The organism is Enterobacter cloacae complex sp. P2B (assembly GCF_014895985.1).
Classification (GTDB): domain Bacteria; phylum Pseudomonadota; class Gammaproteobacteria; order Enterobacterales; family Enterobacteriaceae; genus Enterobacter; species Enterobacter bugandensis.
In genome coordinates this window covers 58,005-170,045 of the sequence record NZ_JADBQQ010000022.1, presented here as the reverse complement: position 1 = coordinate 170,045, position 112,041 = coordinate 58,005, and the positions used below count along the sequence as shown (strand labels likewise).

At 57.2% G+C, this 112,041-nt stretch carries 114 protein-coding genes, 4 tRNA genes, 2 pseudogenes and 1 riboswitch (2 of these 121 running past the window's edge); of the genes and pseudogenes, 64 read left to right on the top strand and 56 right to left on the bottom strand.

Features of this window, described 5'->3' with window-relative positions; genetic code table 11:
- The 5 genes from ymdB to csgB all read right to left on the bottom strand — a co-directional run.
- A protein-coding gene (gene ymdB, locus IM313_RS19410) for an O-acetyl-ADP-ribose deacetylase (protein ID WP_045630081.1) crosses the window boundary here: on the bottom strand, positions 1–520 show its 5' portion. The gene continues 23 nt to the left of window position 1, outside the view; the window shows 520 of its 543 coding nt (coding positions 1–520); it begins with the start codon at positions 518–520; its stop codon lies off the left edge, out of view.
- 103 nt (positions 521–623) lie between these two features.
- On the bottom strand, positions 624–944 hold the full coding sequence (locus tag IM313_RS19405; protein ID WP_045261657.1) for a type 1 fimbrial protein: 321 nt from the start codon (positions 942–944) through the stop codon (positions 624–626).
- Positions 945–1,094: 150 nt separating this feature from the next.
- Complete coding sequence (gene csgC / locus IM313_RS19400; protein ID WP_192970897.1) at positions 1,095–1,427, bottom strand: curli assembly chaperone CsgC; 333 nt, start codon at positions 1,425–1,427, stop codon at positions 1,095–1,097.
- 61 nt (positions 1,428–1,488) lie between these two features.
- Positions 1,489–1,941 (bottom strand): curli major subunit CsgA, encoded by a 453-nt coding sequence (csgA, locus tag IM313_RS19395; protein WP_047368274.1) that lies wholly within the window; start codon positions 1,939–1,941, stop codon positions 1,489–1,491.
- A gap of 41 nt (positions 1,942–1,982) precedes the next feature.
- Positions 1,983–2,438, bottom strand: coding sequence for a curli minor subunit CsgB (gene csgB, locus IM313_RS19390; RefSeq protein WP_028012679.1), 456 nt, complete (start codon positions 2,436–2,438; stop codon positions 1,983–1,985).
- 754 nt (positions 2,439–3,192) lie between these two features.
- On the opposite strand from csgB, the gene csgD reads away from it, so the two are divergent.
- The 4 genes from csgD to csgG are packed head-to-tail and all read left to right on the top strand — an operon-like array spanning position 3,193 to position 5,534.
- A complete protein-coding gene (csgD, locus tag IM313_RS19385) occupies positions 3,193–3,843 on the top strand; it encodes a biofilm master transcriptional regulator CsgD (RefSeq protein WP_028012677.1) in 651 nt (216 codons plus the stop codon).
- A 4-nt stretch (positions 3,844–3,847) separates the two neighbouring features.
- Positions 3,848–4,237: a curli production assembly/transport protein CsgE gene (gene csgE / locus IM313_RS19380; RefSeq protein WP_048998812.1), complete on the top strand. Its 390-nt coding sequence runs from the start codon at positions 3,848–3,850 to the stop codon at positions 4,235–4,237.
- 23 nt (positions 4,238–4,260) lie between these two features.
- Positions 4,261–4,674 carry a curli production assembly/transport protein CsgF gene (gene csgF / locus IM313_RS19375; protein WP_028012675.1) on the top strand — a complete coding sequence of 138 codons (414 nt, stop codon included), beginning with the start codon at positions 4,261–4,263 and terminating at the stop codon, positions 4,672–4,674.
- A 26-nt stretch (positions 4,675–4,700) separates the two neighbouring features.
- Entirely contained in the window at positions 4,701–5,534 is an 834-nt protein-coding gene (csgG, locus tag IM313_RS19370; RefSeq protein ID WP_028012674.1) for a curli production assembly/transport protein CsgG, read from the top strand.
- 45 nt (positions 5,535–5,579) lie between these two features.
- On the opposite strand, the gene IM313_RS19365 is transcribed toward csgG, so the two are convergent.
- From IM313_RS19365 to ghrA, 4 genes are all read right to left on the bottom strand, one after another.
- Complete coding sequence (locus tag IM313_RS19365; protein ID WP_072252624.1) at positions 5,580–6,062, bottom strand: DUF1097 domain-containing protein; 483 nt, start codon at positions 6,060–6,062, stop codon at positions 5,580–5,582.
- A gap of 96 nt (positions 6,063–6,158) precedes the next feature.
- A complete protein-coding gene (locus tag IM313_RS19360; RefSeq protein ID WP_048998814.1) occupies positions 6,159–6,713 on the bottom strand; it encodes a molecular chaperone in 555 nt (184 codons plus the stop codon).
- Between the two features lie 20 nt (positions 6,714–6,733).
- Positions 6,734–7,471 (bottom strand): phosphatase, encoded by a 738-nt coding sequence (locus IM313_RS19355; RefSeq protein WP_048998815.1) that lies wholly within the window; start codon positions 7,469–7,471, stop codon positions 6,734–6,736.
- 84 nt (positions 7,472–7,555) lie between these two features.
- Positions 7,556–8,494 carry a glyoxylate/hydroxypyruvate reductase GhrA gene (gene ghrA / locus IM313_RS19350; RefSeq protein WP_048998816.1) on the bottom strand — a complete coding sequence of 313 codons (939 nt, stop codon included), beginning with the start codon at positions 8,492–8,494 and terminating at the stop codon, positions 7,556–7,558.
- Positions 8,495–8,726: 232 nt separating this feature from the next.
- On the opposite strand from ghrA, the gene IM313_RS19345 reads away from it, so the two are divergent.
- Positions 8,727–8,814, top strand: a tRNA-Ser gene (locus IM313_RS19345).
- A gap of 243 nt (positions 8,815–9,057) precedes the next feature.
- On the opposite strand, the gene IM313_RS19340 is transcribed toward IM313_RS19345, so the two are convergent.
- The gene (locus IM313_RS19340; protein WP_059356856.1) at positions 9,058–9,963 is read right to left on the bottom strand and encodes a LysR family transcriptional regulator; all 906 of its coding nucleotides are present in this window, start codon (positions 9,961–9,963) and stop codon (positions 9,058–9,060) included.
- Between the two features lie 109 nt (positions 9,964–10,072).
- On the opposite strand from IM313_RS19340, the gene IM313_RS19335 reads away from it, so the two are divergent.
- The 3 genes from IM313_RS19335 to IM313_RS19325 all read left to right on the top strand — a co-directional run bounded on the left by IM313_RS19335 (position 10,073) and on the right by IM313_RS19325 (position 11,856).
- Positions 10,073–10,933 carry a pirin family protein gene (locus IM313_RS19335; protein ID WP_048999532.1) on the top strand — a complete coding sequence of 287 codons (861 nt, stop codon included), beginning with the start codon at positions 10,073–10,075 and terminating at the stop codon, positions 10,931–10,933.
- Between the two features lie 20 nt (positions 10,934–10,953).
- Positions 10,954–11,631, top strand: coding sequence for an isochorismatase family protein (locus IM313_RS19330; protein ID WP_025755865.1), 678 nt, complete (start codon positions 10,954–10,956; stop codon positions 11,629–11,631).
- 137 nt (positions 11,632–11,768) lie between these two features.
- Positions 11,769–11,856, top strand: a tRNA-Ser gene (locus tag IM313_RS19325).
- A gap of 293 nt (positions 11,857–12,149) precedes the next feature.
- Here the strand turns inward: IM313_RS19325 and phoH are convergent.
- The 4 genes from phoH to efeU all read right to left on the bottom strand — a co-directional run bounded on the left by phoH (position 12,150) and on the right by efeU (position 16,728).
- Positions 12,150–12,938 (bottom strand): phosphate starvation-inducible protein PhoH, encoded by a 789-nt coding sequence (gene phoH / locus IM313_RS19320; RefSeq protein ID WP_024908976.1) that lies wholly within the window; start codon positions 12,936–12,938, stop codon positions 12,150–12,152.
- 499 nt (positions 12,939–13,437) lie between these two features.
- Positions 13,438–14,721, bottom strand: a complete 1,284-nt coding sequence (efeB, locus tag IM313_RS19315) for an iron uptake transporter deferrochelatase/peroxidase subunit (protein ID WP_192970896.1) — start codon at positions 14,719–14,721, stop codon at positions 13,438–13,440.
- 5 nt (positions 14,722–14,726) lie between these two features.
- Positions 14,727–15,854: an iron uptake system protein EfeO gene (efeO, locus tag IM313_RS19310; RefSeq protein WP_192970895.1), complete on the bottom strand. Its 1,128-nt coding sequence runs from the start codon at positions 15,852–15,854 to the stop codon at positions 14,727–14,729.
- Between the two features lie 40 nt (positions 15,855–15,894).
- Entirely contained in the window at positions 15,895–16,728 is an 834-nt protein-coding gene (gene efeU / locus IM313_RS19305; RefSeq protein WP_028012665.1) for an iron uptake transporter permease EfeU, read from the bottom strand.
- 251 nt (positions 16,729–16,979) lie between these two features.
- Here efeU and IM313_RS19300 point away from each other — a divergent pair, with 251 nt between their 5' ends.
- Positions 16,980–18,164, top strand: coding sequence for a NupC/NupG family nucleoside CNT transporter (locus IM313_RS19300; protein WP_192970894.1), 1,185 nt, complete (start codon positions 16,980–16,982; stop codon positions 18,162–18,164).
- 48 nt (positions 18,165–18,212) lie between these two features.
- On the opposite strand, the gene IM313_RS19295 is transcribed toward IM313_RS19300, so the two are convergent.
- Complete coding sequence (locus IM313_RS19295; protein WP_192970893.1) at positions 18,213–18,632, bottom strand: DUF3574 domain-containing protein; 420 nt, start codon at positions 18,630–18,632, stop codon at positions 18,213–18,215.
- 116 nt (positions 18,633–18,748) lie between these two features.
- Positions 18,749–20,257, bottom strand: coding sequence for a sodium/proline symporter PutP (gene putP / locus IM313_RS19290; protein ID WP_192970892.1), 1,509 nt, complete (start codon positions 20,255–20,257; stop codon positions 18,749–18,751).
- Between the two features lie 422 nt (positions 20,258–20,679).
- On the opposite strand from putP, the gene putA reads away from it, so the two are divergent.
- Positions 20,680–24,642 (top strand): trifunctional transcriptional regulator/proline dehydrogenase/L-glutamate gamma-semialdehyde dehydrogenase, encoded by a 3,963-nt coding sequence (gene putA / locus IM313_RS19285; RefSeq protein WP_192970891.1) that lies wholly within the window; start codon positions 20,680–20,682, stop codon positions 24,640–24,642.
- A gap of 51 nt (positions 24,643–24,693) precedes the next feature.
- A complete protein-coding gene (locus IM313_RS19280; protein ID WP_028012660.1) occupies positions 24,694–25,089 on the top strand; it encodes a lysozyme inhibitor LprI family protein in 396 nt (131 codons plus the stop codon).
- Here IM313_RS19280 and rutR read toward each other — a convergent pair.
- Positions 25,086–25,724 carry an HTH-type transcriptional regulator RutR gene (gene rutR / locus IM313_RS19275; protein WP_192970890.1) on the bottom strand — a complete coding sequence of 213 codons (639 nt, stop codon included), beginning with the start codon at positions 25,722–25,724 and terminating at the stop codon, positions 25,086–25,088. The genes IM313_RS19280 and rutR overlap by 4 nt on opposite strands.
- 245 nt (positions 25,725–25,969) lie before the next feature.
- Between rutR and rutA the strand changes: the two genes are divergently transcribed.
- The 7 genes from rutA to rutG are packed head-to-tail and all read left to right on the top strand — an operon-like array spanning position 25,970 to position 31,404.
- Positions 25,970–27,061 carry a pyrimidine utilization protein A gene (gene rutA / locus IM313_RS19270; protein WP_192970889.1) on the top strand — a complete coding sequence of 364 codons (1,092 nt, stop codon included), beginning with the start codon at positions 25,970–25,972 and terminating at the stop codon, positions 27,059–27,061.
- On the top strand, positions 27,061–27,750 hold the full coding sequence (gene rutB / locus IM313_RS19265; protein ID WP_028012657.1) for a pyrimidine utilization protein B: 690 nt from the start codon (positions 27,061–27,063) through the stop codon (positions 27,748–27,750). Before rutA ends, rutB begins: the two co-directional genes overlap by 1 nt.
- Positions 27,751–27,761: 11 nt before the next feature.
- A complete protein-coding gene (gene rutC / locus IM313_RS19260; RefSeq protein WP_008499822.1) occupies positions 27,762–28,148 on the top strand; it encodes a pyrimidine utilization protein C in 387 nt (128 codons plus the stop codon).
- 7 nt (positions 28,149–28,155) lie between these two features.
- The gene (gene rutD / locus IM313_RS19255) at positions 28,156–28,956 is read left to right on the top strand and encodes a pyrimidine utilization protein D (RefSeq protein ID WP_192970888.1); all 801 of its coding nucleotides are present in this window, start codon (positions 28,156–28,158) and stop codon (positions 28,954–28,956) included.
- A 9-nt stretch (positions 28,957–28,965) separates the two neighbouring features.
- Positions 28,966–29,556, top strand: a complete 591-nt coding sequence (locus IM313_RS19250) for a malonic semialdehyde reductase (RefSeq protein WP_041910551.1) — start codon at positions 28,966–28,968, stop codon at positions 29,554–29,556.
- 12 nt (positions 29,557–29,568) lie between these two features.
- Positions 29,569–30,060 carry an NADH-dependent FMN reductase RutF gene (rutF, locus tag IM313_RS19245; RefSeq protein WP_032644856.1) on the top strand — a complete coding sequence of 164 codons (492 nt, stop codon included), beginning with the start codon at positions 29,569–29,571 and terminating at the stop codon, positions 30,058–30,060.
- A gap of 21 nt (positions 30,061–30,081) precedes the next feature.
- A complete protein-coding gene (gene rutG / locus IM313_RS19240) occupies positions 30,082–31,404 on the top strand; it encodes a pyrimidine utilization transport protein G (RefSeq protein WP_192970887.1) in 1,323 nt (440 codons plus the stop codon).
- A gap of 58 nt (positions 31,405–31,462) precedes the next feature.
- On the opposite strand, the gene IM313_RS19235 is transcribed toward rutG, so the two are convergent.
- From IM313_RS19235 to IM313_RS19220, 4 genes are all read right to left on the bottom strand, one after another.
- On the bottom strand, positions 31,463–31,963 hold the full coding sequence (locus IM313_RS19235) for a GNAT family N-acetyltransferase (RefSeq protein ID WP_192971185.1): 501 nt from the start codon (positions 31,961–31,963) through the stop codon (positions 31,463–31,465).
- Between the two features lie 27 nt (positions 31,964–31,990).
- Positions 31,991–32,260: a DUF1778 domain-containing protein gene (locus tag IM313_RS19230; RefSeq protein WP_008499829.1), complete on the bottom strand. Its 270-nt coding sequence runs from the start codon at positions 32,258–32,260 to the stop codon at positions 31,991–31,993.
- A gap of 61 nt (positions 32,261–32,321) precedes the next feature.
- Positions 32,322–33,239 carry a DMT family transporter gene (locus tag IM313_RS19225; protein ID WP_059356845.1) on the bottom strand — a complete coding sequence of 306 codons (918 nt, stop codon included), beginning with the start codon at positions 33,237–33,239 and terminating at the stop codon, positions 32,322–32,324.
- A gap of 116 nt (positions 33,240–33,355) precedes the next feature.
- On the bottom strand, positions 33,356–33,526 hold the full coding sequence (locus tag IM313_RS19220; protein WP_001273664.1) for a general stress protein: 171 nt from the start codon (positions 33,524–33,526) through the stop codon (positions 33,356–33,358).
- A gap of 390 nt (positions 33,527–33,916) precedes the next feature.
- Between IM313_RS19220 and wrbA the strand changes: the two genes are divergently transcribed.
- Both wrbA and IM313_RS19210 read left to right on the top strand, forming a co-directional pair.
- Positions 33,917–34,513: an NAD(P)H:quinone oxidoreductase gene (gene wrbA / locus IM313_RS19215; protein WP_041910554.1), complete on the top strand. Its 597-nt coding sequence runs from the start codon at positions 33,917–33,919 to the stop codon at positions 34,511–34,513.
- A gap of 18 nt (positions 34,514–34,531) precedes the next feature.
- A complete protein-coding gene (locus tag IM313_RS19210) occupies positions 34,532–34,759 on the top strand; it encodes a YccJ family protein (RefSeq protein ID WP_028012649.1) in 228 nt (75 codons plus the stop codon).
- A 33-nt stretch (positions 34,760–34,792) separates the two neighbouring features.
- Here IM313_RS19210 and agp read toward each other — a convergent pair whose 3' ends face one another.
- A complete protein-coding gene (agp, locus tag IM313_RS19205; protein WP_047364258.1) occupies positions 34,793–36,034 on the bottom strand; it encodes a bifunctional glucose-1-phosphatase/inositol phosphatase in 1,242 nt (413 codons plus the stop codon).
- A gap of 152 nt (positions 36,035–36,186) precedes the next feature.
- Between agp and IM313_RS19200 the strand changes: the two genes are divergently transcribed.
- Together IM313_RS19200 and IM313_RS19195 are read left to right on the top strand one after the other, a co-directional pair.
- A complete protein-coding gene (locus tag IM313_RS19200; protein WP_028012647.1) occupies positions 36,187–36,630 on the top strand; it encodes a helix-turn-helix domain-containing protein in 444 nt (147 codons plus the stop codon).
- Positions 36,631–36,755: 125 nt separating this feature from the next.
- Entirely contained in the window at positions 36,756–37,550 is a 795-nt protein-coding gene (locus tag IM313_RS19195; protein ID WP_028012646.1) for an SDR family oxidoreductase, read from the top strand.
- A 1-nt stretch (position 37,551) separates the two neighbouring features.
- Here the strand turns inward: IM313_RS19195 and IM313_RS19190 are convergent, their stop codons facing one another.
- A complete protein-coding gene (locus IM313_RS19190) occupies positions 37,552–37,911 on the bottom strand; it encodes a helix-turn-helix domain-containing protein (RefSeq protein WP_023335206.1) in 360 nt (119 codons plus the stop codon).
- Between the two features lie 100 nt (positions 37,912–38,011).
- Between IM313_RS19190 and IM313_RS19185 the strand changes: the two genes are divergently transcribed.
- Positions 38,012–38,761: an SDR family oxidoreductase gene (locus tag IM313_RS19185; protein ID WP_049001622.1), complete on the top strand. Its 750-nt coding sequence runs from the start codon at positions 38,012–38,014 to the stop codon at positions 38,759–38,761.
- Position 38,762: 1 nt separating this feature from the next.
- On the opposite strand, the gene IM313_RS19180 is transcribed toward IM313_RS19185, so the two are convergent.
- Positions 38,763–39,266, bottom strand: a complete 504-nt coding sequence (locus tag IM313_RS19180; RefSeq protein ID WP_192970886.1) for a DedA family protein — start codon at positions 39,264–39,266, stop codon at positions 38,763–38,765.
- 154 nt (positions 39,267–39,420) lie between these two features.
- Positions 39,421–39,590, top strand: a riboswitch (M-box (ykoK) riboswitch).
- A 60-nt stretch (positions 39,591–39,650) separates the two neighbouring features.
- Between IM313_RS19180 and IM313_RS19175 the strand changes: the two genes are divergently transcribed.
- Complete coding sequence (locus IM313_RS19175; protein WP_045630063.1) at positions 39,651–40,652, top strand: magnesium transporter; 1,002 nt, start codon at positions 39,651–39,653, stop codon at positions 40,650–40,652.
- Here the strand turns inward: IM313_RS19175 and hpxK are convergent.
- The 7 genes from hpxK to hpxU all read right to left on the bottom strand — a co-directional run bounded on the left by hpxK (position 40,618) and on the right by hpxU (position 46,989).
- Positions 40,618–41,880, bottom strand: a complete 1,263-nt coding sequence (gene hpxK, locus IM313_RS19170; RefSeq protein ID WP_192970885.1) for an allantoate amidohydrolase — start codon at positions 41,878–41,880, stop codon at positions 40,618–40,620. The two genes, IM313_RS19175 and hpxK, sit on opposite strands and share 35 nt — an antisense overlap.
- Complete coding sequence (locus IM313_RS19165; protein WP_192970884.1) at positions 41,877–43,118, bottom strand: alanine--glyoxylate aminotransferase family protein; 1,242 nt, start codon at positions 43,116–43,118, stop codon at positions 41,877–41,879. The genes hpxK and IM313_RS19165 overlap by 4 nt, the downstream gene beginning before the upstream one ends.
- Positions 43,119–43,131: 13 nt before the next feature.
- A complete protein-coding gene (locus IM313_RS19160) occupies positions 43,132–43,869 on the bottom strand; it encodes an amino acid ABC transporter ATP-binding protein (RefSeq protein WP_008499843.1) in 738 nt (245 codons plus the stop codon).
- Positions 43,850–44,506 (bottom strand): amino acid ABC transporter permease, encoded by a 657-nt coding sequence (locus tag IM313_RS19155; RefSeq protein ID WP_080351084.1) that lies wholly within the window; start codon positions 44,504–44,506, stop codon positions 43,850–43,852. Before IM313_RS19155 ends, IM313_RS19160 begins: the two co-directional genes overlap by 20 nt.
- A 5-nt stretch (positions 44,507–44,511) precedes the next feature.
- Positions 44,512–45,171 carry an amino acid ABC transporter permease gene (locus IM313_RS19150; RefSeq protein WP_192970883.1) on the bottom strand — a complete coding sequence of 220 codons (660 nt, stop codon included), beginning with the start codon at positions 45,169–45,171 and terminating at the stop codon, positions 44,512–44,514.
- Between the two features lie 4 nt (positions 45,172–45,175).
- A complete protein-coding gene (locus IM313_RS19145; RefSeq protein WP_045261681.1) occupies positions 45,176–45,958 on the bottom strand; it encodes a transporter substrate-binding domain-containing protein in 783 nt (260 codons plus the stop codon).
- A gap of 191 nt (positions 45,959–46,149) precedes the next feature.
- Positions 46,150–46,989, bottom strand: a complete 840-nt coding sequence (gene hpxU, locus IM313_RS19140) for a MurR/RpiR family transcriptional regulator HpxU (RefSeq protein WP_045261682.1) — start codon at positions 46,987–46,989, stop codon at positions 46,150–46,152.
- 143 nt (positions 46,990–47,132) lie between these two features.
- On the opposite strand from hpxU, the gene hpxW reads away from it, so the two are divergent.
- Genes hpxW through hpxZ form a run of 4 tightly spaced genes read left to right on the top strand, consistent with a single transcriptional unit; the run spans position 47,133 to position 50,692 of the window.
- A complete protein-coding gene (gene hpxW / locus IM313_RS19135) occupies positions 47,133–48,716 on the top strand; it encodes an oxamate amidohydrolase (protein WP_192970882.1) in 1,584 nt (527 codons plus the stop codon).
- A 10-nt stretch (positions 48,717–48,726) separates the two neighbouring features.
- Positions 48,727–48,915, top strand: a complete 189-nt coding sequence (hpxX, locus tag IM313_RS19130) for an oxalurate catabolism protein HpxX (RefSeq protein WP_063943672.1) — start codon at positions 48,727–48,729, stop codon at positions 48,913–48,915.
- The gene (locus IM313_RS19125) at positions 48,912–50,309 is read left to right on the top strand and encodes an AtzE family amidohydrolase (RefSeq protein ID WP_192970881.1); all 1,398 of its coding nucleotides are present in this window, start codon (positions 48,912–48,914) and stop codon (positions 50,307–50,309) included. The genes hpxX and IM313_RS19125 overlap by 4 nt, the downstream gene beginning before the upstream one ends.
- Complete coding sequence (gene hpxZ / locus IM313_RS19120) at positions 50,306–50,692, top strand: oxalurate catabolism protein HpxZ (RefSeq protein ID WP_028012635.1); 387 nt, start codon at positions 50,306–50,308, stop codon at positions 50,690–50,692. Before IM313_RS19125 ends, hpxZ begins: the two co-directional genes overlap by 4 nt.
- 42 nt (positions 50,693–50,734) lie before the next feature.
- Here hpxZ and puuE read toward each other — a convergent pair whose 3' ends face one another.
- The 3 genes and pseudogenes from puuE to IM313_RS19105 all read right to left on the bottom strand — a co-directional run bounded on the left by puuE (position 50,735) and on the right by IM313_RS19105 (position 53,138).
- On the bottom strand, positions 50,735–51,634 hold the full coding sequence (puuE, locus tag IM313_RS19115; RefSeq protein ID WP_370528594.1) for an allantoinase PuuE: 900 nt from the start codon (positions 51,632–51,634) through the stop codon (positions 50,735–50,737).
- Positions 51,588–52,422: pseudogene (gene hpxA / locus IM313_RS19110) on the bottom strand (allantoin racemase). Before hpxA ends, puuE begins: the two are co-directional and overlap by 47 nt.
- Positions 52,422–53,138: a GntR family transcriptional regulator gene (locus IM313_RS19105; RefSeq protein WP_045630054.1), complete on the bottom strand. Its 717-nt coding sequence runs from the start codon at positions 53,136–53,138 to the stop codon at positions 52,422–52,424. The pseudogene hpxA and the gene IM313_RS19105 overlap by 1 nt, the downstream one beginning before the upstream one ends.
- A 144-nt stretch (positions 53,139–53,282) precedes the next feature.
- Between IM313_RS19105 and IM313_RS19100 the strand changes: the two genes are divergently transcribed.
- Together IM313_RS19100 and guaD are read left to right on the top strand one after the other, a co-directional pair.
- On the top strand, positions 53,283–54,779 hold the full coding sequence (locus IM313_RS19100) for an NCS1 family nucleobase:cation symporter-1 (RefSeq protein ID WP_192970880.1): 1,497 nt from the start codon (positions 53,283–53,285) through the stop codon (positions 54,777–54,779).
- A gap of 101 nt (positions 54,780–54,880) precedes the next feature.
- Complete coding sequence (gene guaD / locus IM313_RS19095) at positions 54,881–56,197, top strand: guanine deaminase (RefSeq protein WP_192970879.1); 1,317 nt, start codon at positions 54,881–54,883, stop codon at positions 56,195–56,197.
- Here guaD and uraH read toward each other — a convergent pair.
- Together uraH and uraD are read right to left on the bottom strand one after the other, a co-directional pair.
- Positions 56,177–56,500, bottom strand: a complete 324-nt coding sequence (gene uraH / locus IM313_RS19090; RefSeq protein WP_049001593.1) for a hydroxyisourate hydrolase — start codon at positions 56,498–56,500, stop codon at positions 56,177–56,179. The genes guaD and uraH overlap by 21 nt on opposite strands.
- Complete coding sequence (gene uraD, locus IM313_RS19085; protein WP_048960330.1) at positions 56,497–56,997, bottom strand: 2-oxo-4-hydroxy-4-carboxy-5-ureidoimidazoline decarboxylase; 501 nt, start codon at positions 56,995–56,997, stop codon at positions 56,497–56,499. The genes uraH and uraD overlap by 4 nt, the downstream gene beginning before the upstream one ends.
- 239 nt (positions 56,998–57,236) lie before the next feature.
- On the opposite strand from uraD, the gene hpxO reads away from it, so the two are divergent.
- From hpxO to IM313_RS19070, 3 genes are read left to right on the top strand one after another with little or no spacing between them, the layout of a single operon-like run.
- Positions 57,237–58,391, top strand: coding sequence for an FAD-dependent urate hydroxylase HpxO (gene hpxO / locus IM313_RS19080; RefSeq protein ID WP_048958408.1), 1,155 nt, complete (start codon positions 57,237–57,239; stop codon positions 58,389–58,391).
- Positions 58,392–58,406: 15 nt separating this feature from the next.
- Complete coding sequence (gene hpxD / locus IM313_RS19075; RefSeq protein ID WP_192970878.1) at positions 58,407–59,441, top strand: molybdenum cofactor-independent xanthine hydroxylase subunit HpxD; 1,035 nt, start codon at positions 58,407–58,409, stop codon at positions 59,439–59,441.
- A gap of 11 nt (positions 59,442–59,452) precedes the next feature.
- The gene (locus IM313_RS19070) at positions 59,453–60,388 is read left to right on the top strand and encodes a PDR/VanB family oxidoreductase (RefSeq protein WP_192970877.1); all 936 of its coding nucleotides are present in this window, start codon (positions 59,453–59,455) and stop codon (positions 60,386–60,388) included.
- 44 nt (positions 60,389–60,432) lie between these two features.
- On the opposite strand, the gene IM313_RS19065 is transcribed toward IM313_RS19070, so the two are convergent.
- Positions 60,433–60,520: transfer RNA gene (locus IM313_RS19065), tRNA-Ser, on the bottom strand.
- Positions 60,521–60,799: 279 nt separating this feature from the next.
- Here IM313_RS19065 and IM313_RS19060 point away from each other — a divergent pair.
- The 6 genes from IM313_RS19060 (at position 60,800) to IM313_RS19035 (ending at position 66,485) form a co-directional block, all read left to right on the top strand.
- Positions 60,800–61,936 carry a D-alanyl-lipoteichoic acid biosynthesis protein DltD gene (locus IM313_RS19060; protein WP_028012624.1) on the top strand — a complete coding sequence of 379 codons (1,137 nt, stop codon included), beginning with the start codon at positions 60,800–60,802 and terminating at the stop codon, positions 61,934–61,936.
- A gap of 128 nt (positions 61,937–62,064) precedes the next feature.
- A complete protein-coding gene (locus tag IM313_RS19055; protein WP_045630046.1) occupies positions 62,065–63,183 on the top strand; it encodes an MBOAT family O-acyltransferase in 1,119 nt (372 codons plus the stop codon).
- Positions 63,180–64,613, top strand: coding sequence for an AMP-binding protein (locus IM313_RS19050; RefSeq protein ID WP_192970876.1), 1,434 nt, complete (start codon positions 63,180–63,182; stop codon positions 64,611–64,613). Before IM313_RS19055 ends, IM313_RS19050 begins: the two co-directional genes overlap by 4 nt.
- A gap of 17 nt (positions 64,614–64,630) precedes the next feature.
- Positions 64,631–64,849, top strand: coding sequence for an acyl carrier protein (locus IM313_RS19045; protein ID WP_028012621.1), 219 nt, complete (start codon positions 64,631–64,633; stop codon positions 64,847–64,849).
- A gap of 225 nt (positions 64,850–65,074) precedes the next feature.
- Complete coding sequence (locus IM313_RS19040; RefSeq protein ID WP_048999094.1) at positions 65,075–65,911, top strand: alpha/beta fold hydrolase; 837 nt, start codon at positions 65,075–65,077, stop codon at positions 65,909–65,911.
- Between the two features lie 169 nt (positions 65,912–66,080).
- The gene (locus IM313_RS19035) at positions 66,081–66,485 is read left to right on the top strand and encodes a GNAT family N-acetyltransferase (protein ID WP_047368238.1); all 405 of its coding nucleotides are present in this window, start codon (positions 66,081–66,083) and stop codon (positions 66,483–66,485) included.
- A 64-nt stretch (positions 66,486–66,549) separates the two neighbouring features.
- On the opposite strand, the gene IM313_RS19030 is transcribed toward IM313_RS19035, so the two are convergent.
- A tRNA-Ser gene (locus tag IM313_RS19030) sits at positions 66,550–66,637 on the bottom strand.
- 144 nt (positions 66,638–66,781) lie between these two features.
- Complete coding sequence (locus IM313_RS19025) at positions 66,782–68,410, bottom strand: ABC transporter substrate-binding protein (protein WP_028012619.1); 1,629 nt, start codon at positions 68,408–68,410, stop codon at positions 66,782–66,784.
- Positions 68,411–68,679: 269 nt separating this feature from the next.
- On the opposite strand from IM313_RS19025, the gene yccA reads away from it, so the two are divergent.
- Positions 68,680–69,339 (top strand): FtsH protease modulator YccA, encoded by a 660-nt coding sequence (gene yccA, locus IM313_RS19020; protein ID WP_013097244.1) that lies wholly within the window; start codon positions 68,680–68,682, stop codon positions 69,337–69,339.
- 56 nt (positions 69,340–69,395) lie between these two features.
- Here yccA and IM313_RS19015 read toward each other — a convergent pair whose 3' ends face one another.
- Entirely contained in the window at positions 69,396–69,872 is a 477-nt protein-coding gene (locus IM313_RS19015) for a hypothetical protein (RefSeq protein WP_047368236.1), read from the bottom strand.
- The gene (locus IM313_RS19010; RefSeq protein ID WP_182034693.1) at positions 69,869–70,630 is read right to left on the bottom strand and encodes a winged helix-turn-helix domain-containing protein; all 762 of its coding nucleotides are present in this window, start codon (positions 70,628–70,630) and stop codon (positions 69,869–69,871) included. Before IM313_RS19010 ends, IM313_RS19015 begins: the two co-directional genes overlap by 4 nt.
- Positions 70,631–70,937: 307 nt before the next feature.
- On the opposite strand from IM313_RS19010, the gene IM313_RS19005 reads away from it, so the two are divergent.
- From IM313_RS19005 to tusE, 6 genes are all read left to right on the top strand, one after another.
- Positions 70,938–71,681 carry a fimbrial protein gene (locus tag IM313_RS19005; protein WP_069732526.1) on the top strand — a complete coding sequence of 248 codons (744 nt, stop codon included), beginning with the start codon at positions 70,938–70,940 and terminating at the stop codon, positions 71,679–71,681.
- Positions 71,682–71,756: 75 nt separating this feature from the next.
- Positions 71,757–72,263: a CS1 type fimbrial major subunit gene (locus IM313_RS19000; RefSeq protein WP_028012615.1), complete on the top strand. Its 507-nt coding sequence runs from the start codon at positions 71,757–71,759 to the stop codon at positions 72,261–72,263.
- Positions 72,264–72,335: 72 nt separating this feature from the next.
- Positions 72,336–75,053 (top strand): TcfC E-set like domain-containing protein, encoded by a 2,718-nt coding sequence (locus IM313_RS18995; RefSeq protein ID WP_192970875.1) that lies wholly within the window; start codon positions 72,336–72,338, stop codon positions 75,051–75,053.
- A 1-nt stretch (position 75,054) separates the two neighbouring features.
- On the top strand, positions 75,055–76,212 hold the full coding sequence (locus IM313_RS18990) for a CfaE/CblD family pilus tip adhesin (RefSeq protein WP_192970874.1): 1,158 nt from the start codon (positions 75,055–75,057) through the stop codon (positions 76,210–76,212).
- 10 nt (positions 76,213–76,222) lie between these two features.
- On the top strand, positions 76,223–76,774 hold the full coding sequence (locus IM313_RS18985; protein WP_045261700.1) for a LuxR C-terminal-related transcriptional regulator: 552 nt from the start codon (positions 76,223–76,225) through the stop codon (positions 76,772–76,774).
- A 69-nt stretch (positions 76,775–76,843) separates the two neighbouring features.
- Complete coding sequence (tusE, locus tag IM313_RS18980; protein ID WP_028012611.1) at positions 76,844–77,173, top strand: sulfurtransferase TusE; 330 nt, start codon at positions 76,844–76,846, stop codon at positions 77,171–77,173.
- Here tusE and yccX read toward each other — a convergent pair.
- Together yccX and IM313_RS22805 are read right to left on the bottom strand one after the other, a co-directional pair.
- On the bottom strand, positions 77,170–77,451 hold the full coding sequence (yccX, locus tag IM313_RS18975) for an acylphosphatase (protein ID WP_048999181.1): 282 nt from the start codon (positions 77,449–77,451) through the stop codon (positions 77,170–77,172). The genes tusE and yccX overlap by 4 nt on opposite strands.
- An 11-nt stretch (positions 77,452–77,462) precedes the next feature.
- Positions 77,463–77,694, bottom strand: a pseudogene (locus tag IM313_RS22805) (helix-turn-helix transcriptional regulator); the annotation flags it as partial.
- A gap of 22 nt (positions 77,695–77,716) precedes the next feature.
- Between IM313_RS22805 and rlmI the strand changes: the two are divergent.
- A complete protein-coding gene (gene rlmI, locus IM313_RS18965) occupies positions 77,717–78,907 on the top strand; it encodes a 23S rRNA (cytosine(1962)-C(5))-methyltransferase RlmI (RefSeq protein WP_192970873.1) in 1,191 nt (396 codons plus the stop codon).
- Positions 78,908–78,967: 60 nt separating this feature from the next.
- Positions 78,968–79,285, top strand: coding sequence for a heat shock protein HspQ (gene hspQ, locus IM313_RS18960; protein WP_008499919.1), 318 nt, complete (start codon positions 78,968–78,970; stop codon positions 79,283–79,285).
- Between the two features lie 37 nt (positions 79,286–79,322).
- On the opposite strand, the gene IM313_RS18955 is transcribed toward hspQ, so the two are convergent.
- Positions 79,323–79,736, bottom strand: coding sequence for a CoA-binding protein (locus IM313_RS18955; RefSeq protein WP_028012609.1), 414 nt, complete (start codon positions 79,734–79,736; stop codon positions 79,323–79,325).
- Positions 79,737–79,909: 173 nt separating this feature from the next.
- Here IM313_RS18955 and IM313_RS18950 point away from each other — a divergent pair, with 173 nt between their 5' ends.
- Positions 79,910–80,572 (top strand): DUF2057 family protein, encoded by a 663-nt coding sequence (locus IM313_RS18950; protein WP_041910599.1) that lies wholly within the window; start codon positions 79,910–79,912, stop codon positions 80,570–80,572.
- Positions 80,573–80,652: 80 nt separating this feature from the next.
- Entirely contained in the window at positions 80,653–81,111 is a 459-nt protein-coding gene (gene mgsA, locus IM313_RS18945; protein WP_041912035.1) for a methylglyoxal synthase, read from the top strand.
- Between the two features lie 56 nt (positions 81,112–81,167).
- Here mgsA and helD read toward each other — a convergent pair whose 3' ends face one another.
- Positions 81,168–83,222, bottom strand: a complete 2,055-nt coding sequence (gene helD, locus IM313_RS18940) for a DNA helicase IV (RefSeq protein WP_192970872.1) — start codon at positions 83,220–83,222, stop codon at positions 81,168–81,170.
- A 123-nt stretch (positions 83,223–83,345) separates the two neighbouring features.
- Between helD and IM313_RS18935 the strand changes: the two genes are divergently transcribed.
- Both IM313_RS18935 and yccS read left to right on the top strand, forming a co-directional pair.
- Positions 83,346–83,792 (top strand): YccF domain-containing protein, encoded by a 447-nt coding sequence (locus tag IM313_RS18935; RefSeq protein WP_041910601.1) that lies wholly within the window; start codon positions 83,346–83,348, stop codon positions 83,790–83,792.
- A gap of 19 nt (positions 83,793–83,811) precedes the next feature.
- A complete protein-coding gene (gene yccS, locus IM313_RS18930; protein WP_045261705.1) occupies positions 83,812–85,974 on the top strand; it encodes a YccS family putative transporter in 2,163 nt (720 codons plus the stop codon).
- Here the strand turns inward: yccS and IM313_RS18925 are convergent.
- Positions 85,931–86,557: a TfoX/Sxy family DNA transformation protein gene (locus IM313_RS18925; protein WP_048999389.1), complete on the bottom strand. Its 627-nt coding sequence runs from the start codon at positions 86,555–86,557 to the stop codon at positions 85,931–85,933. The two genes, yccS and IM313_RS18925, sit on opposite strands and share 44 nt — an antisense overlap.
- A 217-nt stretch (positions 86,558–86,774) precedes the next feature.
- Between IM313_RS18925 and sulA the strand changes: the two genes are divergently transcribed.
- Positions 86,775–87,284, top strand: a complete 510-nt coding sequence (gene sulA, locus IM313_RS18920; protein ID WP_028012602.1) for an SOS-induced cell division inhibitor SulA — start codon at positions 86,775–86,777, stop codon at positions 87,282–87,284.
- Between the two features lie 354 nt (positions 87,285–87,638).
- Positions 87,639–88,694, top strand: a complete 1,056-nt coding sequence (gene ompA, locus IM313_RS18915; protein WP_108780329.1) for a porin OmpA — start codon at positions 87,639–87,641, stop codon at positions 88,692–88,694.
- 63 nt (positions 88,695–88,757) lie between these two features.
- Here ompA and matP read toward each other — a convergent pair whose 3' ends face one another.
- Entirely contained in the window at positions 88,758–89,210 is a 453-nt protein-coding gene (gene matP, locus IM313_RS18910) for a macrodomain Ter protein MatP (RefSeq protein ID WP_023332611.1), read from the bottom strand.
- Between the two features lie 185 nt (positions 89,211–89,395).
- Between matP and IM313_RS18905 the strand changes: the two genes are divergently transcribed.
- The gene (locus IM313_RS18905) at positions 89,396–91,156 is read left to right on the top strand and encodes a Lon protease family protein (RefSeq protein WP_045261706.1); all 1,761 of its coding nucleotides are present in this window, start codon (positions 89,396–89,398) and stop codon (positions 91,154–91,156) included.
- A 68-nt stretch (positions 91,157–91,224) separates the two neighbouring features.
- Positions 91,225–91,743 carry a bifunctional 3-hydroxydecanoyl-ACP dehydratase/trans-2-decenoyl-ACP isomerase gene (gene fabA, locus IM313_RS18900; protein ID WP_000227926.1) on the top strand — a complete coding sequence of 173 codons (519 nt, stop codon included), beginning with the start codon at positions 91,225–91,227 and terminating at the stop codon, positions 91,741–91,743.
- A 71-nt stretch (positions 91,744–91,814) separates the two neighbouring features.
- Here the strand turns inward: fabA and rmf are convergent, their stop codons facing one another.
- The 6 genes from rmf to rlmKL all read right to left on the bottom strand — a co-directional run bounded on the left by rmf (position 91,815) and on the right by rlmKL (position 99,741).
- The gene (gene rmf / locus IM313_RS18895) at positions 91,815–91,982 is read right to left on the bottom strand and encodes a ribosome modulation factor (RefSeq protein WP_013097261.1); all 168 of its coding nucleotides are present in this window, start codon (positions 91,980–91,982) and stop codon (positions 91,815–91,817) included.
- A 256-nt stretch (positions 91,983–92,238) separates the two neighbouring features.
- Positions 92,239–92,805: a membrane integrity-associated transporter subunit PqiC gene (pqiC, locus tag IM313_RS18890; RefSeq protein WP_028012599.1), complete on the bottom strand. Its 567-nt coding sequence runs from the start codon at positions 92,803–92,805 to the stop codon at positions 92,239–92,241.
- Positions 92,802–94,442 carry an intermembrane transport protein PqiB gene (pqiB, locus tag IM313_RS18885; protein WP_028012598.1) on the bottom strand — a complete coding sequence of 547 codons (1,641 nt, stop codon included), beginning with the start codon at positions 94,440–94,442 and terminating at the stop codon, positions 92,802–92,804. The genes pqiC and pqiB overlap by 4 nt, the downstream gene beginning before the upstream one ends.
- A 4-nt stretch (positions 94,443–94,446) precedes the next feature.
- Positions 94,447–95,700, bottom strand: a complete 1,254-nt coding sequence (pqiA, locus tag IM313_RS18880; protein WP_028012597.1) for a membrane integrity-associated transporter subunit PqiA — start codon at positions 95,698–95,700, stop codon at positions 94,447–94,449.
- 12 nt (positions 95,701–95,712) lie between these two features.
- Positions 95,713–97,620, bottom strand: a complete 1,908-nt coding sequence (locus IM313_RS18875) for an ABC transporter ATP-binding protein (RefSeq protein ID WP_192970871.1) — start codon at positions 97,618–97,620, stop codon at positions 95,713–95,715.
- A 12-nt stretch (positions 97,621–97,632) separates the two neighbouring features.
- Positions 97,633–99,741 (bottom strand): bifunctional 23S rRNA (guanine(2069)-N(7))-methyltransferase RlmK/23S rRNA (guanine(2445)-N(2))-methyltransferase RlmL, encoded by a 2,109-nt coding sequence (gene rlmKL / locus IM313_RS18870; protein WP_028012595.1) that lies wholly within the window; start codon positions 99,739–99,741, stop codon positions 97,633–97,635.
- Between the two features lie 98 nt (positions 99,742–99,839).
- On the opposite strand from rlmKL, the gene IM313_RS18865 reads away from it, so the two are divergent.
- Positions 99,840–100,949, top strand: coding sequence for a YcbX family protein (locus IM313_RS18865; RefSeq protein ID WP_192970870.1), 1,110 nt, complete (start codon positions 99,840–99,842; stop codon positions 100,947–100,949).
- Here IM313_RS18865 and zapC read toward each other — a convergent pair.
- Entirely contained in the window at positions 100,946–101,488 is a 543-nt protein-coding gene (zapC, locus tag IM313_RS18860; protein ID WP_028012593.1) for a cell division protein ZapC, read from the bottom strand. The two genes, IM313_RS18865 and zapC, sit on opposite strands and share 4 nt — an antisense overlap.
- 165 nt (positions 101,489–101,653) lie before the next feature.
- Entirely contained in the window at positions 101,654–102,664 is a 1,011-nt protein-coding gene (gene pyrD / locus IM313_RS18855) for a quinone-dependent dihydroorotate dehydrogenase (RefSeq protein WP_045261711.1), read from the bottom strand.
- A gap of 249 nt (positions 102,665–102,913) precedes the next feature.
- Here pyrD and ssuE point away from each other — a divergent pair, with 249 nt between their 5' ends.
- Genes ssuE through ssuB form a run of 5 tightly spaced genes read left to right on the top strand, consistent with a single transcriptional unit; the run spans position 102,914 to position 107,154 of the window.
- Positions 102,914–103,489 (top strand): NADPH-dependent FMN reductase, encoded by a 576-nt coding sequence (ssuE, locus tag IM313_RS18850; protein ID WP_028012591.1) that lies wholly within the window; start codon positions 102,914–102,916, stop codon positions 103,487–103,489.
- A complete protein-coding gene (locus tag IM313_RS18845) occupies positions 103,482–104,444 on the top strand; it encodes a sulfonate ABC transporter substrate-binding protein (protein WP_048999384.1) in 963 nt (320 codons plus the stop codon). The genes ssuE and IM313_RS18845 overlap by 8 nt, the downstream gene beginning before the upstream one ends.
- Positions 104,441–105,586, top strand: a complete 1,146-nt coding sequence (ssuD, locus tag IM313_RS18840) for an FMNH2-dependent alkanesulfonate monooxygenase (protein ID WP_192970869.1) — start codon at positions 104,441–104,443, stop codon at positions 105,584–105,586. The genes IM313_RS18845 and ssuD overlap by 4 nt, the downstream gene beginning before the upstream one ends.
- A gap of 9 nt (positions 105,587–105,595) precedes the next feature.
- Positions 105,596–106,387 carry an aliphatic sulfonate ABC transporter permease SsuC gene (ssuC, locus tag IM313_RS18835; RefSeq protein ID WP_192970868.1) on the top strand — a complete coding sequence of 264 codons (792 nt, stop codon included), beginning with the start codon at positions 105,596–105,598 and terminating at the stop codon, positions 106,385–106,387.
- Complete coding sequence (gene ssuB, locus IM313_RS18830; protein ID WP_192970867.1) at positions 106,384–107,154, top strand: aliphatic sulfonates ABC transporter ATP-binding protein; 771 nt, start codon at positions 106,384–106,386, stop codon at positions 107,152–107,154. The genes ssuC and ssuB overlap by 4 nt, the downstream gene beginning before the upstream one ends.
- A 100-nt stretch (positions 107,155–107,254) precedes the next feature.
- Here the strand turns inward: ssuB and pepN are convergent, their stop codons facing one another.
- Complete coding sequence (pepN, locus tag IM313_RS18825; RefSeq protein ID WP_192970866.1) at positions 107,255–109,867, bottom strand: aminopeptidase N; 2,613 nt, start codon at positions 109,865–109,867, stop codon at positions 107,255–107,257.
- Between the two features lie 254 nt (positions 109,868–110,121).
- Between pepN and pncB the strand changes: the two genes are divergently transcribed.
- Positions 110,122–111,324: a nicotinate phosphoribosyltransferase gene (gene pncB, locus IM313_RS18820; RefSeq protein ID WP_192970865.1), complete on the top strand. Its 1,203-nt coding sequence runs from the start codon at positions 110,122–110,124 to the stop codon at positions 111,322–111,324.
- A 167-nt stretch (positions 111,325–111,491) separates the two neighbouring features.
- Positions 111,492–112,041 carry the 5' portion of an asparagine--tRNA ligase gene (asnS, locus tag IM313_RS18815; protein ID WP_192970864.1) on the top strand. The gene runs 851 nt beyond the window's last position, so only the first 550 of its 1,401 coding nucleotides appear in the window; the start codon lies at positions 111,492–111,494; the stop codon falls past the right edge of the window.

The window sequence follows — 112,041 nt, the reverse complement described above, 5'->3', positions numbered from 1 at the left end:
GCTGAGTCAGAAGCCGCTGATAAAGATGCGTGGTGTCTTCATCGAAGCAGACAAAAATCACCTTCTCTGGCAGCGGTTTAAGCGACAAATATCGGTAAACCGTTTCGACGGCGATGGTCGCCGCTGCCGCCTTAGGATATCCATACACGCCGGTGCTGATGGCCGGGAACGCCATCGTTTTATAGCCGTTGTCGGCGGCAAGCCGCAGACAGTTTCGGTATGCCTCCTCCAGAAGGCTCGCTTCATGCTGGTCTCCGCCGTGCCACACGGGCCCGACAGCATGAATCACCGCTTTGGCAGGAAGGTTGCCCGCCAGCGTAATCACCGCATGGCCCGGTGGGCATTCACCCTGTTGCTGACGCACCATTTTACAGGCTTCCAGTAACTGCGGTCCGGCAGCCCGGTGAATAGCGCCGTCTACGCCTCCTCCCCCCATCAGGGAAGGATTGGCCGCATTGACGATGACGTCGACATGAACTGTCGTAATATCGCCATGAATAACTTCAATTTGCGGTTTCATAAAGCCCCTCTGCTGCCCGCCTTTTTTATAAGTGTATCGCAGAGGGTTTATTGAGAAAAACGATAGGCGTAAAACCGCGTCCGCCGACGGGCACGCACGGGTATTAACGGTACTGGATCTGAACAACCGCGAGCGTTTTTTCAGGATTCAGGTACGTCATATTCACTGTCGCCAGGCCGGAAGCCGTCGCCTTGCCGTTCAGCGCGTCGCCGTAACTCACCATACGCGTTTGCATACGATTTTTTTCCGGACACGACACCGCCAGCTGCCGCTGCTGCTGTGTAACTTCGCAAGGGTCAGCAACGATTGCGCCGCGAAAGTGAATAACGCCGCCCTGCGCGAGCGTGGCCGAATAAGCTGGAGCGATAAATGCCGAAACAAGCAGGCCCAGACCTGAAATAAGATGTGCAAAAGAGTGGGTCACGATATGTACTCCTCAATGAAAATCGTCCATGAGGGGCAAACGCGCTTCATTATGCAAACGAAGGCTGACGTTACGGAACCTAACAACGCAGTTCCTGATAACAGCTTAGTTCAACGGCAAATATTCACAATGCATTGATTTCATGAATATTTACAGCGCACCCCCGGCTGACGACCACTGCTGTGATAAATGAAGCGCTTTTCCATCCGTGACGGTGACAACGATTTTTATCGTGTCTTCCGCAGAAATAGTTAAACTCAACCGCGTTAAATCAATCGGCTGATTAGCGGGAATAAAAAGGGTATTTTGCTGTCGCGAAGCACTTTGCCCACTCTGCCCTTCCTTCAAAGAGAGGATCTGAACCTGACAATCACACGGTTCCGTCAAAATGACCTGCGGAATAATGGTCGTCATATTTCCCTGCTGTGACGTTTGAAAGGTTATCTGCCCGGAAAGCGCGGCAAGGAGAATGATGGTATTCATGAAGAACTCCCGAAAAAAAACAGGGCATCGGCCCTGTTTTTTTGTAGTACAGATTTCAGTATCAGTACTGATGCGCTGTCGCGTGGTTACCAAAGCCGATCTGGGTAACGTTGACGGTGGAGTTAGACGCCGTCTGGTCTACGAGCGCACCGTTAAGGCCGCCGTACTGGCTAACATTCATAACGGATTTTTTGCTGTTCCACTGATCGAGTGTCGCACTGTTGCCAAAGCCGTTCTGGGTCAGGTTGATTTTGCTGTCGTCAGAACCCTGACCGACATCAGCCCCGTTACCGCCACCGGTCTGGCTAATATTAAGAACGGAATTTCTGGCATCTGTCTGCAACGCCAGCGCGGAGTTACCGCCACCGTTCTGATAAATATTCAGGGTTGAATTTGGACCACTGTTTCCGCCATGACCGTGTCCATGACCCCATCCGCCCTGATTAATCATACCAGCCATAGCACTACCAGAAACGACGATTGCTGCAAGTGCTGCCACTTTGATAAATTTCATGGTAAACCCCCATCGGATTGATTAATGTCGTCGCGAAATAGCTAGCGCTGAATAACGCGAATTGCCATCTGCGACTGTTTCTGCACTACAACTGCGGTTTTCTGCGTACCGTACTGCGTAATATTTGCTCTATTACCCGACCCTTTCTGGATAATTTTCGCACTATTACCATATCCATCCTGCGTAATACCTGCATCGTTCCCGTTACCGCTCTGATCGATCCAGGCAATATTGTAAGTCCCTGATTGATCAACTCTCGCTCTGTTGCCTGCCCCATCCTGAGAAATGACGGACAAGAGTTTCGATCCTTCCTGGCGAAGCTGAGCGTCATTAAATACGCCCTGTTGACCAATAATGGCTGCCTGATTTAATGATGAATAACTTAATTCATTAACCGCAAAATTATATTCAGCGTTTGCTAAATCTGAATTCGCGGCGGTTACAAATCCAGGCGCACCCAGTAATGTAAACATCAAAAATAACGATGTGTTTTTCATGTTGTCACCCTGGACCCGGCTACCTGAAAACACCCTGATCGTATTTCGTATTAAACGACTCGTTTTTGTTAACGCGTCGTTACGGTGAAGAGTATGTCCGCTGAAACATTTTAAATATCTCACCCGCGCGGCTTATTTTTATTTTTCAGGTCACAACAAAGTTGTAATTTGCACCATAAAAGGCATGACACAGGCCGTTTTTATTTTTTATGAAATATTTATGCGCGACAAGTTGTACAACGGTGAGACAGCCGTCCATGCCCCTTCCCGCGTTGTTTAAGCGTAACGCCAGGATGACATTTTCTTCAGGGCGTGACACAAGGCGAGTTTTCTTAAGCCAAAAAAACCAGAGCGGCATGACTTAGAAAGTATCAGTTACTCATACCTGGGTACAAACTAAAGAAAATAATAAATACTTATAAATATTAACTGGTTAATTATATTTGTATGATTTTTAAAATCTATGCACAACTATTTCCATGTACAACTTTCATATCAAATAGCAACATTCAAAATCTGCAATTTTCACAAATTAATATTGATTTTTACATCTTGTTACATGATTAACGCTTGCTTTAAAATTCGTAAAAGCTAGATTGAAATTAGATGTACGAAATTGGTTTTATATTTACCTCCCTGTGGAGGTTATGTTCTGATTCTACACACAGCAGTGCAACATCTGTCAGTACTTCTGGTGCCCTTTTCTTTACAGAGAGGGCGGCTGTCAGGTGCCAAAAATAAGTGGGGTTTCATCATGTATAATGAAGTCCATAGTTTACATGGTCATACATTACTGTTGATCACAAAACCTTCTCTGCAAGCGACAGCTTTATTACAACATTTAAAGCAATCTCTATCACTGAACGGGAAATTGCATAATATTCAACGTTCTTTTGATGATATTGCGCCTGGCAGCATCATTCTGTTTGATATGATGGAAGCCGATAAAAAGCTTATCCATTACTGGCAAGATAACTTAAGCAGGAAAAACAATAATATCCGCGTGTTATTATTGAATACGCCTGATGAATATCCTTTCAGAGATATTGAAAGCTGGCCGCATATCAATGGCGTGTTCTACGTCACTGAAGAAGAGGTTCGGGTGGTAGATGGTCTGCAAGGCATATTGCGCGGCGAATGCTATTTCTCGCAAAAGCTGGCCAGCTACCTCATCACGCACTCCGGAAATTACCGCTATAACAGTTCGGAATCAGCGCTGCTCACCCACCGTGAGAAAGAGATCCTGAACAAATTACGCATTGGTGCTTCAAATATTGAAATCGCCCGTTCGTTATTTATCAGCGAAAATACGGTAAAGACGCACCTTTATAATCTTTTCAAGAAGATAGCTGTTAAAAACCGAACTCAGGCGGTTTCATGGGCAAACGATAACCTCAGGCGTTAATCACATGAAGCGCACGTTGAGTTGGATCGCCGCAGCGAGTCTCCTGCTCGCTGCAGGGAACCTGCAGGCCGTTGAGGTCGAAGTTCCCGGATTGTTAACTGACCACACTGTTTCATCGATCGGGCACAGTTTTTACCGGGCCTTCAGCGATAAATGGGACAGTCCCTACACGGGTAATTTAACAATCAACGAGCGGCCCAGTGCACGATGGGGAAGCTGGATAACCATAACGGCCAATCAGGACGTTATTTATCAAACGTTTTTATTCCCCTCGAAAACAGACTTCGATAAAAACGTAGCCTTAGCACTGGCTCAAACTGAAGACGCTATTAATCGCCTGCAAATAGATAAAGCCCTATTAAGCACCAGCGATTTAGCAAAAGATGAGTTCTAGCGAACCGATATGCGGAGGCTGTCATGCGTATTGCATATGCAGTTGTTTCGATCATGCTTATTGCTCCCCTGAGCTGGGCCGGAAATATGACCTTCCAGTTCCGTAACCCTAACTTTGGCGGTAACCCCAACAACGGTGCCTTTCTGCTGAATCAAGCTCAGGCACAAAACTCCTATAAAGATCCGAGCTTTCAGGATTTTACCGTTGATACCCCTTCCGCACTGGATAACTTCACCCAGGCTATCCAGTCGCAGATTTTAGGGGGATTGCTGACCAACATTAATACCGGCAAACCCGGCCGAATGATGACCAACGACTTTATCGTCGACATCGCCAACAGGGACGGACAGCTCCAGTTGAATGTGACCGATCGTAAAACCGGAAAAACTTCCACCATAGAGGTTTCCGGCCTGCAAAATAATTCAACTGACTTTTAAACAATAGCTAAATAAGGACAACGACCATGCAGCGCTTCCTGATATTTGTTGCAGTGTGCTTATTGAGCGGTTGTTTAACTGCTCCGCCTAAAGAAGCTGCAAAACCCACATTAATGCCGCGGGCCCAGAGTTACCGTGATTTAACCCATTTGCCTTCACCTACGGGCAAGATATTTGTCTCGGTATACAACATTCAGGATGAAACCGGACAATTTAAGCCTTATCCGGCAAGTAACTTCTCCACCGCGGTGCCGCAAAGCGCCACCGCCATGCTGGTGACTGCACTTAAAGATTCGCACTGGTTTATTCCGCTGGAACGCCAGGGGCTTCAGAATCTGTTAAATGAACGAAAAATCATTCGTGCCGCGCAGGAGAATGGCACCGTTGCGGACAATAACCGGATGCCTCTGCAGTCTCTGGCCGCCGCAAACGTGATGATTGAAGGGTCGATTATCGGTTACGAGAGCAATGTGAAATCGGGTGGCGTGGGCGCGCGCTACTTCGGTATCGGCGCAGATACCCAGTACCAGCTCGACCAAATTGCGGTTAACCTGCGCGTCGTGAACGTCAGTACCGGTGAAGTGCTCTCTTCGGTCAACACCAGCAAAACGATTTTGTCTTATGAAGTTCAGGCTGGGGTATTCCGCTTTATTGATTACCAGCGCCTGCTGGAGGGAGAAATTGGCTACACCTCTAACGAACCGGTCATGATGTGTCTTATGTCAGCCATTGAAACCGGCGTGATCTTCTTAATCAACGATGGTATCGATCGCGGGCTGTGGGATCTGCAAAACAAAGCGGACGTGCAGAACCCGATCCTGGTGAAATACCGTGATATGTCGGTGCCTCCGGAATCCTGACGGGCAGCGCATAAAAAAAGGCGAGATGATTATCTCGCCTTTTTTTTATTCACTCATCGCGGTGATGTTTTGCGTTTTTTCCCGTCGCGCCGCCAGCCAAAGACCGCTGTTCTTCATGGCGTAGCCAAACAGCAGCCCCAGCGCCAGGGAAGGAACCACCAGCTTCCAGTCCCCCTGCCCGGCAAAGGTTGCGCAGGCCCCCATAAAGGTTCCCGGCACAAACGACAGCAGCAGATGCTTCGCCTGGATGCACATCAGGAAGGCGACGACACCCGTCATGACGTACCCCAGCATCTCCAGATGCGGCGCCAGCGCGCTGCCTTTCATGATGACCAGCGCCCAGATAACGCCGCTCATCAGCGTGCAGCCTGAGATAAAGAGCCCTTTCAGCCCCCCCTGAGGACAGGCGAAATAGGCCGTGCAGCCCAGGAAGCCAGCCCAGCTTAACAGACCGAGAGACACCGCTACCCATCCCCAAATACCGGAGAGGATGCCCGTCGTGATTGCAATACAAAGTAATATGTTCATGGCGCGCATCTTAGCAGAAGCGCGCCATAGAAATGAGATCAGAAGCACATTACGTGCAAGTTGAAATGTATCGTTGCAGGATTTTTGTGATTTACATCACTCTTCGCTCTCTTCTTCCAGCTCGTCCCACATTGCTGCAATGGCGTCACGCGTCAGCGGGGCCAGCGTTCGCCAGAACGGAGAGGTGGCATGGGCTTCCACTTTTCCCAGGAAGGTCCCCACCCACGGCAGCAGATACGTTTCGAAGAGGATCCCGATGGCTTCATTTTCATCGTCGCCAGCGTTGTCTTCGATCCAGGACGCGGCCAGCAGCAGCGTACCGATATGATCGGCTGGGGTATCGCTCAGCGGCATCCCGCGTTCTGAAAGGAATGCCCGCACTTCCGCTTCGGTCGCGCCTTCCTGCCAGGCGGAACGATACGGCGACACGCGGCACTCTTCGCCCACGAACAGAGCATTGTAGTCCGTTGAGATCTGCTGCATATCGCAGTTTTTCTGCAGGCGCTCCAGTAACTCATCCTGTTCCAGCGGCCAGTTCTGCGCCAGTTTACCTTCGCGAATCAGCGTAAACAGCGGCACCAGCAGCGGGTCCTGCGGCTGGCGGTAATACAGGGAGCCCAGCACGCGGCAAAGGATGGAAAATTCATTCATTGTTTTATTCCGTTATTCAATTAAAGATCGGCAAATTCATCAATCGGCGCCATGCCGCGCGACTCGAGGAAATCAAGCATACGACGCGGCGTGACGTTCAGGATGCGCTCTTCCGGGAAATCCACATCCTGCAATATTTTCAGGCACTCGCTAAAATCCCCCAGCGTGAAGGCCGTGTGCGAATCAGAGCCCAGCGCCACCATGCCACCCGCATCACGCACGGCGGCAGCCACTTCGCGACAGTTGGCTTCACTGCCTTTACGCGAGTGCACGAACGAGGAGTTATTAATCTCCAGCGCCACGCGGTGTTTCGCCGCGGCCTGCGCCACGGCCGGAATATCAATCGGGTATTTCGGATTGCCCGGATGGCTGATGATGTGCACATTGCCGCTGGCAATAGTGGCAATCATCGCCGCGGTATTGGTCTCTTTATCCTGCGGCGGGAAAACCGGCTCATGGAAGCCGGCAAGGATCAGATCTAAGGAGGTCAGCATCGGGCCGGTACAGTCAATTTCACCGTCGGTGTTTTTGATGTTCGCCTCAATGCCGCGCAGTATCCCAATGCCGTCCACCAGACGTGGCCAGATACGCATATTCACAAAATGCCAGTAGTGCGGCGCATCCGCCATATCCGGGCCGTGATCGGTTATCGCGAACAGCTTGATGCCCTTAAGCTTCGCCTGGGCAATATAATCATGGAGGTTGCTATACGCGTGGGTGCTGGCGACGGTGTGCATATGCAGGTCAACGGGATACATCTTTCTCTCCTCTGCGTTTTTTCCAAAGGATAGCAGTTATCAGCGGCGAATATTAGCAAAAACCCGGCGAACGCCGGGTTTCTCTCAGTAGCCGCGCTGTCGGTCGACCTGTCCGGTGACCGGGTTACCCTTCTCTATTTCACCGATCGTGTGCGAGATATAGGCCACCGCCTCGGCAGGTCGCGTCACGGCGGCAACGTGCGGAGTCATTGCCACGCGCGGGTGTCGCCACAGCGGGCTTTCCTCCGGTAGCGGCTCACGGCTGTAGACATCCAGCATGGCGCCTTTAAGCTTCCCGCTGTCCAGCGCCTTCAGCAGATCTGGCTCGACCAGATGCACGCCGCGCGCCAGATTCATCAGGTAGCTCTGGTCGTCCAGCTGGTTGAGCAGGCCATCATTGATAATTCCCACCGTTTCCGCCGTATTGGGCAGCAGGTTAATCAGCACACGCGTGCCGTTCAGGAAGGCCGGAAGCTCATCCGTTCCGGCAAAGCTCTCAACGCCCGGATAGTCTTTACGGCTGCGGCTCCAGCAGCGCAGCGGGAAACCCCACGGCGCGAGCGCTTCAGCCACTTTCGAACCCAGCACGCCCGCGCCGAGGATACCAACGGTAAACGCTTCGCGCGGATATTCAGGCAGCGGCTCCCAGCGGGATTGCTGCTTAAGCGCCTGATAGTCATCAAAGCGGCGGAACCAGTGCAGCACCTGGCTGACGGCATATTCCTGCATTTGCTGGCCCATACCGGTATCTTCCAGGCGGAACAGAGGAATATCTTCCGGCAGCATTTCAGGGTGTGCTTTCAGCTTGCTCAGAATGGAATCCACGCCGGCTCCAAGCGCGAACACGGCCTTCAGCTTACGGCCCTGGAGCATTTCTACCGGCGGATGCCAGACCAGCGCGTAGTCAGCATGTTCGTTATCGCCCCGCTTCCACTCACGAACGCGAGCGCCCGGCAGTGCCGCAGAAAGTGCCTTAATCCAGTAAGCCGTATCAAAAGTGGGGTGATAGAAGAGTATATCCATAGTCAATCCTGCCTTTTATTGCGCTGATTTATTTTGCTTTTTAACTGGACGGTCAGCATAGCAAATTTATTGCGTGACCGTGTTGTTGATAAAAAAGACGCTTTCAGCACATTTAAGAATCATGTTGCCTGAAGTTTGTCTAAACGCGCTAAATTACTGAAAAAGTGGGTTGACGGCAGTTCGGCTTTTCCTTACATTAGCGCCCGTCCCAGCAACAACGGGATGACAATATGGTGAGGTGTCCGAGTGGCTGAAGGAGCACGCCTGGAAAGTGTGTATACGGCAACGTATCGGGGGTTCGAATCCCCCCCTCACCGCCATATTTTAAGAAGAGCTCGCATGAAAATGCGGGCTTTTTTTTCGCATGTTGCACGCCTGCGGGGGGATGAGAACCCCCGACCGGGGTTCGACAACTGGCGCAGCCAGTTGGACAGACTGTGAGCAAAGCGAACAGGCTGCCCGCAGGGCGAGCGAAGCGAGTCAATCCCCCCCGGTGCTATATTCAGCTCGGTGCAGCCTGAGCGCCTCACCCTAACCCTCTCCCCAAAAGGGCGAGGGGATCGTTACTCCTCCACCATCCGCGCATACTCTTCAGTAAGAAAATCCACCAGCGTTCTGACGGACGGCAGCAAACCTCGCCTGGAAGGATAAACAGCGTGAATCACTTCCCGTCGGGGTTCCCATGCGTCCAGCACCCTTACCAGTTCCCCGGATGCCAGCTGATCCTTGACCATCAAAATCGGCAGCTGCACCACGCCCACCCCCGCCATCGCCGCTTCACGCAGCGCCAGCATGTCGGTGGTAATAAAGCGCGGCGTGTAATGAATCGCGGCTTTCGCTCCTTCCGGCCCGCTCAGCTCCCATCTGTGCAGCTGCTTTCCCACCCCCATGCTCAAACCCGGCCACTCGCTCAGCTCAGAGGGCACGGCAGGGTGACCCATCCGCGCAATCAGCGCAGGGCTCGCCACCAGGCAGTGTCCCCTGTCTGCCAGCACTCTTAACACCAGGTCGCTGTCATCAAACGGACGTGGACGAACGCGGATCGCCACGTCGATGCCCTCGCCCACCAGATCGACCCGTCGGTTCGTGGCCTCAAGCTGAAGATTGATCCCCGGATAGCGCGCCATAAACCGCGCCAGCATGGGCCCCACGTGCACGTGCAGCAAGGTGACCGGACAGGTGATCCTGACCACGCCGCGTGGCTCGGCCTGCAACGCCGCCACCGCCTCCTCCGCAGCTTCGGCCTCTACCAGCATGGCTTTACAGTGCTGATAGAACGTCTGCCCCACTTCCGTCACCGTAAACTGCCGGGTGGTACGCTGGATCAAACGAACGCCAAGGCGCTCTTCCAGCTGGGCAATTCGCCGGCTCAGTTTTGACTTGGGCTGATCGAGCGCCCGACCCGCCGCCGCAAATCCACCATGGTCCACCACCTTCACAAACCACGCGAAATCATTGAGATCCTGCATACGCCCTCATCGTTCCATATTCAGAACAGTGAATGTCATTTTCACTATCTACCGGGATATTAACCCTGAATATAAGCTAATTACATCAACAGAACATCAGGAGTTCATCATGAAAAACGTAACAGGCGTTTATACCGCACCTCGTCCGCACTGGGTCGGTGACGGTTTCCCGGTTCGTTCAATGTTTTCTTACCAGACGCACGGCGAGCCGCTGAGCCCGTTTCTGCTGCTGGACTATGCCGGACCGTACACCTTCCCGGCGGACGGCGCGAAACGCGGCGTGGGCGAGCATCCTCATCGCGGCTTTGAAACGGTGACCATCGTTTACGCCGGCGAAGTGGAGCATCGCGACTCCACCGGCAGAGGCGGCATTATTGGCCCCGGCGACGTGCAGTGGATGACGGCGGGCGCAGGCATCCTGCACGAGGAGTTCCACTCCAGCGCCTTCGCGCAGAAAGGCGGTGAACTAAAAATGATGCAGTTGTGGGTCAACCTGCCCGCCAAAGACAAAATGGCGACGCCCGGCTACCAGAGCATCACCAAAGCGGATATCCCGGTGGTCACGCTGCCGGATAACAGCGGCACGCTGCGGGTCATCGCCGGTCGCCTTGAGGACGTGACGGGCCCGGCCCATACCTTCTCACCGCTGAACGTCTGGGACATCGCGCTTAACCAGGGCAGCCATCTGACGCTCAACCAGCCCGAAGGCTGGAGCACGGCGCTGGTGGTACTTGAGGGCAGCGTAACGGTGAACGGCACCACGCCAGCGGGTGAAGCGCAGCTGGTTGTGCTAAGTCAGAGCGGTGAAAAGCTGCATCTGGAAGCGAACAGCGACGCGAAATTGCTGCTGATGGCCGGTGAGCCGCTGAATGAACCGATTGTGGGCTACGGCCCGTTTGTGATGAACAGTAAAACCGAGATCGCGGAAGCCATTCGTGATTTCAACTCCGGCCGCTTTGGCCAGATCTGAACGTAATTAAGGAGCGCAATATGTCTACCCCTGCAAACTTCAACGGTGCACGTCCCGTCATTGACGTAAATGATGCCGTCATGCTGCTTATCGACCACCAGAGCGGGCTGTTCCAGACCGTCGGCGACATGCCCATGCCGGAGCTGCGCGCCCGTGCGGCGGCGCTGGCAAAGATCGCCACGCTGGCGAAGATCCCGGTGATCACCACCGCCTCCGTTCCACAGGGACCGAACGGCCCGCTTATCCCGGAGATCCACGCCAACGCGCCGCATGCGCAGTATGTGGCCCGCAAAGGTGAGATCAACGCCTGGGATAACCCGGAATTCGTGGCGGCGGTAAAAGCTACCGGTCGCAAGACGTTAATTATTGCAGGCACGATCACCAGCGTCTGCATGGCCTTCCCGTCCATCAGCGCGGTGGCGGACGGATATAAAGTGTTTGCGGTGATTGATGCCTCCGGCACCTACAGCAAAATGGCGCAGGAGATCACCCTGGCCCGCGTGGTCCAGGCAGGCGTGGTGCCGATGGATACCGCCGCTGTGGCCTCTGAGATCCAGCGAACCTGGAACCGTGAAGATGCGGCTGAATGGGCTGAGGTATACACCCACATCTTCCCGGCCTACCAGCTGCTGATCGAAAGCTACGGCAAAGCGCAGGAGGTGGTGAAAAACAGCGAAGTGCTCGATTCGCAGCGTTAATCCTGCGCTGTACGACATAAGCTGATTAAGGCTTAACCGAACAAGCACGAATGCAGAAAATCTGCTTGACCGCTTTCGCGCAACTCCCTATAGTAGCGCCCCGTTGCCCCCCAAGCGGTCAGGCAGCAAAACAATATGGTGAGGTGTCCGAGTGGCTGAAGGAGCACGCCTGGAAAGTGTGTATACGGCAACGTATCGGGGGTTCGAATCCCCCCCTCACCGCCATATTTTAAGAAGAGCTCGCATGAAAATGCGGGCTTTTTTTTCGCATATTGCACGCCTGTGGGGGGATGAGAACCCCCGACCGGGGTTCGACAACTGGCGCAGCCAGTTGGACAGACTGTGAGCAAAGCGAACAGGCTGCCCGCAGGGCGAGCGAAGCGAGTCAATCCCCCCCGGTGCTACATTCAGCTAGGTGCGGCCTGAGACCCTCACCCTAACCCTCTCCCCAGGGGAGAGGGAATAAAATGCACATAAAACAAAGCCCGGTTTCCCGGGCCTTGAACACAACAGCAAACTCAGTAATACGCTTGCAGCGTGCGCTGACAGAGTGCCGAGCGCACGCAGTCCTCTTTGGTGAAGCGTACCACCCCAATCATCTCATCTTCCTCAAAACGTGACATGGCGTCGCTGAGGCCGGACTTCACGCCCGACGGCAGGTCACACTGGGTAATATCGCCGTTGACGATAACCGTCACGTTCTCCCCGAGGCGCGTTAAAAACATCTTCATTTGCGCAGCGGTCACGTTCTGAGCCTCGTCGAGAATAACGACCGCATTTTCAAATGTACGTCCGCGCATATAGGCGAACGGCGCGATTTCCACCTTGCCAATCTCTGGTCGCAGGCAGTACTGCATAAAGGATGCACCCAGCCGCTTCACCAGCACGTCATAGACGGGCCTGAAGTACGGAGCAAACTTCTCCGAAATATCGCCGGGCAGGAAGCCGAGATCTTCATCAGCTTGCAGTACAGGACGGGTAACAATAATGCGCTCCACGTCCTTATGGATCAGCGCTTCCGCCGCTTTGGCTGCACTGATCCAGGTTTTTCCGCATCCGGCTTCACCGGTTGCAAAGATGAGCTGTTTACTCTCGATAGCATTCAGGTAGTGCGCCTGAGCCTCATTGCGCGCCACAATTGGAGAATTATCACGGCTGTCTCTGGCCATGCCAATTGCTTCTACGCCACTCATCTGCACAAGCGAGGTGACCGATTCTTCTTCACGCTGTTTATGGCTACGTGAGTCCCGTCTCAGCACACGTTTTGCTTCGCGACGAGCTTTGATCACTGCTTTTTGTCTTCCCATGGATAGCACCTTGAGTTGTTGGTATTCATCACACGCGCCAGCTTCGGCACGATTATGCGCACGAACATCAGAGGGTTGGCTTCCTTGTAAGCCATTGCTTGCTTTATCAGATGACGATACAGAACGGCTACGCGCACCGGTCTGCACGTCGGTCGAATCAGGTTCTTGAGATGTGGGGGAGAATTTAGTGGTGAGGAAATCGCTGCCGGAGTCTGAGCCTCCGCGCCGGGTGCTGCGGTTGTTATGTTTACCTTGTCCAGTACAGGACGCAACCATTCGCGATCTCCATAGTGATTCAGCATCACTGCCGGGAACTACCGCTGTCTTATCTTAAGTACATCAGGAGTTATCATAAATGCAACATTTATTTTACCTGAATGCAACTTTTAAGACTGTTCCTGCAGCGGAATCAGTCTTATATATGAATATTACAGAAATATAACAATAAGATAGTCATATGAAAAAATAATGTCCCCGCGAACTATCGCAGGGACGATTATCAGGCTTCCATCAGACCTTGTGCGAGATACGCGCCAGCATCGCGCGCGCCGGGCAGGGCAAAGAAATAGCCGCCGCCGATGGGCTTAATGTACTCTTCCAGCGCTTCGCCGTTTAACCGCTTCTGCACGGTCAGGAAGCCTTTCTCCAGATCGTGCTGATAGCAGACGAACAGTAGCCCCATATCAAGCTGGCCGGAATTGGTCACGCCCAGCGAATAGCTGTAGCCACGGCGCATCATCAGGCTGGACTGCGTCTCTTTGGTGCGGGGGTTGGCAAGGCGAATATGGCTGTCGAGCGCGATAATGTCGCCATCCGGGTCGTTCGCGTAGTCCGGCACATCATGCTCGTGCTTCATGCCCAGCGGCGCCCCGCTCTGCTTGTCACGGCCAAAAATCGTCTGCTGCTCTTTCAACGGCGTGCGGTCCCAGAACTCCACGTGGAACTGAATAATGCGCACAGCCTGGTAGCTGCCGCCCACCGCCCATGCGGGTTCCCCCTGATCTGCCGTCACCCACACCACGTCTTTCATCAGCGCCGCATCGCTGCTGTCCGGGTTGGCCGTGCCGTCCTTAAAGCCCAGCAGGTTAACCGGCGTCTCTTTGCCTTTGCTGCGGGCGGCGTGGTCAGAGATAAACCCTTCCCGCTTCCAGCGCACGCTCAGCAGATCCGGCGTGTGCTTGATGATATCGCGCAGGGCGTGGATCACCGTGTCCTGGGTATTGGCACAAATCTGCAGGAGCAGATCGCCGTGGCATAGCGCCGCGTCGAGGGAGTCATTCGGGAAGCGCGTCATCTTCTGCAGCGCGTTCGGCTTCTGTTTTGCCAGGCCGTAGCGGCCATCAAACAGCGACTCCCCTACCGACACGGTAATGGTCAGGTTATCCGGCGCGATAAACGCCCCGAGGATACCGGAATCCATCGGCGGCAAGCGCGGGTTCGGCGTATCCGGTGCCGGCCCGCCCGCGGTAAGAAACGCGATGCGCGCCGTCAGCAGGCGGAACAGACGCTCCAGATCCGCCTTATCGCTGGCCAGCGAATCAAAGGCCACCAGCATCATGGAAGCCTGCTGCGGCGTGAGAATACCCGCCTGGTGCGCGCCATAAAACGGCTGGGTCTCCATGCGGGCATCCGGCGAGAGCGTACCGGGCGCGCTCTGCGATTTCGTCGCATGCGCCACCGGGCAACCTCCCGCCAGGGCAAACGCGCCGCCCAGCGCCCCTACCCCTTTTAACAAACGACGTCGGGAAGGTTCCGCCACGTCGAATTCTTCGTGCTTGTGCATCGTGCTTAGTCCAGACCCAGTACGCCGCGCAGCAGGGAGAGATCTTCCGCCAGCGTCGTAATCGGGCCTTTCAGCGCGTTACGGTCGGCGTCGGTCAGCTTGTCGTAGGTTTCGAACCCGTCTTTGGTACGGTACTTCGCCAGGATGGTATCGACCTTTTTGAAGTTGGCATCTACTTTCGCCAGCAGTTCGCCGCTCTCTTTCTGCAGCTGAGGACGCAGCAGCTCGACAATCTTCTGCGCACCGTCGACGTTGGCCTGGAAGTCCCACAGGTCGGTGTGGCTGTAGCGTTCTTCTTCACCGCTGATTTTGCTCGCGGCCACTTCTTCAATCAGACCGGCCGCGCCGCCCACCACCTTCGACGGCGGGAAGGCAAGCTCGCTGATGCGCTTTTGCAGCTCCAGCACGTCGGTGTTCAGCTGCCCGGCGTATTTCTCCATTCCTTTGGTGGAGTTATCGCCAAACAGGGCTTTTTCCAGACGGTGGAAGCCGGTGAATTTCGGATCGGCGGCCTTCTGCTCGTAGTCATCTTCGCGGGCATCAATGCTGCTGTCGAGGTCAGAGAACAGCTCGGCAATCGGCTCGATGCGCTCGTAGTGCTGACGGGTTGGCGCGTACAGGGATTTCGCTTTTTCGATATCGCCCGCTTTCACGGCGTCGGTGAAGGCTTTGGTACCCGTGACCAGGTCCGCCGTCTCTTTGGTGACGTAGGCTTTATAGGCGGTGATAGCGTCGCCCAGGCTCAGCAGGGCCGTGCCTTTGGCCGCGTCCGCCGTCGCTGCACCTTTGACGATCAGCTTGCCTTTAGGGTTGGTCAGCAGGCCGCAGGTCATGTCGTATTCACCCGGCTGCAGGTTGGCGGTCATCTTCTGACTGAAGCCTGGCGCGATGTTCTCGCGCTCTTCCACCACCATCACGCCTTTGAGGATCTCCCACTCCAGCGCCTTCTGGCTGTGGTTCTGAATGATAAACTGGGTTTTACCGCTGTTAACCGTGATGGTCATCGGCTCACACTGCTTATCGTTAACGGTGACTTTTACCTGCGGAATATCCGCAGCCTGCGCAGCGAATGCAGAAGCGAACAGCGCGGCAATGCCTGCGCACAATGCACTACGACGAAACTGAATTGCCATGACTCTTCCCTTAAAAAGTATGTTGTAACTAAAACAATAATTACGGCGCAACGCGCGACGCCTGCGAACCGGTACGCGGCGGCATCGCGAACAGCACCAGCGCCGGAACCAGATAGATAAAGTACATCGCCACTTCGCTGACGCTCGGCGTTTCCTGGTAGCCGAAGATGCCTTCGAGCAGGGTGCCGGTCAGTGAATGGGTGGAGAGAACGTTGCTAAGATCGAACGCCACGTCCTGGAAGTGGTTCCACAGGCCCGCCTCGTGGAAGGCGCGGATCGCCCCTGCTGCCAGCCCCGCGGCCACCAGCAGAATGAACAGGCTGGTCCACTTAAAGAAGGCGCCCAGGTTGAGGCGAATGCCGCCCCAGTAGAGCAGAAAGCCCAGCACCACCGCCGTTGCCAGACCGAGCATGGCGCCCAGCGGCGGCCAGATGCCCACGTCCTGCTGGAATGCCGCCAGCAGGAAGAAAACCGATTCCAGACCCTCGCGCGCCACGGCGAAAAAGACCATCATGATCAGCGCCCAGCCGTGGTGATTCCCCTTCTGCAGGGCGTTATCCACCGCCTGCTCCAGCTGCACCTTCACGTTGCGGGAAACTTTGCGCATCCAGAAGACCATCCACGTCAGGATGAACACCGCAATCACGGCGACGATACCTTCAAACAGCTCCTGCTCTTTCTGCGGGAATTCGCCGGTGGTTTCATTGATGAGGATACCTAAGCCCAGGCAGAGCGCCGCGGCAAGGAAGACGCCAACCCACATCACGCCAATCCAGCGCCCACGCTGGGTGCGCTTCAGATAGCTGGCGATAAGGCTGACAATCAGGGCCGCTTCAAGGCCTTCACGTAACATAATGAGAAATGGAACAAACATGCCTACACCTTAAATGTTTATCGCGGTCAACTGATGCAAAGAAAGGTAAATTCTTGTGATAGTGATTATCATTACGGCGGAAGGAAACACAAGCGAAATGTGTGGTGATTTGATGACGAGTTGTAAACTCAAAGCCTGTTAATAGTTGCCACCGTTACCGTTAAGTTTATAAGTTATAATAAAAATGCCCATTTACGGTTAACCAGTGCTGTGGCTAAATATCCGCCTCAAAAACCAACCGAAAATATTCCATGTTTAAGATTGTCCATTTCCTGCTGGCGCTGGTGATTATTCTTGCGCTTGCCTGGCTGGTGAGTTTCGACCGCCGAAAAATTCGCATTCGTTATGTTTTACAGCTGATTGTTATTGAAATTGCCCTGGCGTTCTTTTTCCTGCACGCCGAAAGCGGGCTATTCCTGATTAAATACGTTTCCGGCTTCTTTGAGTCACTGCTTAAATTTGCCTCGGAAGGGACGAATTTCGTCTTTGGCGGAATGGGAGAAAAAGGGCTGGCGTTTATTTTCCTCGGCGTGCTGTGTCCGATTATTTTTATTTCCGCACTGATTGGTATTCTCCAGCACTGGCGGATCCTGCCGATTTTTATTCGAATCATCGGAACGCTGATGTCAAAGCTGAACGGCATGGGCAAGCTGGAATCGTTCAACGCGGTGAGCTCGCTGATCCTCGGCCAGTCGGAAAACTTCATTGCCTATAAAGGCGTGCTGGGGGATCTCTCCTCGCGTCGTCTGTTCACCATGGCGGCCACGGCCATGTCGACGGTCTCCCTGTCGATTGTCGGTGCCTATATGACCATGCTCGACGCCAAATTTGTCGTTGCCGCGCTGATCCTGAACATGTTCAGCACCTTTATTATTCTCTCGGTCATTAACCCGGTGCGTCCGGAAGCCGAGCCGGATATCAAGCTGGAAAAACTGCACGAATCCCAGAGCTTCTTTGAAATGCTGGGCGAGTATATTCTGGCCGGTTTTAAGGTGGCGATGATTATTCTGGCGATGCTGATTGGCTTTATCGCCCTCATCAGCGCCGTTAACGCCCTCTTCTCCAGCGTATTCGGCATGAGCTTCCAGCAGATCCTGGGCTATGTGTTTTATCCGCTGGCGTGGCTTATCGGGATTCCGCTCAGCGATGCGTTAAACGCGGGCAGCATTATGGCAACCAAGCTGGTGGCGAATGAATTTGTAGCGATGATTGAGCTGCAAAAAATTGCTCATGAAATGTCACCGCGCGGGCTGGGTATTTTGTCCGTCTTCCTCGTCTCGTTTGCCAACTTCGCCTCCATCGGCATCGTCGCCGGGGCGATTAAGGGGCTGAACGAGCAGCAGGGCAACGTGGTGTCGCGGTTTGGTCTGCGCCTGGTATACGGTGCGACGCTGGTGAGCCTGCTGTCGGCGAGCTTTGCGGGATTAGTGCTGTAAATAGCTTTGCTACAAAACAACAACGGCGGGTTATCCCGCCGTTTTTTATTAAAACTGTACGCACACCGGCTGGTCGACCCGCATCACCGATTCCTGCGCGAAACGAGACTTATAGATCCCGCGCAACGCTTCGATGTTCTTCTCGCTCTGCGCATCTTTACCGTGGATCAGCATTAACGCTTTGCTGGGTTCACGCGCCACTTTCCCGTCGTTCCCCAGCCACTGCCCGCGCGCATCAAACACCGTTAAGCCATCGCGAAAACGCGGCGTCACGTCCTGGTCAACAAACTGCTGCCACTCGCTGCCGGTAATCTGCGCCCCTGCCGGGCGATTCAAGCCAAAATAGAGCGTGGTCTGCTGCATCTGGTTATCCGCTTTGCAGGTCTCTACCGCCGCATGTTGCGATGACGCGTTGCAGCCCGCCAGCATCAATAATGCCGCCGCCATTACCCCTGTTTTGATGGTCATGTATCGCTATCCTCATTGTTATAAGCACATGGATATCACAGGAAAATACGGATTTTGGCAAGAAAAAAGCCGGGTGGCGCTTGCGCTTACCCGGCCTACGGTACTGCGTGAGAAAATTATTCTGGCTGCAGCTTAGTCGGTGGCGCAGTGTGGTAGTGCGCATCCGCTTCCGCAAAGCGCTTCTGCATAGAGGCAGACGGCGCTTTACCCAGCAGGCTGAACACCACAATACCGATGCTGCCGAAGATGAAGCCCGGAATGATTTCGTACAGGCCCAGCCACGCGAACTGCTTCCAGACGATGACGGTCACCGCACCGATGATCATCCCCGCCAGCGCGCCGTTGCGGGTCATGCGTGACCACATGACGGAGAACAGCACCACCGGCCCAAACGCGGCACCGAAGCCCGCCCACGCGTAGCTCACGAGACCCAGCACGCGGTTTTCCGGGTTGGCTGCCAGCGCAATGGCTACCAGCGCCACCACCAGCACCATAAAGCGCCCTACCCACACCAGCTCTTTCTGGCTCGCATTTTTACGCAGGAAGGCCTTGTAGAGGTCTTCGGTGATTGCACTGGAGCAAACCAGCAGCTGACAGCTCAGGGTGGACATCACCGCCGCCAGGATCGCGGAGAGCAAAATACCGGCAATCCACGGGTTAAACAGAATCTGCGCCAGCTCGATGAACACGCGCTCGGCGTTCTGGTTCACCGCGCCCGCCTGCGCCGGGTTATTGCTGAAGTAGGCGATACCGAAGAAGCCGACCGCACACGCGCCCGCCAGACACAGGATCATCCACGTCATGCTGATGCGACGCGCGTGAACGATGGTGTGGTGAGAATCCGCCGCCATAAAGCGCGCCAGAATGTGCGGCTGACCGAAGTAGCCCAGCCCCCAGCCCATCAGGGAGACGATGGCGACAAAGTTCAGCCCTTTCAGCATATCGACGTTTTCGATGCTCTTCTGCTTGATAACTTCCAGTGAATCGCCAAAGCCGCCAACGGTGAAAATCACAATCACCGGGGTCAGGATCAGGGCGAAGATCATCAGGCTCGCCTGCACGGTGTCGGTCCAGCTGACGGCCAGGAAGCCGCCCACGAAAGTATAGAGGATGGTTGCCGCCGCACCGGCCCACAGGGCGGTTTCGTAGCTCATGCCGAAGGTACTTTCGAACAGACGCGCACCGGCCACGATGCCGGAGGCACAGTAGATGGTGAAGAACACCAGGATCACCACCGCGGAGATAATGCGCAGCACGCGGCTGTTATCCTCAAAGCGTCCGGTGAAGTAATCCGGCAGCGTCAGGGCGTTGTTGTTGGCTTCGGTATGTACGCGCAGACGGCCTGCCACCAGCTTCCAGTTGATCCACGCGCCGACGGTCAGGCCGATGGCGATCCAGCTTTCGGAAATACCAGAGATGAAAATCGCGCCCGGCAGCCCCATCAGCAGCCAGCCGCTCATGTCGGATGCGCCCGCAGAGAGCGCGGTGACCATTGGGCCTAAGCTGCGCCCGCCAAGGATGTAGTCGTCAAAGTTTTTAGTGGAACGCCATGCCAAAAACCCTATCAGGATCATGCCAAAAATATAAACGAGAAATGTCACCAGCATCGGTGTGCTAATAGCCATTCAAATTCTCCAAAATGTCGAGCGACAACCGTCCGGGTTGCCTTGTTATGTCATCACCGGAACGTAGTGATGTGTGTATGTGTTTCCGTTGGGCGCGCTATCCTGCCGTATACGCTTCCCACTGACAAACGATTTAACACTGCATTTACATGAATTTCATCCCTGGTTTTATACGTCTTTCCTATAGGTTGCACTCGCTCACGCTTTTACGGGTTGCACCTTTAAAAAGTGTTAAGCACCGCATAAAAACTGGCTTCGTAAACCGTCGCGCGTTCTTTTTCGCAGCTAACTAATCGTTAACAATCCATTCATTTTCCAGCTTGCAAACCAGGTCACATTTAACACGGTTGCACAAAGTTGCAACATGGTAGATATTTCACGCTATCAACAGAACGCTATTACAGAACAACAGGAGTTTTGGCATGGGGATGACCACCATGGGGGTTAAGCTGGATGACGCGACCCGCGAACGGATTAAGACCGCAGCAACCCGCATTGACCGCACACCGCACTGGTTAATCAAGCAGGCGATTTTTAACTATCTGGAAAGGCTGGAGAGTGAAGATGGCCTGCCTGAGCTGCCTGCCCTGCTGGCGGGCGCAGCGAACGAAAGCGACGACGCCGCGACGGCGGTGGAAGAAAACCACCAGCCGTTCCTCGAATTTGCCGAGCAGATCCTGCCGCAGTCCGTCAGCCGCGCCGCCATTACCGGGGCTTACCGCCGCGCCGAAACCGACGCCGTGCCGATGCTGCTGGAGCAGGCCCGCCTGCCGGAAGCCATTGCCGCCCAGGCGCACAGCCTGGCGTATCAGTTAGCCGACAAGCTGCGCAACCAGAAAACCGCCACCGGCCGCGCCGGGATGGTGCAGGGCCTGTTGCAGGAGTTCTCCCTCTCCTCACAGGAAGGCGTGGCGCTGATGTGCCTGGCTGAAGCGCTGCTGCGTATTCCGGATAAAGCTACCCGCGACGCGCTGATCCGCGACAAGATCAGCAACGGCAACTGGCACTCCCACATTGGCCGCAGCCCGTCGCTGTTCGTCAACGCCGCCACCTGGGGTCTGCTGTTTACCGGCAAGCTGGTCTCCACCCATAACGAAGCCAACCTGTCACGCTCTCTGAACCGCATTATCGGCAAGAGCGGCGAGCCGCTGATCCGCAAAGGCGTGGACATGGCGATGCGCCTGATGGGCGAGCAGTTCGTCACCGGGGAAACCATTGCCGAAGCGCTGGCGAATGCCCGCAAGCTGGAAGACAAAGGTTTCCGCTACTCCTACGACATGCTGGGTGAAGCGGCGCTGACCGCCGCCGACGCGCAGGCCTACATGGTCTCTTACCAGCAGGCGATCCACGCCATCGGTAAAGCGTCCAACGGTCGCGGTATTTATGAAGGTCCGGGCATCTCTATTAAGCTCTCTGCCCTGCACCCGCGCTACAGCCGTGCGCAGTATGACCGGGTGATGGAAGAGCTCTATCCGCGCCTGAAGTCCCTGACCCTGCTGGCGCGCCAGTATGATATCGGCATTAATATCGACGCCGAAGAGGCTGACCGTCTGGAGATCTCCCTCGATCTGCTGGAAAAATTGTGCTTCGAACCGGAGCTGGCAGGCTGGAACGGGATTGGTTTCGTTATTCAGGCCTACCAGAAACGCTGTCCGTTCGTCATTGATTACCTGATTGACCTGGCCAGCCGCAGCCGTCGCCGCCTGATGATCCGCCTGGTGAAAGGCGCCTACTGGGACAGCGAAATCAAACGCGCCCAGATGGAAGGTCTGGAAGGCTATCCGGTCTATACCCGCAAGGTCTACACCGACGTCTCTTACCTCGCGTGCGCGAAAAAACTGCTCGGCGTGCCGAACCTGATTTACCCGCAGTTCGCGACCCACAACGCCCATACCCTGGCGGCGATCTACAGCCTGGCCGGGCAGAACTACTATCCGGGCCAGTACGAGTTCCAGTGCCTGCACGGCATGGGCGAACCGCTATACGAGCAGGTCACCGGTAAAGTGGCGGACGGCAAGCTGAACCGCCCGTGCCGCATCTATGCCCCGGTGGGCACCCACGAAACCCTGCTGGCGTACCTGGTGCGTCGTCTGCTGGAGAACGGGGCGAACACCTCCTTCGTTAACCGCATCGCCGACACCACCCTGCCGCTTGACGAACTGGTGGCCGATCCGGTGCAGGCCGTAGAGAAGCTGGCGGCGCAGGAAGGCCAGATTGGTCTGCCGCATCCGAAAATTGCCCTGCCGCGCGAGCTGTACGGCGCGGGCCGCGTCAACTCGGCGGGCCTGGATCTGGCGAACGAACACCGTCTGGCGTCGCTCTCCTCTGCCCTGCTCAACAGCGCATTGCAGAAGTGGCAGGCCAAACCGATCCTTGAGCAGTCCGTTGAGGACGGTGAAATGCAGCCGGTGATCAACCCGGCAGAGCCGAAGGACATCGTCGGCTACGCGCGTGAAGCAACCGAAGCGGAAGTGGAACAGGCGCTGGAGAGCGCGGTGAATAATGCGCCAATCTGGTTTGCCACCCCGCCGCAGGAGCGTGCCGCCATTCTGGAACGCGCCGCAGTGCTGATGGAAGATCAGATGCAGCAGCTCATCGGCATTCTGGTGCGTGAGGCGGGGAAAACCTTCAGCAACGCCATCGCCGAAGTGCGTGAGGCGGTCGACTTCCTGCACTACTACGCCGGTCAGGTACGCGATGATTTCGACAACGAAACGCACCGTCCGCTCGGTCCGGTGGTCTGTATCAGCCCATGGAACTTCCCGCTGGCGATCTTCACCGGCCAGATTGCCGCCGCCCTTGCCGCAGGCAACAGCGTGCTGGCGAAACCGGCAGAGCAAACCCCGCTGATTGCCGCCCAGGGCATCAACATTCTTCTGGAAGCAGGCGTTCCGGCGGGCGTGGTGCAACTGCTGCCAGGGCGCGGTGAAACGGTGGGCGCCAAACTCACCTCCGATAACCGCGTGCGCGGCGTGATGTTTACCGGTTCGACCGAAGTGGCCTCCCTGCTGCAACGCAACATCGCCACCCGTCTGGATGCGCAGGGTCGTCCTACCCCGCTTATCGCCGAAACCGGCGGCATGAACGCCATGATTGTTGACTCCTCCGCGCTCACCGAGCAGGTGGTGGTTGACGTGCTGGCCTCCGCCTTCGACAGCGCTGGTCAGCGCTGCTCCGCCCTGCGCGTGCTGTGCTTACAGGATGACGTGGCTGACCACACGCTGAAGATGCTGCGCGGCGCGATGGCGGAATGCCGCATGGGCAACCCGGGCCGTCTCACCACCGACATCGGGCCGGTGATCGACGCGGAAGCCAAAGCCAACATTGAAAACCACATTCAGGCCATGCGCGCCAAAGGCCGTCCGGTGTTCCAGGCGGTGCGCGAGAACAGCGAAGATGCCCGCGAGTGGCAGACTGGCACCTTCGTGCCGCCTACGCTGATCGAGCTGGCAAGCTTCGACGAGCTGAAAAAAGAGGTCTTCGGCCCGGTGCTGCACGTGGTGCGTTACAACCGTAACAACCTCAACGCGCTTATCGACCAGATCAACGCCTCCGGCTACGGCCTAACGCTCGGCGTGCATACCCGTATCGACGAGACCATTGCGCAGGTCACCGGCACGGCCAAAGTCGGCAACCTGTACGTCAACCGCAACATGGTTGGCGCGGTCGTGGGCGTGCAGCCGTTCGGCGGCGAAGGCCTCTCCGGTACGGGTCCGAAAGCGGGCGGCCCGCTCTACCTGTATCGTCTGCTGGCGAACCGTCCTGAGAACGCACTGGGAGTCACCCTGGCGCGTCAGGATGCGGAGTATCCGGTGGATGCGCAGCTGAAAACCGTGCTGACGCAACCGCTGGAGGCGCTGATCGCCTGGGCGGAAAAACGTCCTGAGCTGCGTGCGGTTGCCCAGCAGTACGGCGAGCTGGCGCAGGCCGGTACCCAGCGTCTGCTGCCGGGGCCAACCGGCGAGCGCAACACCTGGACGCTGATGCCGCGCGAACGCGTACTGTGCGTGGCGGATAACGAGCAGGACGCGCTGGTACAGCTGGCCGCCGCGATGGCCACCGGGTGTGAAGTGCTGTGGCCGGACGATGCGCTGCATCGCGATCTCGCCAAACAGCTGCCGAAAGCGGTTTCGGCCCGCATTCGCTTTGCGAAGGCCGATGCCCTGCTGACCCAGCCGTTTGACGCGGTGATCTACCACGGTGATTCCGACCAGCTGCGCGAGCTGTGCGAGCAGGTGGCGGCCCGCAGCGGGGCGATTGTTTCCGTGCAGGGCTTCGCCCGCGGGGAAACCAACCTGCTGCTGGAGCGTCTGTACGTGGAGCGCTCGCTCAGCGTCAACACCGCGGCGGCGGGCGGTAACGCCAGCCTGATGACAATCGGCTAACGCTGTGCTAATAAGGCTCCGGAGACGGAGCCTTATTTTATTGGGGAGTATATGAAACGATATCTTATCGCCGGTGCGGCACTGCTGCTGAGCGCCAGCGCGCTGGCCAACGAGTGCGACAACGCCACTACGCAGCTTGAACTGAATACCTGTAGCGCGCAGCAGTACCAGGCAGCCGATAAAAAACTCAACCAGACCTACCAGGCCGCCATCAAACGCGCGGCGGCCCCCCAGCGCGACCTGCTGAAAAAGGCGCAGCAGGCGTGGATTACCCTGCGCGACGCGGACTGCGCGTTTATCGGTTCGGGGACGGAAGGCGGGAGCGTCCAGCCAATGATTGTTAACCAGTGCCTGGCGGAAAAAACCGTGGAGCGCGAGGCGTTTCTGGCCTCGCTGATGCAGTGTGAGGAGGGCGACTTAAGCTGCCCTCTCCCGCCGGGCAATTAACGCACGCGGATCCCTTCGATAATCATCCGCTGCACGTTTTCGAGGGTGCACTGGAAAAACGCCTCGTCCTGGAGCGTTTTACCGGTCACCGCCTCAACCTGGGCCGCAAAGTCAGCGTAGTGCTGGGTAGCGGCCCAGATCATAAAGATCAGGTGCTGCGGGTCGACCGGGGCCAGTTTTCCGCTGGCAACCCATCCGGCGATAATCGCCGACTTATCGTCCACCAGCTGCTTTAAATCCCCCGTCAGCTCCGCCTGCAGCAGCGGCGCGCCCTGCAGCATCTCAAGACAAAACAGCCTTGACGCCTGCGGGTAATCGCGCGACACCTCGAGCTTCAGGCGAATGTACTCCTCGATAGCCACCAGCGGGGCCAGCTCTTCGCGAAATGCCTTGAGCGGCGCCAGCCAGATATCGAGGATCTGCTGCATCACCGCCACATACAGCGCCTCTTTCGACGGGTAATAGTAGAGCAGATTGGTTTTAGACACCCCGGACTGCTCCGCCACCTGCTCCAGGCGGGTGCCGTGAATGCCAAACTGTGAAAAGGTCTCCAGCGCGGCGCTGAGGATCGCCTGCTTCTTGGCGCTCACCGCCTGCGAACGTTTACCTGGTGTTTTCACTGCGCCTTGTGTCATTTCCGCTCTCCATTTTCTTTCCTGCGCTCAGCATAGCAAAACCCCCGCCTCGCCACGACCTTCTGCACTCCCATCGCGCATGAGTGCCTGTTTTCTGTGCAATGTTTTTGACCATTTAGTCCATATTTAGCGGCATCAATCCCTCAACCTTTGATTAACACATTAATAACACAAGCGTTTTCAAAACTGGCATTGCCTTTGCAAAACCACCGTTACACCTGCGACGTAATGAAGAGAGGTTCGTGATGAAAATTGGCGTATTTGTACCCATCGGCAACAACGGCTGGCTTATCTCGACCACTGCACCGCAGTACATGCCGACCTTTGAGCTGAACAAAGCCATCGTGCAGAAAGCGGAGCACTACCATTTCGACTTTGCGCTTTCGATGATCAAGCTGCGCGGCTTTGGCGGCAAAACGGAATTCTGGGATCACAACCTGGAGTCCTTCACACTGATGGCCGGGCTGGCAGCGGTTACCTCGCGGATCCAGATCTACGCCACCGCGGCCTCCCTCACCCTTCCGCCCGCGATCGTGGCACGCATGGCCTCCACCATCGACTCCATCTCCGGCGGGCGCTTTGGCGTTAACCTGGTCACCGGCTGGCAAAAACCGGAGTACGAGCAGATGGGACTCTGGCCGGGCGACGATTACTTCTCCCGTCGCTACGACTACCTGACCGAATACGTGCAGGTGCTGCGCGACCTGTGGGGCACCGGCAAAAGCGACTTCAAAGGCGACTTCTTTACCATGAACGACTGCCGCGTCAGCCCGCAGCCGTCGGTGCCGATGAAGGTGATTTGCGCCGGGCAGAGCGACGCGGGGATGGAATTCTCCGCGAAATACGCCGACTTTAACTTCTGCTTCGGCAAAGGCGTTAACACCCCTGCCGCCTTTGCCCCGACCGCGGCACGCATGAAGGAGGCCGCCGACAAAACCGGGCGCGATGTGGGCTCGTACGTGCTGTTCATGGTCATTGCCGACGAAACCGACGACGCCGCGCGCGCGAAATGGGAGCGCTATAAGGACGGCGCCGACGAGGAGGCCCTGAGCTGGCTTACCGAGCAGAGCCAGAAGGATACCCGCTCCGGCGCAGACACCAACGTGCGTCAGATGGCCGACCCGACCTCCGCCGTCAATATCAACATGGGCACGCTGGTGGGCTCGTATGCCAGCGTCGCCAGGATGCTCGACGAAGTGGCAGCCGTTCCCGGGGCGGAGGGCGTCCTGCTGACCTTCGATGATTTCCTCACCGGCGTGGAAACCTTCGGCGAGCGCATCCAGCCGCTGATGCAGTGCCGCGCCCATATCCCTGCCGTCACGAAGGAGGTGGCGTAATGACGACCTTAAACGCTCGCCCGGAAGCCATTACCTTCGCGCCGCAGCAGAGCGCGCTGATCGTGGTGGACATGCAAAACGCTTATGCCAGCCAGGGCGGTTATCTGGATCTGGCGGGGTTCGACGTCTCCGCCACAAGGCCTGTGATCGAGAACATCAAAACCGCCGTCGCCGCCGCGCGCGCGGCGGGAATGCTCATCATCTGGTTCCAGAACGGCTGGGATGACCAGTACGTCGAGGCCGGCGGCCCCGGCTCGCCCAACTTCCACAAGTCGAACGCCCTGAAAACCATGCGCAAGCGGCCCGAACTGCAGGGCAAGCTGCTGGCCAAAGGCGGCTGGGATTATCAACTGGTGGACGAGCTGGTCCCGCAGGCGGGCGATATCGTCCTGCCGAAACCGCGCTACAGCGGCTTTTTCAACACCCCGCTCGACAGCCTGCTGCGCAGCCGGGGCATTCGCCACCTGGTGTTCACCGGCATTGCCACCAACGTGTGCGTGGAATCGACCCTGCGCGACGGCTTTTTCCTCGAGTATTTCGGCGTGGTGCTGGAAGACGCGACCCATCAGGCCGGGCCGGAATTCGCCCAAAAGGCAGCTTTGTTCAATATCGAAACCTTTTTTGGCTGGGTCAGTAACGTTGCGGATTTCTGCGACGCCCTGAATCCTCCGCTCGCCCGTATCGCCTGAGGAGACACACGATGCCGAAATCCGTAATCATTCCGCCGGGCACCAGCACGCCCATCGCCCCGTTCGTCCCCGGCACCCTCGCCGACGGCGTGGTGTATGTCTCCGGCACGCTGCCGTTTGATAAAGACAACAACGTGGTATTTATCAACGACCCAAAGGCGCAAACCCGCCACGTGCTGGAGACGATCAAAACCGTGATCGAAACGGCGGGTGGCACCATGGAGGACGTGACCTTCAACAGCATCTTTATCACCGACTGGAAAAACTACGCCGCGATTAACGAAATCTACGCCGAGTTCTTCCCCGGCGATAAACCGGCGCGGTTCTGCATTCAGTGCGGGCTGGTAAAACCGGACGCGCTGGTTGAGATCGCCACCGTTGCACACATCGCGAAGTGAGGCAGGCATGAAACTTTCCGTCTCGCCGCCGCCGTACGAGGGTGCGCCCGTGGTGGTCTTTATTTCCGGTCTCGGCGGCAGCGGCAGCTACTGGCTGCCCCAGCAGGCCGCGCTGGAGCCGGAGTATCAGGTGGTGTGCTATGACCAGCGGGGAACGGGCAATAACCCCGACACCCTGCCGGAGGGTTACAGCCTTGCGCAGATGGCAGACGAGCTCGCCCAGGCGCTGGCTGACGCAGGCATTGCGCGCTACAGCGTCGTCGGGCACGCGCTCGGCGCGCTGGTCGGCCTGCAACTGGCCCTCGACAGGCCCGACGCCCTCACCGCGCTGGTGTGCGTCAACGGCTGGCTGACCCTCAATGCCCACACCCGCCGCTGTTTTGACGTTCGCGAGCGGCTGCTGCATTCCGGCGGCGCGCAGGCGTGGGTCGAGGCGCAGCCGCTGTTTCTCTACCCGGCAGACTGGATGGCCGCCCGCGCGCCGCGTCTGGAGGCCGAAGAAGCGCTGGCGCTGGCCCATTTCCAGGGTAAAACCAACCTGCTGCGCAGGCTCAGCACCCTGAAAAAAGCCGACTTCCGCCGCCAGTCCGCACGCATTCGCTGCCCGGTTCACATTATCTGTTCCGCCGACGACGTGCTGGTGCCGTCCGTCTGTTCCGCTGAACTGCACGCCGCCCTCCCGCACGCCCACAAAACGGTCATGCGCCAGGGCGGACATGCCTGCAACGTCACCGAGCCGGACACCTTTAACACCCTGCTGCTGAACGGGCTTGCCAGCCTGCTGCACAGCCCTGAACCCGCTTTATAAGGAGCTTTAATGAGCGAAGCCATTACCCCCGCCGCGCTGGAAACGCTGTTCACCGGTGCCCGCACCCACAACGGCTGGCTGGATATGCCGGTCAGCGACGAGACGCTGCGCGAGATGTATGACCTGATGAAATGGGGCCCAACGTCTGCCAACTGCTCACCGGCGCGCATTGTCTTTGTGCGAAGCGCAGAGGGAAAAGAGAAGCTGCGCCCGGCGCTCTCCAGCGGCAACCTCGAGAAAACGCTTACCGCCCCGGTGACAGCGATTGTTGCCTGGGACGGGGAATTCTACGAGCGCCTGCCCGAGCTTTTCCCGCACGGCGATGCCAGAAGCTGGTTTACCGCAAGCCCCGCGCTGGCGGAAGAGACGGCCTTTCGCAACAGCTCTATGCAGGCCGCGTATCTGATTTTCGCCTGTCGCGCCCTGGGGCTGGACACCGGTCCGATGTCGGGCTTTGACCGACAAAAGGTCGACGAGGCCTTTTTCACCGGCACAACGCTTAAAAGCAACCTGCTGATCAACATTGGCTATGGCGATACGCGCAAACTTTACGGGCGCCTGCCGCGCCTGACCTTCGACGATGCCTGCGGACTGGCGTAAGGAGCGATCGTGATGACACCTGATAAACAAACCTTTCGCGACGCCATGGCCTGTGTCGGCGCGGCGGTCAACATCATCACTACCGACGGCCCGGCGGGGATGGCGGGCTTTACCGCCAGCGCGGTATGCAGCGTCACGGATTCCCCTCCCACCCTGCTGGTGTGCCTGAACCGCGGCGCGTCGGTCTGGCCCACGTTCAGCGAAAACCGCACCCTGTGTGTGAATACCCTGAGCGCCGGACAGGAGCCTTTATCCAATCTGTTTGGCGGCAAAACGCCGATGGCGGAACGCTTTACCGCCGCCCGCTGGCAGACGGGCGACACGGGCTGCCCGCGTCTGGAGGATGCGCTGGCCTCGTTTGACTGCCGCATCAGCCAGGTGGTCAGCGTCGGTACCCACGACATTCTGTTTTGCGACATCGTATCGATTATTCGCCACCCCGCACCGCAAGGTCTGGTGTGGTTTGACCGCAGCTACCACGCGCTTATGCGACCCGCCTGCTAAGGCGCTTTAAGGAGACAGACCATGTTCGGATTTCCCCACTGGCAGTTGAAATCGACCTCCACTGAAGCAGGCGTGGTCGCGCCGGATGAACGCCTCCCGCTCGGGCAAACCATGGTGATGGGCGTCCAGCATGCAGTCGCGATGTTTGGCGCGACGGTATTGATGCCGATGCTGATGGGGCTCGATCCCAACCTGTCTATTCTGATGTCGGGAATCGGCACCCTGCTGTTCTTTTTTGTTACCGGCGGGCGCGTGCCCAGCTACCTGGGCTCCAGCGCCGCCTTTGTCGGCGTGGTGATCGCCACTACCGGTTTTAACGGCCAGGGGATCAACCCCAACCTGAGCGTGGCCCTCGGCGGCATCATCGCCTGCGGGCTGGTCTATACCCTGATTGGTCTCGTTGTGATGAAGATCGGCACGCACTGGATCGAACGGATGATGCCCCCCGTCGTCACCGGCGCGGTGGTGATGGCGATAGGCCTGAACCTCGCGCCGATTGCGGTGAAAAGCGTCTCCGCTTCGCCGTTTGAAAGCTGGATGGCGGTGATCACGGTGCTGTGCATCGGCCTGGTGGCAGTCTTTACGCGCGGGATGATCCAGCGCCTGCTGATCCTGGTCGGGCTGATTGTCGCCTGTCTGATCTACGCCCTGCTGGCGAACGTGTTCGGCATGGGCAAGCCGGTCGATTTTACCCTGCTTCATCAGGCCGCCTGGTTCGGTCTGCCGCAGGTGACCTCGCCCACCTTTAACACGCAGGCGATAATGCTTATCGCCCCGGTGGCGGTGATCCTGGTGGCGGAAAACTTAGGGCACCTGAAGGCGGTCGCGGGAATGACCGGGCGCAGCATGGATCCGTACATGGGCCGCGCGTTCGTCGGCGACGGGCTGGCGACCATGCTCTCAGGCTCCGTGGGCGGCAGCGGCGTGACCACCTACGCGGAAAACATCGGCGTGATGGCGGTGACCAAGGTCTACTCAACGCTGGTCTTCGTGGCGGCGGCGGTAATGGCGATCCTTCTTGGTTTCTCACCGAAGTTCGGCGCGCTGATCCACACCATTCCGTCACCGGTCATCGGCGGCGCGTCGATTGTGGTGTTCGGGCTGATCGCCGTGGCCGGGGCGCGCATCTGGGTGCAGCATCGGGTTGACCTCAGCCAGAACAGCAACCTGATCATGGTGGCCGTCACGCTGGTGCTGGGCGCGGGCGATTTTGCCCTGACGCTGGGCGGGTTTACGATTGGCGGGATTGGTACGGCGACCTTCGGCGCGATCCTGCTTAACGCCCTGCTGAGCCGCCGGGTGGCTGCCGCGCCGCAGGCCGCCGCGGCGCATCAGGATTCGTGAAATCGATATGTCGGGTGACGGCTACGCCTTACCCGACCTGCATGCTCCTTAAGAGCGATCACGCCTGCTCAAACAGTCGTTCGATAGCTTTTGTCGGGAAGAACAAAGAATGGCTGTTTTCGCCTGCCAGCGGGATGAACCCCAGCTTCAGATAAAATCGTTTAGCCTGCTCGCTAAGGGCATCAACAAATATTCCGTTTACTCCCACAGCCTGCGACGCCAGGTAAACCACCCGCATAGCGTGTGCAACAAGCGTTGTTCCCCACTCGTTTCCCTGTAGTTCTTTATGAATAGCCAGACGTCCCAGCGTCACGCTGGGTACGTTGAGATAAGGGATCCGACGCTGCTGAGTCTTAGAAGGAAGCATCGCTCTCTCAAAGCAACTTCCCGATAGCGTGTAATAGCCCAGCACGCGCGGATGGTCGCGCTCTTTAAGCAGGTAGGCTCGTAGAATACGTCCATTGTGCTGGCGTACCAGGTGTTCTCTCAGGAAGGCATTTAGCGAGGGTTCACCACAATCAAAATCCCCGAAATCATAGTCGGTTCCCTCTGAAAACATTTCAATCGTGAGATTTGCCAAGACGCTTCACTCCATGTTTCGAAGACGTTTTGCCGCTCGCTTGAGGCGTTCATTTGGCTCTGGCGGATTGTCGATGGCATCCATCACTGCATTCCAGGAGGCTTCGTTTAACACGAGACGACGGTGCTGCTCGATGACCTCTGCAGCACGCTCTGACGCACTGTTCACCATAAACTGGGTGATCGTTTGATTCGTCATCGCCGCCGCTTCTTCAATCATTGTTTTGTCTTCGTCCGTTAAGCGAAGATCGATACGCTGTTTTTTAAGTGCTGGCATGGTTTACATCACCGTGTACGGTTTTAATCCGTACATATCCTAAGTAACGTTGCGCTTTTTTTCAATCTAAACCTTTTTCAGCAGTCAAATGACTCGCTTCACGCCCCCGCTTTCTGAACTTTAGTTCGCTCACCAGCACCCCGGCGACAATAAACGCCGCGCCCACCAGCGCCAGCAGCGGTAAACGCTCGCCGGCCAGTCGTCCGAAAATCCCCGCCCAGACCGGTTCACCGGTGTAGATCACCGTCGCCCGCGTTGGCGATACGCTGCGCTGCGCCCAGTTCATGGTCACCTGGATAATGGCGCTGAAGATGCCAAGCCCCAGCGCGACCACCACCAGCCCCGTGGACATCGGCGGCACGGATTCCCCGGCTGGCACCATCGTCGCGAAGGCCACCAGCGACGCCGTCGCGAGCTGCACCACCGTCACGCGCTTGACGTCCACTTTCCCAGCCCAGGCGCTGATCAGAATAATTTCCGCCGCGATGGCAATGGCCCCGACGAGGGTAATGATCTCGCCCGGCCCCAGCGCCAGCAGGTTATTTTCCGGCCCGGCTAATAAAATCAGGCCGATAAACGCCAGCACGATGCCAATGCAGGACATCAGCCCCGGTAGCCGCCCGAGGCATAACCATTGCAGCAGCGGCACCAGCGGCACGTACATGGCGGTAATAAAAGCGGATTTGCTGCTGGAGATGGTCTGCAATCCCCACGTCTGCAGGCTGTAGCCCATCGCTATCGCAACCCCAATCGCCACGCCGGCCTTGAGTTCCTTCAGCGTCAGACCCCGCAGCGTTTTAAGGGAGATCAGCCCCACGGCTATCGCCGCCGTCGCAAAGCGCAGGCCGACAAAAAAGAACGGATCGCTGAGGGTCACCGCGTACTGGACGGCAAGAAAGGTCCCGCCCCAGAACATGGTGATGAGAATAAGGATGGCTTCCTGCGGTTTTATGGAGAATTTAAAGCGTGAGACGGACATGCGACACCAACAAGTGAGATCAATTCTGTAGTGTGCGTTTCCTTTGGTTACAGTTCAATGTTGCAGACATAAAAAAACCGCCGGGAAACCCGGCGGCAGGGAGTCAACCCGGCGTACTACTTATTGCTGCCGTGGCTATTTTTACCCCCTTTTTTACCAGCCTCTGATGCGCGCTGAGGGTCGTTCTTGAAGTTACCCCCGCTAGACTGGCCACCTTTACGACCTGCTTCTGATGCTCTTTCACGGTCTTCAGCGAAATTACCTGAACCACCACGATGGTTTGCCATCTCTAACCTCCAGAGTGTGAAACATTAGACATCATATTGCATTCAGTAAAAGAGGATTCTTTCACCTCGCGGCTAAAGGACAGGGCCTTTATCTGTGCCGCGTGAAACTAAGCTTAGTGGACTGAGGCTATCCGGCAAGCCACGGGTAATATTCTGCAACATGATATCCGCCTTTCGGGTCAGATAACGCGACGGAAATCTATAAGCCTTTCTTATCATTTTAAAATTCGACGACCAGAAAGTTGTTTCATTTTGCTACAGCACCTTATTGTAACCATGTTGTTATAAATCAAAGAAATGCCGTTCATTTTTGCAGTCTGGCCGTGATGTCATATCTTTAAATGAACGCAGCGATCCGCTGTCAGAAAAACCAACGAGGAGTGATGCAAAATGGCAAAAGTTCTGGTGCTCTATTATTCCATGTATGGACACATTGAAACCATGGCTCACGCGGTAGCAGAAGGTGCAAACAGAGTGGACGGCGTTGAGGTTGTGGTAAAACGCGTACCGGAAACCATGCAGGCGGAAGCGTTCGCCAAAGCCGGGGGAAAAACACAAAATGCCCCGGTCGCCACTCCGCAGGAGCTGGCGGAGTATGATGCCATTATCTTCGGCACCCCGACCCGCTTCGGCAATATGTCTGGCCAGATGCGTACCTTCCTCGATCAAACCGGCGGGCTCTGGGCATCCGGGGCGCTGTACGGCAAACTCGCCAGCGTATTCAGCTCTACCGGTACCGGCGGCGGCCAGGAGCAGACGATTACCTCAACCTGGACTACCCTTGCTCATCATGGGATGGTGATTGTGCCAATTGGCTACGGCGCGCAGGAGCTGTTTGACGTTTCTCAGGTGCGCGGCGGGACGCCGTACGGCGCAACCACCATTGCCGGTGGGGATGGCTCACGTCAGCCAAGCAATGAAGAACTCTCTATCGCCCGCTATCAGGGTGAATACGTCGCGGGTCTCGCTAAAAAACTGAACGGCTAACCCAACAGGAGGAAAAGTATGCCAACACAGGAATCCAAAGCTCACCACGTGGGCGAATGGGCAAGTTTACGCAACACCTCTCCGGAGATTGCCGAAGCCATCTTTGAAGTCGCGAACTACGACGAAAAGCTGGCCGAGCAGATTTGGGAAGAAGGCAACGATGAAGTGCTGATTCGCGCCTTCGAAAAAACAGACAAAGACTCGCTCTTCTGGGGCGAGCAAACCATCGAACGTAAAAACGTCTAAGCGTTTCCCCCCGCCGCAGCGGGGGGTTCTCTTTTACTTCGCCGCGTTATTCATCACCGCATTGAATTTATCAACCGGACAGAAGCCGTTCGCGTCCACCGGACAGCCCTTCAGCTCCAGCGTCACGCGCTGCGCGGGCGACTGCAATGACAGCACGCTGGCATTGCGCAGCTGCTCCGCGCTCTGGTAGACATACTCAATTTTCATCAGCTCCTGATTGCTGTTTTTGTCGTGCCAACGCTGGAAGACAATCTTGCCGCCAATTGGAGTCCGTTCCTGCTGGTCATGCAGCTGATACGGCTTGAAATCCAGCGCGGTGAGCAGTGAAGCGATGTTCGAATCGTGCCCTACCAGCAGAGTAATCTTAGGCGCTTTCGCCTGTTCGGTGACCAGCGTTTTATCGATATATTTCACCAGCGGCTTCGCCACGTTTTGCGCCACCTCGGTGGAGGTAAACAGCGAGTCCTGATAGCCGTTCTTCAGCTTCGACAGCACGCGCCACTGCTGGTCGGTCTTGATTTCACCCCAGGCCACCTGGTCGGCCGGGAACCCTTCGTAATACTGCAGCGTGAACGCGTCCACCAGCGAGTTACCCACCTTCAGCGGCCCGGATACGCCAGGCTCTTTTTCATAGTCGGCGCTGAAGGTATCTTTCGCGTCCGCCAGGGAGCAGACTTTTTTCTCTTTGCAGGACGGGGAATCGGCGTAGTTCGTCAACTGCTCCAGCAGCTTATAGCTTTCGCCAAGCTGCATTTTTTGCCGCTCGGACTCCATCGCCTTCAGTGCTTTTTCGCGGAATTCCGGCGAGTTGTCGGTAATCACCGGATTAAAGGTCGGATCCATGGTGCCCATTTTTTCCTGATGATGCACGGGGACGTCGCAGCCCGGGAACGCGCCGGTAATGAAGAACTGCGCGGTGGCGACAGTACGCTGCAGGCTATTGGCGTAAGCATACACGCTATCTGCTGGCGGGCACTCTCCCGTCTTCACCATCCCCTGCTCTGCCAGCCACTCGCGCATGTAATGGCCCATATAGACTTCCAGCACGCCGCCTTTGGTGGTGAGCTGACCGCCCGGCACGTCCCACTCCGGCCACTGCTTCGGCGTGGACTGCTCCAGCACGCTGCCGTTGTTAGCGAGCGGCGCGCGCAGGTTGTGACGGCTCATGATTAACACCTGCTCCAGCTGATAGCCTTTCGGCGTCTCCTGCGCCTGTGCGCCAAAGGTCATTGAAAGGGTACCTGCCACGGCCACTGCGAGTAGTGCTTTTCTCATCCCTCGTTCCTCACGTTTTTTTAATGTTCCAGTGAGTGTGACAGATTCGTGACAGTTTTTTCGGGAAGCATTTCTCAAACTGATGATTAACGTGCTTACGGTGGGCACTAATTAGTTTTATAATAAAACCACACCCCACCGGAGACCTGACCGTGAAACGCACCCGCCTTGAAGAGAGCACCTGCCCCGTCGCCCGTTCGCTGGATATCATTGGCGACTGGTGGTCGTTGCTGATCGTTCGCGACGCGCTGCGCGGGATTAAACGCTTCGGCGAGTTTCAGAAAAGCCTCGGTATCGCAAAAAACATGCTCACCTCGCGGCTGAAGCTGCTGGTCGATGAAGGCATCCTCCGGCTTCAGCCCGCCTCCGACGGCAGCGCCTGGCAGGAATACGTTCTGACCGACAAAGGACGCGCGCTCCAGACGGTGCTGGTTGCTCTCTCCCAGTGGGGCAATGAATTTTTGTTCGCGGAAAACGAATGCGGCACCGTTCTCGTCGATAGCGAACAGCGCAAACCCCTGCGTAAACTGGCGCTTATCGCCGACGATGGGCGCGAACTGACGCCTGAAGAGATCGTGGCTAAACTCCCCTCCTGATCGTTCCCAACGGCAAAAGCACAAAATGCCCGGCAAAATGGTTGCATTATAAAACCAAATAGCAGAGAGTTAATTCAGTTTCATATTGAAACCAAATGACCCACTTTGCTTTGAGGTAACACACGATGACTACGCAAATCACCACCGCCTTAATTACCGGCGCCTCTTCCGGGATCGGGGCCGTCTATGCCGATCGCCTGGCCGCGCGCGGCGCTAACCTGGTCCTGGTCGCCCGCCGCGAGGATCGCCTGAAAACCCTCGCCGCCGACCTGCGCGCGCGCTATGGCGTGGCCGTCGCTATACTGGTGGCCGATCTCAGCGATGAAGCCGGGATCCGCGCCGTGGAAAATGAACTGCGCCACAATACCGCCATCGATACGCTGGTAAACAACGCGGGCACCGCGCAGATGGCCCCGTTCCTCGCGGGCGATGTGGCGCAGCATCAGGCCATCAATACCCTCAACACCACGGCGCTGATGCGTCTGACCTACGCCATCCTGCCCCGCCTGGCGCAGAACAATCGCGGGACGCTGATCAATATCGCCTCGGTGTTATCGCTCCATGTCCGAGCGGGCAGCGCGTTGTACAGCGCCACCAAAGCCTGGGTACTGAGCTTTACCCGCGGACTGCAGGAAGAATTTGCCGATAGCAGCGTGCGCATTCAGGCCGTACTGCCCGCCGCGACGGCGACGGAGATCTGGAGCCATTCAGGGGTTACGGTGAACGATCTGCCGGAAGGGTCGGTGATGACTACCGACGATATGGTCGATGCGTCACTGGCGGGTCTGGATCAGGGCGAACAGATCACTATTCCGCCGATGCATGACGCCGCCCTGTGGGATCGCTACGAAGCGGCGCGCCTTGAGCTGTTTAACAGCGCGCGCACCGGGGTTCCGGCACCGCGCTACGTTAAACAGTAGCCTAACGCTCAAGCTGGTCGCCGTACTCGCTCATCCAGGCGGCCAGCGGCGAAAGTGCGTCCTGCAGGGTTAACCCCAGCTCGGTAATTTGATACTCCACGCGCGGGGGGATCTCCGGGTAGACCGTCCGCGTCACCAGCCCGCGCTGCTCAAACAGGCGGAGCTGCTTCGTCAGCTCTTTCTGCGTGATGGGGGCAGCGGCACGCAGCAGATCGCCAAAGCGTACGGGCGTGTTGAACACAATCAGGCGATAGAGAATGGGGATCGCCCACTTACCGGATATCAGGTTGACAAACTGCGTCATCGGGCAGGTATACGCCTCAGATTTTTTTTCGCAGCACACCTCCAGCATTTCTGCCATAGCACACCTCTTGCCTCGTTAGTATCCATTTGGTACCTGGTTTCCTTTCGATACTAACGTTTCTATAGTGCTTTCTCCAGTGACATTTCAGGAGAAGAACATGGGTCGTTTAACCGATAAATATACGCTGATTACCGGCGGCACCAGCGGCATTGGTCTTGCAACCGCGCAGGCGTTTATCGCCGAAGGCGCGCGCGTCGCCGTGACCGGACGCAACCCGGACATCCTCGCCGAAGCAGAGCGCATTCTGGGCGATAAGGCCTGGGTGATCCCAACCGACGCAGGCGATATCGCGTCGCAAAAAGCGCTGGCGGAAACTCTCGCCGCCCGCTGGCCACGCCTGGACGCGGTGTTTCTCAACGCTGGCGACGTGACGCACGCGCCGCTGGAAGCCTGGCAGGAGGATGCGTGGGACCGCCTGATGGGCATCAACCTGAAGGGACCGTTCTTTTTAATTCAGGCGCTGCTGCCGCTGCTGAATAACCCGTCGTCGGTGATCCTCTGCGGCTCCGTGAGCGCACGCATCGGCCTGCCCACCAGCAGCGTGTATGCCGCGAGCAAGGCCGCCCTCCTGTCGCTGGCGCGTACGTTGTCGGCGGAGCTGCTGCCGCGCGGGATCCGCGTCAACGGGTTGAGCCCCGGTCCGGTGGAAACGCCGGCATTTACGAAGACGGGCTTAAGCGAAGAGACGCTTAACGCGATGATGGCGGAGATCATCAAGCTGGTGCCGCTCGGCAGAATGGGCTCGACGACGGAGCTGGCAAAAGCCGCGCTCTATCTGGCGTCCGACGAGTCGAGCTACACGGTAGGAACGGAGCTGCTGGTGGACGGCGGAATGGGGAGTCTGTAACTCAAAAGGCGCTGATGCCGGTGACCGCGCCGACATACAGCGCCGCCCATGCACAGGCGGAAAGCAGGCTGATGGCGTAAACTTTGACGGCGTTCAGCCTGAGCATCCCTGCCGCCAGCGGCACGACATAACGCAACACCGCCAGAAAGCGCGACGTAAACAGTACGATGACACCGTTTTTTTGCAGCTGATGCTGAACCCGTAAAAACGTAGCGGCATGCTTCGCCGTAAAGCGCGCGACCAGCCGGGTGTGCCCCATCAGCTGGCCGATATGGTAGTTCAGCACCGATCCCGCCGTTGCCCCCAGCACCACGGCGAGCCACGCCAGCGCCGGGTGCATGCTCCCCTGGCTGACGCCGATGCCCGCCAGCAGCATCACCGAGGCGGGCGGCAGCACGGAGGAGATCAGCACCGTCGACTTGCTCAGCGCCATTATGAATAACAGCGCGAACAGATGTGCCGGATAAAGCGCAAAATGATTCAGCAAATTATCAAACCACGCCATTTTCCTTCCCCCGTTAATTAATCCTCCATTTAAAATGAATAACCTTAAATAAACCCTCAACATTTTATCAATAAGATTTACCTAAACCTTTCTTAAACATTATTTAATTTCCTGAGCGATAAATTTAAACAAGCGTATTATTCCTCACGCTTTACAACGATCTCGTTATGGCGAGGCTCCTGTACAAATACACGTTATCGCTCTGGTGGGTTCGAGAGAACCGGCACAGGGTAAAACAGGCACTGTCGAATCAAGGCTTTGTCAGTATAACTTCCCTTGCGGGATACGGTGTACAGTGCTGAACCCAGGACGTGGGGATCTCCTTTCCGACATGCCCTGTCTTGCTCGCCCCTGAGAGATTTTATTATTCAAAGGGAATTCACTATGTCTTACGCTATTCACAACCACAACCTGGCATTCAATGACAGCGCGGTCGCGCAATATATGAATACCGATTTTATTGTCCTCGACGTTTCATTATGCGTGGCGCTGGCGCGCGAGCAATTCTTCGAAAAATTAAAAGACGATGATATTCCGTCGCATATTTTTATTGAAGACCATGGACGCCTGGCGGGCATGATTGCGGTACGCAAATTATTGCAGGTCACGGATACCGTGCAGCCAATTAAAAGCCTGATGATTTCACAGTTTTTGCAGGTCAAACCGGAAGATGAACGAGCCGATGTCGCCGGACTTCTGGCCCACGGCGACGCGGACGTCGTGCCGGTGGTAACCCACGGCAAGCTCGTCGGCTGCCTGACCGAGCGCGAAATCGCCCATCTGCTGGAAGATGACGTCACCGAAGACGCCCAGCTTCAGGGGGCGACGCTGCCGCTGGAGAAGCCCTATCTGGAAACCAGCGCCTTCAGCCTGTGGAAGAAACGCTCCGTCTGGCTGCTGCTGCTGTTTGTCGCGGAAGCCTACACCAGCTCGGTGATCCAGCACTTCGAAGAGGCGCTGGAGTCTGCCATCGCGCTGGCGTTCTTTATTCCGCTGCTGATCGGCACGGGTGGCAACAGCGGAACGCAGATCACCTCCACGCTGGTGCGCGCCATGGCGCTGGGTGAAGTGCATCTGCGCGACGTAGGCCGCGTGCTGCGCAAAGAGATGACCACCTCGCTGATGATTGCCGTGACGCTCGGTATTGCCGGGTGCATCCGCGCCTGGATGATGGGTATCGGGCTGGAAATCACGCTTATCGTCAGCCTGACGCTGGTATGCATTACGCTCTGGAGCGCGATTGTGTCGTCAGTGATCCCGATGGTGCTCAAGCGCTGCGGCATTGACCCGGCGGTCGTCTCCGCGCCGTTTATCGCGACGCTTATCGACGGTACCGGGCTGATTATCTACTTTAAGATCGCGCAGTATACGCTGGGGCTGGAGTAACGCGATCCGCCAGCTGAATCACCGCAAGCGAAAACGCCTCAATCGCCAGCGCAACATCCTCAGCCATCACCGATTCCGCCGGGTGGTGGCTGACTCCGCCCCTGCAGCGCACGAACAGCATGCCCACCGGCCAGCGTTCCGCGATGGCAATCGCATCGTGGCCCGCGCCGCTGGGCAGCGACAGCGAGCGCCCCTGTACCGATTTGACGGCCTCCCCCAGCACGTTCTGCAGGTGCAGATCGCACGGCGTGGCGGCAATGCGGTAAAACTCCTCGGCGCTAAATGCCAGCCCGCGGCGCGATGCGATCGCCCGGGCATGTTCCAGCAGGTCGTTGAGCAACCTGTCCAGCGGTGCATCCTGCGGGCCGCGAATATCGAGCGAGAGCTGAACCTCACCGGGGATCACGTTCACCGCTCCCGGCAGACAGCGCAATTCCCCGACCGTCGCCACCAGGTTGCCACCCTGCTGTCGGGTAGCGTTTTCAATGATAACCATCCACTCGGCGGCGGCGGCCAGCGCGTCTCTGCGGTGGAGCATCGGCACGGTTCCCGCATGTCCGGCCTCGCCGGTGAAGCGACAGTTCAGGCGACGGGCGCCGTTAATGGCTTCCACCACGCCAAGTGCGAGCGCCTCCTGCTCAAGGCACGGCCCCTGCTCAATATGCAGCTCGAGATAGGCGCTGAAATCTTCCTGACGCCTTGCGGCATGCGACACGCGGGCAGGATCGAGCCCCGTCTGGGTCATCGCCTGCGCCACGCTGATGCCGCTGGCGTCAGTTTTTTCCAGCCAGCCCTGCGGCCAGGTGCCCGTCAGCCCCCGGCTGCCTAACAGCGTAATGCCGAAGCGGGTGCCCTCTTCATCGCAAAAGCCGACAATCTCGATGGCCTGCGCCAGATGCACCCCCTGCTGATGCAGGCTGTCCACCACTTCAATGGCCGTGAGCACCCCAAGCATGCCGTCGTAGCGTCCCGCGTTGCGCACGGTATCCAGATGCGATCCAAGCAGCACCGCCTGCGCCCCTTCCTGCGCCCCCTCATAGCGTCCACAGATGTTGCCCACGCTGTCCTGCCAGACGGTCATGCCCGCCTGGCTCATCCACTGCCCCACCAGCTGGTTGGCCTGCTGATGCTGCACCGAGAGATAGACCCTAGTCAGCGCATCCGGGGTTTCGCTGATGGCGGCCAGCGCGTCGGCGCGGGCCATCACCCGTTCTGCCGCCGGACTCATTGCGGCGTCTCGCGGCGATAGTGGTCCCACGCGGCCTGCATCGCCGCGCCCTGCGTGGTGGTGAATTTCAGGTAGTTCAGCACCGACTCCAGCGCGCTCAGGGTGGTCATCACGCAGTCCTTGCGCGCGTTGTAGCCCATGGTGCCGATGCGCCACACCTTGCCGTGCAGCGGGCCAAACGAGGTGCCGATTTCAATCCCGAAATCCTCCAGCATCAGCTTACGCACCTGGTCGCCGTTGATGCCCTGCGGGATGACCACCCCCAGCACATTGTTCATCTTGTGCTTCAGATCGCCAAAGGTCTCCAGCCCCATCGCCTGAATGCCCTTCAGCAGCGCATCGCCGTGCAGCCTGTGGCGGGCGATGCCGTTATCCAGCCCTTCCTGCAGGATCAAACGCGCGCACTCACGGGCGCCAAACAGCGCGGTGGTCGCTTCGGTGTGGTGGTTGAGGCGCTCCGGCCCCCAGTAGTCCATCACCATGCCGAGATCGAAATAGTTGGAGTAGATCATCTCCTCATCGCCGTCGCGGTGGGCGTCGGTGCGAATGCCCTCCTCAACGCATTTGCGGCGGCGGATCGCCTCCTCCATGCGCGCGCTCAGGGTGATCGGCGACGTGCCCGACGGGCCGCCGAGGCACTTCTGCATCCCTGCCGAGACGGTGTCCAGCCCCCAGGCGTCGGTCTCCAGCGCGTTGCCGCCGAGCGACGCGGTGGCATCGGTGTAAAACAGCACGTCGTAGCGGCGGCAGATGGCGCCGAGCTCTGCGAGCGGCTGCAGCATGGTGGTGGAGGTGTCGCCCTGCACGGTCAGCAGCAGGCGCGGACGAATACGCTTAATCGCATCCTCCACCTGGTCCGGGGTGAACACCTCGCCCCACGGCACCTCGATGGTATGCACCTCCGCGCGGCAGCGGCGGGCAATTTCGCACAGCAGGTGGCCAAAGCGGCCAAAGACCGGCACCAGTACTTTATCTCCGGGGCGGATGGCGGAGACCAGAATGGCTTCAATCCCCGCCCGGGAGGTGCCGTCCACCAGCATCGTCCAGCGGTTCTCGGTGCGAAACACGCCGCGATAGAGCGCCATCACCTCGTTCATGTAGTGGGTCATGGCCGGATCGTACTGCCCGATCAGCTGGCTCGACATGGCGCGCAGCACGCGCGGGTCGGCGTTGATCGGCCCCGGCCCCATCAGCAGGCGCTGGGGCGGGTTGATTTGCGGAAAGTGTGCGATATCCATTGTTAAGTCCTTATCAGTTGAGGCCGCGCACGGAGGAGATGAACTGCTTCAGTTCCGTGGTCTGCGGGTTGGCGAACAGCGTTTTGCTGTCGCCCTGCTCCCAGACTTTCCCCTGGTGCATAAACACCACGCGGTCGCCCACTTCGCGGGCAAAATTCATTTCATGGGTCACGAGAATCAGGGTCATCCCCTCGGCCGCCAGCTGCTCCAGCACCTTGAGCACTTCGCCCACCAGCTCCGGGTCGAGCGCGGAGGTGATCTCGTCGCAGAGTAAAACTTTAGGCGACATCGCCAGCGCGCGGGCAATCGCCACGCGCTGCTGCTGGCCGCCGGAGAGGCTCGACGGGTAGTAATCCAGACGATCGCCAAGCCCCACTTTCTCCAGCATGCGCTGGGCCAGTTCGCGGCATTCGGCGGCGCTTTTCTTCAGCACCCGACGCGGGGCGAGCATCACGTTCTCCAGCGCCGTCATGTGCGGGAACAGGTTGAAGCTCTGAAACACCATCCCGACCGAGCGGCTGATTTCGCGCGCCTGAGAATCCCGGTCGGTAATGGTCATGCCGCCCAGCTTGATGCTTCCGTCCTGATACCCTTCCAGGCCGTTGATGCAGCGCAGCAGCGTGCTTTTGCCCGATCCGCTGCGCCCGATAATGGAGATCACCTGGCCCATATCGATATCCAGATCGACGCCCTTGAGCACGTGGTTATCGCCGTAGTACTTCTGCACCTGATTAATGGTGATGAGAGGCATTGAATTTGGTCTCCAGATAGCGGCTGTAGCGCGACAGCGGATAACACAGAATAAAGTAGCCCAGCGCCACCAGCGCAAAGACCTTAAATGGCTGATAGGTCACGTTGGTCAGCATGGTCCCGGCCTTGGTCAGCTCGATGAAGCCGATAATCGACGCCAGCGCGGTACCTTTGATCACCTGCACCGCAAAGCCCACCGTCGGGGCGATGCCGATGCGCAGCGCCTGCGGAGCGACCACGCGAAACAGGGTCTGTCCGAAGGTCAGGCCCAGGCAGCGCGAGGCTTCCCACTGCCCCTTCGGCAGGGCGCGAATGCTGCCGTACCAGATATCGAGCAGAAATGCGCTGGTGTAGCAGGTTAACGCCAGCGAGGCGGCGGTCCACGGCGAGACGTCGATGCCGAACAGCGCCACGCCGAAGAAGGCCAGGAACAGCTGCATCAGCAGCGGGGTGCCCTGAAACAGCTCGATATAGCCGCGGATAATGCGCTTCACCGTGCGTCCGCCCGTCAGGCGCAGCAGCAGGAGCGGCAGCGTTACCACCGCCCCGCCAACAAACGCCACCAGCGACAGCAGCACTGTCCAGCGTCCGGCCAGCAGCAGGTTGCGAATAATGTCCCAGTCGGTAAAGGTGGTCATCATGCCTACACCCCCAGCCATTTGCGTCCTGCCGCCATCATCAGCTGGCGCAGGGTAATCGACAGCGCTAAGTAAATCCCGGTTGTCACCAGATAGACCTCAAAGCTCAAAAACGTTCTGGACTGGATCAGGTTGGCGGCGAAGGTCAGCTCTTCATACGAGACCTGCGACACCACCGACGAGCCGAGCATCACGATGATGCACTGGCTCACCAGCGCCGGATAAATGCGCTGCAGCGCGGGCGGCAGCACCACGCGAATAAACGTCTGCAGACGGGTCAGCCCCAGCACGCGCCCGGCCTCCCACTGTCCTTTCGGCGTGACCTGAATGCCCGCGCGGATAATTTCGGTGCTGTACGCGCCCAGGTTCACCACCATTGCCAATAGCGCCGCCTCCCCCGCCGTCATCTTCAGGCCAAGATTCGGCAGGCCGAAGACGATGAAAAACAGCTGCACCACAAACGGCGTGTTGCGGATGATCTCCACGTAGCCGCCCCAGATCCGGCTGTACCAGGTGGTGCGTCCGCTGCGGATCGCTGCGCCGAAAATCCCGATTGCCAGCCCGCCGACGGTTGCCATTACCGTCAGCTGAATGGTGACCCACAGCCCGGCCAGCAGCTCCGGCCAGTGCGGCCAGAGGGCTGAAAAATCAAGTTGCTCCGTCATAGGCTCAGGCGCCAAGGTTTGCCGGCAGCGGGGCCTTCAGCCATTGCTCAGACAGGCCGTTCAGCGTGCCGTCCTTGATGCCCTGCTCAATCAGCGCATCCACTTTCGCCTTCAGGGCCGGTTCGTTCTTCTTCAGGCCGATAAAGCACGGTGAGTCTTTCAGCATAAAGCTCGGCACCGGGGCTTTATCCGCGTTCTGGCGCGAAATGGCCGCCACCACGAGGTTGCCGGTCGCCACGTACTGCACCTGGCCGGAGAGGTAGGCCGAGAGCGTGGTGTTGTTGTCTTCGTAGCGTTTCACGTTGGCATCTTTCGGTGCCAGGCCGGTCAGCACCATGTCCTCCACCGCCCCGCGCGTCACGCCGATGGTTTTTCCGCTCAGCGCGGCGGCGTCCTTCAGCTCGGCGCCTTTCGGGCCAAACACGCCGAGGAAGAACGGCGCGTAGGCGCGGCTGAAGTCGATCACCTTCTCGCGCTCCGGGTTTTTACCGAGGCTGGAAATGACCAGGTCCACCTTATCGGTTTGCAGGTACGGCACGCGGTTGGCGCTGGTCACCGGCACCAGCTGCAGCTTGAGCTTCATCTGTTTCGCCAGATAGCGCGCCATGTCTATGTCGTAGCCCTGCGGCTGCAGATCGGTCCCTACCGAGCCAAACGGCGGGAAATCCTGCGGAACGGCAATGCGAATGGTGCCGCGCTTCTCGATATCCTGAAGCTGGTCAGCCTTTGCCGGCAGCTGAGTGAAGAGACAGGCGGCCCCGGCCAGTGCAATAAACAGTTTTTTCATGGTGCTTCCCCGTAACGTTAACATGAAACAAAAGATTCTTTGAATGTGATTTTGCAACTAATGTGCCAGATAAGGCGAAGCGGGGAATTTTCTCTTAAAGCCTGATAAAACGCGAACGGGGCGAAAATACTCTCTATTTTCGCCCCGTTCAATTGCACCATTTCAATGCAAAGCACCAGTCTGATGCCCCATTATCGTTGTTCGAGTTCGTCCAGCTGCTGGTAGAGGGAGGCAATCTCGTGAATGCGCGGACGGCCTTTATCGAGAATGTCATGCAGGAAGGCGTTTGCCAGCAGGTTGATCAGGCTGTTGACCGAGGAATAACTGTCATAGGCGGAGACGCTGTCCAGCGGGGCGCAGAGCTGCCAGCTCGCCAGCGGAAATAAGCTGTGGGCCTGCGGCTCGCACATCAGCAGCACCGGAATACCGCTACTCTGAAGCTGCTGCATCAGCGGACGAATGATGCGCGGGCGGCGGCGGAAGGCCATCATCACCACCAGATCGTCCGGCGTTAGGTCCACCAGCTCCTCGCTCAGGCTCTGGCCCGGCTGCGGCAGGACCAGCACCTGACCGCGCGCCTGCAGCAGCTGCTGGCGCAGGTGGAGCGCCGCCGGATAAGCGTTACGCATGCCGATAATGACAATGCGCCGCGCCTTGACCATGCAGGCCATGGCGTCGGCAAACTGCTGCGCGTCAAGGGCATTGACCCACTGGGTCAGGTTCGCCATCTCCTGCTTGTAGTGGCGCGCCAGCAGCGTGTTGCCCTGCACCGCATCGCGGTTATCGGTGAGCGGCATCCCGCTCTGGCGCAGGGTGCGCAGCTCGTCGCGCATATCCTTATATTTCTCATAGCCCAGACGCTTAAACAGGCGGCTGACCGTGGCTTTCGACACCCCGCTCAGCTGCGCCAGCTCGGCGCTGTTGTAGCTGATCAGGTCGTCAAAATGGTCGAATATAAAGTCTGCCACCCGCTGCTCCTGCGGCGACAGCGACGGGTATTGTGCTTTCAGACGTTCATCCAGTTGTTCCATAGCGCCTCTGTAACTTTTGTTTCATCACATTATACCTTTCTTTATACGTATTCATTATACGTGCCAGTTTACTGAAACTTTTCTTTCAGAACTGGAACAGCTTTTGCAGCGCCTTGTGACTTTCAGTGTTACGAGGACTTCTCATGCAAAGCAACGTCTCCACGCACGGCATGGCCGTTGCGCCCCACCATCTTGCCAGCCAGAGCGCGCTGGCGGTGCTGCGCGAAGGCGGCAGCGCGATTGAAGCGATGGTCGCGGCGGCGGCCACCATCGCCGTGGTTTACCCCCACATGAACGGGCTGGGCGGCGATGGCTTCTGGCTTATCGTGCCGCCAGAAGGCGACCCCATCGCCATTGATGCCAGCGGCGCGGCGGGATCGCGCGCGACGCTTGCCGCCTACGACGGGCACACGCACATTCCCCATCGCGGACCGCAGGCGGCGCTGACCGTCGCCGGCACGGTGAGCGGCTGGGACGAGGCGCTGAAAGTCTCCCGCGAGATGACCGGCAAGTCGCTGCCGCTGGCCCGCCTGCTGGCCGACGCCATTGACTATGCGCAGCACGGCACGCCGGTCACGGCGTCTCAGGCCCACGCCACGGCCAGCAAGTTCGACGAGCTGAAGGACATGCCCGGCTTCGCGGAAACCTGGCTGGTGGACGGCAGGCCGCCGCAGGTCGGGAGTCGCTTTTACCAGCCCGCCATGGCCACGACCCTGACGCGCCTGGCGGAAGATGGTCTGGACAGCTTTTATCGCGGCCCGCTGTCGGACGTGCTGGCGCACGGCATGGAGACGCTGGGCATGCCCGTGACGCTGGCCGATCTTAACGCGCACGCTGCCCGGCGCACCGCGCCGCTGAAGCTGCAGCATCAGCAGGGAGAGATCTTCAACCACGCCCCGCCGACGCAGGGGCTGGTCTCGCTGGCGATACTCGGCATCACCGACCGCCTGAATATGGCGGAGGCCGACGACGCGGACACCATTCACCGCATCGTTGAAGCCACCAAGCTGGCCTTTGGCCTGCGCGATGCCCACATTACCGACCCGCGTGAGCTGAAAACCGAGATTCAGAAACTGCTGGATCCCTCAGCCCTGCAGGCGCTTGCCGACAGGGTTGACGACGGCCACGCCGCGCCGTGGGGAACCGGAAAAGGGCCCGGCGATACGGTGTGGATGGGGGTGATGGATAACAGCGGGCTTGCCGTGTCGTTTATCCAGAGTATTTATCACGAGTTCGGCAGCGGCGTGGTGCTGCCCGATACCGGCCTCGTCTGGCAGAACCGGGGGGCGTCATTCAGCCTCGACCCCGCTCATCTTCTGGCCCTCGCGCCGGGCAAACAGCCTTTCCATACCCTGAACCCGGCGGCGGCGCGTCTTAAGGACGGGCGCGTAATGGTCTACGGATCGATGGGCGGTGACGGACAGCCGCAAACCCAGGCCGCGCTCTTTACCCGCTACGTGGTTCAGGGCGTCCCGCTGCAGGAGAGCATCACCCGCCCGCGCTGGCTGCTGGGGCGTACCTGGGGGCAAACCTCGGACACGTTAAAGCTGGAAGGACGCTTTAGCGCTGAGACGATCGCTGAACTGCGGGCGCGGGGGCATGAGGTCGAACGCTTCCCGGACTTTAGCGAAGCTATGGGCCACGCGGGCGCGATTGTCCGCCACCCCAACGGGCTGTTTGAAGGGGCGTTTGACCCGCGCAGCAACGGCGCGGCCGCCGGATACTGAGGAGAAAACAATGACGACACAACAACCCGACTGGCAGGCGTATCTTGCGCAAATGGAGTCCGTGCTCGGCGTGACGCTGGACGATGCCCGCCGCGCCGAACTGCAGTTGCAGTTCAGCCGCATTGCCAGCATGGCCGCCCCGCTGATGGCGCGGCCGCTCGACGACCGTCTGGAGATCGCAGGAGTGTATAAAGCATGACGCTACACGAGATGAGTATCAGCGACATTCAACAGGCGCTGAGCGCGGGCGAGCTGAGCGCCCATGAGATTGCCCGCCAGACGCTGGAGGCGATTGAGCGAGTTAATCCGCAGATCAATGCCTGGACCACCGTGACGGAAGCACGCATGCTCGCCGAGGCCGAGAACATCGACACCCTGCGCCGCGAGAAGCGCCCCCTGCCGCCGTTGGCGGGCGTGCCCTACGCGGTGAAAAACCTGTTCGACGTTGCCGGACACACCACCCTCGCGGGCGCCGAGCTGTTCAGCCAGCGTCCCGCTGCGGCCGCTGACAGCTTCGCGGTGCGCCAGCTGCGCAGCGCGGGCGGGCTGCTGTCCGGCATGGTGAATATGGACGCCTACGCCTACGGCTTTACCACCGAGAACAGCCACTACGGCGCGACGCGTAACCCGCACGACCTGACGCGCATTGCGGGCGGGTCCTCTGGCGGTTCAGCCGCCGCCGTAGCCGCCGGGCTGGTGCACTTTTCGCTCGGCACCGACACCAACGGGTCGATTCGCGTTCCAGCCTCCCTGTGCGGCATCTATGGCCTCAAGCCCACCTTTGGCCGCCTGTCACGATCCGGCAGCCATCCGTTTGTCGCGAGCCTGGATCATATCGGCCCCTTCGCCCGCCGCGTGTGCGACCTGGCGTCCGTGTACGACGCGCTGCAGGGCCGGGACAGCAGCGACCGTTTTCAGGCAGAGAGCTCGCGCGAGCAGACGCGCCCCCTGCTAGACCGCGGGCTTGACGGCCTGCGCTGCGCGGTGCTCGGCGGCTACTTCACCACCTGGTGCGACGCACAGGCCAGAGACGCCGTGGCGCGGGTGGCGAAGGCGCTCGACGTGCAGGATAAGCTGCAGTTTCCGGACGCCGAGCTGGCGCGCTCCGCGGCGTTTATCATCAGCGCCTCCGAAGGGGGAAATCAGTACCTGCCCGCGCTTCGCCGCGAGCCCGAGCGCTTTGAGCCGCACTCCCGGGAGCGACTGCTGGCAGGCGCGATGATCCCCTCCGCCTGGTATATTCAGGCCCAGCGGTTCCGCGCGCAGGCGCGGCAGGCGTTTCACGCACTGTTTGCCCAGGCCGACGTGCTGATCGCCCCCGCGACGCCGCGCAGCGCCACGCGGATCGGCGAGCAAACCATGGAGATTAACGGTCAGCCGCTCCCCATCCGCGCCAGCATGGGGATGCTGACCCAGCCGATTTCATTTTTGGGCCTGCCCGTGACCACCGTTCCGCTGCGCACCGCACATGGCGCGCCGATTGGCCTGCAGCTGATTGCCGCGCCGTTTAACGAGCAGGCCTGCCTGCGCGTCGCGCGCGTGCTGGAAGAGAGCGGCATCACCGATGCCCGCCCGGCGGAGGTTGCAGCATGATCAATCACGATGACATTAACCTGCCGTGGGTGGTTGCCGAGGTGACCGCCGCGTTTTATCGCTATGAAGACGCGCTGGTGAGTAACAACATTGCCGTGCTGGACGAGCTGTTCTGGCACGACAAAAACACGGTGCGTCTGGGGGCGGGGGAAAATCTGTACGGTATCGATGAAATCCGCGCCTTTCGCGCGGCGCGCCCCGCCGCCGGGCTGCAGCGGACGCTGCGTCATACCGTCATCACCACCTTCGGGGAGGATTATGCCGTGTGCAGCACCGAGTTTACCCGTGAAGGTACGGAGCGGATTGGCCGCCAGCAGCAGACGTGGGTGCGATTTGCCTACGGGTGGCGCATTGTTGCGGCGCAGGTGAGTTTGATGGTATAGACCGGGTAAGGCGCAGCCGCCACCCGGCAAAACATCGCACAATTACTTCTGAAACGGATGCACTTCCCGCCAGTGGTCGGCAATCTGCTGGCGGGTACAGACCCACACCCGATCGTGCTGCTGCACGTAATCCAGAAACCGTTGCAGCGCGCGAAAACGCCCCGGCCTTCCCAGCAGGCGGCAGTGCATGCCGATGGACATCATCTTTGGCGCGCTTTCCCCCTCCTCGTACAGCACGTCAAAGCTGTCCTTCAGGTACGTATAAAACTGCTCGGCGGTGTTAAACCCCTGCGCGGTCGCGAAGCGCATGTCGTTCGCATCCAGCGTATAGGGCACGATCAGGTGCGGCTTTTGGGTGCCGTCGCCGCAGGCCACTTCCGTCCAGAAGGGCAGGTCGTCGCCGTAGTAGTCGCTGTCGTAGTCGAAGCCGCCGTGCTCCACCACCAGCTGGCGGGTGTTGGGGCTGTCGCGCCCGGTGTACCAGCCGGTTGGCGGCTTGCCGAACAGGTCGGTAAGAACCTGCACCGCCTTATGCAGGTGGTCGCGCTCCTGGCTGATGTCCATATTCTGATAGTGGATCCAGCGCCAGCCGTGGCTGACCACGTCGTAATCCGCGGTTTTGATCGCCTCAACAATCTCCGGGTGACGCGCCAGCGCCATCGCCACGCCAAAGACCGTCAGCGGCAGGCCGCGTTTTTGAAATTCACTGTGGATCCGCCAGAACCCGGCGCGGCTGCCGTATTCGTAGAGGGAGTCCATCGACATGTGTTTATCCGGGTAGCTGGCCGCGCCGATGATGTCCGACAGGAACTGCTCGGACCCGGCATCGCCGTGCAGAACGTGGTTTTCCGCCCCTTCTTCATAATTGAGCACAAACTGCACCGCGATGCGCGCCTCATTCGGCCACCGCGCGTGCGGCGGGTTGCCCGCGTAGCCGCGCAGATCCCGCGGATAATCCTGTTCGAAAAGCCCCATACCACCCCCAAAAGTTAAAATGGATTCAATGCCTGAAACTGCCCGCTTAACGGTTTGCTCTCCGGGAAGGCCAGATCCCCATGCTTGCTGGTCGAGAGCCCCAGCGCCACCAGCGATTCCACCATCTTCACCGCCGCGCTGACGCCGTCGATCACCGGCACGCGCAGCTCGCGCGTCAGCTCCTGCGCCAGCGTCGCCATGCCGCCGCAGCCGAGCACGATGGCGCCGCAGCCATCCTCTTTCAGCGCCTGTATACAGCGCGCGCGTACCTTCTCCTGCGCCAGACCGCTGCCGTCCTCCAGCGCCAGCACAGGAAGGTCGATGGCGTGCAGCGCTGCGCAGTGGTCCTGAAAGCCATACTGGTGCAACAGATGGCGGGCAATAATCAGCGTGCGCGGCAGCGTGGTGACCACCGAAAAGCGCGTCGCGACCAGCGTCGCCATATGCATGGCAGCTTCGGCAATGCCGATAACCGGCCCCTGCGCCAGCTCGCGCGCCGCCAGCAGTCCCGGATCGCCAAAGCAGGCAATAACGTGACCGTCCACGCCCTGCTCCCTGCCTTTTTTGATCTGTTCCAGGACACCGACGGCGGCGATGGCCTCATCAAAGTGGCCTTCTATAGACGGCACGCCCGCGCCCGGACAGACCGCGAGGATCTCCGTTCCCGGCGCCGCCACCGCGCGGGCCGCCGCGCCGATGGTTTCCGTCATCGCGAGGCTGGTGTTGGGGTTGATCACTTGTATACAGACAGACATTACGACTCCTTGTGGCCGGCAAACAGCCGGGCAAAATCAGGCAGGCACTCGCCCGCCCGCTCGAAGCAGAGGCTGGCAACGATGTGTTCAAAATGGTGCATGAGGGCATCGCTTAGCGGCTGCAGCGCCTTCTGGCGCAGCAGATCTACAAGCTGTTCGTGGTCGTTGCAGCGGCAGCCCTGACGCCACGGCGCGCCCCAGGTGGCAATCACCAGCGAGGAGCGCTGGCTCAGGCTTGTCACCATCTCCGTCAGCACCTGGTTGCCGGATATGGCCTGCAGTTGTATGTGGAAACTGGCGGAATGTCGGATTGCCGCCGGGCCGTCGTACGCCTCGTGCGCCTGCTGCTCCTGACGAATAATGGCCTCCAGCGCGGCAAGGTGCGGCGGCTGACAGTGCGCCAGCACGTCCGGCAGGTTAGCGACCTCCAGCAGCGCGCGGGTGCGGAAGATGTGCCGCGCCTCTTCCACCGTCGGGCTGGCGACGTGTGCACCACGTTTGGGCGTCAGGGTGACCATTTGCACAGCGGCGAGTCGTTGAAGCACCTTGCGGATGCCCGTGCGGCTCACGCCAAACACCTCGGCCAGCGCCTCTTCCGGCAATTTGCTCCCCGGCAGCAGCTGATGTTCCACAATCGCTGTCATCAATGCCTGGAAGATGGTTTCGTCTTTGTCATGCAGGTCTGGCGCGGTCTGCAGGGCGTTTATGTTGTTCATTTACCACTCCGAATTTTACTTTCCGTTATCGAATCGTATACATAAAAATAAAATATTGCATACAAGATTTATTATTTTGGCCTGGATCCTGCAACACCGTTTGCACTCCCACTCAACGGGTTTTCATTCACAGGAGCAGGTTTCATGCCAAACAGTCAAAACGCACAGCAGGGTACGGCCGCTGATTCCGGTGCGGTTTACAGCCCACGTCTTTGCAATGAGGATCTGGCACCGACGCGTGACCAGAACTGGAGCTGGTACAACATCTTTTCTTTCTGGATGTCCGACGTTCACAGCATGGGGGGTTACGTTGTTGCCGCGAGCTTCTTTACGCTCGGGCTGGCAAGCTGGCAGGTGCTGCTCTGCCTGCTGGTGGGGATCTGCATTGTGCAGCTATGCGCCAACCTGGTAGCCAAACCGAGCCAGATGGCGGGCGTGCCCTATGCGGTGATCAGCCGTCAGGCGTTTGGCGTCTTCGGGGCCAATATTCCGGCGGTGATCCGCGGGCTTATCGCCTTTGCGTGGTACGGCATTCAGACCTGGCTTGCCGCCAACGCGCTGATGCTGGTGGTGCTCAAGTTCTGGCCTTCTCTGGCAAGTCTTACCACCGGTGCCTTCCTGGGCCTGTCGCCGCTGGGCTGGATCTGCTTTGCCATCATGTGGGTTCTCCAGGCGATGGTCTTCTGGCACGGCATGAACGCCATTAAGCGCTTTATTGATATCGCCGGTCCGGCGGTCTATGTGGTGATGCTGGCCCTTGCGGGTTGGATTGTATACAAGACCGGTTTTGACGGGATCTCTTTCACCCTCGCCAGCAAATCCCTGAGCGTGGGCGAGCAGACCTGGCAGATGATCACCGCGACCGCGCTGGTGGTCTCCTACTTCTCCGGCCCGCTGCTCAACTTTGGCGACTTCTCCCGCTACGGCAAAAGCATGGGTGAGATCCGCCGCGGCAACCGCTGGGGGCTACCGTTTAACTTCCTGCTATTCTCCATCGTCACCGTGGTGATTGTCTCCGGCACCCAGTCGCTGTTTGGCCGCATGATCACCGACCCGATCGAAACCGTCAGCCGCGTAGGTAACGATCTGGCCGTGGCAATTGGCCTGCTGACGATGATCACCGCCACCATCGGGATCAACATCGTCGCGAACTTTGTCTCACCGGCGTTTGATTTCTCTAACTGCTCGCCGCAGAAGATCAGCTTCCGCACCGGGGGCATGATTGCCGCCGTCGGCTCGATCCTGCTCACCCCGTGGAACCTGTTCAACTCGCCGGAGCTCATCCATTACACCCTGGACGTGCTCGGGGCGTTTATCGGCCCGCTGTTCGGCATTCTGATTGCCGATTTCTACCTGATTAAGCGCGGCAAGGTGTCGGTAGACGATCTGTTCGACGACACGCCAAAGGGCAAATACTGGTACCGCAACGGCTTTAACCCGAAGGCCATTGGCGCGCTGATCCCATCCGTTGCTGTAGGTCTGGTGATTGGCTTTATCCCGGCCCTGCATGAAGTGGCAAACTTCAGCTGGTTTATCGGCGTCTTCCTCGGCGGCGTGACCTACCGCTGGCTGGCGCGGGAAGAGCGCGAGACGGCAGGCGCGGCCTCGTTCAGCTCCCGCGTGGCGACGCAAAAAGAGTAACCCCTCCCTCCGGCCGCAGTTTATCTGCGGCCCGTTCATTCTGGCATCGTTCTTGCTGAGCTTTTTCACCCCGCTACGCAAACACTAAGGCAGGACCCACGATGGAATACCAGACTGCGATACGCGGTGCATTTTTCGATATCGCGCAGGTCTGCGACAGCGCAGACGCCATTGCCGAGCACGCGCGCTACCTTGAGGACGGGCTGCTGTTTATCCAGAACGGAAAAATTCTGGCGCAGATGGCGTGGCAGGAGGGCGAGCAGTATCTCGACCCCCACAAAGGCTACACGGACCTGCGCGGCAGGCTGCTGCTGCCCGGTTTTGTCGACACCCACGTTCATTATCCACAAACGGAGATGATCGGCGCCTTTGGCGAACAGCTGCTGGAGTGGCTAACCACCTACACCTTCCCGGTGGAGAGCCAGTTTGCCGATGAAGCCTACGCGAAAGAGATCGCCGAATTTTTCATTAACCAACTGGTGAGCAACGGCACCACCACCGCGCTGGTGTTTTGCACGCTGCATCCGCAATCGGTCGAAGCGCTGTTTACCGAAGCCCTGCGCCTCAACATGCGTCTTATCGCCGGAAAGGTGATGATGGACCGGCACGCGCCGGACTACCTGAGCGAAGATGCAAAGCAGAGCTACCGGCAGACGCGGGAGCTGATCCAGCGCTGGCACCATCGGGGGCGGCTGGGGTATGCCATTACGCCGCGCTTTGCCCCAACGTCCTCACCCGAGCTGCTCGCCGCGGTCAGCCTGCTCAGAGAGGAGTTTCCGAATACCTGGCTGCAGACCCATCTCAGCGAAAACCCAAACGAAGTGGCCTGGGTGAACGATCTCTGGCCGGAGCACGAGCGCTATCTGGACGTATATCACCACTACGGCCTGACCGGAGAGCGCAGCGTGTTTGCCCACGCGATTCATCTGCACCACAGCGAGTGGCAGTGCCTGCACGACACCGGTTCGGCGGTGGCGTTTTGCCCCACCTCGAACCTGTTTCTCGGCAGCGGGCTGTTTCGCCTGCCCGCCTGCTGGCAGCACAAGGTGCGGATGGGCATCGGCACCGACGTCGGCGCGGGCACCACCTTCAGCATGCTGCGCACCCTGGGAGAAGCCTACAAGGTCGGCCAGCTGCAGAGCTACCGCCTGCGCGCCAGCGAGGCGTTTTATCACGCCACGCTGGGCGGCGCGCACGCCCTCAGGCTGGACGATAAGATTGGCAACTTCGCCCCCGGCAAAGAGGCGGATTTCGTGGTTATCGATCCTGACGTGACGCCGCTGCAGCGCCTGCGCAATCGCCGCTGTCAGGATATCTACGAGCAGCTATTTGTGCTGATGACCCTGGGCGACGAGCGCAACATCAGTGAGACCTGGGTCAACGGCGAGCGGGTGTGGTCAACTGCCCCGGTAGGTTGACCACCCGCCTGGCGCAATCACAAACGGCAGATGGAAGTGCTCGTCTGCCGCTTCTCCCGTCACAAACTCAATTTGCGCGCAGGGGTAGATCGTCTCCCGGCCGGTTGCGCGAAACCACCTGCCGATCTCCGCCACCAGCCGATAGCGGCCTGCGGGCAGGAAAGGGACAAATTCGGTGATGCGACCATTAACGTTGGTCACGCCCGTCGCCATGATTTCGCCCTCCCGTTCTAGGTGAACCGTCACGCCCGCGGCGGGTTTGCCCGTTGAAATATCGAGAATATGGGTGCTGAGCGTGCTCATTCGCTAATCACTCCTTCCAGCCGCAGCAGCGTAATTTCCCGCAACTGTTCCAGCGCCGCCTGAACTTCCTGCGCGTCGCTGTTTTCCAGCCGCGCGCGCAGGGCCTGTAATATCTCCTCGCCGCTGCGGCCCTTCGCGCGGATCAGAAATACGCGCCCAAAGCGGGCCTCGTAGCGGGCGTTACCTTCGCGCAGCGCCTGCGCAAGCGCCGCGTCCCGGTCATTCACCGCGCCCTGCTCCTGGCGCGACAGCGCCGCCTCCACCTGTGCACCCGCGGGCTTTTCCCCGATGCGCGGGTGCGCGCTCAGGGCTTGCGCTAACGCCACTTCGTCCCAGCGCTGCATCAGCGCCTGCGCCGCGATCGTCAATTCACTCCGGCTCGGGTAAGGCCGTCCACAAACCAGCGCCTCAGCCCAGCCGGGGAGCGCCACGCAGGGGGTGAGCAGCGCGAGAGCCTCTTTCTCAGGAAGATGATTGAAGTCGTGCAGTGCGATCATAGTGTCTCCTTTATTGTCCTCCCCCGGGTTGTTGCACAAACCACGCCACTCTTGTCGCCGATGTGAAACAGTCGATTCTGTATGGCTGGACAGGAAATTATTGATTCATAAAAAGGCATATTCACCGTGTTTGCGCACCTTAGCAGTGCAAACTCACCTCCCACAACGCCGTTTTCGCCACTCTGCAGCCTGGTACGCAAATTGCTGAATGTTTTTACACCCTGCAAAAGGAGAGAAGCATGAAAGCAATCGTCATTGGCGCGGGTATTGGCGGCCTGAGCGCTGCCGTCGCGCTAAAGAAAGCGGGCATCGACTGTACCGTGTTCGAAGCCGTAAAAGAGATCCGGCCCGTCGGGGCGGCCATCTCCATCTGGCCTAACGGCGTGAAGTGTATGCAGCACCTCGGCATGGGCGACATTATCGAAACCTACGGCGGTCCGATGCGTTTTATGGCCTACAAGGATTACCGGCGCGGCGACACCCTGACCCGCTTCAGCCTCGCCCCGCTGGTTGAGCGTACCGGCGGGCGCCCCTGCCCCGTCTCGCGCGCTGAACTCCAGCGCGAAATGCTGGACTTCTGGGGGCGCGACAAGGTGCAGTTCGGCAAGCGCGTGGAACACGTCCACGAAGACGACGCGGGCGTAAGCGTGACCTTTACCGATGGCACCACGGCAACAGGCGATTTTGTGATTGCCGCCGACGGCAGCCACTCGGCGGTTCGTCCGTACGTCCTGGGCTATACCCCGGAGCGCCGCTACGCCGGATACGTGAACTGGAACGGGCTGGTGAAGATTGATGAAGAGATTGCCCCGGCGCACCAGTGGACCACCTTCGTTGGCGAGGGTAAACGCGTGTCGCTGATGCCCGTCTCCGGCGGTCGTTTCTACTTCTTTTTTGACGTGCCGCTGCCCGCGGGCCTGGCGGAGGATCGCACCACCCTGCGCGCTGATCTCACGGGCTACTTCCGCGGCTGGGCGCCGCCGGTGCAGAAGCTTATCGCCGCGCTGGATCCCGATACCACCAACCGCATTGAAATCCATGACATCGAGCCGTTCGACAGCCTGGTACGCGGCAACGTCGCGCTGCTCGGCGATGCCGGGCACAGCACCACGCCGGATATCGGCCAGGGCGGTTGCGCGGCCATGGAGGACGCCGTGGTACTGGGCGAATGCCTGCGTGAAAACCACAACATTACGCTGGCGCTGCGGCAGTACGAAGCCCTGCGCTGCGACCGGGTGCGTGACCTGGTGCTGAAAGCGCGTAAACGCTGCGACGTCACCCACGGGAAAGATATGGCGTTGACGCAGGCCTGGTATCAGGAACTCAAAGAGGAGACCGGGGAACGCATTATCAACGGTCTGTGCGAGACCATTCAGGGCGGCCCGTTAGGCTGAACAAGAGGGACAACGATGAAAAGAGAACCGACACCACCCGCCCACTGCACGTTTGAGCCAGAGGACTGGCTGCGCCTGGCGAAATGCTGGCATCCGGTTGCGCGCGCCTGCGACGTCGGCCCGGCCCCCGTCAAGGCTACCCTGCTGGATGAACAGCTGGTGATTTACCGAATTAACGACCAGGTCGTGGTTGCCCGGGACGTGTGTCCGCACCGCGGCGTGCCGCTGACGCTCGGCTTTCACGACGAGCACGGGATTATCTGCCCCTACCACGGCTTACGCTTTGGTGAAGACGGGCGCTGCAACCGTATTCCGTCCAGCCCCGACCAGCCCGTTCCGGCGAAGCTGAACCTGATTAACTACGCGGTGGAAGAGCGCTTCGGCCTGATCTGGACCTGCCTGGCGTTTGACCCGGACAATCCCGTGCCGCTGCCCACCATGCCGCACTGGAGCGACGACGGATTTCAGCAGATCAACTGCCCGGCGTTTGAGGTGAACGGCTTCGCCGGGCGCCAGGTGGAAGGGTTTCTGGATGTTGCCCACTTTGCGTGGATCCATACCGATACCTTTGCCGACCCCAATAATCAGCTTGTCCCTATCTATCAGCCGCAGGAGACGCCCTTCGGTTTCGTGGCCGATTACTGGAGTTCCGTGAGCAACTATCCCGCCAGTTCACCCGTGCAGGCGCCAGAAGGGTTCCAGTGGCTGCGCCATTTTGAAATGCATCTGCCGTTTACCGCCACCCTGACGATTCATTTTCCGGGTGAATCGCGGCTGGTGATTATGAACGCCGCCTCGCCCGTCTCGTCACGGGTGACCCGCATGTTCGCGCCCATCGCGCGCAACTTTGATCTGCATATTCCGGTGGAGGAGGTGCATGCCTTTAACCTGCGCATTTTTGAAGAGGATCGCCTGATGGTCGAAACCCAGCGCCCGGAAAGTCTGCCGCTGGTTCTCACTCTGGAAGCCCATATTCCGGCAGATAAGAGTTCGATTGCCTACCGTCGGGGACTGAAGAAGATGGGCTTTGGCGAATTTTTCCTGGTATAACGGAGGCCAATATGCTGAACGTGATCGTTGACGGGCTGTGGCGCGAGGGGGATAAAAGCCTCGCCGTCAGGCTGGTGGCCGAAAACGGCGACGCGCTACCGGCGTGGCGACCCGGCGCGCACATTGATGTCCACCTGCCCTGCGGCGTGGTCCGCCAGTACTCTCTGACCGGGGCATGTGGCGACGAGAGCTATCTTATCTGCGTGGGGCGAGAAGCCGCCTCGCGCGGCGGGTCGCGCTACGTTCACGAAACGCTGCGTCCGGGCCAGAGGCTTTCAATCTCGGCCCCGCGCAATCTGTTTCCGCTGCATCAGGCTGAGCGGGTATTGCTGCTGGCAGCAGGGATTGGCATTACGCCGCTGTATGCGATGGCATTGCAGCTGAAAGCGACCGGAACGCCGTTTACGCTGCACTATTACGTCAGAAACCGGGAAAACGCGGCGTTTGCGCGCGAACTCTCGCAGTGCGGTGACTGCATTATTCATACCACCACCCCACGAACCAGGCTGGCGGAGCATTTCCCCACGCCTGAAGCTGGGCTGCACGCGTGGGTGTGCGGACCTGCGGGGTTTATGGAGAAAGCGCGCGATGTGGCGGCGGCGAAGGGATGGGATGACGCCCATATCCACAGCGAGGCGTTTCAGCCCGCTCCCCCTGTCACAAGCGGCGTCGCAGGTGAGATCTTTACGGTCAAACTTGCCTCCACCGGCGAGCGCTGGCCGGTGCCTGCGGATAAGACCATCGCTCAGGTATTACAGGAAAACGGCGTGGACGTGCCGCTGTCCTGCGAAATGGGGATCTGCGGCGCCTGCCTGACGCCAGTGATTGACGGCGTGGTGGACCACAGGGATAGCGTGCAGTCGGAGGCAGAAAAAAGCGCGGCTGACCAGCAGGTGGCGCTCTGCTGTTCGCGGAGTCACTCCGGGGAGCTGGTAATTGCGCTGTAAAACGAAAAAACCCTGCGATATTGCTATCGCAGGGTTTTCGAATTTGGCGGAAGCGTAGAGATTCGAACTCTAGAACCCTTTCGGGTCGCCGGTTTTCAAGACCGGTGCCTTCAACCGCTCGGCCACGCTTCCAAAGTGAGGCGCACTATAAACATCTATTAGCGCCTTGTAAAGCAGGAATTTTTCTATTTTTGCCTGCAGGCGTTTGACTGCGCAAAAAGTCACCCGGACGCTTTCCTGCCCTCCCCCCTTCCCCCCTTGTACATACCGTTACACAGCAACGCTCATCCTTTTAAATCACCGTGGTATAGAATGCCAAAAAAAATAGACGGCCATGTGTTTTGTAATGGTAATAAATCCGGGTAATGCGGGTTTTAACGCATTACTGTCATAGCGCCTTACTGGTTGATGATGAAAATCAAAAATACGTTTTGCTTACATATCCTGATGGCCGTTTTGGCCATTTTAGTCCTGAGTTTTCACCCGCTGGTGACAAGCTTTGATCCGCCGCTTAAATTCCAGCCGCTGATCAAGTCCATGGCAGGGACGACAAAAGAACAGGCGGAAAAAATAGCCACTATTTCCCATGCTTTAGAAGGGAATGCTATTTTCTTCCTTGGTGCGTCTGAGGTCGCCACCTCAGAAGAGGAACATTACGCCGTATTTAATTATTTTAATAAGCAATTGCACCAGCCCGTCGTGGCCTATGGCGATGCGTTTGTCGATGACGAAACGCAATTTTTACTTCTCTCGCGTTTTAAAGATAGCCTTAACGCAAACAGCAAAGTGGTGCTGCTTCTGGCGCCTGACGGCTTTTATTCAAAAGGCCTGCCGCCCGCTATCTATGCGGATAATTTTCCGGGCTCGATTTTTAATCCCCTGATGAAGGATCCGCAGGCGCGCCCGTTCCTGGTTAATTACCTGAAGCATATTGATGCGAAAGAGATAAGCCATTTAACCTTCGGGCAAATGCGTGTGTATGGCTGGCATCCGGCGCTGATATGGGACGAGCTGAGTTTTCAGTTTGCAAACTTCTGCACCCTGATTAAAAACGACTGGCTGTCGCTGCTCAACATCAGGCCACAGACGGCGCAGCCCTGGCCTCAGCAGCCAACCGCCCGTCTTTCCCCTGACTGGGATAAAGCGCTGGCGAATGCCCGCGAGTTGAATAAAAAGCGCCATCAGAGCGCGGCCACGCTGTGGATGGACAAAACGATTTACGACGAGGACGGTAAGCCGCAGCAGTGGGATGACACGCCGGTGGTGCCGGGGCAGTTCGCCGCGTTCAGGAAAACCGTTCAGCTTTTGAAAGCGCATCACGTGCAGGTGATAGCTATCGTCGACCCGGTTAACCCCTGGGCACTTTACAATACCGACACCTTCCGCCCGTTCGATAAGCAGATTCAAACCATTCTGAAAGAGAACCAGATCCCGTATTTGGATATGTACGCCATGCCGTATCAGAACGGCTGGAACTGGGATCGTCTGCACCCTACCGAACTGGCCTGGGTGCCAATGCTTCGCTTTATTGCACAGAGTTTTAAATAATGAAAATCGCGATCCGTCTTTTTTGCCTTTATTTACTGCTGGCGATCACCGTCGTTGCATGGACCGCTGTCGATGACAGCATGAGTATGCAGCTGCATTTTGAATATCAAAAATTCTGAGGCGAAATGATGTACAGCTCAGGAATGTTTTTTGTCTGTTTATTTTCATCCGCGCTGGCGTTTGCGATGGTTAATCGTGTTTTACGCCACCGTCTGACCTGGCTAGTTTCCTTATCCGTGGTGACAGCATTAGGCTGGGGTTATATTTTTCAGGGCAATTACAGTGTTCCCGTGGCCGTCTTTTGCTGGTTTTATCTTGTCGCCACGTTAAAAGAAAAAGGCAGATTAAAAACCTGGCAGGCGGTCGTTTTAACGCTGCTGCCTCTGGTTCTGGTGAAATTACATTTTAATTATCACCTCGGCACAATCGGTCTCTCTTTTATGACCTTCCGCGCTGTGGATGTACTGCTGTATCGCAGTAAAAAAGAGGGCCAGAATTTCCTGCACTATTTCTGCTATCTCTTTATGCCCTTTATTATTCTGGCCGGCCCGATGTATCGCTGGCGGACATGGATGAGCGATGTGAATAAGCCGGCATTTGTCCTTAACCGCGAACAGTTTTTAACGGCGCTGGAGCAAATTATTACCGGCATCATTCAGAAGTTCCTTTTTGCCATGCTGATCGATTCGCTCGTCGTGCAGCCCTGGAGCCATAAGCCGTTTACCCTGACCGTGGGCGTGGTGATGTCGATTGCCTACAGCGCCTATCTGTACTTCGATTTTGCGGGCTACAGCAATATGGCCATCGGCGCGGGCCGGCTGTTTGGGCTGAATATTCCGGCAAACTTCAACATGCCGCTTCTTGCAAAGAACCCGCAGGATTTCTGGCGCCGCTTCCACATCAGCCTGTCCGAATGGCTGCGCGACGTGGTCTTTATGCCCGTCTATATGAACCTGATGAAGTTTAACTTTTTCCGCCAGAACAAAACGCTGGCGCAAAATATCGGTATTTTTTGCACCCTGTTCTGCATGGGGGCGTGGAATGGCCTGGAACGCCATTACGTCATCAGCGGCGCGCTGTTTGGCGCGATTTCCGTTGCGCACAACATGCTGCTGTGGTCAGCCAAACGCAGCCCAACGTTACACCGCGGATTGCAGTATCCGGCCGTTGCGTTTTTGGGACGAATTCTGACGCTGGGAAGCGCCGCAGGATCCCTTTACATCTTCAGTGGAATGTCACCTCTATGAAAAATCACTCCGATCTTCAGGAACTGCAGGATTTCTTGCGTGCGGCACTGCGCGATCCCGCCTCCCCGCAGCAGCTGGCCATCAGCGGCAGCGACGAAACCTTAAGCTGGCTCCAGCTTTCCTCTGCCGTGACGGACTGGGCAGAGCGTTATCGACGCTGCCAGCCCGCAGACGGTACGCCGATCGTGCTGTACGGCCATCAGCAGGCCGAGTTCGCCGTGGCAATCTATAGCTGCCTGCTGCACAACATTCCGTACATCCCGGTGGACTGCATCTACCCGCAGGAGCGGCTTCGCGAGATCTGCAACCTGACCGGCGCCCCTTATTACTACGACGTGGTGACGCGGCAGTTCATCGCCACCGGAGAGGCGGGCAAGGTGCTGGAGGAGCAGGATCTGGCCTATATCATGTTTACCTCAGGCAGCACCGGAAAACCGAAAGGCGTGCAGATTGGACGTGAAAGCGTATGGCACTTCATGAAGTGGGTCAGCCAGGACTTTTCGCTGCCGGAAAAACCGGTGCTGATGAACCACGCGGTGTTCAGCTTTGACCTCTCCCTGATCCCTCTGCTGGCGAACCTGGCGATGGGAGGCCACATCGTGCTGAATGCCAAAGAGGATATCCAGAAAGAGAACTGGCTCGAGCGACTGCAAAGCAACGCGGTCTCCGCCTGGGTTTCCACCCCCTCTTTTGCCTACCAGCAACTGCTTTCTCCGCACTTTAACAGCGAGTATTTGCCTGCACTCAGCGTCTTTATCTTCATTGGTGAAGTGCTCAATAAAGCGCTGGTGAAACAGCTCCGCCGCCGTTTCCCGCAGGCCAAAATCATCAACTCCTATGGCCCAACGGAAGCGACCATTGCGACAACCGTGGTTGAGATCACGGATGAGATCCTTAACAGCGACAGCGCGGTGCTGCCGGTGGGCGTGATGATGCCGGACAGCAGAATGGAAATTTCCGCCGAGGGCGAGCTGATTATCTGGGGCAAAAACGTCATGCGCGGCTATTTAGGCCTGCCGCAGGAGAACGCGGCAAAACTGCTGCGTCGGGAAAATGATGCGTTCCGCGGCTACCGGACCGGCGATCTGGGTTATGAAGACGGGCTCATCTACTGCCAGGGCCGCAACGACAGCCAGGTCAAGCTGAATGGCTACCGCATCGAGATCGGCGAGATTGAAAACCGCCTGCTGGCCATGTCCGGCATCAGCGAAGCGGTGGTGATGCCGCTGATGAAACCCTGCGGCAGCGTGCTGCGCATCGCCGCGTTCTGCGTGACGGAGCTGGCACCGGATGCAATCAAAACCTCGCTGGCAAAAGTGGTGCCCCACTACATGGTGCCTTCACAAATTATCGTAAAAGACGCTTTGCCGCTAAATCCTAACGGCAAAATTGACCGCAAGCTGCTGGACGCTTACGCCCGCACACATTAATTATCCCAGGAAAAATGATGGAACACGATATTCTCGCCCTGTTTGAAAAAGTGTTATCCCGCAAGGTTGGCTTTCACGATGAGCTGATTGAATCCGACATTCTCGACTCCATTCTGGCAGTCGACATGGTGCTGGAGGTGCAGGACGTTTACGGCTGTATGATCCCGCCTACCGACGTGGCGACGGTGCTGAAAACCCCGGCCGATCTCGCCCGTTATATTGAAGAGAACCGTTAACGCCCCCTCCTCTGATGGCTCTGGGACTCACTCCAGAGTCCATCATTCGCTTTCCCCTTCTGGATACCATTCACACGAATGAAACCCACCGGTTTTACTATTTCTCCTACACTTTAGGGGTACTGTCGGTACGGGAAATAAAACAAGCCAACATCATGAAGACAATAATGGTTCGCTCTGCGCTCAGCCAGCGATCGTTGCGTCTTTAACAGAGGAGTCTGCGGTATGGCATTCGTAACAACGAAAGACGGCGTAAATATTTACTACAAAGACTGGGGTCCGAAAGAGGCTCAGCCCATTGTTTTCCATCACGGCTGGCCATTGAGTGCCGATGACTGGGATAACCAGATGCTCTTCTTCCTTGCGGAAGGCTATCGCGTTATCGCAATCGACCGCCGTGGTCACGGGCGTTCGGACCAGGTCAGCGAAGGGCACGATATGGATCATTATGCGGCTGACGCGTCGGCCGTGGTCGAAAGCCTGGATCTGCACAATGCGGTGCACGTCGGCCACTCAACCGGCGGTGGCCAGGTGGCCCGCTATGTTGCGAAGTACGGCCAGCCGCAGGGGCGCGTTGCCAAAGCGGTACTCGTGAGCGCCGTTCCACCGTTGATGGTGAAAACAGAAAACAACCCTGGCGGGACACCTGTAGAGGTTTTCGACGGCTTTCGTAAAGCGCTGGCCGCGAATCGCGCCCAGTTTTACCTCGACGTCGCCAGCGGTCCTTTTTATGGGTTTAACCGGGCGGGGGCTGAGGTTTCAGAGGGCACCATTCAGAACTGGTGGCGTCAGGGCATGATCGGCAGCGCCAGGGCCCACTACGAGGGGATTAAGGCGTTTTCAGAAACCGACCAGACTGAAGATTTAAAAACCATCACGGTTCCCGTTCTGGTGATGCAGGGCGACGACGATCAGGTCGTGCCGTATAAGAATGCTGCCCTGCTGCAGGATAAGTTGCTGGCGAACAGCGTACTGAAAATTTATCCGGGCTTCCCGCACGGGATGCATACCACCCACGCGGATACCATTAACGCGGACATTCTGGCCTTTATCCGTTCATAAACCTCGCCTTTCTTGCCGGGTGGCGCTACGCTTACCCGGCCTACATTCTGCAATAATATTAAGACGTTGCACGTTTCATTGTAAGCCTGTGCCAGCGAAACGCCGCCGGGGGCTAACGCTGTTTAGCCCGAGGGGATTACACACCGAGAGATACTGACTGGAGCTTTTTATGCATGAAAACTATACCGTAGTTGAAACCGTCCCCTCCGCAGAAGCGTTTTGCCGCCTGCGCGAAATCTCGGGTCTTAGCCCTCGTCCGCTGGAGGCAGCACGCAAAGCGCTGCCTGGCAGTTGTTATGGCATGCATATTTTGTGTGAGGGAAAACCCGTGGGTATGGGGCGAATCGTGGGAGACGGTGCGTTGAATTTTGATATTGTCGACGTCGCCGTTGACCCTCTTCATCAGGGAAAGGGGCTCGGTAGACTCATCATGGAAACGCTTGTGGCATGGCTGGATAACAATGCCTGTAGAGGGGCCTACGTTTGTTTAATGGCGGATGTCCCCGAGCTGTATTCTAAATTTGGCTTCACTCTCGTTCGCCCGGCAAGCGAAGGAATGGCCAGAATCTGGTAAAAGGCAACTCTGAGATAAGACAAAAGAAAAACCCCAGCTTAACGAGTAAGCTGGGGTTTATATCTGGCGGAAGCGCAGAGATTCGAACTCTGGAACCCTTTCGGGTCGCCGGTTTTCAAGACCGGTGCCTTCAACCGCTCGGCCACACTTCCTGAGTGAGGCGAACTATAAACACCTCACCGCATGCTGTAAAGAGTGGCTGCAATCGTTCGCTTTAAAATTAGCCAAAATGTGCTTAATCGGTTGAACTGACAACACATCGGCGATTTTCTCAGCATAAAATCCAGCCCTCTCGCTTAGTGCTTTTTGATGTACATATCTTTTGTGAAATAGTACCCCAGCTTATCCGGCGTAAAGCCGCCCACCCACGGTTTCACCAGGTGCGTACGGACGTAGTGATAAACCGGAATGGCAGGCACATCACGCCCAAGCAGATCCTCTGCCTGCTGGTAGAATTTACCCCGCTCTGCCGGCGTTTTGGCCTTTGCGGCGTTGATCAAGGCTTGATCGTAGTCCGGGTTGCTGTACTGGCTGGTGTTTTCACTGTCGCCGGTACGGAAGTTGTTCAGGAAGGTCGCCGCGTCGTCGTAGTCGGCAATCCAGGCGTAGCGCACCGCGTCAAAGTTGTGGGTGTGCATGGTATCCAGCATGGTTTTCCACTCCTGATTTTGCAGCTTCGCGTCTACGCCGAGGTTTTTCTTCCACATAGAGCTGGCCGCAATCGCGATGCGCTGGTGCGATTCAGAGGTGTTATAGAGCAGGTTGAAGCTCAGAGGATGGCTTTCGTTATACCCGGCCTCGTTGAGCAGTTTTTTCGCCTCAGCAATACGCTTGTCCAGCGGCCAGCTGGCGTAATCCGGATTCTGCAGCTTGACCCCGCCGATGTCCGGCTGGCTAATCAGCCACGCCGGGCGCTGCCCCTGCCCCATCACCTTCTCAGCGATGATGTCTTTATCCAGCGCCATGTTCAGCGCCTTGCGCACGCGGGCATCGTTGAACGGCGGACGGGTGGTGTTGAATTCGTAGTAATAGGTCGCCAGCTGCGGGGAGACGTCCAGCTGGCTGCCCAGCGTTTTCTTCAGCTGAGCAAACTGGTTAATGGGTACCGTATACACAATATCAATTTCGCCCGCTTTATAGCGGTTCACATCCGAGGCCTCGGAGGTGATCGGCAGATAGGTGACTTTGTTAATAACGGTATGCGCGTTATCCCAGTAGCGCGGGTTACGCTCCGCCACAATGCGTTCGTTGACCACCCACTGGGACAGCTTATACGCTCCGCTGCTGACGAAATGCTCCGGTTTGGTCCACTTTTCACCGAAGCGGCCAATCAGCACTTTATCCACCGGCACCAGCGACGGGTGCGCCAGCATCGCCAGGAACGCCGCGTTGGGCTGGGTGAGCGTCACTTCCAGCGTGGTATCGTTAATTGCTTTTACGCCCAGCGTGTCGGGGGATTTTTTCCCCTGAGCGATATCGGCCGCGTTGACGATATGCATGTTGCCGGGATAGCTGGCGTACGGTGAAACGGTTTTTGGATCAACCAGGCGCTGCCAGCTCCAGACCACATCCTCTGCGGTAATGGCCGTCCCGTCGCTCCAGGTGATGCCCGGACGTAAGTGGAACGTCCAGACGGTGTTGTCCTTGTTCTCCCATTTTTCAGCCAGCCGGGGTTGGATTTCTCCTGACGGGGAGACGCTCACCAGCCCTTCGAATAAATCGCTGATAATATTGAATTCGACATCGCTTTCGACTTTGTGCGGGTCGAGCGAGGCCGGTTCGCTGCCATTGTTTCTGACCAGTTCCTGTTTTTCGGCCAGCGCTGTTCCTGCTGGCACGTTAGCCGCCCAGGTCGCCGTGCTGGCGCACAGGATCCCGGCGGTGAGTAAAGAGAGCGTAAAGCGCGTGCGTGTTTGTGGTTTCATTTCCTTCGCCTTATTGTCTGTTTTATGACGATCCGGAGATAACTCTTAGCGCCCGAAAGGCAATAACGCAATATTTTTCAGTAACCTATAAGAGGTTGATCTGGTAAATACTTTTAAACCGCCGTTCATACTGGTTACACATGCTTTTGCAGAAGAAATGACCACCTTCAGCGCTAACGTGCTGAGTAAAGATGGGTAAAACCACTTTGAGACTGGCGCGCCGTTTCCTATTCTTTCCGTTAATTACATCTGTCATAAGAGAGTGACTCATGGATCGTATAATTACTTCCTCACGCGACCGCACATCGCTACTGAGCACCCACAAGGTGCTGCGCAATACCTATTTCATGCTCAGCCTGACGCTGGCGTTTTCGGCGATCACCGCTACCGCCAGCACCGTGCTGATGCTGCCATCTCCGGGCCTGATCCTGACGCTGGTGGGGATGTACGGTCTGATGTTCCTGACCTACAAAACCGCTGATAAACCGGTCGGTATTCTTTCCGCGTTCGCCTTCACCGGCTTCCTGGGGTATATCCTGGGGCCGATCCTGAACGCGTATCTGTCTGCCGGTATGGGTGACGTGATTGGCATGGCGCTGGGCGGTACCGCGCTGGTGTTCTTCTGCTGTTCGGCCTACGTGCTGACCACGCGCAAGGATATGTCCTTCCTCGGCGGTATGCTGATGGCGGGTATCGTAGTGGTGCTGATTGGTATGGTGGCAAACATCTTCCTGCAGCTGCCTGCCCTGCACCTGGCGATTAGCGCGGTGTTTATCCTGCTGTCATCCGGCGCAATCCTGTATGAAACCAGCAACATTATTCACGGCGGTGAGACCAACTACATCCGCGCGACCGTGAGCCTGTATGTGTCGCTGTACAACATCTTCGTCAGCCTGCTGAGCATCCTGGGCTTCGCCAGCCGCGATTAAGCAGACCTGCTGAAACAAAAAGGAGAATGCCTCAGGCATTCTCCTTTTTTTATGCCCTAGTCACCGCGGCAAATATAGGTGGGATAGAGCCGGTCCTGTATGAGCCACACGGCGGGCGCAAGCTCGGAGATCGTCAGGTAATAGCGGGCTGTCGGCCTCGCAAAGCCTCCCCACTTTTCGTCCGGGGTATTGTCATTATGCCGACGCCAGGTTTTGGTGTAGCTCAACACGATAACGTTATCATCATCCCGTCGCGACCAGGTAAAATCCACATCCCTGTCAACGATCATGCCCCGGCCTTCAGCCATAGCTGCACCTTTGTACGTTGTTAAGCCGGTGCCGTCCCGATGAAAATAGAACTGGGCCACGGTATTGACCCGGACCTCATTCGCTTTTCCCTCGTTACGCGTAAAGTTAAATTCCGTACTGCAGGCCAGCGCATCACGCTTATATATGCCCCCGGAATAAATAAAGAGCGCCAGCGCGCCGCCAGCAAGCGCCCCACCCGCAGCAAACAGAAGTCTCATTTTCATTTTTCTGCCCCGCTTTTATAGCGAATGGTTTTGCACAGGCTGGTTTTATTGACCGGGCATGCACCAATGAACACTTCATCCGCAACTGCAAGGTTAAAGCGGGCGCTGAAATAGTAGATATTGTACGCTTCGCGCGCGCACGCCACATTATTCGCCTCCAGCAGCCCCGCCAGTTTCGAGAGCACCAGCGGCCGGCCATGATCGTTAATAAGCCAGATGCTACAGCCCGCTATTTTCTGCGCGACGGGCTTTGGCGTCATCGGTATAGCGATCTTCTGCTGCTGGTTAAACAGCAGGCCTAACCCCAGTGCTGATGCTAACAATGCCGCTGCCGCGGCGCCCCATTTAAGGGAAATACGCTGACGTTTTGCCTCTGGCGGCACGACGGAAGAGATCGGCTGTGCTTCAGCGGGTTGAACAATTTGCGCAGGCTGGCAAATCACATCGGCAACAAAACGGAATCCATACCGGGGTATCGTCACAATGAAATTATGATGTTCCCCAAGAGACTGGAAGCTTTTGCGTAATTCACTGACCGCTTTGTTGAGGTTATTTCCAGACGGCGTAAAGCCATACTCCTCCCAGACGCGCGTAATTAATTCCTCCCGACTTAGATCGTGCCCTTTATGACGAATAAACTCCTGTAAAAGGCGAACGGCTGGCGCCGAGAGCGTTAATACAGACTCCGGTTGACCAACAAGACTAATTGCATGTGCTTCAGGATCAAATAACAACGAATTATTGCATATAAAAAACATATTTCACTCTCAGCTATTACCGCAGGCTTTTTTATCCCTGTGACATCGGCAAGAAAATCGCTTCCTGAGCTGGTTCTTTTTTCATCAACAGGAATTTTCTTCCCATCCTGGGTAGCGGCATTTTCTTTTAACTATACAACTTTAAGACCAGCAAATCAGGATAAATCACTGTATACCAGCGGTTAACTAATACAAATTTTCACAACCTGCTGTTCTGGTTAAAGTTTCCCTGCCCTGAAGCGATACGAAAGCAGACGGTGTCCTGGTGTTAAAAACCGCACAAGAACTCAGAGCAGGCAGGCTGAATGTGAAACAGAAACAAAAAGTGAATATGACAACCGCGTTTTATGTCGCCGCGCTGTCGCTGTCATTTTTCTCAGAAATGACAAGGGCCAATATGAGCGTCTATCCAATGGAACTTAACGTGGATAGCGCCGGCGCAGCGCAAATAAAAGTGGCATCGAAAACGGATGATATTCAGTTCATTCGGGTGAGGCAAAAGAAAATTCTTAACCCCGGAACGGCCCAGGAAAAAGAGATTGACGTTGCTTCGTGGAAAGAAGGCGGCGTCGTGGTGACGCCCGATAAATTTGCCCTGGCGGCAGGCGCAATGCGCGTGGTGCGCCTTGTTTCACTGACGCCGCCGGAAAAAGAGACCACCTGGCGAGTCTATTTTGAAGGGGTGAAACAGCCGGACAGCATTATTCCCGGTCAGCCCGAAAGCACGGCAGCGACGGCAAAGCTTGGGGTCAATGTTATCTGGGGGGCGCTGGTACATCTGGCCCCTGCCACGGAGCGCGTTTCGCTGCATATCGATCCCGCACGGGGGACCGTCACCAACGCCGGCACCCTGCGCGTGCCGCTCAGGGAGATCGGTATTTGTCAGTCAGACGACGTCTGTAAATGGATTAAAGAAGACGCCACGATTTATCCGGATACCGAGCGGAAATTAAAAACGCTTAATCAGGTAAACGGCAAGAAATACAAATTCCGCTACTTCAACTGGGTGAAAAAAACCGCTGAAGAAGCTGACTTACCCGTCGTGCAATAACACGACGTCACTGTAAAAACCCTTGTGGTTTGTTTAAAGAGCCAGGGTGCTCATTTGTAAAATATGGAGATATCAATGCGTAAATTTATTAAACCTCTGATGATCGTTGCCGCGATGACCACATCTGCCAGCGCGCTGGCGATTCAGAAAGATATTACCGTCAACGCCAGCGTTGATTCACAGCTGGATATGACCCAGGCCGATAACACGCCGCTGCCAGCCAGCATCGACATGCAGTATCTGCCGGGTCGGGGCCTGGAAAGCTACCGCCTGAACACCAAGGTATGGTCCAACTCCGCTACCAGTAACGTCAAAGTACGCCTCGTTAGCGCAGCTAAGCTCACCAACACGGATGGGGATCAGATTGTACCGATGACGGTTCTTCTGGGTGATAAAACCCTGTCCACCACCGATGCCGAATTTACCGGAACCGAACTTTTCCCGGGCAGCATTGAAAACGGTTCTGCGGTTCTGCCTCTGACCATTTCCCAGACCACCAAAGGCATTCTGAAAACCGGCCAGTACAGCGGCGTTGTAAGCCTGATGCTGACTCAGGCGACCACCACGGAAGGCGGTGCGTAACACCATAGCACCTAAGGAATAACGTCAGAGGGCGCCCGCCCTCTGACGTCAGGATGATGTCGAGGCTCGTTCATGGCGTTTCACAGAAATACTCTCCTTTTTGTTGCTTTATTACCCGCATCTGTCCACCTCGCCTGCGCTGAGATGGCCGTCCCGGCCGGATTCGAGGACCTGGCGAAAACGCAGCGCATGTGGACAGAGGTGAGCTTATACGGCGAGTCGCTTGGCCTTTTCGAAACCGATATCAATCTTGAAACGGTAAGTTTTGTCGCACCTGAAACCGTGGTCGCGGCCATCAAACGTCAGTTTAACGACGATCCTGCCCTTATCGGCTCCGTTTCCGCAGCGTTGGCCGTTCCGCTTGCCCGTAACGGCAACCTGGCCTGCAGCAGCAACGGCTCCGCAACGGGGTGTGATTATCTCGAAACCCGCCGTGCGGCCATCATCTATGACGAAAACAATGCTCGCATAAACCTGTTTTTTGATAAGCGCTTTTTGCCAAAGCCCTCGGAGGAAAACCAGTGGTATCAGCCCACCCAGGACAGCGAAAACGCGTTGATTCATCAGCAAAATATCAATTTCGTTGCCGACAGGGATTATCAGTCTGCCACCGTTCAGGGCAACGGGGCGCTGGCGCTGACCCAGGACGGCTATCTTAACCTCGACTGGACCTGGCTGGGACAACGCTCGCGTCATCAGCAGCAGCAGGAAATGACCGTTAACAATGCCTGGTTCCGCCAGGATTTATGGCGTGAATATTATCTACAGATAGGCGAGATGGATACCCGCGACCTGTTCAGCAACGCCGGGGGGAATATTAACCTCAGCCAGCTGCCGCTGGGCAAAATACGTGGCCTGCGCACGGGCTCGACCCGGGCATGGATCAACCCGGTTCAGCAATCGAAGGGCACGCCCATTACGGTGCTGCTTTCGCACGATGCGCGTATCGACGCGCGCCGCGGCAAGGAGCTGCTGGCTAGCTTTTACCTCAATGCCGGGGCACAAACTCTGGATACGCGCGCGTTTCCGGATGGAAGCTATACCGTGACGCTGTCAGTATACGAAAACAACCGACTGACGCGTACCGAGCAGGTTCCGTTTACCCGTACGGGCATTACGCCATTCGACCGCGTCGAGTGGTTTATGCAGGCAGGGGAAACGGCTAATAACGATCGCAATGATGAACGCAGCCCGGTCGCACAGTCGGGTATACGCCTGCCCGTCACCCCGACGCTGGCGCTGACCAGCGGCGCAACCGTCATGAAAAGGCAGCACTTCCTGGAAAATGCCCTCGACTGGAGCCGCGGCTTTAACGCGGGCCCGATCGACGGGGTATTAAGCACACGCTTTAGCTACCTCTACGGTAGCAAGGGCCAACGCGGCAATATTCAGCAAATCAGCTATAACGACGGGTTTTCGCTGAGCTTCTACCGCAACGCGTTATCCGCAGAAAATTGTGATACCCGCAGCGCAGGTTTTGACGCCGTCAACGGCTGTTATCGTAGCCTCTCGATCATGTTCTCCGTGCCTGTCGGCTCGTGGTACGCCAACCTGGGGTATTCGGATAACCGCAACGAAGGGCGCTACGTTACGCGCCGGGAACTGCCTGACCATGACGATCGTCACGATGCCGGCCTGCCGTGGGAGCCGGTGTATATGACCCGCTCCCGCACGCAGGCCTGGCAGGGCGGGCTGAGTAATACCTTTAGCGCGCGCGGTCTGAACATCAACAGCAGCATTAACCTGTTTATGCGCAACGACCACTCTCGCGACGGGAAAGACAAAGGCGGCTATCTGAGCGTTAGCCTCTCACTGGCGCATAAGCGTCAGGGTGATGCGTCAGGCTATACCTCGCTTGGTGCAACCTGGCAGCACCAGCAGCATCAGAAAAACCAGCTGAGCTACAACGTGGCGCACAACTGGTATGCCGACGCGCGCGGCGAGAATGAATACGGGCTGAGCGCGTCGGGGATTAACAGCGATTCGCTCAATGCCTCGGCGTATACGCGCCAGGGTGGACGTTTTGGTAACGCCAGCCTGACGGTGAGCGACGCATGGGACCGCCAGGATGGGCGCCATACGTTAAGCAGCAGCGGCAACTACAGCTCCACCCTCGCCCTGTCGCGTTCAGGGCTGTGGCTTGGCCGCTGGGGCGATGGACGTCCGGCTTCTGCCGTTGCGGTAAACGTGGCTACGCCTGAGGATTCCCGGGATTCACGCGTCGCCGTCTCGCTGGATAACGGCGGTACCGCGGATATCCCGGCCAACAGCCGTGCCCTTTTTGCGGTGCCGGGTTATCAGCCAACAACGCTGACGGTTAATGAGTCGCTGAACGTCTCATCAGGCGCAAGCAGTGAAATCACGCAGGGTTCCGGGAGCCGGACGCTCTTTATGGTGCCGGGCAAAATGCTTCGCCGGGACGTGCAAACCACCACCCGCTACACCTGGCTCGGCCAGCTCACTGACGAACATCATTCGCCGTTCGTGGGCGGCGTACCGCTGAACGTGAACGGCTGGAACGATCTCGGCAATGGCGGTTTCAGCGCCCAGAGCGACGCCCTGCTGCGCAACCTTTATCTGGTGCGTCAGCAGCAGTTTTATCAGTGTGAACTGAGCGTGAAAAGCATGCGCGACGTGGTGCGTTATGTCGGGTCTATCCCGTGTCGGGAACTCACTTTCTCCGCCCTGCCGGATTCGGTCCAGCACCAGGCGCAACTGATGCTCGCCGGGCGGAACGTGCCTACGGGGCCAACGGCCATGAATGCAGAGCACCTCACCAAAGGGAAATGATGTGAACAACTACCTCTTTGTTTTACTTTTTTTGACGCTGTGGAGCTGTCAGACGCTGGCGGGCGTCCCTGCCGGAAGAAATTCCAGCGTAGGGATTAGCTACGATCGCGCGGTGCCGCCTGCGCGTTTTGATATCTGGGTCCATGAACCGAGCGGTTACGACACTATCGACCCGCAAAAGTGGGGACGCAACACCCTGACCTGCGAGTCCCGCACCGACCCGACGAACGGAGCGTGTATGACAGCGCCGGTCTGGTTTAGCGCGAACCCGGCCGCCCCCTACGCCATTACGCTGCGTTTTACCCACACGTCGACAAATAAAACAGCAGATGTGAAGGTCTATGGTGAAAAACATATGTTTATCAACAACAAAGTTTTCACCTTTGCCAGCTTTGTCAGCGGCGGTACCGCCGATCTCTCGGCCTGGAACCGGGAACCCTATTTTGATTTTTACATCGTTAAAGGCGAACTGGATAAGCTCGCCCAGCCGGGCATCTGGACCGCAACGCTGAAGCAGAACCTGCGCGAATGGGGAAGCGCCGACTGCGGGGGCAACTTTAACGATGTCAACGTCGGGTGTCCGGGCTACCTCACCATAGCCCGCTGGCAGGCGACGATACGCATTGAGGTGGTCGATCCGGGTAACCAGCAGATTTATCTGCCGGCGTTCCCCCACTCAACCCCGCTGGTTAACCTCAATCTGACCAATTTTCCGGGGCGGCCCGGCGGCAGCGAAATCCAGGGCGAGAGCGCGCTGGATATGTGCCTGTATGACGGTAAAAACAGCGCCAGCACGCGCGTCTATCTGCGCTTTGAGGATGACGGTTTAGCGGCCACGGGCCGTACTGAGGGAGCGTTTTCCGTCAGACGACGCGGTGGAAGCCAGACCGAAGCACGGGATCGGCTCGATTATCAGGTTACGGTGATCAACCCGGTAACGGGCGCAGCAGAAACCGCGGCGAATGGCAAAACGCTGATCTGGCAGAGCACTAATGACCCGCAATATCTGCGTCAGGTTGTGCTGCCGGGTGGACGGGAGAGCGTACTTTGTGTCCCCGCCCCCATCATTCTGAAAACGCCCGCGTTTGCTGCCAGCAGCAAAAATGCCGGGGATTACACCGGCACCCTACGCGTTATCTATACGCCCAGTACCTTATAAAGAGGCCATTGTGAGTTACGCCATCCTCGACAACAATCGTTTTTATGCCGAAGGGTTGCGCTACGCCCTTCTGCGCCGTAACGCTCAGACTCAGGTTGAGAGCGGTACGGTAAAGTGGTGCCGTTCGCTGCTGGTCTGCGACACCCTCGTTGTTCGCTGCCGCTTTTCCGTCGCGGGGACGCATCTGGCGCTGGTCGACATTCTTCTGGAGCTGGAAGCCAGGCGCTGGGAAGGAACGGTGTATCTGGTATGCAATGAAAAAGGCTGGGCACTGGCTACCCATCTGCGAAAGCGGTTTGCCACGCTGACCTTATATATCATTGATGACCGGATTGCCGTTGCGGATGCGGCGTATCTGCTTGCCAGAGAGCCCCGCCGGGTGCGCACCCTGAATTGTTGCCTGACAGGCATGGAGTTCAACGTGCTCGACAGGCTGGTGAACGGACAATCGGTACGGCATGTCGCGCATATGACGCAGATGAGTGAAAAACAGGTGTCGACGTATAAATGCAACGCGCTGAAAAAGCTTAATGCCAACAATCTGCTCCAGCTTCTTCTGTAGGTCGAGGTTTCTCACGCCGCCCCTTATTTGCTAGACTAGGGGCGTTTTTTACTTTATCGACAGAGCACTATGTTCATTTTTGCAGGCCAGGAAATTGAGACCGATAGCGAAGGCTATCTGAAAGACACCACGCTATGGAGCGAGCCGCTGGCGGAGAAAATCGCCGAAAACGAAGGTATCGCCCTCTCCCCCGAACACTGGGAGGTGGTCCGTTTTGTGCGCGAGTTTTATCTCGAGTTCAACACCTCTCCGGCCATCCGCATGCTGGTCAAGGCGATGGCCAACAAATTTGGCGAAGAAAAAGGCAACAGCCGCTATCTGTATCGCCTGTTCCCGAAAGGCCCGGCAAAACAGGCCACCAAAATTGCCGGCCTGCCTAAACCGGTGAAGTGTATTTAATACCGAATACCGAAGTTCACATATTCCCTGCCGGGTTGATGCGGTTCCGTTAAGACCTTATCAACCCGGGCGCTGCGCGGCCCGCCTGCTTTCAGCCACGCCATTAGTTTTTCAACCTGCTCCGCGTCGCCGCAGGCGACCACCTCAACGCTGCCGTCGTCCATATTTCGCGCGTATCCCGTTAGCCCAAGCGTCATCGCTTCGCGCTGGGTGCTGTAGCGGAACCCGACGCCCTGAACAAGGCCGTGGACCCAGGCAATGGTGCAGACTTTTGACATTTTTCTTCTCCTTAACGTAGCGTTTTCGGTAAACAGCCATAGTGCTGCCGGAAACGGGCGGTGAAACGAGAGCTGGAAAGATACCCACATTGTAATGCGATTTCACCGATCGGTAAGCGAGTCGACTGTAACTGTGACAGCGCCACGGCCATTCTCACCTCCTCCACGATCTGCCGAAACGCTCAACGACATCCGCAGATGATTGCGCCTGGCTGAATGTGCTACTCTACGCGCCATTTCCCTGAAATCGACAGAACAGCAAATTATGAGTGTACGTTTAGTGTTAGCCAAAGGGCGCGAGAAATCATTACTGCGCCGTCATCCCTGGGTCTTTTCCGGCGCAGTTGCCCGTATGGAAGGCAAAGCCAGCCTCGGTGAAACCATTGATATTGTTGACCATCAGGGGAAATGGTTAGCGCGAGGCGCTTACTCGCCAGCCTCCCAGATCCGCGCGCGCGTCTGGACCTTCGATAAAGACGAAACCATCGACATTGACTTCTTCGTCCGCCGCCTGCAGCAGGCACAGCAGTGGCGCGAGTGGCTGGCAAAGCGCGACGGGCTGGACAGCTATCGCCTGATCGCCGGTGAGTCCGACGGCCTGCCGGGCGTGACCATCGATCGCTTCGGCAACTTCCTGGTGCTGCAGCTCCTCAGCGCAGGGGCGGAGTATCAGCGTGCCGCGCTGATTAGCGCCCTGCAAACCCTGTTCCCGGAATGCGCTATTTACGACCGCAGCGACGTGGCGGTGCGCAAAAAAGAGGGCATGGAGCTGACGCAGGGCCCGGTCAAGGGTGAGCTGCCGCCTGCCCTGCTGCCGATTGAAGAGCACGGCATGAAGCTGCTGGTGGATATTCAGGGCGGGCACAAAACGGGTTACTACCTTGACCAGCGCGACAGCCGCCTGGCTACGCGTCAGTACGTTGCCGACAAACGCGTGCTGAACTGCTTCTCCTACACCGGCGGTTTTGCCGTTTCGGCGCTGATGGGCGGCTGTGCCCAGGTGGTCAGCGTGGATACCTCGCAGGAAGCGCTGGACGTGGCAAAACAGAACGTCGAGCTGAACAAACTGGACTTGAGCAAAGCCGAATTTATACGCGACGACGTCTTCAAGTTGCTGCGTAAATATCGCGATCAGGGCGAGAAGTTCGACGTCATCGTGATGGATCCGCCAAAGTTTGTGGAAAACAAAAGCCAGCTGATGGGCGCCTGCCGTGGGTATAAGGATATCAACATGCTGGCCATCCAGCTGCTGAACCCGGGTGGGGTGCTGCTCACCTTCTCCTGCTCCGGGCTGATGACCACCGATTTATTCCAAAAAATCATCGCCGATGCCGCAATAGATGCTGGTCGTGATGTACAATTTATAGAGCAGTTCCGTCAGGCAGCCGATCACCCCGTGATTGCTACCTACCCGGAAGGACTGTATCTGAAAGGGTTTGCCTGTCGCGTCATGTAACTTGAAAAGAGAAATATTGCCCGCACTTAATGTGTAAGTCGTATTTCCCGGGAGGTGACTATGATTGCCAGCAAATTCGGTATCGGCCAGCAGGTCCGCCACACTTTGCTTGGGTATTTGGGTGTGGTCGTGGATATCGACCCGGAGTATTCCCTTGATGAACCGTCAGCGGACGAACTGGCGGTGAACGCAGAGCTTCGCGCTGCACCCTGGTACCATGTGGTGATGGAAGGTGACGACGGACAACCCGTACATACCTACCTTGCCGAAGCGCAGCTAAGTAGCGAGCTGCAGGAAGAGCATCCGGAACAACCCACGATGGATGAACTTGCTCAGACTATCCGCAAACAGTTACAGGCTCCGCGCCTGCGGAACTAAGCGTGTAAAAAAAGCCCGATGAACGGGCTTTTTTTTATTATTTCGCCAGCCCCAGACGGGGGATATCGATCGCCGGACAGCGATCCATAACCACCTTCAATCCCGCATCCCGCGCCAACACGGCAGCCTGCTCGTTAATCACGCCCAGCTGCATCCACAATGTTTTCGCCCCGACGGCAATCGCGTCCTGCGCCACTTCCCACGCCGCCTCGGAATTACGGAAGACATCGACCATATCAATTTTTTCCGGCACGTCAGCGAGCGTGGCATAACCCTGCTGGCCCAGTAAGGTTTTCCCCGCCACTTTTGGTGAGACCGGGATGACGTGATAGCCCTGATCGAGAAGGTATTTCATCACCCGATAGCTGGGACGGTCGGGTTTATCGCTCGCGCCCACCAGCGCAATGGTACGCGTGGATGTCAGAATCTCGGCAATATCGTTCTCTTTCATGGTTTTTCTCCTGGCTTTTTTAAAAGTGTACGCCAAAGCGCACATCTCAACCATCCATCCCATACAGATGTATGAGGGCAAAACGGCAAAATATGTCTATATGTTAGTAAACGTGATTATCGAAAGATTTAGATACATTAATGCGGCGACAGTATCTCTGACGGGAGCCTTCTATGAAAACCGGTTTTGCCACTGCTCTGATTGCGTTAGCGATGCCGGTTTGCGTTTTTGCCACCACGCTTCGGCTCTCTGGCGACATTGATCTTCTGGTTCTGGATGGGAAAAAGGTTTCCAGCTCGTTATTGCGCGGGGCTGACAGCATTGAGTTAGATAACGGGCCACATCAGCTGGTGTTCCGGGTCGAAAAAGCGATCGGCCTGACTAACCATGAGCAGCGGATGTACATCTCTCCGCCGCTGATTGTCAGCTTTAATACCCGGCAAATCAGCCAGGTGAACATTACCCTGCCTCGCCTTGAAACGGAGAAGGAATCAGCGGCCTTCGACGCCTCGCCGCGCGTTGAGCTGCTGGACGGGAATGCAATGCCGATCCCGGTCAAGCTGGATATTCTGGCGTTGACCAGCGCCACAAAAAGCCCGGACTACGAGGCCGCAACGCAGGTCTATAACAAAGCCGGCAAACGCGCCTCCCTTCCGCAGTTTGCTACCATGATGGCGGACGACAGTACGCTGCTATCCGGCGTCTCGGAACTGGACGTCATTCCACCGCAGTCCCAGAGCCTGACGGAACAGCGCCTTAAATTCTGGTTCCAGCAAGCCGATCCCGACACGCGGGCCCGTTTTTTACAGTGGGCAAAGCAACAACCTTCATCTTAAGCCACATTTTTTACGCCTTTCTCTTGCAGCGTCAGACGGTTCCCGTCATCGTGTAGTCAGTTAACCTGATGGATATGATTATGGAACTGACAACACGCACGCTGCCTGAACGCAAACACATTGCGCTGGTGGCGCACGATCACTGTAAACAAATGCTGCTTAACTGGGTTCGCCGCCATCAGCCGCTGCTGGAAAAGCATGCCCTCTCGGCGACCGGCACTACCGGTAACCTGATCCAGCGCGAAACGGGTCTGGAGGTGAATGCGATGCTGAGCGGCCCGATGGGCGGCGATCAGCAGGTCGGGGCGCAGATTTCCGAAGGGAAAATTGATGTGCTGATCTTCTTCTGGGATCCGCTGAATGCGGTTCCGCACGATCCGGATGTCAAAGCGCTGCTGCGTCTGGCAACGGTGTGGAATATTCCGGTGGCGACGAACCTGTCAACGGCGGATTTCATCATTGAATCACCGCAGTTTAACTCGCCGGTTGAGATCCTTATTCCGGACTATCAGCGCTATCTTTCCGAGAGACTGAAGTAGCTTTTTTGCCGGGTGGCGGCTACGTCTACCCGGCCTGGAAATCTTGCCTGACGCCGTTATGGCTTCCGCGCCACCGGCACATCAATACTCTTCAGAATATCGACAAACACGGATGGCTCCTCTTTATTGAACAGCAGCCACACGCGATGACGCGCGCGGGTCATGGCCACGTACAGCAAACGCCGTTCTTCGGCATCCGGGAAGTCTTCCGGCACCGGCAGCAGGGCCTCTTCCATGACCGACTCGCGGGCCGGAGCCGGGAATCCGTCGCTGCCCTCCTTCAGCCCCACCACAATCACATAATCGGCCTGCTGCCCTTTGCTGGCGTGAATGGTCATAAATTCAAGCTGCAGTTTCGGCCAGCGGGTAGCGGCTTTTTCCAGCGCAGCAGGCTTAAGGTGATGATAACGCGCCAGCACCAGGATACGTTCATCGGGTTTCGCATAGCCGCTGAGCTTGTCCAGCAGCGGCTCCAGCTGGTCATCCGCCAGCAGGGTGACCGCTTTTTTATCCCCTGCCCGCAGGCTGTTTAGCGGCTTGGCCAGCTGGTGCGGGTTCTGCTGGATAAAGCGGTTGGCGATCTCACCAATCCGTGAATTGAAGCGGTAGGTCGTGTCCAGATCGCTACGGTCGCCTTCGCCAAAATAGTGGTGGAAGGCGGTCGTCAGCGAGAGCTGCGCCCCGCTGAAACGGTAGATGGCCTGCCAGTCGTCCCCCACCGCGAACAGCGAGGTATGTTTATTTTGCGCCCGCAGCGCCGAGAGCAGTGCCGCACGCTGGGGTGAGATATCCTGGAACTCATCCACCAGAATATGCTTCCACGGGCTGACAAAGCGCCCCTTCTCCAGAATGACGATCGCCTGATGGATAAGACCGGAGAAATCAACGGCATTTTCCTCTTTCAGCGCGGTTTTCCAGGCTTTCAATAGCGGAGCCATCAGCTTGACCCGTTTTGAAAACAGATCGCGGATCGCCTCCGGCGCGCTTTCAATCATCTCTGCCTGCGAGCCGCCGTGCATCCGCATCAGGCTGACCCAGCGGTCAAGACGCGAGCCGAGCCGACGCGCCAGTTTTTCATCCTGCCAGAAGCTGCCCTCCGGCACCTCCCAGTTGAGTTCCTCTTCCAGCCATTGACGCCACCCTTTCGCCTGCGCCTTTTTCTCACTGCACTGCTGACGCCACGTTTTAATAAACAACGCCTGTCGCGCCTGCGCGTCGTTTTCCAGTTTACTGATGGCAGGCACTTTTTTACTGCCCTGCTGAATGATATGCAGCGCGAGGGCATGGAAGGTTCTGGCGGTAATATCCCGGGTGTGCAGCCGTTCCTGGATGCGTTCGTCCATCTCCTGTGCCGCCTTACGGCCAAAAGCCAGAAGCAGGATCTGATCGGCAACGGCCTCTCCGGTGGTGAGAAGCCAGCCCGCACGCGCCACCAGCACCGACGTTTTACCGCTTCCGGCCCCCGCCAGCACCAGCAGCGACTGCTCGCCGTTCACCACCGCGCGCGCCTGAGCAGGGTTGAGCGGTGAAGACTCCACCGTACTGAAAAAGTCGGCGTATTGGGTGAGCATGGCGTCCGTCCAGGCCTGGTTATGCGCCAGCCGGCTTTTATCCATATCGTTCAGCCAGGCCTGGCACTGATGCCAGGCATCGCGACAATTGTCGAACTCATCAAGACGCGTCACGGAGAGAGGCAGCGCCGAAAGTGCCTGTCGAATCTTTTGCTGCAGACCGGCGGTCTGCTGGCGCGTCAGCCACGTTTGCTGCGCGTTGCTTTGCGCGATATCGTCCAGCACCTGCTGCAGCACCTGAGCGGCAATCACGCTCATGTCGTGGCTCCACTGCTGCCAAAGCGCGTTCAAATGATGGTGGAAACGCTGGGTTTCCGCCCACTCGGTGCCGTGAAGGCGCACGACTTTGTCGTCAGGCAGAACGAACTCGAGCTCGCCCCACACCAGCCCGCGCTTGCAGTGAATAGCCAGAAGCTGATTAAACGGAATAAGGTATTCGTGGCGTTCTCCGGAGACTTTCACCCCGGCGTTGAGCAGAACAACTCTGTCATAGGGGTGTTGCGCCAGGCGTTTGCCTAAAGAAGTTGCTTTCAGTTCCATGTCCCGCAAAATCCACGAAGAGATAATTTACCTGACAGTTTAACTGCCAGTTTTAAGGTGCTCCAGCCTAAAAAAACGTTACAATCATTGGGCGTTAATTTTATCGAAAGGAAGTGAGGGTTTATGCGTACCGTTCTGAATGTGTTGAATTTTGTGCTGGGCGGTTTTGCCACCACCCTTTCCTGGCTTTTTGCCACGCTGGTGAGCATCGTCCTGATTTTCACGCTTCCCCTGACCCGTTCCTGCTGGGAAATCACGAAACTGTCGTTCATCCCCTACGGTAACGAAGCTATCCACGTTAACGAGCTGAACCCGGAGAGCAAGAGCGCCCTGATGAATACGGGGGGAACGTTGCTGAACATTCTGTGGTTGATTTTCTTCGGCTGGTGGCTGTGCATCATGCATATTTTTGCCGGTATTGCGCAGTGCATCTCAATAATTGGTATTCCGGTCGGGCTCGCGAACTTTAAGATCGCCGCCATCGCCCTTTGGCCCGTCGGGCGCAGGGTGGTTCCGGTCGAAGTGGCTCAGGCGGCGCGTGAAGCGAACGCACGTCGTCGTTTTCAGTAAATAAGGTCTGGCCGCGTTTATGCTAAGTCCACTGCTTCGCCGTTATACCTGGAACAGCGCCTGGCTCTACAACGTCAGGATATTTATCGCGCTTTGCGGCACGGCTGCCCTACCGTGGTGGCTGAATGATGTCAAGCTCACCATCCCCCTCACGCTGGGGGTGGTGGCCGGAGCGCTGGCGGATCTGGACGATCGCCTGGCCGGGCGTTTGCGGAATCTGGTCATTACGCTCGTCTGTTTTTTTATCGCCTCCGCGTCCGTTGAGTTACTTTTCCCCTGGCCGTGGCTGTTTGCCCTTGGCCTTACACTCTCCACCAGCGGGTTTATTTTGCTGGGCGGTCTGGGGCAGCGCTATGCCACTATCGCCTTTGGGGCCCTGCTGATCGCCATCTACACCATGCTGGGCGTTTCCCTGTACGACCAGTGGTATCAGCAGCCTGTGCTGCTGCTGTTGGGCGCCATCTGGTATAACCTGCTGACGTTAACCGGCCACCTAATCTTCCCGGTTCGTCCTCTGCAGGATAACCTTGCCCGCAGCTATGAGCAGCTAGCCCATTATCTGGAACTGAAATCCCGGCTGTTCGACCCGGATATTGAGGAAGAAAGCCAGGCGCCGCTTTACGATCTGGCGCTGGCAAACGGCCAGCTGGTCGCCACCCTTAACCAGACGAAAGCCTCGCTGCTTACCCGTCTGCGCGGGGATCGCGGCCAGCGCGGCACGCGCAGAACCTTGCACTACTATTTTGCCGCTCAGGACATTCATGAGCGCGCCAGCTCCTCACACGTTCAGTATGCCGCCCTGCGCGAGAAGTTCCGCTACAGCGACGTCATGTTCCGCTTTCAGCGCCTGCTGTCCATGCAGTCACAGGCATGCCAGCAGCTCGCGCGCTCCATTCTTTTGCGCACGCCCTATCAGCACGACTCCCGCTTCGAACGCGTGTTTAGCCATCTTGATGCGGCGCTCGACCGCGTGCAGGCCAGCGGAACGTCACCGGAACAGATCAAAGCGCTGGGTTTTCTGCTCAACAACCTGCGGGCGATTGATGCTCAGTTGGCGACGATTGAGTCCGAGCAGGCGATGGCACTGCCGGGCAGCGAGATGGATAACCAGCTTGCAGATGACAGCGTGCACAGCGTGAGCGATATGTGGCTAAGGCTGAGCCGCAACTTCACGCCGGAGTCGGCGCTGTTTCGTCACGCGGTGCGAATGTCCCTGGTCTTATGCGTGGGGTATGCTTTTATCCAGATAACCGGTTTGCACCACGGCTACTGGATCCTGCTGACCAGCCTGTTTGTCTGTCAGCCGAACTATAACGCCACCCGACACCGCCTGGCATTGCGTATTATCGGCACCCTGGTCGGCGTCGCCATTGGCCTTCCGGTGCTTTATTTCGTGCCGTCCATTGAAGGACAGCTGATCCTGATCGTGATCACCGGCGTGCTGTTCTTCGCGTTTCGCAACGTGCAGTACGCCCATGCCACAATGTTCATCACGCTGCTGGTTCTGCTCTGCTTTAACCTGCTGGGTGAAGGGTTCGAGGTCGCCCTGCCCCGCGTACTCGATACCCTGATTGGCTGCGCTATCGCCTGGGCCGCCGTCAGCTTTATCTGGCCGGACTGGCGTTTCCGTAATCTACCGCGCGTGTTAGACAGGGCTATGAACGCCAACTGCCGATACCTGGATGCCATCCTTGAGCAGTATCATCAGGGCCGCGATAACCGCCTGGCTTACCGGATAGCGCGCCGCGATGCGCACAACAGCGATGCGGAACTGGCCTCGGTGGTCTCTAACATGTCAACGGAGCCTCGCGCCACGGCCGAGATTCGTGAGACGGCTTTCCGGCTGCTCTGCCTGAACCATACCTTCACTAGCTATATTTCCACGCTGGGCGCCCACCGCGAAAAACTCACCAACCCGGGCATCCTCAACCTGCTGGATGACGCAGTCTGTTATGTCGATGATGCACTGCATCACCGGCCAGCCGATGAACCGCGCGTGAGACAGGCGCTGGATGAACTTACCCAACGTATTGCGCATCTTGAGCCTGGAAACGACAGCAAAGCGCCCCTGGTGTTACAGCAGATTGGCCTGCTCATCGCCCTGCTGCCAGAAATTTGCCGGCTGCAACAGCAAATCGCTACCTGGAGGAGTGATTCTCCTGTGGCTCAGGCAGCGCATTAAACCACTCCGTCAACTCCCGGCGAATGCCGGCCGGGAGTGCCGCCTCATGCAGCCCCTCGATCGCCCCTTCCAGCGCGAATAGCACTTTGATACTCAGCGCTTTATTTTTCGCCCGCATCTTCAGCCAGCTCTCCCTTGCGCCAAGCGCCCGCAGCGTTTCTTCGTTGGTGATGCCCGCTTCAACGAGCAACACTTCCAGCTGAAAGGTCAGGTTTGGCAGGTCCTTAAGTCGATTGCGCTGATGCCGCTGGTAACGCTCTTTTCTTGCCGCATTAAGTGCGAAAGTGGAGAGCTGAAGCAGACGCTCCCTGTCCTGCCATAGCCCGTCATCCACCCGGTAATAGTTGAGAAGCACCGGACGGCCCCGCTTCATCAGGGTCAAAAAAGACGCGGCATTTTTCACACAGTATTTCGCACTTTCTTCACAGGCACGGAGGTAGAGCTCACCTTCTGACACCATGGCAAAAACCGCATCATCCACTGCCAGGGTATAGCCGCCGAACAGCGCGCGATGATGAATTTCACCCAGTGGTGACAGGTATTCCTGGGATTTATAAATCCGTTCATAAGATATCTTTTTCATGATATATCCCTTCAAAATCATAAAGTAACAACGAAATTTCTTACTAGCGGATCCGTTAGCAGGAAAATAGGCAACTTAGCGTCGTTGAGCAAGATGATTTTTCGAAGGGCATCAACATTGAATGAATTTTGCGAGTCGCTTTCCGAAAATGAGGTTGATCTTTATGCATACAGGGGTTACTGTATATCCATACAGTAACTACAGGGCTGGAATGAATATGTACACTTCAGGCTATGCAAATCGCTCAACTTCTCTCTCCTCTACCGCGGGCACTGTCGCGCAGAACACCGTTGGGGGTGCTTCGACGGGGCTTATTAGTGAAGTGGTTTACCGTGAAGACCAGCCTCTGTTGACCCAACTCCTGCTGCTTCCGTTATTACAGCAGCTTGGTCAGCAATCACGCTGGCAGCTCTGGCTGACGCCGCAGCAAAAACTGAGCCGCCAATGGGTGCAGTCTGCGGGCCTGCCGCTGGCAAAGGTTATGCAGATCAACCAGCTTTCTCCCTGCGATACCGTCGAATCGATGATTCGTGCGTTACGCACTGGAAATTACAGCGTGGTGATCGGGTGGTTACCGGAAGAATTGACGGAAGAGGAACATTTTCGTCTGACCGAAGCGGCTGAAGAAGGGAATGCGATCGGGTTTATCATGCGCCCGGTTCGTCCAGATTCTTATCGCAAAGGACAACTTTCTGGGCTAAAAATTCACTCAAATTTGTATCATTGAGTGAAATTAAGATTTTTCCTGGAATTTTTTTTGACCGCAGGATGCGGTTTTAGTTCCCGGCTTCAAAATTGCGGCAAGGCTTGTCTGGTGCGGTTCTCCTTAATTTTATTGCACAAAATTCGTTCTAAAAATGTTAAATAATAGGTATACGGAACTTTTTTTTTCATATGCCTGACAGACTTCACACTTGTAAGTTTTCAGCTACGTTGTAGACTTTACATCGCCAGGGGTGCTCGGCCTAAGCCGAAGATATCGGTAGATTTATATTTGACCACGCCCCCCGGTGAAGGATTTAACCGTGATTCTCTCTTGAGACCTTCATGGCGAATTTTGGATGATAACGAGGCGCAAAAAATGAAAAAGACAGCTATCGCGATTGCAGTGGCACTGGCTGGCTTCGCTACCGTAGCGCAGGCCGCTCCGAAAGATAATACCTGGTATGCAGGTGGTAAACTGGGCTGGTCTCAGTTCCATGACACTGGCTGGTACAACAGCAGCCTGAACAACGATGGCCCTACTCACGAGAGCCAGCTTGGTGCAGGTGCGTTCGGTGGCTATCAGGTTAACCCGTATGTTGGCTTTGAAATGGGTTACGACTGGTTAGGTCGTATGCCATACAAAGGCGACACCATCAATGGCGCTTTCAAAGCTCAGGGCGTTCAGCTGACCGCTAAACTGGGTTACCCAGTAACTGACGATCTGGACGTGTACACCCGTCTGGGCGGCATGGTATGGCGTGCAGACTCCAGCAACAACATCGCTGGCGACGACCATGACACTGGCGTTTCCCCAGTATTCGCTGGTGGCGTTGAGTGGGCTATGACCCGTGACATCGCTACCCGTCTGGAATACCAGTGGGTTAACAACATCGGTGACGGTGCTACCGTTGGCGTTCGTCCAGACAACGGCATGCTGAGCGTAGGTGTTTCCTACCGTTTCGGCCAGCAGGAAGATGCAGCACCAGTTGTTGCTCCAGCGCCGGCTCCAGCTCCAGAAGTACAGACCAAGCACTTCACTCTGAAGTCTGACGTTCTGTTCAACTTCAACAAAGCGACTCTGAAACCAGAAGGTCAGCAGGCACTGGATCAGCTGTACACCCAGCTGAGCAACCTGGATCCTAAAGACGGTTCTGTAGTGGTTCTGGGCTTCACCGACCGCATCGGTTCTGACGCTTACAACCAGAAACTGTCTGAGAAACGTGCTCAGTCTGTTGTTGATTACCTGATCTCTAAAGGTATCCCAGCTAACAAGATCTCCCCACGTGGTATGGGCGAATCTAACCCAGTTACTGGCAACACCTGTGACAACGTTAAAGCTCGCGCTGCACTGATCGACTGCCTGGCACCAGATCGTCGCGTAGAGATCGAAGTTAAAGGCGTTAAAGACGTTGTAACTCAGCCAGCGGCATAAGTTATCGTCTTATAAAAAAACCCCGCCATGCGGGGTTTTTTATTGTCTGAAGAAAACAAAAATCTATTTTTTGCCCAACAACGCCTGAAGGTCATTTTTCAGCGACGACATCTGGTTGGCGTACTTCTCTTTATGTTCGGCATCCTCAATCAGCTGCACGATAGTTTCCGACAGGGTCTTACCACGCCGTTGTGCCAGCCCGGCCAGACGCTGCCAGACCACGAACTCCAGGTCGATGGATTTTTTCCGGGTATGCTGATGCTCAGCATTAAAATGCCGTTTACGTCGCGCGCGGATAGTTTGCTTCATCCGATTTAACAACGCAGGATTAATGTGCTTCTCAATCCAGCCATTGACCTGTACCGGTTCATTTTCGAGGGTCAGCAAAATATCCACGGCTTCTTGCGCAGCGCTGGCTTCTATGTAGCAGGTGATCAGCTCCCCTTCACGGTGCTTTTTGACCAGGTACTTCCATTTCCAGCCGCTTTCGAGATTTTCCAGTTGTTGATATTTCATTGCGATCTCAGTGTTACCACGTAACTCTGTTCAGAATATCAGTTTTTTAGCAATCTGCTGAAAAGAAATCATATCCTGTGAGTGACTGCAGCCAATCCGCCTGCTGAAACACCAATCCTGCTTGGGTAGAGCCCCCCGCTTACGGTATACTCCACGCTTTTACATCTGACTAAAAAACATCAACTTTGACCATTACGAAACTAGCATGGCGTGACCTTGTTCCGGATGCCGAGAGCTATCAGGAACTGTTTGCACAGCCCGATCTCGCAAAAGAACACGAATTCATCCTTAGCGATACGCAACCACGCTTACATTATGCGCTGGAGCAGACGTTAAGCCCGTGGGCGACATCGCCCTTCATGCTGCTGAAAGCCCCGGAAGAAGCGGAATATCTGTCGCTGCTTGGGGATGCCACGCGCCAGCTGCGGCCAGACACCACCGCGGTATTTGGCGGCCAGTATCGTATCGCGGGGCATAATATTACCTTCGGACCGGCGGACCAGGCCGACGGTCGTTTTGCTGCTAACGGCGAGGTAATTACCGCTAATTGGGTCGAGGCTGAACAGCTGTTTGGCTGTCTGCGCCAGTTTAACGGCGAGCTTTCCCTGCAGCCGGGGCTGGTGCATCGTGCAAACGGCGGCGTACTCATCATCTCTCTGCGCACTTTGCTCTCGCAGCCGCTACTGTGGATGCGTCTGAAAACAGTTGTGACCCAACAGCGCTTTGACTGGGTCGGTTACGACGAGTCTCGTCCTCTTCCTGTCTCCGTGCCGTCAATGCCGCTGTCGCTGACCGTCGTGCTGATGGGTGACCGCGAATCGCTGGCGGACTTCCAGGAGATGGAGCCGGAACTGGCCGAACAGGCAGTATACAGCGAATACGAAGACAACATTCAGATTGCCGATGCGGACGACATGGCGCAGTGGTGTCAGTGGGTGATGGCCGTGGCGGAACGTTTTGCATTGCCAGCGCCTGCCGCCGACGCGTGGCCGGGTTTAATCCGCGAAGCCGTTCGCTATACCGGTGACCAGGAAACCTTGCCGCTCTGCCCGCTCTGGATCGGCAAGCAGTTGCGTGAAGTCGGTACGATCAGCGGTAACGGTGCGTTTACTGGCGAACAGCTCACGCAGATGCTGGCGCAGCGAGAGTGGCGCGAAGGCTATCTTGCTGACCGCATGCAGGATGAAATTCTGCTGGAACAAATTCTGGTCGAGACAGAAGGCGAACGCGTTGGGCAGATCAACGCCCTCTCAGTGATCGAGTTTCCTGGCCATCCGCGCGCGTTCGGTGAACCCTCGCGAATCAGCTGCGTTGTGCATATTGGCGACGGCGAGTTTACCGATATTGAACGCAAGGCCGAACTGGGCGGCAACATTCACGCCAAAGGCATGATGATCATGCAGGCATTTTTGATGTCTGAGCTGCAGCTTGAGCAGCAAATCCCCTTCTCCGCCTCGCTGACGTTTGAGCAGTCCTACAGCGAAGTGGATGGCGATAGTGCCTCAATGGCGGAGCTGTGCGCCTTAATCAGCGCCCTGGCGGACGTGCCGATCAACCAGAACATTGCTATTACCGGTTCGGTCGATCAATTTGGTCGTGCTCAGCCCGTTGGCGGTCTGAACGAAAAAATTGAAGGCTTCTTCTCTGTCTGTCAGCAGCGCGGTTTAAACGGCAAACAGGGTGTGATTATTCCGGCGCCCAACGTACGCCATCTCAGCCTGTGCCAGGATATTCTGGACGCGGTTGAACAGGAACAATTCGCCATCTGGGCCATCGAAGGGATTGAGGATGCACTACCCTTACTGACAAACCTGGTTTGGGATGGCGAAGGTCAGACAACTTTGATGCAGACTATCCAGGAGCGCATTGCTCAGGCGACGCAGCAGGATGCTCGCCATCGTTATCCATGGCCGTTACGCTGGCTGGGCTGGTTCAGTTCGAACTGATCGGACTTGTTCAGCGTACACGTGTTAGCTATCCTGCGTCCTTCACTAAAATAAGGCTTACTGAGAACATGGTAGATAAACGCGAATCCTATACAAAAGAAGATCTTCTTGCCTCTGGTCGCGGAGAACTGTTTGGCGCGAAAGGCCCACAGTTACCGGCCCCGAACATGCTGATGATGGACCGTGTCGTGAAAATGACCGAAACCGGCGGCAACTTCGATAAGGGTTACGTAGAAGCAGAACTCGATATCAACCCGGACCTGTGGTTCTTCGGTTGCCACTTTATTGGCGATCCGGTAATGCCTGGCTGCCTGGGCCTGGATGCCATGTGGCAGCTGGTTGGCTTCTATCTGGGCTGGCTGGGTGGTGAAGGTAAAGGCCGCGCGCTGGGCGTGGGCGAAGTGAAATTCACTGGTCAGGTTCTGCCTACGGCGAAGAAAGTCACCTATCGTATTCACTTCAAGCGCATCGTTAACCGTCGCCTGATTATGGGCCTGGCGGATGGCGAAGTGCTGGTAGACGGTCGTCTGATCTATACCGCGAACGACCTGAAAGTGGGTCTGTTCCAGGACACTTCCGCGTTCTGATATCGCTTTAAGCGACCCCGGAAAGGCGAAACCTCCGCAGTGCGGAGGTTTCTTTTTTTAAAGAGACGTTATCAGGCTATAAGTGCCCTGTCGCCGATGGCTTCTCGCCAGCCTCCAAGCCATTGTGACCTTTGATTTATCGTCTGATAAGGACACATTTCTTTCGAACGTCCAGCGATGCCGGCCTGATAACCACGTTGATGAGCCCGTTCCAGGCGATCTCGTTTCTGTCTCTTCATGCCTCGTTTCCCTCATTCTTTTGTCTGGTGGAAAGAAAACAGTGTCCGCGCCAGATGCGCAGGCACAGATAACGAATACCCCGAATTAGTCCCAGCGTCAATCTTCAAAATTCATACGGGTGTCATATTTGTGAGCTAGCTGGAAGATCATTTGTACAAAAATTGAGACCCGGCACAAGTAACAACCTGACGCAAAAACGAAAAAAAAACCGCAATCAGCACCAGGCCGATTGCGGTTTTTGACGATGAATTTTACTTATGGCAGCCGGGAAATTTCCCTGGCGATACTGGCTGACTCCTGCGCCCAACCCTGAGCCAGCACTTTCACCATTTCATCATAGCCATCCTTCTGCTGCTTCAGCTCCAGATGGAAAGGACGCTTAATCAGCTGTCCCTGATGATTCAACAGCCACTCGCCGCTGATGACAACGGCACCGTCATAACGGCCGTGGAAGCCCGTTACCGTGACGTTCAGCGTGTCCTGATCGCTTCCCAAAGGCTGGGAGGCAACAACCCAGCCCGGAAGCTGGCTGCCCAGATTCGCCACCAGCGTATTGCGTAACTGCTGGTCCAGCGGGCTGGCCCACAGGTTGTTGTTGGCGATAACGTACTGTACATCGCTGGTCTGATAGACCACCCCGTTGCCGGCCAGGTAATCCGGCACGGCGACCTGCTCAACCCACAGCAGACGGTTGCCCTGCGAGGCGGAACTTTGCGTAACCGCCTGCGTCACCAGAGGCAGCTGGTAGTAGCTTTTCGTTTCGCTCCCGGAGCTGCAGGCCGTGAGTACCATCGCTCCTGCAATCGCTAGCCATTTTTTCATTGTTTCGCCCTCTTCGGCTCAGGATCCTTTTTATCTTTCGCTTCGAACACCAGCGCGTTGCTCTTCTCGTTGAGCGTTTTCAGAACCGGCTGCAGTTCACGCAAGACCTGATCGAGACGCTGCATATCTGCCACCATCTTGTTGTACGCCGCCGAGCCAGGCTGGAAGCCCTGCATACTGCGATTCAGCTCGCGCAGCGTTTTCTGCATATCCTGCGGCAGCTGCTGCATACTCTGGTTTGCAGTAATCTTGTTGATGTTATCCAGCGTGGTCTGCAGGCGCTGCATTGTCGCCTGGCTTTGATGTAACGAACCTGTCGCCGCCTCAATCATTGGGTTCAGAGGCAGATTGTTAATTTTATCCAGCGTTTCCATGAGACGCTGCTGGATCTGGGCCAGACCGCTGCTTACCGTTGGGATGATCTTGTAACCACCAAATTCACGCATACCGGTAATCGGCGGCGCTTTTGGATAGAAGTCCATATCGACATACAGTGCGCCGGTCACCAGGTTACCGGTTTTCAGCGAGCCGCGCAGACCGCGATTCATCAGGTCGGTGATGTGCTCGCCGATATCCTGATTCTCACCAATCTGGTTGATCAGGCGCTCAGGCTCAATGCGGATCAGCACCGGAATACGGTAATCATCATCAAGCATCTGCTTAAGGCCTGGAACAAAGTAAGGCACTTGTCCCACCGTCCCCAGACGAATACCGCGGAACTCAACGGGCGCCCCAGGCTGCAGGCCGCGAACAGAATCCTTAAAGAACATCAGGTAGTCGATGTGATCGGTATAGAGTGCATCCTGAATGCTTTTTTGATCGTCGAACAGGCGGAAAGCGGTGTTCTCCGCAACCGGCTGCCCCAGGTCCAGACCTTCGGGTACGTCAAAACTCACGCCGCCGCCAAACAGTGTTGTCAGCGAGCCCATTTCTACACGCATGCCCGCCGAGGTCAGATCCACCGCGATGCCGCTGTCTTTCCAGAAACGGACGTTGCTGGTAACCAGACGATCGTTAGGCGCATTGATGAACAGCTGATAGCTGATGGATCTTTTCTGAGGATCGAAGGTGCTCTTCTCCACCGAACCCACGCGATAGCCGCGGAAAAGTACCGGGTCGCCCGCCGTGAGCTGGCCCGCTTTTTTACTGTCGAGGATCACGCGGATACCTTTTGCATCAGGCGGTGCTAGCGGCGGTGAATCCAGAAGCTGGTACTGCGCCGGCTGGCTGCCTTTTGCACCCGGCTGCAGTTCGATGTAGGCACCTGAGAGCAGCGTTCCTAAGCCGCTGATCCCTTCACGTCCCACCTGCGGTTTAACCACCCAGAAAACAGAATCGCCGTGCAGGAGTTTTTCCATGCCGGCATTAAGACGCGCCTTAATCTCCACATGGGTTAAATCGTCGGTCAGGGTTGCGCTTTCCACCACGCCCACATCCACGCTGCGGCTTTTGATGGTCGTTTTACCGCCCTCAATTCCTTCGGCATTGGTGGTAATCAGCGTCACTTCCGGTCCCTGATGGCTGTAGTGATAAAACAGGATCCATGCACCGATCAGCGCGGTCACGATGGGGAAAATCCACACCGGCGACCAGTTTTTGACCTTCTGCACTTTCGCCTCTCCACTCTTATTTTCCATGCTCTTACTCTTCCTCATGGCTTGATTCAGGCTCACGATCCCACGATAAACGAGGGTCGAAGGTCATGGCCGCAAACATGGTCATAATCACCACCAGTGCAAACATTAAAGCCCCCATCGCGGGATAAATACTCATCAAACCGCCCATCCGCACCAGCGCAGAGAGAACGGCAATCACAAACACGTCGATCATTGACCAACGACCGACAAATTCGACCACTTCGTAAATCAGATGCATGCGTTCGCTGTCGCGTTTTCCGTGGCCTTTTGCATCCCAACAGAGCCAGGCAATGGCGATCATTTTTAAAGTGGGCACCATGATACTGGCGATGAAAATCACGCCGGCGACAGGATAGGATCCTTCGCTCCACAGCAGTATGACCCCGGCGAGGATCGTCGAGGGCATTTTATCGCCGAGCAAATCGGTGATCATAATCGGCAGAATATTAGCGGGCAGATACAGCATGACGGACGTGACCAGCAGTGCCATCGTCCACTGCAGGCTATTTTTACGGCGAACATGGCCCTTCGTTTCGCAGCGCGGACAAACCTCAAGATCGGCGGGCAGCACGGCGGTACAGCACGGACAAGAACGGAGCCCCTGGCGGATACCCGGCACGCCGACCTTCACCGTCTGCGCGAGCGTCGGTGCCGGGGCGATATCGTCCCAGGCCCAGCGCCTGTCCACGCACTGGAAAGCACGCAGCTGCAGGACACAGTACAGACACCAGGGAATAAAACTGCTGCCTATCCCCACGTCGCCGTACGCCATCAGCTTCACGAAACTGACCAGTATCCCTGCGAGAAAGATCTCGGCCATCCCCCAGCTTTTGAGCTGAAAAAGGATGCGCGCGAGCCGGATTTTCAGCGATGACGGCATCCTGACGCGGTTAACCAGCAGCAGGATGACGACCAGGCAAAACGCCGGGACTATCTGGACGAATAGCAGAAAAAAGGTGCCGAGGCTGGCGTAATCTTCCGAGAACATCACGCCCGGGATTTCAAGCAGATCCACCTGGCTTGTCATCCCGCCCACCTTCATATAGACGAAGGGGAAGAGATTGGAGAGCAGCAGCATGAACAGTGCTGCCAGCGCGTAAGCGGTGGGACGCTGCCGCGGCGCGTCCCACTCGGTTGTCAACGTCGCGCCACAGCGTGGACACTGGGCTTTATGTCCGTGACCAAGCTCTGGCAACGCCACGAGCATATCGCATTGCGAGCATAATATATGCCTGTCGGCATGGTGCTGGTCACACATATTTAATCCCTGTTATGCGCCGTTTTTCAGAGACTCAAGGTACTCCCAGCGCTCAAATGCTTCTTCCAGGGCTTTTTCAGCCGCGGACATTTCAGCCAGTACTTTCTGAGTATAGTCATGCGATTGGGTAAAGAATGAGGCATCAGCAACCTGCGCTTGCAGCTCCTCAAGCGCGGCCTCCAGCTCTTCAAGACGCTGAGGTAGCCCCTCCAGTTCGCGCTGCAGGTTATAGCTTAGTTTAGCCGAGGTTTTCTTGACAGTTTCTGCTTTTGTTACAGCAGGTTCAGAACTTGTTCTGGACTTCGACTGTTTCTGCGCCAGAGACTGCGACTGCTGCCCTTTTGCGTCGTGATAACCGCCCACGTACTGGCCAATTCGCCCTTCACCTTCGAAGATCCAGCACTCGGTCACGGTGTTATCCACGAACTGACGATCGTGGCTAACCAGCATCACGGTTCCCTGATAACCATCGATCAGCTCTTCGAGTAATTCCAGCGTTTCGACATCCAAATCGTTCGTCGGTTCATCGAGGATCAACAGATTACTTGGCTTCAGGAACAGACGGGCCAGCAGAAGACGGTTACGCTCCCCGCCGGACAGCGCGCGCACCGGTGTCATAGCGCGTTTCGGGTGGAACAGGAAGTCCTGCAGGTAGCCCAGGACGTGACGTGGCTTACCGTTCACCATCACTTCCTGTTTACCTTCGGCGAGGTTGTCCATCACCGTGCGGTCCGGATCCAGTTCCGCGCGGTGCTGATCGAAGTAGGCCACTTCCAGCTTGGTGCCACAGTGAATGCGACCGCTGTCGGCCTGCAGCTGGCCCAGCATCAGCTTCAGCAGCGTGGTTTTGCCGCAGCCGTTCGGGCCGATGAGCGCAATTTTGTCCCCGCGCTGAACCTGCGCAGAGAAATCTTTCACCAGCACCTTGCCGTCAACCTGGTAGTTAACGTTTTCCATTTCGAAGACAATCTTGCCGGAGCGGGACGCCTCTTCCACCTGCATTTTGGCGCTGCCCATGACTTCGCGGCGCTCGCTGCGCTCGCGACGCATCGCCTTCAGGGCACGCACGCGGCCTTCGTTACGGGTACGGCGGGCTTTGATGCCCTGGCGGATCCAGACCTCCTCCTGCGCCAGCTTGCGGTCGAACTCGGCGTTCTGCAGCTCTTCCACGCGCAGATTTTCTTCTTTCTCCAGCAGATAGGTGTCGTAATCTCCGGGATAGGTGACCAGCTTGCCGCGGTCGAGATCGACAATGCGCGTCGCCATATTGCGAATAAACGAACGGTCGTGCGAGATGAAGATGATGGTGCCGCTGAAGGTTTTCAGGAACCCTTCCAGCCAGTCAATCGCTTCGATGTCCAGGTGGTTGGTTGGTTCGTCCAGCAGCAGTACCTTAGGGCCGCTGACCAGCGCGCGCCCCAGCGCCGCTTTACGCAGCCAGCCGCCGGAGAGCGCCGACAGCTCCATGTCGGGTTCCAGCCCGAGCTGCGCCAGCACCTCGTTAATGCGGTTTTCCAGCTGCCACAAACCGTGGTGATCGAGCATCTCCTGCACTTTCGCCAGTTCGTTGAGATTCTTGTCGCTCGGGTCGTTCATCACCAGATGCGAAATCTCGTGATAGCGCTTCAGGTACTCCGCCTGCTCGGAGATGCCTTCCGCCACGAAATCGTACACGCTGCCGGTCACATGACGCGGCGGATCCTGCTGGAGGCGGGAGACGATCAGATCCTGCTCGTATACGATGCGGCCGTCATCCAGCCCCTGCTCGCGGTTGAGGATTTTCATCAGCGTGGATTTACCCGCGCCGTTACGGCCCACCAGACAGACGCGCTCGTTATCTTCGATATGCAGCTCTGCATTATCGAGAAGCGGTGAGTCGCTGAAAGAGAGCCACGCGCCGTGCATACTAATTAATGACATTTATTTTTCCTTTCAGACCGCGGTAATCAACCAGCAGTTATGAATTTGACGGTTACGGGCGAAGTCCTGAGACAGCGTTTTTTGACTGATTTCTTGTGCTTTCAGTCCCAGGGCTGCCAGGCCGTCATGATCCATACGGAAGCCGCGTTTGTTGTTCGAGAACATAATGGTGCCGCCTTTGCGCAGCAGGCGCTTCAGGTCGGTCATCAGGCGCAGGTGATCGCGTTGAACGTCAAAGCTATCCTCCATGCGCTTGGAGTTAGAGAAGGTCGGCGGATCGATAAAGATCAGGTCGAACTGCTCGTCGGTATCGCGCAGCCAGCCCAGCACGTCGGCCTGCATCAGGCGATGCTGACGTCCGGTTAAGCCGTTCAGACGCAGGTTACGCTCGGCCCACTCCAGATAGGTGCGGGACATATCCACCGTGGTAGTGCTGCGCGCGCCGCCGAGACCGGCATGCACGCTGGCGCTACCGGTGTAGGAGAACAGGTTGAGGAAATCTTTGCCCTTGCTCATCTGGCCGAGCATGCGGCGGGCGATGCGGTGGTCGAGGAACAGGCCGGTATCAAGATAGTCGGTCAGGTTCACCCACAGGCGAGCGTTGTATTCGCCCACTTCGATAAAGTCGCCCTTTTCGCCCATCTTCTGGTACTGGTTTTTACCCTTCTGACGCTCGCGGGTTTTCAGCACCAGCTTGTTGGGCGCAATCCCCAGCACGGCAATGGTGGCCGCAATGACGTCCAGCATGCGCTGGCGCGCTTTTTGCGCATCAATGGTTTTCGGCGGCGCATATTCCTGAATCACCACCCAGTCCGCATAGCGGTCAACCGCCACGTTGTACTCCGGCAGGTCGGCGTCGTACAGGCGATAGCACTCGATCCCTTCCTGCTTCGCCCATTTTTCAAATTTCTTCAGGTTTTTGCGCAGGCGGTTGGCGTAATCCTCTGCCACGCCGGTTGGCTTGCTGTCCGCCGCTTTCTCTGCCAGATGATAGTTTTTCTGCACGCAGTCCAGCGGGCCGTTTTTCGCTTTAAACTGGCGATCGGCACGCAGCTGCAGGCAGCTCAGCAGCTCCGGCGAGGCGCTGAACAGAGACAGGTTCCAGCCGCCGAAGTAGTCCTTCATATTGCGGCCCAGCAGGCTGTGCAGGGCAATCAGCGCAGGCTCGCTGTCCAGACGCTCGCCGTATGGCGGGTTGCTGATTACGGTCCCGTACGGGCCCTTCGGCAGCGGGTTGGTCAGGTTCGCCACGTCTTTCACCTCGAAGGTGACCAGCTCGCCGATACCGGCGCGACGGGCGTTGCTGCGCGCGCGTTCAATTACGCGCGGGTCGCTATCCGAACCGTAGAAGTGAGAAGTATACTCCGCCAGGCCCTTACGCGCGCGGGTCTGCGCGTCGTCTTTAACCTCTTTCCAGAGCGCTTCGTCGTGCTGCGCCCAGCCTTTGAAGCCCCAGTGGCCGCGGTGCAGCCCCGGCGCACGGTCGGTTGCCAGCATTGCGGCCTCAATCAGCAGCGTACCGGAGCCACACATTGGGTCAAGCAGCGGCGTGCCCGGCTGCCAGCCGGAGCGCATCACGATGGCGGCGGCCAGGGTTTCTTTGATCGGCGCCATACCGGTGCGATCGCGGTAGCCGCGCAGGTGCAGACCCGCGCCGCTCAGATCGAGGGAGATGCTCGCCGTGTCGCCGTTCAGCCAGACGTTGATACGCAGATCCGGGTTTTCGCGATCGACGTTCGGACGTTCCTTATTTTTACGCGTGAAGCAATCCACAATGGCGTCTTTTACGCGCAGGGCGCCGTACTGGCTGTTGCGGATCTCGTCGTTCACGCCGTTGAAATGCACCGCGAAGGTGGCGTTAGGCGTGAAGATCTCTGTCCAGTCGATCATCTGTACGCCGGTGTAGAGATCCAGGTCGCTATAGACCTTGCATTCCTTCATCGGCAGCATGATGCGCGACGCCAGACGGCTCCACATCAGGCTCTGGTAAATAAGCCGCGTGTCGCCCTCAAAATGGACACCACCCTGAACCACCTGGCACTCTTGCGCGCCCAGGGCTTCCAGTTCAGTTTTTAACAGCTCTTCCAGCCCACGGGCCGTACTGGCAAACAGAGAATTCATATCGTCACTTTTACTCTTAGAAAATTGTCGCGCATTATAGCTAATATGGCGTGTATGTCATAAAGTTGAAGGCTTATTTTCATTCGAGGGAGTGTGCAGTGGCGACGTTATCCAGGCTTTTTATTCATCCGGTGAAATCCATGCGCGGCATCGGCGTCACTCACGCGCTGGCAGACATGAGCGGGTTCGCCTTCGATCGTATTTTTATGGTCACCGAGCCTGACGGTACGTTTATCACCGCACGCCAGTTCCCTCAGATGGTTCGCTTTACCCCTTCCCCGCTTCACGACGGTTTGCACCTTACCGCGCCGGACGGTTCGAGCGCGGTGATTCGCTTTGCGGATTTTGCGGCTGTCGACGCGCCAACGGAAGTATGGGGCAACCATTTTACCGCGCGCATCGCGCCGGATGAAATTAACCGCTGGCTGAGCGGCTTCTTCTCCCGCGACGTGCAGCTGCGGTGGGTTGGGCCGGAACTGACGCGTCGCGTAAAGCGCCACGACGCCGTTCCCCTCTCCTTCGCGGATGGCTTCCCGTTCCTGCTCACCAACGAAGCGTCTCTGCGTGATTTACAGAATCGCTGTAAAGCCAGCGTACAGATGGAACAGTTCCGCCCGAATCTGGTCGTGACCGGAGCGGACGCCTGGGATGAAGACACCTGGAAAGTCATCCGCATTGGCAGCGTCATCTTTGATGTCGTCAAACCCTGCAGCCGCTGCATTTTCACCACGATAAGTCCTGAGAAAGGCCAGAAGCATCCTTCTGGCGAGCCGCTGAAAACGCTGCAATCGTTCCGTACCGCGCAGGACAACGGCGATGTCGATTTCGGCCAGAACCTGATCCCGCGATCCAGCGGCGCAATCCGCGTAGGCGATGAGGTTGAAATTCTCGCCCGCGGGCCGGCGCGAGTGTACGGCTCAGGCCAGGAAGAAGAAATGGTCGAGGTTGAGACGAATGTCGCCACTGGGGTGGATATTCACTGGCAGGGCAAGGTTATTCGTGGCAACAATCAGCAGGTTTTACTGGAGCAGCTGGAGCAAGCCGGTATTCGCGTACCGTATTCCTGCCGCGCGGGAATTTGCGGATGCTGCCGCATCAAGCTGCTGGAGGGAGAAGTGAGTGCGCTGAAAAAATCTGCAATTGGAAATGACGGCACAATCCTGTGCTGTAGCTGCGTACCGAAAACGTCGGTACAACTGGAAGCTTAAACCGCTTGTTCGAGGCTGAAGGCATCGACGCGCAGCTGTGGCTTCAGCCTGTCATTCATGACTTTGATCGCATCACCTAACTGCATTACGCGCCCGGCAATCGTCACGCCGGGCTGCGCCAGCAGACAGAGTGCGGCATTTTCGCCCGGCTCAACCACTAACAAACTCACCTCTTCGGCGGTATCGCTCAGGTTAACGCTGGCCGCATCGCCCGTTGCTGGCGTCCAGTCCATGCCGTGAGGCAGGAAATGCCAGCTTTTCGGCATTTGCGGTTTCAGGAAACGGATAGCCACCAGCGCATTTAATACCAGTTCGGCACGCTGCTCTTTAGAGAGCATCAGGTCGCGGCATTTTTCTTCAAAGGAGAAATAAAGCGCCGCATCGTCAACGCAAAAGCCCGATGGAGAAAACGCGTCCGGGGTTAACATTCGGCGGGCAAAACGAGAACGAAACAACATGCCATTGGCTAAATCGAGCATCATACGGTCATGCTCGTCGCAAAAATACCAGCGCCAGTTATCGTCAGGTTTAATTCGCATGTGTCTCTCCCGTCCCCAAACGTCCTGTACTAAAAATGTCCTGTTCGCCGCTTCGTTTATAACACTAGTAATAAAAGACGATAATGTCTAAATAAGCAACAGTGACGGAATATAAAACAACCAGGGCTGGAAATAAAGCCCTGGTTGTCTGATTAAGAAAAAAGATTAGATATGCGTAACGATTTCTTTAATCAAAGGCGGGCCTTTAAAAATAAAGCCGGAATAGATTTGCACCAGTGACGCACCGGCCGCCATCTTCTCGCGCGCAGCAATCACCGAGTCGATACCGCCGACGCCAATAATCGGTAAACGGCCTTTTAATTCCGCAGACAGCGCGCGAATAATTTCGGTACTTTTTAATTGTACCGGACGGCCACTTAACCCACCCGCTTCGTCACAGTTTTTCATTCCCTGAACGAGCGAACGATCGAGCGTGGTATTCGTTGCAATCACCCCGTCAATATTATGGCGAACCAAACTGTCGGCAACCTGGATCAATTCTTCGACAGAAAGATCCGGCGCGATCTTCACCGCGACCGGAACATATTTATGGTGGATCGCCTGGAGTTCATTTTGTTTATTTTTAATGGCACTCAGAAGATCGTCCAGCGCTTCGCCATATTGTAAGGAGCGCAGCCCCGGGGTATTGGGTGAGGAAATATTCACCGCGATATACCCGGCATAGGCGTAGACTTTTTCCATACAAATCAGGTAGTCATCTTTACCCTGCTCAACCGGCGTATCTTTATTTTTGCCAATATTGATGCCTAACACCCCATCAAAATGGGCTTTCTTCACGTTCTCTACCAGATGATCAACGCCGAGGTTATTAAAGCCCATGCGGTTGATCAACCCTTCGGCTTCGACCAGGCGGAACAGGCGCGGCTTGTCATTTCCCGGCTGCGGGCGCGGCGTGACGGTACCAATTTCGATGGAGCCAAAGCCCATCGCGCCCAGGGCATCAATGCACTCGCCATTTTTGTCCAGACCGGCCGCCAGACCCAGCGGATTTTTAAAGGTCAGCCCCATGCACTGCACAGGCTTTTCCGGCACGTTTTGACGCACCAGGGCCGCCAGAGGCGTTCCTGTAATACGACGTAATTGCTGGAATGTAAATTCATGAGCGCGCTCGGGGTCGAGCTGGAAAAGGGCTTTACGAACGAAGGGGTAGTACATGAACTCTCCTGGATTCCCGGTGTGCAAACCGGGAGGGGATTATGGGCGATCCCGTCACGAAAGGGAATTGACCTGCGGCAAAAAAATCGGCGTAAAACGCAATCGTTTACCTCCCACTCTCTTTCTTATGCAGTTTTTCACAGTTTAATTGCGGATAAATCATTTAGTGGAATAACCGCGCGGTGTCACACTCCTGAAAATTGTTATGAATGTTAGACAAAAGCAAACAATTAGTTATAAGGAGGAAGTATGCGCGTCATTACCCTGGCCGGAAGTCCACGATTCCCTTCGCGTTCCAGCGCCCTGCTGGAATATGCCCGCGACAAGCTCAATGCCCTGGACGTGGAAGTGTGCCACTGGAATCTGCATAACTTCGAACCTGAAGATTTGCTGTATGCCCGCTTCGACAGCCCCGCGCTGAAAACCCTCACTGAGCAGCTCAAGGAAGCGGACGGCCTCATCGTTGCGACCCCGATTTATAAAGCCTCTTTTTCGGGCGCGCTGAAAACGCTGCTCGATCTTCTCCCCGAGCGCGCACTGGACGGCAAAGTGGTTCTGCCGCTGGCAACGGGCGGCACGGTGGCCCATTTACTGGCGGTGGATTACGCCCTGAAGCCGGTGCTGAACGCCCTGAAGGCGCAGGAGATCCTTCACGGCGTTTTCGCGGATGATTCGCAGGTCATTGACTACCAGCATAAGCCGCACTTCACGCCGAATCTGCAAACGCGCCTTGATGCCTCGCTGGAAACTTTCTGGCACGCGCTGCATCGCCGGGATATCCAGGTTCCTTCTTTTAATCCGCCGCAGGGAGTCGCACATGTTTAAAACCTTAATCCGCCTCGGACTGGCTGGCCTGATGGCGTTTACCGCGCTGGCACATGCCGCAGAAACCGCACCGGACAGTTTACGGATTGGCTACCAAAAAGGCAGCGTCAGTATGGTGCTGGCAAAAAGCCACCAGCTGCTGGAAAAACGCTTCCCGGACACCAAATTCTCATGGGTGGAGTTCCCGGCAGGGCCGCAGATGCTTGAAGCCCTGAACGTCGGCAGTATCGATCTGGGCAGTACGGGCGACATCCCGCCTATTTTCGCTCAGGCTGCCGGGGCAGACCTGGTATACGTCGGTGTAGAACCCGCTAAGCCGAAAGCCGAAGTCATCCTGGTACCTGAAAACAGTGACATTAAAAGCGTCTCCGACCTTAAAGGGCGCAAGGTCGCTTTCCAGAAAGGTTCAAGTTCGCACAACCTGCTGCTGCGCGCCTTACAGGAAGCCGGGCTCAAGTTCACCGACATTCAGCCCGTTTACCTGACGCCCGCTGACGCGCGCGCCGCGTTCCAGCAGAAGAACGTTGATGCCTGGGCTATCTGGGATCCGTACTACTCCGCGGCATTACTGCAGGGTGGCGTACGGGTGCTGAAAGACGGTACCACGCTGAAGCAAACCGGTTCGTTCTACCTCGCCTCACGCCCTTACGCCGAAAAAAACGGCGCGTTTATTCAGGGCGTACTGGATACCTTTACGCAGGCAGATGCCCTGACCCAGAGCCAGCGTCAGGCGAGCATCGCCCTGCTGGCAAAAACCATGGGCTTACCTGAGCCGGTGATCGCGAGCTACCTCAGCCACCGTCCGCCCACCACCATTGCGCCTGTCGACGCGCACGTCGCCGCGCTTCAGCAACAGACCGCTGACCTCTTCTATCAAAACCGCCTGGTACCAAAACAGGTCGATATTCGCGAACGCATCTGGCAGCCCGCTGGCAAAGAAGGAGCTAAATCATGAGTCTGAATCTTTTCTGGTTTTTACCCACCCACGGTGATGGACACTATCTTGGTACAGAAGAGGGTTCGCGCCCGGTTGACCATGGCTACCTGCAGCAGATTGCGCAGGCGGCGGACCGAATCGGCTTCACCGGGGTGCTGATCCCGACCGGACGCTCGTGCGAGGATGCCTGGCTGGTGGCCGCGTCGATGATCCCGGTAACCCAGCGCCTTAAATTCCTTGTTGCATTGCGCCCGAGCGTCGTTTCACCCACCGTGGCGGCGCGTCAGGCAGCAACGCTGGACAGGCTCTCCAACGGCCGCGCTCTGTTTAACCTGGTGACGGGCAGCGATCCGCAGGAGCTGGCGGGTGACGGCGTGTTCCTCGACCATACCGAGCGCTATGAAGCCTCCGCCGAATTTACCCGCGTCTGGCGACGCCTGCTGGAAGGCGAAACCGTCACCTTTGAAGGTAAGCATATTCACGTTCGCGACGCGAAGCTCTACTTCCCGCCGGTGCAGCAGCCGCGCCCTCCGCTCTATTTTGGCGGATCGTCGGATGTGGCCCAGGATCTGGCCGCCGAGCAGGTCGATCTCTATCTGACCTGGGGCGAGCCGCCCGAGCTGGTGAAAGAGAAAATTGCCCAGGTCCGCGCCAAAGCCGCCGCCCATGGCCGCAAGGTGCGCTTCGGGATTCGCCTGCACGTGATTGTGCGGGAAACCAATGAAGAAGCCTGGCAGGCGGCAGACCGTCTGATCTCCCATCTGGACGATGAGACCATTGCGAAGGCGCAGGCTGCGTTTGCCAAAACCGACTCCGTCGGGCAGCACCGCATGGCCTCTCTGCACAACGGTAAGCGCGAGAATCTGGAGATCAGCCCGAACCTGTGGGCGGGCGTGGGTCTGGTACGCGGCGGCGCGGGCACGGCGCTGGTCGGCGACGGGCCAACCGTGGCTGCACGTATTAATGAATACGCTGACCTGGGCATCGACAGCTTTATTCTCTCCGGCTATCCGCACCTGGAAGAGGCGTACAGGGTGGGCGAACTGCTGTTCCCGCACCTGGATGTCGCCATTCCGGAGGTTCCGCAGCCGCAGCGGCTCCAGCTTCAGGGCGAAGCCGTGGCGAACGAATTCATTCCCCGTAAAGCCGCACAGAGCTAAGGAGTGACCATGACTGCCACCTCACAAAAATGGCTGCTGCGCGCCGCGCCGTGGTTTTTACCCGTCGGCATTGTGGCGCTCTGGCAGCTCGCATCGTCTACCGGCTGGCTGTCGAGCCGCATTTTGCCCTCTCCGGAGGGCGTTATCGAAGCGTTCTGGTCGCTGAGCGTCAGCGGAGAGCTGTGGCAACATCTGGCGATCAGCTCCTGGCGCGCGGTGATTGGGTTTTCCATCGGCGGCAGCATCGGTCTGGTGCTGGGTCTGATCAGCGGCCTTTCACGCTGGGGGGAAAGGCTGCTGGATACCTCCATCCAGATGCTGCGCAACGTGCCGCATCTGGCGCTGATCCCGCTGGTCATTTTGTGGTTTGGGATCGATGAGAGCGCCAAAATCTTCCTCGTGGCGCTGGGCACGCTGTTCCCGATATACATCAATACCTGGCACGGCATCCGCAATATCGATCGCGGTCTGGTGGAGATGGCGCGCAGCTACGGCTTATCGGGTTTTTCCCTCTTTGCTCACGTGATTCTGCCGGGCGCCCTGCCCTCCATTATGGTCGGGGTGCGCTTTGCGCTCGGCCTGATGTGGCTGACGCTGATAGTGGCGGAAACCATCTCAGCCAACTCCGGTATTGGCTACCTGGCGATGAACGCCCGCGAATTCCTGCAAACGGACGTGGTGGTGGTCGCCATCATTCTGTATGCACTGCTCGGCAAACTCGCCGACGTCAGCGCACAGTGGCTGGAGCGCAGCTGGCTGCGCTGGAACCCGGCCTATACCCTTCAGGAGGCGAAAGCATGAATACCGCACGACTAAATCAGGGCACGCCGCTGCTGCTGAACGGCGTAACCAAACGCTACTGCGAAAACACCATCCTTAACGGGCTGGATCTGCACATTCCCGCCGGCCAGTTTGTGGCTGTAGTCGGGCGCAGCGGCGGCGGAAAAAGCACACTCCTGCGTCTTTTAGCCGGGCTGGAGGCCCCCAACGGAGGAGAGATTCTGGCAGGAACCACGCCGCTGGCCAATATTCAGGACGATACGCGCATGATGTTTCAGGATGCGCGCCTGCTGCCGTGGAAAACGGTGATTGATAACGTCGGGCTGGGGCTCAAAGGCAACTGGCGGGATGAAGCCCGTCAGGCGCTGGCCGCCGTCGGGCTGGAAAACCGTGCAGGTGAATGGCCTGCGGCGCTGTCGGGCGGCCAGAAGCAGCGCGTGGCGCTGGCGCGAGCGTTGATTCACCGTCCCGGCCTGCTGCTGCTTGATGAGCCGCTCGGCGCTCTTGATGCCCTGACGCGGATAGAAATGCAGGATCTGATTGAATCCCTCTGGCAGGCGCACGGCTTTACGGTACTGCTGGTGACGCATGACGTGAGCGAAGCCGTGGCGATGGCGGACCGGGTATTGCTTATAGAAAACGGGAAAATCGGTTTGGATCTGACGGTGGACATCCCGCGCCCTCGTCGCGTGGGCTCGGCGAGACTGGCGGAGCTGGAAGCCGAAGTGCTGGATCGGGTGATGAAACGTGGGGAAGCGGAGATTCAGCGGATAAAGGCCAATGCCTGATGCCCTCACCCCGGCCCTCTCCCACAGGGAGAGGGAGAAAACCAATGCCCCGCGCCCCCACGTAGGCCCGGTTAGCGTAGCGCCACCGGGCTTTTTTACATCAGGCCAGCGCCTTAGCTATCTTCTCGTACAGATCGCCAGACAGATTTTCCAGCCCTTTCAGCTGCTCAAGCGCGGCGCGCATCTTCGCCTGGCGCTGCGCATCATAGCGTTTCAGGCGGATAAGCGGCTCAATCAGACGTGATGCAACCTGCGGGTTACGGCTGTTCAGCTCGGTCAGCATTTCCACCATAAACTGGTATCCGCTGCCGTTTTCGGCGTGGAACGCGGCCGGGTTACTGCTGGCAAATGCGCCAATCAGCGAGCGAACGCGGTTCGGGTTGCTCATGGTGAACGAACGGTGCTTCAGCAGGCTGCGAACCTTACTAAGCGCATCGGCCGCCGGGCTGGTCGCCTGCAGAATAAACCACTTGTCCATCACCAGGCCATCCTGGTGCCACTTGTCGTCATACTCCTGCATCAGCGCATCGCGGCACGGCAGTTCAGCGGCAACGCTTGCTGCCAGGGCCGCGAGCGCATCAGTCATGTTATCCGCTTCGTGATACTGCTTGCTCACCAGCGCGTTCGCCAGTTCGGCCTCACCAAACGCAAGATAGCGCAGGCAGGTATTGCGCAGGGTACGCTTGCCGATATCCGCATGCTCCACGCGATACGCGTCAAGCTTGTTAGCGTTGTATAGCGCCAGGAATTCATCCGCCAGTTCGGTCGCCAGCGTGCGGGTCAGCGCTTCGCGCACTGCCACGATGGCAATCGGGTCGATGATGTCGAACAGCTCCGCAATTTCAGTCGCGGACGGCAGCGTCAGAATTTCAGCCGCCAGCGCCGGGTCAATCTTCTCATCCAGCAGGATGGCGCGGAACGCGTCTGCCACATGCACCGGCAGCGTCAGCGGCTGGCCCTGCTGGTAGCGGTTCACGTTAAGCTTGATGTAGGTTGCCAGCAGGCTCTGCGCCGCGTCCCAGCGGGAGAAATCGTTGCGGGCGTGACGCATCAGGAACGTCAGCTGCTGGTCGCTCCACTTGTACTCCAGCTTCACCGGCGCGGAGAACTCGCACAGCAGCGCAGGCACCGGCTGGAAGTAGACGTTATCGAAGATAAAGGTCTGCTCTGCCTGGGTCACGTTCAGCACGTGGTGCACCGGGTGGCCGCCCTTCTGTAGCGGGATGACGTTGCCTTCGTTGTCGTACAGCTCAATGCTGAACGGAATGTGCAGCGGATATTTTTCTTCCTGCTCGGCAGTTGGCGGCGTGCGCTGGCTGATGGTCAGAGTGTACTGCTCGGTTTCCGGGTTGTAGTCGTCCTTAACGGTGACAATCGGGGTCCCGGCCTGGCTGTACCAGCGGCGGAAGTGAGAAAGATCAACGTTGGACGCGTCTTCCATCGCCTGCACGAAGTCGTCGCAGGTAGCCGCGCTGCCGTCGTGACGTTCGAAGTAAAGCTGCATCCCTTTCTGGAAATTCTCTTCACCCAGCAGGGTGTGGATCATGCGGATAATTTCAGCGCCCTTCTCGTACACCGTCAGGGTGTAAAAGTTATTCATCTCAATGACTTTATCCGGACGGATCGGGTGCGCCATTGGGCTGGCATCTTCCGCAAACTGCAGGCCGCGCATGGTGCGCACGTTGTTGATGCGGTTGACCGCCCGCGAGCCCAGATCGGAGCTGAACTCCTGATCGCGGAAGACGGTCAGCCCCTCTTTCAGGCTCAGCTGGAACCAGTCGCGGCAGGTGACGCGGTTACCGGTCCAGTTATGGAAATACTCGTGGCCGATAACGCGTTCGATATCGAGGTAGTCTTTATCGGTGGCGGTATCGGTACGCGCCAGCACGTACTTGGAGTTAAAGATGTTAAGGCCTTTATTCTCCATCGCGCCCATGTTGAAGAAGTCGACAGCGACGATCATATAGATGTCGAGATCGTATTCGAGGCCGAAACGCTCTTCGTCCCATTTCATGGAGTTAATGAGTGAAGTCATCGCCCACGGCGCGCGGTCAAGGTTGCCGCGATCAACGAACAGCTCCAGCGCCACTTCACGGCCTGAGCGGGTTTTGAAGGTATCGCGCAGCACGTCGAAATCACCCGCCACCAGCGCAAACAGGTAGCACGGTTTCGGGAACGGATCCTGCCACTGCACCCAGTGACGGCCATTTTCCAGCTCGCCCTCACCCACGCGGTTACCGTTGGAGAGCAGGAACGGATAGAGGGTTTTATCGGCAATGATTTTGGTGGTAAAACGCGCCAGCACGTCCGGGCGGTCCAGGTACCAGGTAATGTGGCGGAAACCTTCGGCTTCACACTGCGTACACAGGGCCACGCCTGACTGGTAGAGCCCTTCCAGCGCCGTGTTGGCGGCAGGGCTGATTTCATTCACGATGCGCAGCGTAAAGCGTTCCGGCAGGTTGTCGATGACCAGCTGGTTGCCTTCTTCTTTATAATCTGACCAGGCTTCATCGTTAATGTGCAGGGAGACCAGCGTCAGGTCTTCGCCATCCAGACGCAGCGGTACGGCAGTCGCGCTGTGGCGCATCACCTGGCTTACCGCCGTCACAACGGTTTTTGTGGCATCCAGGTCAAAAGTCAGGTCGATATCGCTAATCAGGTATTCCGGCGCACGGTAGTCGTGGCGGTATTTGGCTTGTGGCTGTTGTGTCATAGAAAACCTTATGCATCGTTTGTCGAGTAACGTTTCAATATATTCCTGTTGCGTAAAACGCGCTATGCAGAATCTTCATCTTTTCAGGCTTAAACACCTTTTTCGCTACATTTGTATAACACGGGGCACGAAATGCTCTCGACCATAAAGTGTGCTTATGTTGTGATCGGGGTTCAATAAATCACTAAACAAGGTATACTCCGGAGTTGTTTATTGTACTAAACGCTCCCGTGAGAGGATGCTACAGCGCACCTATGACTCAATTCGCTTCTCCGGTTCTGCATACGTTGCTGGATACCGACGCGTATAAACTGCATATGCAGCAAGCCGTTTTCCACCATTACTATGACGTTCACGTCGCGGCGGAATTCCGCTGCCGTGGTGACGACTTGCTCGGTATCTACGCAGATTCCATTCGTGAACAGGTCGATGCGATGCAGCATCTGGCGCTCACCGATGACGAATATCAGTGGCTTTCTGGCCTGCCTTTCTTTAAAGCGGACTATCTGAACTGGCTGCGCGACTTCCGCTATAAGCCTGAACAGGTCACCGTGACCAACGAGAACGGCAAGCTGGATATTCGTCTTGAAGGTCCGTGGCGGGAAGTGATCATGTGGGAAGTGCCGCTTTTGGCCGTCATCAGCGAACTGGCTCACCGCTACCGTTCGCCTGAAACGGGCGTCGAACAGGCGGTCGCCTCGCTGGAGAACAAACTTGAGGCATTCTCAACGCTGACCGAAGGGCTGGATATGTCCCGCTTCCGCCTGATGGATTTCGGCACCCGTCGCCGCTTCTCTCGCGAGGTTCAGCAGGCTATCGTTGAACGTCTGCAGCAGGAGTCGTGGTTCGTGGGTACCAGCAACTACGATTTGGCGCGTCGCCTCAACCTGACGCCAATGGGCACCCAGGCGCACGAGTGGTTCCAGGCGCATCAGCAAATTAGCCCGGACCTGGCTAACAGCCAGCGTGCGGCGCTGGCTGCGTGGCTTGAAGAGTACCCGAATCTACTCGGGATCGCCCTGACCGACTGTATTACGATGGATGCCTTCCTGCGCGACTTTGGTCCCGAGTTCGCTGAGCGTTACCAGGGGTTACGCCACGACTCAGGGAATCCGGTTGAATGGGGCGAAAAGGCGATTGCTCATTACCAAAAACTCGGCATTGACCCGATGAGCAAGGTGCTGGTCTTCTCCGATAATCTCGACCTGGCAAAAGCCGTCGAACTGTATCGTCATTTCAATGCCAGAATTAATCTGGGCTTCGGGATCGGTACCCGGTTGACCTGCGACATTCCTCAGGTAAAACCTCTGAATATCGTGATAAAGCTGGTGGAATGTAACGGCAAGCCGGTGGCAAAGCTCTCCGACAGCCCGGGTAAAACCATCTGCCATGACAAAGCGTTTGTTCGCGCATTGCGCAAAGCGTTCGATCTCCCCCAGATCAAAAAAGCCAGTTAAGCGCTTACGGGAGCCTTCAGGGCTCCCTTCCCTTATTTATTTCTCAATTCTTCTCTTTTGACTGCGAAATTTACTTGTCTGATAGCGGTTGGCAGGTAACATAGATATCCCCCCGTCTTGGGGTGGACAAGTGTTTATTTTTTCCGACTATTAACAGAGAGAATATTATGAGCGTTGTGCCTGTAGCCGACGTACTCCAGGGCCGTGTCGCCGTTGACCAGGAGGTCACCGTGCGCGGATGGGTGCGTACTCGCCGAGATTCTAAAGCTGGCATCTCCTTCCTTGCCGTCTATGACGGTTCCTGCTTTGATCCTGTACAGGCCGTCATTAATAATTCTCTGCCCAATTACAATGATGACGTTCTGCGCCTGACGACGGGTTGTTCCGTTATCGTCACCGGTGTGGTCGTGGCATCTCCGGGCCAGGGCCAGAGTTTCGAGATCCAGGCCTCTGCCATTGAAGTGACTGGCTGGGTTGAAGATCCGGACACCTACCCGATGGCGGCTAAACGTCACAGCATTGAATACCTGCGTGAAGTCGCACACCTGCGTCCGCGTACCAACCTGATTGGTGCGGTGGCTCGCGTGCGCCATACGCTGGCCCAGGCGCTGCATCGCTTCTTCGATGAGCAGGGGTATTTCTGGGTGTCTACCCCGCTGATCACCGCGTCCGATACGGAAGGCGCAGGCGAAATGTTCCGCGTCTCGACGCTGGACA

Bases quoted from the DNA above. Each gene is read 5' to 3' on its own strand.
- IM313_RS19155 (WP_080351084.1), bottom strand. From the start codon at position 44,506: ATGACCACCTTTACCGACTGGGACATTATTCGCAACCTGCTGCTGGCC.
- IM313_RS18955 (WP_028012609.1), bottom strand. From the start codon at position 79,736: ATGAAAGAGAACGATATTGCCGAGATTCTGACATCCACGCGTACCATT.
- ssuB (WP_192970867.1), top strand. From the start codon at position 106,384: ATGAATACCGCACGACTAAATCAGGGCACGCCGCTGCTGCTGAACGGC.
- hpxK (WP_192970885.1), bottom strand. From the start codon at position 41,880: ATGAGTCCGGCGGCAGAACGGGTGATGGCCCGCGCCGACGCGCTGGCC.
- IM313_RS19280 (WP_028012660.1), top strand. From the start codon at position 24,694: ATGAAACGATATCTTATCGCCGGTGCGGCACTGCTGCTGAGCGCCAGC.
- IM313_RS19220 (WP_001273664.1), bottom strand. From the start codon at position 33,526: ATGGCAAACCATCGTGGTGGTTCAGGTAATTTCGCTGAAGACCGTGAA.
- rutR (WP_192970890.1), bottom strand. From the start codon at position 25,724: ATGACACAAGGCGCAGTGAAAACACCAGGTAAACGTTCGCAGGCGGTG.
- IM313_RS19175 (WP_045630063.1), top strand. From the start codon at position 39,651: ATGTCTTACGCTATTCACAACCACAACCTGGCATTCAATGACAGCGCG.
- uraD (WP_048960330.1), bottom strand. From the start codon at position 56,997: ATGATCGCACTGCACGACTTCAATCATCTTCCTGAGAAAGAGGCTCTC.
- csgD (WP_028012677.1), top strand. From the start codon at position 3,193: ATGTATAATGAAGTCCATAGTTTACATGGTCATACATTACTGTTGATC.
- putA (WP_192970891.1), top strand. From the start codon at position 20,680: ATGGGGATGACCACCATGGGGGTTAAGCTGGATGACGCGACCCGCGAA.
- rutD (WP_192970888.1), top strand. From the start codon at position 28,156: ATGAAACTTTCCGTCTCGCCGCCGCCGTACGAGGGTGCGCCCGTGGTG.
- rlmI (WP_192970873.1), top strand. From the start codon at position 77,717: ATGAGTGTACGTTTAGTGTTAGCCAAAGGGCGCGAGAAATCATTACTG.
- IM313_RS19060 (WP_028012624.1), top strand. From the start codon at position 60,800: ATGAAAATCAAAAATACGTTTTGCTTACATATCCTGATGGCCGTTTTG.
- IM313_RS19340 (WP_059356856.1), bottom strand. From the start codon at position 9,963: ATGCAGGATCTCAATGATTTCGCGTGGTTTGTGAAGGTGGTGGACCAT.
- pqiA (WP_028012597.1), bottom strand. From the start codon at position 95,700: ATGTGTGACCAGCACCATGCCGACAGGCATATATTATGCTCGCAATGC.
- IM313_RS19250 (WP_041910551.1), top strand. From the start codon at position 28,966: ATGAGCGAAGCCATTACCCCCGCCGCGCTGGAAACGCTGTTCACCGGT.
- IM313_RS19185 (WP_049001622.1), top strand. From the start codon at position 38,012: ATGGGTCGTTTAACCGATAAATATACGCTGATTACCGGCGGCACCAGC.
- IM313_RS19300 (WP_192970894.1), top strand. From the start codon at position 16,980: ATGTTTAAGATTGTCCATTTCCTGCTGGCGCTGGTGATTATTCTTGCG.
- pqiC (WP_028012599.1), bottom strand. From the start codon at position 92,805: ATGAAAAAATGGCTAGCGATTGCAGGAGCGATGGTACTCACGGCCTGC.
- ompA (WP_108780329.1), top strand. From the start codon at position 87,639: ATGAAAAAGACAGCTATCGCGATTGCAGTGGCACTGGCTGGCTTCGCT.
- IM313_RS18995 (WP_192970875.1), top strand. From the start codon at position 72,336: ATGGCGTTTCACAGAAATACTCTCCTTTTTGTTGCTTTATTACCCGCA.
- yccA (WP_013097244.1), top strand. From the start codon at position 68,680: ATGGATCGTATAATTACTTCCTCACGCGACCGCACATCGCTACTGAGC.
- csgF (WP_028012675.1), top strand. From the start codon at position 4,261: ATGCGTATTGCATATGCAGTTGTTTCGATCATGCTTATTGCTCCCCTG.
- hpxX (WP_063943672.1), top strand. From the start codon at position 48,727: ATGACGACACAACAACCCGACTGGCAGGCGTATCTTGCGCAAATGGAG.
- IM313_RS19100 (WP_192970880.1), top strand. From the start codon at position 53,283: ATGCCAAACAGTCAAAACGCACAGCAGGGTACGGCCGCTGATTCCGGT.
- IM313_RS19015 (WP_047368236.1), bottom strand. From the start codon at position 69,872: ATGAAAATGAGACTTCTGTTTGCTGCGGGTGGGGCGCTTGCTGGCGGC.
- IM313_RS19000 (WP_028012615.1), top strand. From the start codon at position 71,757: ATGCGTAAATTTATTAAACCTCTGATGATCGTTGCCGCGATGACCACA.
- IM313_RS18925 (WP_048999389.1), bottom strand. From the start codon at position 86,557: ATGAAAAAGATATCTTATGAACGGATTTATAAATCCCAGGAATACCTG.
- uraH (WP_049001593.1), bottom strand. From the start codon at position 56,500: ATGAGCACGCTCAGCACCCATATTCTCGATATTTCAACGGGCAAACCC.
- ssuC (WP_192970868.1), top strand. From the start codon at position 105,596: ATGACTGCCACCTCACAAAAATGGCTGCTGCGCGCCGCGCCGTGGTTT.
- zapC (WP_028012593.1), bottom strand. From the start codon at position 101,488: ATGCGAATTAAACCTGACGATAACTGGCGCTGGTATTTTTGCGACGAG.
- pqiB (WP_028012598.1), bottom strand. From the start codon at position 94,442: ATGGAAAATAAGAGTGGAGAGGCGAAAGTGCAGAAGGTCAAAAACTGG.
- IM313_RS19025 (WP_028012619.1), bottom strand. From the start codon at position 68,410: ATGAAACCACAAACACGCACGCGCTTTACGCTCTCTTTACTCACCGCC.
- csgC (WP_192970897.1), bottom strand. From the start codon at position 1,427: ATGAATACCATCATTCTCCTTGCCGCGCTTTCCGGGCAGATAACCTTT.
- phoH (WP_024908976.1), bottom strand. From the start codon at position 12,938: ATGGGAAGACAAAAAGCAGTGATCAAAGCTCGTCGCGAAGCAAAACGT.
- helD (WP_192970872.1), bottom strand. From the start codon at position 83,222: ATGGAACTGAAAGCAACTTCTTTAGGCAAACGCCTGGCGCAACACCCC.
- IM313_RS19295 (WP_192970893.1), bottom strand. From the start codon at position 18,632: ATGACCATCAAAACAGGGGTAATGGCGGCGGCATTATTGATGCTGGCG.
- agp (WP_047364258.1), bottom strand. From the start codon at position 36,034: ATGAGAAAAGCACTACTCGCAGTGGCCGTGGCAGGTACCCTTTCAATG.
- IM313_RS19145 (WP_045261681.1), bottom strand. From the start codon at position 45,958: ATGAAAAAACTGTTTATTGCACTGGCCGGGGCCGCCTGTCTCTTCACT.
- csgA (WP_047368274.1), bottom strand. From the start codon at position 1,941: ATGAAATTTATCAAAGTGGCAGCACTTGCAGCAATCGTCGTTTCTGGT.
- IM313_RS19125 (WP_192970881.1), top strand. From the start codon at position 48,912: ATGACGCTACACGAGATGAGTATCAGCGACATTCAACAGGCGCTGAGC.
- matP (WP_023332611.1), bottom strand. From the start codon at position 89,210: ATGAAATATCAACAACTGGAAAATCTCGAAAGCGGCTGGAAATGGAAG.
- IM313_RS19330 (WP_025755865.1), top strand. From the start codon at position 10,954: ATGTCTACCCCTGCAAACTTCAACGGTGCACGTCCCGTCATTGACGTA.
- pepN (WP_192970866.1), bottom strand. From the start codon at position 109,867: ATGACACAACAGCCACAAGCCAAATACCGCCACGACTACCGTGCGCCG.
- IM313_RS19360 (WP_048998814.1), bottom strand. From the start codon at position 6,713: ATGAATGAATTTTCCATCCTTTGCCGCGTGCTGGGCTCCCTGTATTAC.
- ssuD (WP_192970869.1), top strand. From the start codon at position 104,441: ATGAGTCTGAATCTTTTCTGGTTTTTACCCACCCACGGTGATGGACAC.
- IM313_RS19040 (WP_048999094.1), top strand. From the start codon at position 65,075: ATGGCATTCGTAACAACGAAAGACGGCGTAAATATTTACTACAAAGAC.
- hpxO (WP_048958408.1), top strand. From the start codon at position 57,237: ATGAAAGCAATCGTCATTGGCGCGGGTATTGGCGGCCTGAGCGCTGCC.
- IM313_RS19035 (WP_047368238.1), top strand. From the start codon at position 66,081: ATGCATGAAAACTATACCGTAGTTGAAACCGTCCCCTCCGCAGAAGCG.
- IM313_RS18935 (WP_041910601.1), top strand. From the start codon at position 83,346: ATGCGTACCGTTCTGAATGTGTTGAATTTTGTGCTGGGCGGTTTTGCC.
- rutG (WP_192970887.1), top strand. From the start codon at position 30,082: ATGTTCGGATTTCCCCACTGGCAGTTGAAATCGACCTCCACTGAAGCA.
- IM313_RS19045 (WP_028012621.1), top strand. From the start codon at position 64,631: ATGGAACACGATATTCTCGCCCTGTTTGAAAAAGTGTTATCCCGCAAG.
- rmf (WP_013097261.1), bottom strand. From the start codon at position 91,982: ATGAAGAGACAGAAACGAGATCGCCTGGAACGGGCTCATCAACGTGGT.
- rlmKL (WP_028012595.1), bottom strand. From the start codon at position 99,741: ATGAATTCTCTGTTTGCCAGTACGGCCCGTGGGCTGGAAGAGCTGTTA.
- IM313_RS19195 (WP_028012646.1), top strand. From the start codon at position 36,756: ATGACTACGCAAATCACCACCGCCTTAATTACCGGCGCCTCTTCCGGG.
- IM313_RS19335 (WP_048999532.1), top strand. From the start codon at position 10,073: ATGAAAAACGTAACAGGCGTTTATACCGCACCTCGTCCGCACTGGGTC.
- IM313_RS18950 (WP_041910599.1), top strand. From the start codon at position 79,910: ATGAAAACCGGTTTTGCCACTGCTCTGATTGCGTTAGCGATGCCGGTT.
- hpxD (WP_192970878.1), top strand. From the start codon at position 58,407: ATGAAAAGAGAACCGACACCACCCGCCCACTGCACGTTTGAGCCAGAG.
- IM313_RS18875 (WP_192970871.1), bottom strand. From the start codon at position 97,620: ATGTCATTAATTAGTATGCACGGCGCGTGGCTCTCTTTCAGCGACTCA.
- IM313_RS19225 (WP_059356845.1), bottom strand. From the start codon at position 33,239: ATGTCCGTCTCACGCTTTAAATTCTCCATAAAACCGCAGGAAGCCATC.
- yccX (WP_048999181.1), bottom strand. From the start codon at position 77,451: ATGTCAAAAGTCTGCACCATTGCCTGGGTCCACGGCCTTGTTCAGGGC.
- tusE (WP_028012611.1), top strand. From the start codon at position 76,844: ATGTTCATTTTTGCAGGCCAGGAAATTGAGACCGATAGCGAAGGCTAT.
- hspQ (WP_008499919.1), top strand. From the start codon at position 78,968: ATGATTGCCAGCAAATTCGGTATCGGCCAGCAGGTCCGCCACACTTTG.
- csgG (WP_028012674.1), top strand. From the start codon at position 4,701: ATGCAGCGCTTCCTGATATTTGTTGCAGTGTGCTTATTGAGCGGTTGT.
- pncB (WP_192970865.1), top strand. From the start codon at position 110,122: ATGACTCAATTCGCTTCTCCGGTTCTGCATACGTTGCTGGATACCGAC.
- fabA (WP_000227926.1), top strand. From the start codon at position 91,225: ATGGTAGATAAACGCGAATCCTATACAAAAGAAGATCTTCTTGCCTCT.
- rutA (WP_192970889.1), top strand. From the start codon at position 25,970: ATGAAAATTGGCGTATTTGTACCCATCGGCAACAACGGCTGGCTTATC.
- efeU (WP_028012665.1), bottom strand. From the start codon at position 16,728: ATGTTTGTTCCATTTCTCATTATGTTACGTGAAGGCCTTGAAGCGGCC.
- IM313_RS19050 (WP_192970876.1), top strand. From the start codon at position 63,180: ATGAAAAATCACTCCGATCTTCAGGAACTGCAGGATTTCTTGCGTGCG.
- IM313_RS19230 (WP_008499829.1), bottom strand. From the start codon at position 32,260: ATGCCAGCACTTAAAAAACAGCGTATCGATCTTCGCTTAACGGACGAA.
- IM313_RS19055 (WP_045630046.1), top strand. From the start codon at position 62,065: ATGTACAGCTCAGGAATGTTTTTTGTCTGTTTATTTTCATCCGCGCTG.
- wrbA (WP_041910554.1), top strand. From the start codon at position 33,917: ATGGCAAAAGTTCTGGTGCTCTATTATTCCATGTATGGACACATTGAA.
- IM313_RS18845 (WP_048999384.1), top strand. From the start codon at position 103,482: ATGTTTAAAACCTTAATCCGCCTCGGACTGGCTGGCCTGATGGCGTTT.
- hpxW (WP_192970882.1), top strand. From the start codon at position 47,133: ATGCAAAGCAACGTCTCCACGCACGGCATGGCCGTTGCGCCCCACCAT.
- IM313_RS19180 (WP_192970886.1), bottom strand. From the start codon at position 39,266: ATGGCGTGGTTTGATAATTTGCTGAATCATTTTGCGCTTTATCCGGCA.
- sulA (WP_028012602.1), top strand. From the start codon at position 86,775: ATGTACACTTCAGGCTATGCAAATCGCTCAACTTCTCTCTCCTCTACC.
- guaD (WP_192970879.1), top strand. From the start codon at position 54,881: ATGGAATACCAGACTGCGATACGCGGTGCATTTTTCGATATCGCGCAG.
- rutC (WP_008499822.1), top strand. From the start codon at position 27,762: ATGCCGAAATCCGTAATCATTCCGCCGGGCACCAGCACGCCCATCGCC.
- rutB (WP_028012657.1), top strand. From the start codon at position 27,061: ATGACGACCTTAAACGCTCGCCCGGAAGCCATTACCTTCGCGCCGCAG.
- mgsA (WP_041912035.1), top strand. From the start codon at position 80,653: ATGGAACTGACAACACGCACGCTGCCTGAACGCAAACACATTGCGCTG.
- yccS (WP_045261705.1), top strand. From the start codon at position 83,812: ATGCTAAGTCCACTGCTTCGCCGTTATACCTGGAACAGCGCCTGGCTC.
- csgB (WP_028012679.1), bottom strand. From the start codon at position 2,438: ATGAAAAACACATCGTTATTTTTGATGTTTACATTACTGGGTGCGCCT.
- IM313_RS19010 (WP_182034693.1), bottom strand. From the start codon at position 70,630: ATGTTTTTTATATGCAATAATTCGTTGTTATTTGATCCTGAAGCACAT.
- putP (WP_192970892.1), bottom strand. From the start codon at position 20,257: ATGGCTATTAGCACACCGATGCTGGTGACATTTCTCGTTTATATTTTT.
- IM313_RS19235 (WP_192971185.1), bottom strand. From the start codon at position 31,963: ATGTTTTCAGAGGGAACCGACTATGATTTCGGGGATTTTGATTGTGGT.
- IM313_RS19210 (WP_028012649.1), top strand. From the start codon at position 34,532: ATGCCAACACAGGAATCCAAAGCTCACCACGTGGGCGAATGGGCAAGT.
- efeB (WP_192970896.1), bottom strand. From the start codon at position 14,721: ATGCACAAGCACGAAGAATTCGACGTGGCGGAACCTTCCCGACGTCGT.
- IM313_RS19165 (WP_192970884.1), bottom strand. From the start codon at position 43,118: ATGGATATCGCACACTTTCCGCAAATCAACCCGCCCCAGCGCCTGCTG.
- rutF (WP_032644856.1), top strand. From the start codon at position 29,569: ATGACACCTGATAAACAAACCTTTCGCGACGCCATGGCCTGTGTCGGC.
- IM313_RS19365 (WP_072252624.1), bottom strand. From the start codon at position 6,062: ATGAACATATTACTTTGTATTGCAATCACGACGGGCATCCTCTCCGGT.
- IM313_RS19190 (WP_023335206.1), bottom strand. From the start codon at position 37,911: ATGGCAGAAATGCTGGAGGTGTGCTGCGAAAAAAAATCTGAGGCGTAT.
- IM313_RS19105 (WP_045630054.1), bottom strand. From the start codon at position 53,138: ATGAACAACATAAACGCCCTGCAGACCGCGCCAGACCTGCATGACAAA.
- IM313_RS19070 (WP_192970877.1), top strand. From the start codon at position 59,453: ATGCTGAACGTGATCGTTGACGGGCTGTGGCGCGAGGGGGATAAAAGC.
- efeO (WP_192970895.1), bottom strand. From the start codon at position 15,854: ATGGCAATTCAGTTTCGTCGTAGTGCATTGTGCGCAGGCATTGCCGCG.
- csgE (WP_048998812.1), top strand. From the start codon at position 3,848: ATGAAGCGCACGTTGAGTTGGATCGCCGCAGCGAGTCTCCTGCTCGCT.
- IM313_RS19355 (WP_048998815.1), bottom strand. From the start codon at position 7,471: ATGTATCCCGTTGACCTGCATATGCACACCGTCGCCAGCACCCACGCG.
- IM313_RS19160 (WP_008499843.1), bottom strand. From the start codon at position 43,869: ATGCCTCTCATCACCATTAATCAGGTGCAGAAGTACTACGGCGATAAC.
- ghrA (WP_048998816.1), bottom strand. From the start codon at position 8,494: ATGGATATACTCTTCTATCACCCCACTTTTGATACGGCTTACTGGATT.
- pyrD (WP_045261711.1), bottom strand. From the start codon at position 102,664: ATGTACTACCCCTTCGTTCGTAAAGCCCTTTTCCAGCTCGACCCCGAG.
- hpxU (WP_045261682.1), bottom strand. From the start codon at position 46,989: ATGGAACAACTGGATGAACGTCTGAAAGCACAATACCCGTCGCTGTCG.
- hpxZ (WP_028012635.1), top strand. From the start codon at position 50,306: ATGATCAATCACGATGACATTAACCTGCCGTGGGTGGTTGCCGAGGTG.
- IM313_RS19150 (WP_192970883.1), bottom strand. From the start codon at position 45,171: ATGACGGAGCAACTTGATTTTTCAGCCCTCTGGCCGCACTGGCCGGAG.
- ssuE (WP_028012591.1), top strand. From the start codon at position 102,914: ATGCGCGTCATTACCCTGGCCGGAAGTCCACGATTCCCTTCGCGTTCC.